General features: G+C 50.0%; 106 protein-coding genes. 30 read left to right on the top strand and 76 right to left on the bottom strand.

Annotated features, from left to right (window positions below; translation table 11 throughout):
• Nucleotides 1–315: 315 nt before the first annotated feature.
• From AK95_RS00525 to AK95_RS00515, 3 genes are all read right to left on the bottom strand, one after another.
• Nucleotides 316–1,497 (bottom strand): multidrug effflux MFS transporter, encoded by a 1,182-nt coding sequence (locus AK95_RS00525; protein WP_071217947.1) that lies wholly within the window; start codon nucleotides 1,495–1,497, stop codon nucleotides 316–318.
• Nucleotides 1,498–1,799: 302 nt separating this feature from the next.
• A complete protein-coding gene (locus AK95_RS00520) occupies nucleotides 1,800–2,804 on the bottom strand; it encodes an ABC transporter substrate-binding protein (protein ID WP_071217946.1) in 1,005 nt (334 codons plus the stop codon).
• 95 nt (nucleotides 2,805–2,899) lie between these two features.
• Entirely contained in the window at nucleotides 2,900–4,516 is a 1,617-nt protein-coding gene (locus AK95_RS00515; RefSeq protein ID WP_235612955.1) for a helix-turn-helix domain-containing protein, read from the bottom strand.
• Nucleotides 4,517–4,779: 263 nt separating this feature from the next.
• Between AK95_RS00515 and AK95_RS00510 the strand changes: the two genes are divergently transcribed.
• Nucleotides 4,780–5,118 carry a VOC family protein gene (locus AK95_RS00510; RefSeq protein ID WP_071217945.1) on the top strand — a complete coding sequence of 113 codons (339 nt, stop codon included), beginning with the start codon at nucleotides 4,780–4,782 and terminating at the stop codon, nucleotides 5,116–5,118.
• A gap of 171 nt (nucleotides 5,119–5,289) precedes the next feature.
• Here the strand turns inward: AK95_RS00510 and AK95_RS00505 are convergent, their stop codons facing one another.
• Nucleotides 5,290–5,826 (bottom strand): SMI1/KNR4 family protein, encoded by a 537-nt coding sequence (locus AK95_RS00505; RefSeq protein WP_071217944.1) that lies wholly within the window; start codon nucleotides 5,824–5,826, stop codon nucleotides 5,290–5,292.
• A gap of 134 nt (nucleotides 5,827–5,960) precedes the next feature.
• Entirely contained in the window at nucleotides 5,961–6,725 is a 765-nt protein-coding gene (locus AK95_RS00500; RefSeq protein ID WP_071217943.1) for an SDR family oxidoreductase, read from the bottom strand.
• 319 nt (nucleotides 6,726–7,044) lie between these two features.
• Here AK95_RS00500 and AK95_RS00495 point away from each other — a divergent pair, with 319 nt between their 5' ends.
• Complete coding sequence (locus tag AK95_RS00495) at nucleotides 7,045–7,881, top strand: YitT family protein (protein ID WP_071217942.1); 837 nt, start codon at nucleotides 7,045–7,047, stop codon at nucleotides 7,879–7,881.
• Between the two features lie 517 nt (nucleotides 7,882–8,398).
• Nucleotides 8,399–9,778, top strand: coding sequence for an NADP-specific glutamate dehydrogenase (gene gdhA / locus AK95_RS00490; protein WP_071217941.1), 1,380 nt, complete (start codon nucleotides 8,399–8,401; stop codon nucleotides 9,776–9,778).
• Nucleotides 9,779–9,827: 49 nt separating this feature from the next.
• On the opposite strand, the gene AK95_RS00485 is transcribed toward gdhA, so the two are convergent.
• The gene (locus AK95_RS00485; RefSeq protein WP_071217940.1) at nucleotides 9,828–10,811 is read right to left on the bottom strand and encodes a diaminopimelate dehydrogenase; all 984 of its coding nucleotides are present in this window, start codon (nucleotides 10,809–10,811) and stop codon (nucleotides 9,828–9,830) included.
• Between the two features lie 150 nt (nucleotides 10,812–10,961).
• Entirely contained in the window at nucleotides 10,962–12,023 is a 1,062-nt protein-coding gene (locus tag AK95_RS00480) for a suppressor of fused domain protein (RefSeq protein WP_071218141.1), read from the bottom strand.
• Nucleotides 12,024–12,196: 173 nt separating this feature from the next.
• On the opposite strand from AK95_RS00480, the gene AK95_RS00475 reads away from it, so the two are divergent.
• Nucleotides 12,197–12,928, top strand: a complete 732-nt coding sequence (locus AK95_RS00475; protein WP_071217939.1) for an MORN repeat-containing protein — start codon at nucleotides 12,197–12,199, stop codon at nucleotides 12,926–12,928.
• Nucleotides 12,929–13,109: 181 nt separating this feature from the next.
• On the opposite strand, the gene AK95_RS00470 is transcribed toward AK95_RS00475, so the two are convergent.
• Both AK95_RS00470 and AK95_RS00465 read right to left on the bottom strand, forming a co-directional pair.
• Nucleotides 13,110–13,559 carry a YdeI/OmpD-associated family protein gene (locus AK95_RS00470; protein WP_071217938.1) on the bottom strand — a complete coding sequence of 150 codons (450 nt, stop codon included), beginning with the start codon at nucleotides 13,557–13,559 and terminating at the stop codon, nucleotides 13,110–13,112.
• Between the two features lie 51 nt (nucleotides 13,560–13,610).
• The gene (locus tag AK95_RS00465) at nucleotides 13,611–14,372 is read right to left on the bottom strand and encodes an SDR family NAD(P)-dependent oxidoreductase (RefSeq protein WP_071217937.1); all 762 of its coding nucleotides are present in this window, start codon (nucleotides 14,370–14,372) and stop codon (nucleotides 13,611–13,613) included.
• 226 nt (nucleotides 14,373–14,598) lie between these two features.
• On the opposite strand from AK95_RS00465, the gene AK95_RS00460 reads away from it, so the two are divergent.
• Both AK95_RS00460 and AK95_RS00455 read left to right on the top strand, forming a co-directional pair.
• Nucleotides 14,599–15,696: a DUF3626 domain-containing protein gene (locus tag AK95_RS00460; protein WP_071217936.1), complete on the top strand. Its 1,098-nt coding sequence runs from the start codon at nucleotides 14,599–14,601 to the stop codon at nucleotides 15,694–15,696.
• A 152-nt stretch (nucleotides 15,697–15,848) separates the two neighbouring features.
• Complete coding sequence (locus tag AK95_RS00455) at nucleotides 15,849–16,703, top strand: AraC family transcriptional regulator (protein ID WP_071217935.1); 855 nt, start codon at nucleotides 15,849–15,851, stop codon at nucleotides 16,701–16,703.
• A gap of 135 nt (nucleotides 16,704–16,838) precedes the next feature.
• Here AK95_RS00455 and AK95_RS00450 read toward each other — a convergent pair whose 3' ends face one another.
• Entirely contained in the window at nucleotides 16,839–17,330 is a 492-nt protein-coding gene (locus AK95_RS00450) for a GyrI-like domain-containing protein (RefSeq protein WP_071217934.1), read from the bottom strand.
• 94 nt (nucleotides 17,331–17,424) lie between these two features.
• Between AK95_RS00450 and AK95_RS00445 the strand changes: the two genes are divergently transcribed.
• Nucleotides 17,425–18,117, top strand: a complete 693-nt coding sequence (locus AK95_RS00445) for a GyrI-like domain-containing protein (protein ID WP_071217933.1) — start codon at nucleotides 17,425–17,427, stop codon at nucleotides 18,115–18,117.
• A 118-nt stretch (nucleotides 18,118–18,235) separates the two neighbouring features.
• On the opposite strand, the gene fabV is transcribed toward AK95_RS00445, so the two are convergent.
• Nucleotides 18,236–19,426: an enoyl-ACP reductase FabV gene (fabV, locus tag AK95_RS00440; RefSeq protein WP_071217932.1), complete on the bottom strand. Its 1,191-nt coding sequence runs from the start codon at nucleotides 19,424–19,426 to the stop codon at nucleotides 18,236–18,238.
• A 225-nt stretch (nucleotides 19,427–19,651) separates the two neighbouring features.
• Entirely contained in the window at nucleotides 19,652–20,401 is a 750-nt protein-coding gene (locus tag AK95_RS00435) for an SDR family NAD(P)-dependent oxidoreductase (RefSeq protein ID WP_071217931.1), read from the bottom strand.
• 144 nt (nucleotides 20,402–20,545) lie between these two features.
• On the opposite strand from AK95_RS00435, the gene AK95_RS00430 reads away from it, so the two are divergent.
• The gene (locus AK95_RS00430) at nucleotides 20,546–21,445 is read left to right on the top strand and encodes a LysR family transcriptional regulator (RefSeq protein WP_071217930.1); all 900 of its coding nucleotides are present in this window, start codon (nucleotides 20,546–20,548) and stop codon (nucleotides 21,443–21,445) included.
• 97 nt (nucleotides 21,446–21,542) lie between these two features.
• Here AK95_RS00430 and AK95_RS00425 read toward each other — a convergent pair whose 3' ends face one another.
• Nucleotides 21,543–22,307, bottom strand: a complete 765-nt coding sequence (locus tag AK95_RS00425; protein ID WP_071217929.1) for an exodeoxyribonuclease III — start codon at nucleotides 22,305–22,307, stop codon at nucleotides 21,543–21,545.
• Between the two features lie 251 nt (nucleotides 22,308–22,558).
• Between AK95_RS00425 and AK95_RS34405 the strand changes: the two genes are divergently transcribed.
• Nucleotides 22,559–22,702: a hypothetical protein gene (locus tag AK95_RS34405; RefSeq protein WP_009595787.1), complete on the top strand. Its 144-nt coding sequence runs from the start codon at nucleotides 22,559–22,561 to the stop codon at nucleotides 22,700–22,702.
• A 150-nt stretch (nucleotides 22,703–22,852) separates the two neighbouring features.
• Here AK95_RS34405 and AK95_RS00420 read toward each other — a convergent pair whose 3' ends face one another.
• From AK95_RS00420 to AK95_RS00410, 3 genes are all read right to left on the bottom strand, one after another.
• Complete coding sequence (locus AK95_RS00420) at nucleotides 22,853–23,227, bottom strand: VOC family protein (RefSeq protein ID WP_071217928.1); 375 nt, start codon at nucleotides 23,225–23,227, stop codon at nucleotides 22,853–22,855.
• 94 nt (nucleotides 23,228–23,321) lie between these two features.
• A complete protein-coding gene (locus AK95_RS00415; RefSeq protein ID WP_235612954.1) occupies nucleotides 23,322–24,029 on the bottom strand; it encodes an RNA polymerase sigma factor in 708 nt (235 codons plus the stop codon).
• A 144-nt stretch (nucleotides 24,030–24,173) separates the two neighbouring features.
• A complete protein-coding gene (locus AK95_RS00410) occupies nucleotides 24,174–25,190 on the bottom strand; it encodes an iron-hydroxamate ABC transporter substrate-binding protein (protein WP_071217926.1) in 1,017 nt (338 codons plus the stop codon).
• Between the two features lie 151 nt (nucleotides 25,191–25,341).
• Between AK95_RS00410 and AK95_RS00405 the strand changes: the two genes are divergently transcribed.
• Both AK95_RS00405 and AK95_RS00400 read left to right on the top strand, forming a co-directional pair.
• On the top strand, nucleotides 25,342–26,382 hold the full coding sequence (locus tag AK95_RS00405; protein ID WP_071217925.1) for a FecCD family ABC transporter permease: 1,041 nt from the start codon (nucleotides 25,342–25,344) through the stop codon (nucleotides 26,380–26,382).
• Between the two features lie 2 nt (nucleotides 26,383–26,384).
• Nucleotides 26,385–27,389: a FecCD family ABC transporter permease gene (locus tag AK95_RS00400; protein WP_071217924.1), complete on the top strand. Its 1,005-nt coding sequence runs from the start codon at nucleotides 26,385–26,387 to the stop codon at nucleotides 27,387–27,389.
• A gap of 219 nt (nucleotides 27,390–27,608) precedes the next feature.
• Here the strand turns inward: AK95_RS00400 and AK95_RS00395 are convergent, their stop codons facing one another.
• A complete protein-coding gene (locus AK95_RS00395; RefSeq protein ID WP_071217923.1) occupies nucleotides 27,609–28,658 on the bottom strand; it encodes a 2,3-butanediol dehydrogenase in 1,050 nt (349 codons plus the stop codon).
• Between the two features lie 326 nt (nucleotides 28,659–28,984).
• Here AK95_RS00395 and AK95_RS00390 point away from each other — a divergent pair, with 326 nt between their 5' ends.
• Entirely contained in the window at nucleotides 28,985–30,013 is a 1,029-nt protein-coding gene (locus AK95_RS00390) for a LacI family DNA-binding transcriptional regulator (protein ID WP_071217922.1), read from the top strand.
• A gap of 77 nt (nucleotides 30,014–30,090) precedes the next feature.
• On the opposite strand, the gene AK95_RS00385 is transcribed toward AK95_RS00390, so the two are convergent.
• From AK95_RS00385 to AK95_RS00285, 21 genes are all read right to left on the bottom strand, one after another.
• Nucleotides 30,091–30,609, bottom strand: a complete 519-nt coding sequence (locus tag AK95_RS00385) for a DinB family protein (RefSeq protein ID WP_071217921.1) — start codon at nucleotides 30,607–30,609, stop codon at nucleotides 30,091–30,093.
• Nucleotides 30,610–30,846: 237 nt separating this feature from the next.
• On the bottom strand, nucleotides 30,847–32,163 hold the full coding sequence (locus tag AK95_RS00380; RefSeq protein ID WP_071217920.1) for a 6-phospho-beta-glucosidase: 1,317 nt from the start codon (nucleotides 32,161–32,163) through the stop codon (nucleotides 30,847–30,849).
• Nucleotides 32,148–33,140 carry an N-acetylglucosamine kinase gene (locus AK95_RS00375; protein WP_071217919.1) on the bottom strand — a complete coding sequence of 331 codons (993 nt, stop codon included), beginning with the start codon at nucleotides 33,138–33,140 and terminating at the stop codon, nucleotides 32,148–32,150. The genes AK95_RS00380 and AK95_RS00375 overlap by 16 nt, the downstream gene beginning before the upstream one ends.
• A gap of 104 nt (nucleotides 33,141–33,244) precedes the next feature.
• Nucleotides 33,245–34,912, bottom strand: a complete 1,668-nt coding sequence (locus tag AK95_RS00370; protein ID WP_071217918.1) for an extracellular solute-binding protein — start codon at nucleotides 34,910–34,912, stop codon at nucleotides 33,245–33,247.
• Nucleotides 34,913–34,985: 73 nt separating this feature from the next.
• Nucleotides 34,986–35,879, bottom strand: a complete 894-nt coding sequence (locus AK95_RS00365; protein ID WP_071217917.1) for a carbohydrate ABC transporter permease — start codon at nucleotides 35,877–35,879, stop codon at nucleotides 34,986–34,988.
• A gap of 22 nt (nucleotides 35,880–35,901) precedes the next feature.
• Nucleotides 35,902–36,861, bottom strand: a complete 960-nt coding sequence (locus AK95_RS00360) for an ABC transporter permease (protein ID WP_071217916.1) — start codon at nucleotides 36,859–36,861, stop codon at nucleotides 35,902–35,904.
• 127 nt (nucleotides 36,862–36,988) lie between these two features.
• The gene (locus AK95_RS00355; RefSeq protein WP_071217915.1) at nucleotides 36,989–37,867 is read right to left on the bottom strand and encodes an AraC family transcriptional regulator; all 879 of its coding nucleotides are present in this window, start codon (nucleotides 37,865–37,867) and stop codon (nucleotides 36,989–36,991) included.
• Nucleotides 37,868–38,090: 223 nt separating this feature from the next.
• On the bottom strand, nucleotides 38,091–38,861 hold the full coding sequence (gene bglS, locus AK95_RS00350; protein ID WP_071217914.1) for a beta-glucanase: 771 nt from the start codon (nucleotides 38,859–38,861) through the stop codon (nucleotides 38,091–38,093).
• A gap of 288 nt (nucleotides 38,862–39,149) precedes the next feature.
• Entirely contained in the window at nucleotides 39,150–39,998 is an 849-nt protein-coding gene (locus AK95_RS00345) for an AraC family transcriptional regulator (RefSeq protein ID WP_235612962.1), read from the bottom strand.
• 201 nt (nucleotides 39,999–40,199) lie between these two features.
• Nucleotides 40,200–41,096, bottom strand: a complete 897-nt coding sequence (locus AK95_RS00340) for a phytanoyl-CoA dioxygenase family protein (protein WP_071217912.1) — start codon at nucleotides 41,094–41,096, stop codon at nucleotides 40,200–40,202.
• A 163-nt stretch (nucleotides 41,097–41,259) separates the two neighbouring features.
• Nucleotides 41,260–42,042: a helix-turn-helix domain-containing protein gene (locus AK95_RS00335; RefSeq protein ID WP_071217911.1), complete on the bottom strand. Its 783-nt coding sequence runs from the start codon at nucleotides 42,040–42,042 to the stop codon at nucleotides 41,260–41,262.
• Nucleotides 42,043–42,173: 131 nt separating this feature from the next.
• Nucleotides 42,174–43,016, bottom strand: a complete 843-nt coding sequence (locus AK95_RS00330; protein ID WP_071217910.1) for a sulfurtransferase — start codon at nucleotides 43,014–43,016, stop codon at nucleotides 42,174–42,176.
• 36 nt (nucleotides 43,017–43,052) lie between these two features.
• On the bottom strand, nucleotides 43,053–43,826 hold the full coding sequence (locus AK95_RS00325; RefSeq protein ID WP_071217909.1) for an ABC transporter ATP-binding protein: 774 nt from the start codon (nucleotides 43,824–43,826) through the stop codon (nucleotides 43,053–43,055).
• A gap of 21 nt (nucleotides 43,827–43,847) precedes the next feature.
• Nucleotides 43,848–44,861, bottom strand: a complete 1,014-nt coding sequence (locus AK95_RS00320) for an ABC transporter substrate-binding protein (protein ID WP_071217908.1) — start codon at nucleotides 44,859–44,861, stop codon at nucleotides 43,848–43,850.
• Between the two features lie 40 nt (nucleotides 44,862–44,901).
• The gene (locus tag AK95_RS00315) at nucleotides 44,902–45,678 is read right to left on the bottom strand and encodes an ABC transporter permease (RefSeq protein ID WP_071217907.1); all 777 of its coding nucleotides are present in this window, start codon (nucleotides 45,676–45,678) and stop codon (nucleotides 44,902–44,904) included.
• 5 nt (nucleotides 45,679–45,683) lie between these two features.
• Nucleotides 45,684–47,024, bottom strand: coding sequence for an LLM class flavin-dependent oxidoreductase (locus AK95_RS00310; RefSeq protein WP_071217906.1), 1,341 nt, complete (start codon nucleotides 47,022–47,024; stop codon nucleotides 45,684–45,686).
• Between the two features lie 77 nt (nucleotides 47,025–47,101).
• A complete protein-coding gene (locus tag AK95_RS00305; RefSeq protein WP_071217905.1) occupies nucleotides 47,102–48,082 on the bottom strand; it encodes an aldo/keto reductase in 981 nt (326 codons plus the stop codon).
• A gap of 166 nt (nucleotides 48,083–48,248) precedes the next feature.
• Complete coding sequence (locus tag AK95_RS00300) at nucleotides 48,249–49,571, bottom strand: LLM class flavin-dependent oxidoreductase (protein WP_071217904.1); 1,323 nt, start codon at nucleotides 49,569–49,571, stop codon at nucleotides 48,249–48,251.
• A gap of 42 nt (nucleotides 49,572–49,613) precedes the next feature.
• Nucleotides 49,614–50,186 (bottom strand): DUF4825 domain-containing protein, encoded by a 573-nt coding sequence (locus AK95_RS00295; protein ID WP_071217903.1) that lies wholly within the window; start codon nucleotides 50,184–50,186, stop codon nucleotides 49,614–49,616.
• Nucleotides 50,183–50,863 (bottom strand): permease prefix domain 1-containing protein, encoded by a 681-nt coding sequence (locus tag AK95_RS00290; RefSeq protein WP_071217902.1) that lies wholly within the window; start codon nucleotides 50,861–50,863, stop codon nucleotides 50,183–50,185. Before AK95_RS00290 ends, AK95_RS00295 begins: the two co-directional genes overlap by 4 nt.
• Complete coding sequence (locus tag AK95_RS00285; RefSeq protein ID WP_071217901.1) at nucleotides 50,847–51,215, bottom strand: PadR family transcriptional regulator; 369 nt, start codon at nucleotides 51,213–51,215, stop codon at nucleotides 50,847–50,849. The genes AK95_RS00290 and AK95_RS00285 overlap by 17 nt, the downstream gene beginning before the upstream one ends.
• Before the next feature lie 231 nt (nucleotides 51,216–51,446).
• Here AK95_RS00285 and AK95_RS00280 point away from each other — a divergent pair, with 231 nt between their 5' ends.
• From AK95_RS00280 to AK95_RS35260, 6 genes are all read left to right on the top strand, one after another.
• Nucleotides 51,447–51,974: a DUF2062 domain-containing protein gene (locus tag AK95_RS00280; RefSeq protein WP_071217900.1), complete on the top strand. Its 528-nt coding sequence runs from the start codon at nucleotides 51,447–51,449 to the stop codon at nucleotides 51,972–51,974.
• A 210-nt stretch (nucleotides 51,975–52,184) separates the two neighbouring features.
• Nucleotides 52,185–53,645 (top strand): spore germination protein, encoded by a 1,461-nt coding sequence (locus AK95_RS00275; RefSeq protein WP_071217899.1) that lies wholly within the window; start codon nucleotides 52,185–52,187, stop codon nucleotides 53,643–53,645.
• Nucleotides 53,645–54,820 (top strand): Ger(x)C family spore germination protein, encoded by a 1,176-nt coding sequence (locus tag AK95_RS00270; protein WP_071217898.1) that lies wholly within the window; start codon nucleotides 53,645–53,647, stop codon nucleotides 54,818–54,820. The genes AK95_RS00275 and AK95_RS00270 overlap by 1 nt, the downstream gene beginning before the upstream one ends.
• A 12-nt stretch (nucleotides 54,821–54,832) precedes the next feature.
• A complete protein-coding gene (locus tag AK95_RS00265) occupies nucleotides 54,833–55,036 on the top strand; it encodes a hypothetical protein (RefSeq protein ID WP_071217897.1) in 204 nt (67 codons plus the stop codon).
• Between the two features lie 69 nt (nucleotides 55,037–55,105).
• Complete coding sequence (locus tag AK95_RS00260; RefSeq protein ID WP_071217896.1) at nucleotides 55,106–56,221, top strand: GerAB/ArcD/ProY family transporter; 1,116 nt, start codon at nucleotides 55,106–55,108, stop codon at nucleotides 56,219–56,221.
• Between the two features lie 228 nt (nucleotides 56,222–56,449).
• Entirely contained in the window at nucleotides 56,450–56,533 is an 84-nt protein-coding gene (locus AK95_RS35260; protein ID WP_223260591.1) for a putative holin-like toxin, read from the top strand.
• 170 nt (nucleotides 56,534–56,703) lie between these two features.
• Here AK95_RS35260 and AK95_RS00255 read toward each other — a convergent pair whose 3' ends face one another.
• The gene (locus AK95_RS00255) at nucleotides 56,704–57,564 is read right to left on the bottom strand and encodes a DUF421 domain-containing protein (protein WP_071217895.1); all 861 of its coding nucleotides are present in this window, start codon (nucleotides 57,562–57,564) and stop codon (nucleotides 56,704–56,706) included.
• 161 nt (nucleotides 57,565–57,725) lie between these two features.
• Between AK95_RS00255 and AK95_RS00250 the strand changes: the two genes are divergently transcribed.
• The 3 genes from AK95_RS00250 to AK95_RS00240 all read left to right on the top strand — a co-directional run bounded on the left by AK95_RS00250 (nucleotide 57,726) and on the right by AK95_RS00240 (nucleotide 59,785).
• A complete protein-coding gene (locus AK95_RS00250) occupies nucleotides 57,726–57,932 on the top strand; it encodes a DUF1657 domain-containing protein (protein ID WP_071217894.1) in 207 nt (68 codons plus the stop codon).
• Between the two features lie 160 nt (nucleotides 57,933–58,092).
• On the top strand, nucleotides 58,093–59,055 hold the full coding sequence (locus tag AK95_RS00245; protein WP_071217893.1) for a sugar kinase: 963 nt from the start codon (nucleotides 58,093–58,095) through the stop codon (nucleotides 59,053–59,055).
• Nucleotides 59,056–59,116: 61 nt separating this feature from the next.
• Nucleotides 59,117–59,785 carry a bifunctional 2-keto-4-hydroxyglutarate aldolase/2-keto-3-deoxy-6-phosphogluconate aldolase gene (locus tag AK95_RS00240; protein ID WP_071217892.1) on the top strand — a complete coding sequence of 223 codons (669 nt, stop codon included), beginning with the start codon at nucleotides 59,117–59,119 and terminating at the stop codon, nucleotides 59,783–59,785.
• A 96-nt stretch (nucleotides 59,786–59,881) separates the two neighbouring features.
• On the opposite strand, the gene AK95_RS00235 is transcribed toward AK95_RS00240, so the two are convergent.
• From AK95_RS00235 to AK95_RS00215, 5 genes are all read right to left on the bottom strand, one after another.
• Complete coding sequence (locus AK95_RS00235) at nucleotides 59,882–60,487, bottom strand: YitT family protein (RefSeq protein ID WP_071217891.1); 606 nt, start codon at nucleotides 60,485–60,487, stop codon at nucleotides 59,882–59,884.
• Between the two features lie 122 nt (nucleotides 60,488–60,609).
• The gene (locus tag AK95_RS00230; protein ID WP_071217890.1) at nucleotides 60,610–61,461 is read right to left on the bottom strand and encodes an MBL fold metallo-hydrolase; all 852 of its coding nucleotides are present in this window, start codon (nucleotides 61,459–61,461) and stop codon (nucleotides 60,610–60,612) included.
• Nucleotides 61,462–61,608: 147 nt separating this feature from the next.
• The gene (locus AK95_RS00225; protein WP_071217889.1) at nucleotides 61,609–63,576 is read right to left on the bottom strand and encodes a PTS fructose transporter subunit IIABC; all 1,968 of its coding nucleotides are present in this window, start codon (nucleotides 63,574–63,576) and stop codon (nucleotides 61,609–61,611) included.
• An 86-nt stretch (nucleotides 63,577–63,662) separates the two neighbouring features.
• Complete coding sequence (gene pfkB / locus AK95_RS00220; RefSeq protein ID WP_071218140.1) at nucleotides 63,663–64,574, bottom strand: 1-phosphofructokinase; 912 nt, start codon at nucleotides 64,572–64,574, stop codon at nucleotides 63,663–63,665.
• Nucleotides 64,574–65,323, bottom strand: coding sequence for a DeoR/GlpR family DNA-binding transcription regulator (locus AK95_RS00215; protein WP_071217888.1), 750 nt, complete (start codon nucleotides 65,321–65,323; stop codon nucleotides 64,574–64,576). Before AK95_RS00215 ends, pfkB begins: the two co-directional genes overlap by 1 nt.
• 270 nt (nucleotides 65,324–65,593) lie before the next feature.
• On the opposite strand from AK95_RS00215, the gene AK95_RS00210 reads away from it, so the two are divergent.
• Nucleotides 65,594–66,511, top strand: a complete 918-nt coding sequence (locus AK95_RS00210; RefSeq protein ID WP_071217887.1) for a molecular chaperone DnaJ — start codon at nucleotides 65,594–65,596, stop codon at nucleotides 66,509–66,511.
• An 81-nt stretch (nucleotides 66,512–66,592) separates the two neighbouring features.
• Here the strand turns inward: AK95_RS00210 and AK95_RS00205 are convergent, their stop codons facing one another.
• Nucleotides 66,593–67,483, bottom strand: a complete 891-nt coding sequence (locus tag AK95_RS00205) for a hypothetical protein (RefSeq protein ID WP_071217886.1) — start codon at nucleotides 67,481–67,483, stop codon at nucleotides 66,593–66,595.
• A 174-nt stretch (nucleotides 67,484–67,657) separates the two neighbouring features.
• Here AK95_RS00205 and AK95_RS00200 point away from each other — a divergent pair, with 174 nt between their 5' ends.
• The gene (locus AK95_RS00200) at nucleotides 67,658–68,515 is read left to right on the top strand and encodes a DegV family protein (protein ID WP_071217885.1); all 858 of its coding nucleotides are present in this window, start codon (nucleotides 67,658–67,660) and stop codon (nucleotides 68,513–68,515) included.
• A 242-nt stretch (nucleotides 68,516–68,757) separates the two neighbouring features.
• On the top strand, nucleotides 68,758–69,261 hold the full coding sequence (locus AK95_RS00195) for a hypothetical protein (RefSeq protein WP_009595848.1): 504 nt from the start codon (nucleotides 68,758–68,760) through the stop codon (nucleotides 69,259–69,261).
• 98 nt (nucleotides 69,262–69,359) lie between these two features.
• Here the strand turns inward: AK95_RS00195 and glpX are convergent, their stop codons facing one another.
• The 4 genes from glpX to AK95_RS33270 all read right to left on the bottom strand — a co-directional run bounded on the left by glpX (nucleotide 69,360) and on the right by AK95_RS33270 (nucleotide 72,231).
• Nucleotides 69,360–70,337: a class II fructose-bisphosphatase gene (gene glpX / locus AK95_RS00190; RefSeq protein ID WP_071217884.1), complete on the bottom strand. Its 978-nt coding sequence runs from the start codon at nucleotides 70,335–70,337 to the stop codon at nucleotides 69,360–69,362.
• A gap of 41 nt (nucleotides 70,338–70,378) precedes the next feature.
• Entirely contained in the window at nucleotides 70,379–71,185 is an 807-nt protein-coding gene (locus tag AK95_RS00185; protein ID WP_071217883.1) for a pyruvate, water dikinase regulatory protein, read from the bottom strand.
• 13 nt (nucleotides 71,186–71,198) lie between these two features.
• Complete coding sequence (locus AK95_RS00180; RefSeq protein ID WP_009595798.1) at nucleotides 71,199–71,861, bottom strand: helix-turn-helix transcriptional regulator; 663 nt, start codon at nucleotides 71,859–71,861, stop codon at nucleotides 71,199–71,201.
• 196 nt (nucleotides 71,862–72,057) lie between these two features.
• Nucleotides 72,058–72,231: a GapA-binding peptide SR1P gene (locus AK95_RS33270; protein ID WP_074961774.1), complete on the bottom strand. Its 174-nt coding sequence runs from the start codon at nucleotides 72,229–72,231 to the stop codon at nucleotides 72,058–72,060.
• A gap of 328 nt (nucleotides 72,232–72,559) precedes the next feature.
• On the opposite strand from AK95_RS33270, the gene AK95_RS00175 reads away from it, so the two are divergent.
• Nucleotides 72,560–73,534, top strand: a complete 975-nt coding sequence (locus AK95_RS00175) for a cation diffusion facilitator family transporter (RefSeq protein ID WP_071217882.1) — start codon at nucleotides 72,560–72,562, stop codon at nucleotides 73,532–73,534.
• A 66-nt stretch (nucleotides 73,535–73,600) separates the two neighbouring features.
• Here the strand turns inward: AK95_RS00175 and AK95_RS00170 are convergent, their stop codons facing one another.
• Nucleotides 73,601–75,397 carry a S9 family peptidase gene (locus AK95_RS00170; protein WP_071217881.1) on the bottom strand — a complete coding sequence of 599 codons (1,797 nt, stop codon included), beginning with the start codon at nucleotides 75,395–75,397 and terminating at the stop codon, nucleotides 73,601–73,603.
• Nucleotides 75,398–75,669: 272 nt separating this feature from the next.
• Between AK95_RS00170 and AK95_RS00165 the strand changes: the two genes are divergently transcribed.
• Nucleotides 75,670–77,061: a SpoVR family protein gene (locus AK95_RS00165; protein ID WP_071217880.1), complete on the top strand. Its 1,392-nt coding sequence runs from the start codon at nucleotides 75,670–75,672 to the stop codon at nucleotides 77,059–77,061.
• A gap of 126 nt (nucleotides 77,062–77,187) precedes the next feature.
• On the opposite strand, the gene AK95_RS00160 is transcribed toward AK95_RS00165, so the two are convergent.
• Nucleotides 77,188–78,249: a globin-coupled sensor protein gene (locus AK95_RS00160; protein WP_071217879.1), complete on the bottom strand. Its 1,062-nt coding sequence runs from the start codon at nucleotides 78,247–78,249 to the stop codon at nucleotides 77,188–77,190.
• A 212-nt stretch (nucleotides 78,250–78,461) separates the two neighbouring features.
• The gene (locus AK95_RS00155) at nucleotides 78,462–80,357 is read right to left on the bottom strand and encodes a PrkA family serine protein kinase (RefSeq protein ID WP_071217878.1); all 1,896 of its coding nucleotides are present in this window, start codon (nucleotides 80,355–80,357) and stop codon (nucleotides 78,462–78,464) included.
• A gap of 265 nt (nucleotides 80,358–80,622) precedes the next feature.
• Here AK95_RS00155 and AK95_RS00150 point away from each other — a divergent pair, with 265 nt between their 5' ends.
• Nucleotides 80,623–81,396, top strand: a complete 774-nt coding sequence (locus tag AK95_RS00150) for a DUF2161 family putative PD-(D/E)XK-type phosphodiesterase (protein ID WP_071217877.1) — start codon at nucleotides 80,623–80,625, stop codon at nucleotides 81,394–81,396.
• A gap of 137 nt (nucleotides 81,397–81,533) precedes the next feature.
• Here the strand turns inward: AK95_RS00150 and AK95_RS00145 are convergent, their stop codons facing one another.
• Nucleotides 81,534–82,748, bottom strand: coding sequence for an aminotransferase-like domain-containing protein (locus AK95_RS00145; RefSeq protein ID WP_071217876.1), 1,215 nt, complete (start codon nucleotides 82,746–82,748; stop codon nucleotides 81,534–81,536).
• A 109-nt stretch (nucleotides 82,749–82,857) separates the two neighbouring features.
• Nucleotides 82,858–83,514 carry a response regulator gene (locus tag AK95_RS00140; RefSeq protein WP_071217875.1) on the bottom strand — a complete coding sequence of 219 codons (657 nt, stop codon included), beginning with the start codon at nucleotides 83,512–83,514 and terminating at the stop codon, nucleotides 82,858–82,860.
• Nucleotides 83,515–83,895: 381 nt separating this feature from the next.
• Between AK95_RS00140 and AK95_RS00135 the strand changes: the two genes are divergently transcribed.
• Nucleotides 83,896–84,303 (top strand): hypothetical protein, encoded by a 408-nt coding sequence (locus tag AK95_RS00135; protein WP_071218139.1) that lies wholly within the window; start codon nucleotides 83,896–83,898, stop codon nucleotides 84,301–84,303.
• Complete coding sequence (locus AK95_RS00130) at nucleotides 84,300–85,385, top strand: phosphodiester glycosidase family protein (RefSeq protein WP_071217874.1); 1,086 nt, start codon at nucleotides 84,300–84,302, stop codon at nucleotides 85,383–85,385. Before AK95_RS00135 ends, AK95_RS00130 begins: the two co-directional genes overlap by 4 nt.
• A 281-nt stretch (nucleotides 85,386–85,666) precedes the next feature.
• Here AK95_RS00130 and AK95_RS00125 read toward each other — a convergent pair whose 3' ends face one another.
• The 8 genes from AK95_RS00125 to AK95_RS00090 all read right to left on the bottom strand — a co-directional run bounded on the left by AK95_RS00125 (nucleotide 85,667) and on the right by AK95_RS00090 (nucleotide 94,795).
• Nucleotides 85,667–85,921, bottom strand: a complete 255-nt coding sequence (locus tag AK95_RS00125; protein WP_009595823.1) for an AbrB/MazE/SpoVT family DNA-binding domain-containing protein — start codon at nucleotides 85,919–85,921, stop codon at nucleotides 85,667–85,669.
• Nucleotides 85,922–86,116: 195 nt separating this feature from the next.
• Nucleotides 86,117–86,581 carry a tRNA (uridine(34)/cytosine(34)/5-carboxymethylaminomethyluridine(34)-2'-O)-methyltransferase TrmL gene (trmL, locus tag AK95_RS00120; protein ID WP_071217873.1) on the bottom strand — a complete coding sequence of 155 codons (465 nt, stop codon included), beginning with the start codon at nucleotides 86,579–86,581 and terminating at the stop codon, nucleotides 86,117–86,119.
• Between the two features lie 130 nt (nucleotides 86,582–86,711).
• On the bottom strand, nucleotides 86,712–87,800 hold the full coding sequence (serC, locus tag AK95_RS00115; RefSeq protein WP_071217872.1) for a 3-phosphoserine/phosphohydroxythreonine transaminase: 1,089 nt from the start codon (nucleotides 87,798–87,800) through the stop codon (nucleotides 86,712–86,714).
• Nucleotides 87,801–87,901: 101 nt separating this feature from the next.
• On the bottom strand, nucleotides 87,902–88,786 hold the full coding sequence (locus AK95_RS00110; RefSeq protein ID WP_071218138.1) for a hypothetical protein: 885 nt from the start codon (nucleotides 88,784–88,786) through the stop codon (nucleotides 87,902–87,904).
• 78 nt (nucleotides 88,787–88,864) lie between these two features.
• Nucleotides 88,865–91,591, bottom strand: coding sequence for a GH36-type glycosyl hydrolase domain-containing protein (locus AK95_RS00105; RefSeq protein ID WP_071217871.1), 2,727 nt, complete (start codon nucleotides 91,589–91,591; stop codon nucleotides 88,865–88,867).
• Between the two features lie 25 nt (nucleotides 91,592–91,616).
• Nucleotides 91,617–92,453 carry a carbohydrate ABC transporter permease gene (locus AK95_RS00100; RefSeq protein ID WP_071217870.1) on the bottom strand — a complete coding sequence of 279 codons (837 nt, stop codon included), beginning with the start codon at nucleotides 92,451–92,453 and terminating at the stop codon, nucleotides 91,617–91,619.
• Entirely contained in the window at nucleotides 92,453–93,346 is an 894-nt protein-coding gene (locus tag AK95_RS00095; protein WP_071217869.1) for a carbohydrate ABC transporter permease, read from the bottom strand. The genes AK95_RS00100 and AK95_RS00095 overlap by 1 nt, the downstream gene beginning before the upstream one ends.
• A gap of 108 nt (nucleotides 93,347–93,454) precedes the next feature.
• A complete protein-coding gene (locus AK95_RS00090) occupies nucleotides 93,455–94,795 on the bottom strand; it encodes an ABC transporter substrate-binding protein (RefSeq protein ID WP_071217868.1) in 1,341 nt (446 codons plus the stop codon).
• A gap of 576 nt (nucleotides 94,796–95,371) precedes the next feature.
• Between AK95_RS00090 and AK95_RS00085 the strand changes: the two genes are divergently transcribed.
• Complete coding sequence (locus AK95_RS00085) at nucleotides 95,372–96,409, top strand: LacI family DNA-binding transcriptional regulator (RefSeq protein WP_071217867.1); 1,038 nt, start codon at nucleotides 95,372–95,374, stop codon at nucleotides 96,407–96,409.
• A gap of 182 nt (nucleotides 96,410–96,591) precedes the next feature.
• Here AK95_RS00085 and glnA read toward each other — a convergent pair whose 3' ends face one another.
• From glnA to liaF, 14 genes are all read right to left on the bottom strand, one after another.
• Nucleotides 96,592–98,016 carry a type I glutamate--ammonia ligase gene (glnA, locus tag AK95_RS00080; protein WP_071217866.1) on the bottom strand — a complete coding sequence of 475 codons (1,425 nt, stop codon included), beginning with the start codon at nucleotides 98,014–98,016 and terminating at the stop codon, nucleotides 96,592–96,594.
• Between the two features lie 294 nt (nucleotides 98,017–98,310).
• A complete protein-coding gene (aroF, locus tag AK95_RS00075) occupies nucleotides 98,311–99,366 on the bottom strand; it encodes a 3-deoxy-7-phosphoheptulonate synthase (RefSeq protein ID WP_071217865.1) in 1,056 nt (351 codons plus the stop codon).
• Between the two features lie 171 nt (nucleotides 99,367–99,537).
• The gene (locus tag AK95_RS00070; RefSeq protein WP_071218137.1) at nucleotides 99,538–101,271 is read right to left on the bottom strand and encodes a sensor histidine kinase; all 1,734 of its coding nucleotides are present in this window, start codon (nucleotides 101,269–101,271) and stop codon (nucleotides 99,538–99,540) included.
• 93 nt (nucleotides 101,272–101,364) lie between these two features.
• Nucleotides 101,365–102,930, bottom strand: coding sequence for a helix-turn-helix domain-containing protein (locus AK95_RS00065; protein WP_311200693.1), 1,566 nt, complete (start codon nucleotides 102,928–102,930; stop codon nucleotides 101,365–101,367).
• Between the two features lie 80 nt (nucleotides 102,931–103,010).
• Complete coding sequence (locus AK95_RS00060; RefSeq protein WP_071217863.1) at nucleotides 103,011–104,678, bottom strand: extracellular solute-binding protein; 1,668 nt, start codon at nucleotides 104,676–104,678, stop codon at nucleotides 103,011–103,013.
• A gap of 85 nt (nucleotides 104,679–104,763) precedes the next feature.
• On the bottom strand, nucleotides 104,764–105,660 hold the full coding sequence (locus tag AK95_RS00055) for a carbohydrate ABC transporter permease (protein ID WP_071217862.1): 897 nt from the start codon (nucleotides 105,658–105,660) through the stop codon (nucleotides 104,764–104,766).
• A 31-nt stretch (nucleotides 105,661–105,691) separates the two neighbouring features.
• Nucleotides 105,692–106,648 (bottom strand): ABC transporter permease, encoded by a 957-nt coding sequence (locus tag AK95_RS00050; protein WP_071217861.1) that lies wholly within the window; start codon nucleotides 106,646–106,648, stop codon nucleotides 105,692–105,694.
• Nucleotides 106,649–107,134: 486 nt separating this feature from the next.
• Entirely contained in the window at nucleotides 107,135–108,085 is a 951-nt protein-coding gene (locus AK95_RS00045) for a 4-hydroxy-3-methylbut-2-enyl diphosphate reductase (RefSeq protein WP_071218136.1), read from the bottom strand.
• A 52-nt stretch (nucleotides 108,086–108,137) separates the two neighbouring features.
• A complete protein-coding gene (locus AK95_RS00040; protein ID WP_071217860.1) occupies nucleotides 108,138–109,595 on the bottom strand; it encodes a sensor histidine kinase in 1,458 nt (485 codons plus the stop codon).
• Between the two features lies 1 nt (nucleotide 109,596).
• Nucleotides 109,597–110,283 (bottom strand): response regulator transcription factor, encoded by a 687-nt coding sequence (locus AK95_RS00035; protein WP_071217859.1) that lies wholly within the window; start codon nucleotides 110,281–110,283, stop codon nucleotides 109,597–109,599.
• A 129-nt stretch (nucleotides 110,284–110,412) separates the two neighbouring features.
• Nucleotides 110,413–112,047 (bottom strand): S1C family serine protease, encoded by a 1,635-nt coding sequence (locus AK95_RS00030; protein WP_071217858.1) that lies wholly within the window; start codon nucleotides 112,045–112,047, stop codon nucleotides 110,413–110,415.
• Nucleotides 112,048–112,206: 159 nt separating this feature from the next.
• Nucleotides 112,207–112,860, bottom strand: a complete 654-nt coding sequence (locus AK95_RS00025; protein ID WP_071217857.1) for a response regulator — start codon at nucleotides 112,858–112,860, stop codon at nucleotides 112,207–112,209.
• Nucleotides 112,861–112,878: 18 nt separating this feature from the next.
• A complete protein-coding gene (locus AK95_RS00020) occupies nucleotides 112,879–113,961 on the bottom strand; it encodes a sensor histidine kinase (RefSeq protein ID WP_071217856.1) in 1,083 nt (360 codons plus the stop codon).
• A gap of 5 nt (nucleotides 113,962–113,966) precedes the next feature.
• Complete coding sequence (gene liaF / locus AK95_RS00015) at nucleotides 113,967–115,082, bottom strand: cell wall-active antibiotics response protein LiaF (protein ID WP_071217855.1); 1,116 nt, start codon at nucleotides 115,080–115,082, stop codon at nucleotides 113,967–113,969.
• Nucleotides 115,083–115,343: the final 261 nt, after the last annotated feature.

Raw genomic sequence — 115,343 nt, 5'->3', positions numbered from 1 at the left:
ATGTATTTGCCTTATAACAACTGGCTGAACCGAGTATGGCAAATGGCTTGTCATATCAACAAGTGTCATTTCGTCACTCACAATGCCAAGACACTTCAAAATGTCATATGACAATTAGGCACCAGGATTTATGCCCATAAAAAATGGCACCAAACCATGGATAAATATTCCACTCCTGCGGGGCATCTTTTATCGGTAGGCGTACCACCGCCGCTCTATTAATCCAGTGGAACAAGAAGAAGCTGCCCCTCCTGCTAGGAAGGGGACAGCTTCTTTTCAATCCTATATGAAACTTGAACAAGATACCGGACTATCTTAGCGTATATCCAGCAACTTCTTGCTCACGCAAACCATGACAACCCCAAGCCCAAGAAAATACAAGGGCATTGTGATTAACGAGCCATTGTGAAGAAGGCTCATGCCGCTGGTAATCAGGCTGACGACAATGTAATAACCCAATCCGAAGATCGCTCCTGCCGTTCCGAGCACATCTCCATATTGGTTCAACGCCAGACTAAGGCAATTCGGAATCGCCATTCCGATACCGAGCAGAAGAATAAAAATGCACGCTACCATCAACACCATATGCATTAGGGTGGCGTTAATTCCGCTAACAGCAAGAACGGTATGGGAAAGGGCCCCCAGCATCGTAATGATCGTGCCAATCACGATAATGCGCTCAGCCTGGAGCCTGGTCAGCAGTTTCTTCGACAGCATCGCACCCAGGATGGATGACATCGCAACAAAGATACCGAAGAAACCGAATCCGCCGGGACTCATCTGAAAAAAATCAATAAAAATAAACGGGGCCTCCGCATAGTAACTGAACAATATGCCGTTGGTGGCTCCAATGAGAAAACCGAACCCCCATATTCTGCGGTCAGTGACCAGACGCTTGGCTACGGAGAGAGTATTAATCTTCAAGGTAGCCTTTACTCTGGTTTCAGGCAGAGAAGCCCAGGTATACGCCAGAATGGCGGCACTCATTAAAACCAGCGTCAAGAACACCGCTCGGAAGCCAAGAGATTGATCCACCCAGCCGCCAATGAGCGGCCCAATAGCAGGCGTAAACGCAAGCGCAGCCGATATCTGGGCAAACACCGCATGACGCTTCGCTCCATCGATGCTCTCACGTAAGATGGTTTGGGTGACAACCGAGCCGGTGCTGGCACCAAAGGCCTGAATGAATCGGCACACCAATAACCATTCGGCCGAACCGGACAGATAGCAGCCCAAGCTGCCTATTCCATAAACCAGGATGCCCCACAGCATAGCAGGGCGACGTCCGATGGAATCCGAAAGCCTTCCCCAGCAAAACACGCCGAAGGCAAAGCCCAGAAAGTAAATGCTGAGCGTCAGTTGGATTGCATTATTGCTTGCTCCCAATTGATGGGCAATATCCGGTAATGATGGTGTATATATCGTTTCACTAATTTGCGGGAAACCCACAAGGACAATCAATAGCCATATGGATGGATTTGAGATTTTTCTTTGCACAGCTAACATCCCCCTTATCATTTCAAAAAATCTCTAGTTGGCTGGCAAAGAAACTACGGGATCGGGGGTTTGCATTTGGTTAGTCTAGTAAATGAAAGCATGAAAATTCACCTTTTTTTCTGAATAAGGGGGTAAGTCTACTGAGTAGTATAGCAGATTATTTAGCAAAATACGTTCTTACTGTCCCCCACAGGGGACTTTTTACTTTGGGCCAGGAGGTTCAAGAAAGGATCACATAAAAAAACAAGGCGCTCTACCATCGTCTTGTATGACAAGACTCTGAAGAGTACCTTTGTTGTGTATCAATTCTTCTTGGAGAGCCATTCCGCCAATTCTTCCGTCTGGGCAAGAACAGCAAGCGGATCGTAATACCAGGAACGCTCCTCGGGCCATACATACATGTTCCCCTGCTTGACCGCAGGGAGACTGCCCCAAATCGGATCCGCTTGGAAATCTTCGATCGTTCGTGTATTGGACGTCATAATAATGTAATCGCCCGCGTATTTCCCTATCATTTCAGCCGTTAACTCAGCCCATTGCTTATCCAGTATTTCCGCAGCTACCCCGCTTGGCGGCTTTCTTCCCAAAGCCTGATAGACAGGTTGCCCGCCACGACCAAAATTATCGCCGTACACCCAGGTTGACTTCTCGCCGTCTTCCATAATACTAAAGGTCGCATCCGCCGGAATCGCTGCATCGACTTTAGCTTTGGCTGCGGCAATACGCCGATCATACTCCTCCAGCCAGGTTTTGGCTTCCTCTTCCTTACCGAATAACTCGCCGAAATAAGTCAGCTCTTCATGGGCATTCTTTAAATCTCCATATGGAATAACGATGGTGGGAGCGATTTTGCTTAGCTGCTCATAGGTTGTTTCCCCATTGCCGGTAATGATAAGATCCGGGTTTACAGCCATGACTTTCTCGATCGACGGTTTTCCGTAATCCCCGATATCCTCAATACCTTCCAAAGATTCTTTAAAATAATAATTTTTAATGGTTAACCCTGGGGCTCCGACCGGAATGACATCGAGCGCAATCAGACTGCCCAAATATTCTTCAGCGACGATGCGCTGCGGACTCACCGGAACTTCGATATCGCCATTGATGGTGGAAACAGTTTTCACTTTGGATTCTCCCACTAAATTCGTTTCCATCGTTTGTGACGAATCCGTTGTTGCTGTCGGTACGGTCTCCGTGTTACTCTTACTTGTCTCTCCCGCCCCACAGGCACTGAGCATAAATGCCAGGAAGAGCACTGCGGTAACAAGAGTTACACGCCTTCTGCTCAAACTACGAAAAGAAAACACTTCATATCCCCCTTATTTATCGACAACGATAATCATTCTCAAATAAACTTTACCGCCTGTCCCTTCATATGACTATGCCTTAAAATGATATCTGTTCATGCATATTTATGATGTTCTGTCAGCGCGTTTATCATTTCGTGCAGCTGTGCTTGTGTAGAGATAGGATCATAACCGAAGAACAATTCGGGTTGATCCAGGACATAGACTCGATTGTGCCGAACCGCATCCAAATGCAGCCACTCCTTGGAACTGAACAATGCATCGACGCGCTTCTGGCCATACGGATGGTTAGGTAGCGACGTAATAAATATATAATCAGCTGCATAAGAGGCGATCTCGCTAATATTCGCTTCCACGAACCCACGACGATGCACGCCTTCATCCACCAGCCGGGCAGGTGGTTGAAATCCGATATCGTGGTACAGAATCTGGCTCCCTCTGCCGAAGCTGCCGCTGAAGCAGTAGGCGGTATCCACGCAAATTTCCCAGACGATGGCGCTTCCCCGCTTCCCAAGCACTCCATTGAGTACCTCATTCGAGTGAGCGACCAGTTCGTCGTAACGCGCCAGCCATTCCTCCGCTGCCGCGTCTTTATCTATTGCGGAGGCGATGAAGCGGAATTGCTCGCGCCAGCTCATCGTCTTGAACGGCAGCTTCAGGACAGGCGCCAAAGCGAGCAGTGCCTTGTTCTCCATTGCCGAATCGTAGCTGATGATCAGATCCGGATTGGATGAAGCTATCGTCTTATAGTAATGATCGAATGCGAGAGCATACGGGTCAAAACGATGCTCTGCACTCAGATGATTGCTGTGTGGGGTCTGCTGAAGCCAAGGGGTATACACACCCAGCTCGGGAGTAACGCCAAGCGCCAACAATGATGCCGTATGGTTAAGGTTTAATGCGGCGATTCGCTTCGGTTTGCGTTTGTAATCCGTGGGAGATACGCCTACGGCCTCCTTGAATTTACGGCTGAGATACAAGCCCTCCTTATACCCTACTTCCTGCGCCAGCGTATTTAAATCTTTCGATCCGGTCAACAGCCGTTCTTGTGTTTTGCGTATTCGAAACAGGGTCAAGTATTCATTAAAGGTAAGACCGGCATGCTTGCGAAACATACGCGAGAAGTGCTCCGGACTGACACCCGCCATAGCGGCCATCTGCTCTCTTGTCAGATCCTTATGGTAATTCTCTTCCATATACTGCTGGGCTTGTTCCACCCAAGGTCGATGCTGTGAAGATGATCGGCATACCGTCTCTGCATGGATCTCTTGCAGCAGTTTAATGAACAGATGCTGCAGCTGAAAAGGTTCCCCTTGATCCGCGCCCCCCCAGATACTCTCAAGTTCTCCGGCCAGCCGTAAAATCTCGGACGGAATGTCATGAATCGGAACGTTACATTCAATTCCGTAAGATGCGCTGTCATCTATACAGAAGCATCGATATTCCATATAAAGCCCCTTCAAAGGCGTTAATCTTATGGATTCGAGCATGAGTTCCGTTAGGCTACGAGAACCAAACACGCTTCCTCTGAAAACCGGATAGGAGCTCTCATCCGCATGCAGTAGGCCCTCTCCCTCCTGGATGATCACGATGCGATAGCACTGCTCTTGATGATTTCCCCTGGCGCTCGGAATCTCTTCATCCAATCCCATCAAACGAGTCGGTATGTGAAAAAAATGAGGGGAAAGTTTAGTCGTTGAAGGTAGTGACACGAAACGCCCTCCTTGATTATGATAATCATTATCAATTAATGTGATGTTATTATACCAGATGCTCCGCTCATCCGCGATGATAATCCGTATTCGGAAGCTTTTTTTCGATCATATAAAAACAAAGCCTTATCTGAAACATTCAACTTATGTGACGGGTTTTGCCACCCGTTCCGGGCCTAAAACTGCGTAAGCCCTCCACTTGCATTCATGTGCTACGCTTGAATCAAGAATCGCTTATTCTCCGGAAAGGAAGTGTGTACGCTATGATACTGAACCATCTTAACCTCACCGTCACCGATGTAACCGCGGCAAAGGAATTTTTGCAAACCTATTTCGGACTCAAAATTGGAGGCGAGCGTGGCCAGTCGTTTGCAGCACTGTTTGACGATCAGGGGATGGTGCTGACCTTAATGCGGGGTACCGAGGTCAACTATCCCAAGACGTTTCATATCGGCTTTATACAGGAAAGCGAAGCAAAGGTAAATGAGATCCATCAGCGTCTAAGCGATGACGGCTTTGATGTCACAGCGCCTCAAAGAGCGCACGGATGGACCTTCTACGTTAAAGCTCCGGGCGGTTTTACTGTCGAAGTACTGGCCTAATGACATAGTTACATGGTACGTGAACGACTGCTGAGCGCAAAATAGAAGAGCCCGCACATTACGCGGGCCCTTCTCCCTGTTTCAGATATGCTAACCCTGCCAATAAGGGTAATCCTTTATCCACATTCCTCAATTGGTTTCTGGATTTCCCTCCTTGCATTCCTAACCTTTTCAATACAGCTCCCACTTCTCCGTGGATAACGCCGGCAAAGAATTCGCAACCCGTTCGCACTCCTCATACCCCAAGCTGCCGGAATGCGCGAACAGAATCGGATATTCACCGTTTATCGAATCTTCCCTCATATCGAACATATAATGATTTCCGCTTCCATCCATGGCAAACGACACCGCGTTCGGCATATACTCCGGCAGCTCGTAAGCCAGGTTCATCTCCCTCAGATCATCCGTGCTAAAGAACTGAAAAAGACGTTTTCCCTGTTGAAACTCTCCACCGTTGGAGTATTTCAACAAGTCCAAATAGCTAGCGGGAAAACTTCGCTGAGGCAGCTTCCAACCTGCAGGATCGAGCGGCGTATATTGATCGTAAAAGGGAGACGTTTTGTGAAAAGGATTCACTTGTCTTCCCTTGATGTCCTCTATTTCTGCCGCAGACAGCTCCGCATTCCACTCCTTAACAAAACGGGCCATTTGTTCTTCGGTAGCACCCACGCGTTTGTCGTACGCCTGCTCAAAATCGATATTCCACATCCTTGGCCTTCCTCCATCCTGGTACTTCCTATCTTCGAACTTCTTCAACATTATAAAGGAAATACTGGAAAAAGGGATCATGCCGCCGGAATGAGGCTCTTTCCATGTTCATTGATTTGCGGCTAAGACCGAGGTCACAGATGGGAACCTCCACTGGCATCGATGCATTGACCGGTGATCCAGCGGCTGTCCGGAGATGCCAGAAACGCAGCTATGTCGGCGATATCCCCAGGCTCACCCCATCTTCCGAAGATCGAATAACCGGCTCCGAATTGGAACGAGGCCGGGTCCTGAAGCATGGCAGCATTCATGTCGGTAGCAACGAATCCGGGCTGTATCGCATTGATCGTAATTCCGCGGGAACCCAGCTGGCTCGACAGAGAGAGGGTCAGCGAATTAATGGCCCCCTTCGTCATCGTATACGCCGGAATATTTGGCAAGGAGATTCGGGTTACTGCAGAAGATAAATTGATAATGCGCCCATCGTCCCGAAGACGTGGCAGAGCCTGCTGAATCATGAAGAATGGCGACTTCACGTTCATTCGCATCACATCATCAAAGCTCTCCTCCGTGGTCTCCTCGATGGTTTCCACTAAGCCGATCCCTGCGTTGTTAACCAGAATATCGAAATACGTATTGCCTGTTCGTGCTTTCAATGTCTCATCCAGCGCCGCGTACAGGGCACTTATTCCATCCGAGGAGGCGAGATCTGCCCCTACCAAGAAAGCTTCTCCGCCAGCCCGTGTTATCTCGCTGACGACCTCTTCCGCCGCCTCATGGTTCCTGCCATAGTGAACGGCTACCAACGCTCCTTCCTTCGCCAATCGTATCGCGATGGCACGTCCGATGCCTCGGCTCGAGCCCGTAACCATAGCAACTTTCCCATTCAATGTATTCATGTTCTCATCATCCCCTCTTCTTCTTTCACTTTTAGTTTTATCACAGACCCCATTTCGAAATGTTGCGCTCCTATTCTCGCCTTCCTCTCGATAAACCCCATAAAAAACACCCCGCCTGCAAGGGGGGGCTACAACGCAGGCATTTCCGTCGTCACCTACGCTCAGTGAATTAAAATCATTTACATTCCATGTAATGATTATTATAATGAGAGTATCAAAAGAGCTGCGCAACCTGTGTTTGCATAAAGCGATTAAAGGATGATTTTTTCCTTTAGTCGCTTTTTTTGTGAGCTTGTTGAAAGTCATGGAGGTATATCGTATGAAAAAAAGAGCGTTTGATATGATCATGCTGCTTATCGGGGCATTTATTTTTGCGCTGGCCGTCAATTTATTCGTCATTCCCAACGATTTTGGCGAAGGCGGCGTTACCGGGATATCGATTATTCTGTTTTATGTGCTGAAATGGTCCCCGGCGCTGGTCGGCATAGTGATTAACGGAATTTTGCTGATTGTCGGCTATAAGCTTCTGGATAAAAAAACGACTGTCTATACCATTATCGTTGTTGCCTTTCACTCGCTGTTCCTGCACTTGACGGAGAACTGGCACATCGCTTCGGATGAGCCGGTGATCAATGCCATCTTCGCCGGGCTGTTTGCCGGCGTCGGAATTGGACTCATCGTCCGGGTGGGCGGCACAACGGCAGGTACGGTGATATTGGCCCGTCTGGCTAATAAATATTGGGATTGGAATATCAGTTATGCCCTGCTGTTCTTTGACCTGATCGTGGCCGGACTGTCCGTCTTTGTAATCGGGATCGAGAAGGTGATGTTCACCGTGGTCATCCTCTATATTGGCACCAAGGCGATGGAGTTCATTATCGAGGGCTTGAATCCCAAAAAGGCCGTTACCATCATCTCGACTCATCATGACCGCATCGCGATTCGGGTTACGGAGATTATGGACCGCGGGGTGACCGTACTTCGGGGTTATGGATATTACACCGGTCAGACCAAAGATGTGCTCTACATCGTTATCAGTAAACAGGAAGTTTCCATGCTCAAAAAAATCGTCCGTGCGGAGGATAAAAATGCCTTTGTCACGATTCACGACGTACGCGACGTGTTTGGCGAAGGATTTATCGATATTTCGAAATAAAGCCGGACTTATCCTTATATGAATAAGAAGAAGATCGAAACAGCCGTTTGGGCATGTTTCGATCTTTTTTTATTATGCCGTCAAGGCACTTATTGCCAAAATAAACATCGCTGCAAAAAGCTTTTTCATGCCTTTAATCGCTGTAATTACATTCCAATTTTTCCATATAGTCAGACGTGAAACATGCCGAAAAAATTGAAGGCAAAGTTCCTTTTATTTGTATTTTTCCATGACAAATTCGGATCATTTTTTGCATTTTCGCTACACGAAACATGGGGTTATGGCTTATTAACTTACACCAAATGACAACTTTATAGAAATATTTAATGAGTTCGCAAAAAACATTTTATTGGTAATACGAGGCAAGATTCTATAAAATTCTTTTTAACTTAAAAATGCTGAGTGCAAACTTTTAATGTTTTAGTACAAATTGTCCGAGACAGGCTTTCTTTTCCAGCAAAACCGACGATTTATCACGCAATTCTACTTTAACGATTTGAAGGAGTGCATCGCAAAAGTGACTACGAATATTTCTGTTTCTTCACCCCTTAATGCCGCGAAAGACTATGTGGAATCCATCTATAACCAAGTGGTGGCCCGGGATCCGCACGAGAAAGAATTTCATCAAGCCGTCCGGGAATTTGTCGATTCCCTCGTCCCTGTTTTAGCCCAGCATCCGAAATATCGGGAACACGGTATTCTGGAACGCCTTGTCGAGCCTGAACGAATGATCACCTTCCGTATACCATGGGTGGATGATCAAGGCAAAACCCAAGTAAACCGCGGGTTCCGCGTCCAGTTTAACAGCGCGCTGGGTCCGTACAAAGGCGGCATCCGGTTCCATCCTTCGGTTTATGCCGGCATCGTCAAATTCCTTGGCTTTGAACAAATCTTCAAAAATGCGCTCACAGGCCAGCCCATCGGCGGCGGCAAGGGCGGTTCGGATTTCGATCCAAAAGGCAAATCCGATCAGGAAGTCATGCGTTTTACCCAGAGCTTCATGACCGAGCTCTACCGCCATATCGGACCTGATTCCGATGTGCCTGCCGGCGATATCGGTGTCGGCGCTCGCGAGATCGGTTATATGTTCGGCCAATACAAGCGTATCCGCGGTGGACATGAGGCCGGCGTGCTGACAGGCAAAGGCGTCATCTATGGCGGAAGCCTGGCACGTACGGAAGCAACCGGTTACGGCTGCGTCTACTTCGTACAGGAGATGCTGGCTTCGCAGGGCCTTAGCTTCAAAGACAGCCGCGTCGTGGTGTCCGGCTCGGGCAACGTCTCCATCTATGCGATTGAAAAAGCACAGCAGCTCGGTGCGCACGTCATCGCCTGCAGTGATTCCAACGGATACCTGTATGATCCGGACGGAATTAACCTCGAGACCGTCAAACTGCTCAAGGAACGGGATCGCCTGCGGATCAGCGAATACGTCAAGATTCACCCGCATGCCGAGTATACCGAAGGCTGCACGGGCATCTGGAACATTCCATGCGACATCGCGCTTCCATGCGCCACGCAGAACGAGCTGGATGAAGAAGCAGCGAAGACACTCATCATGAACGGCGTAAAAGCCATCGGTGAGGGAGCCAATATGCCTTCCACGCTGGAAGCGATTGAGCAGTTCATCAGCAGCGGCGTGCTGTTCGGACCGGCTAAAGCCGCCAATGCAGGCGGGGTTGCCGTATCCGCGCTGGAGATGAGCCAGAACAGCATGAGAATGTCATGGACCTTTGAAGAGGTGGATGCAAAGCTCCATCAGATCATGAAAAACATCTACAGCAGTGCCGTAGATGCTGCAGAAGAATATGGCGTAGCCGGCAATCTTGTGGCTGGTGCCAACATCGCAGGTTTTATTAAAGTAGCTGATGCCATGATCGCACAAGGTATCGTATAAATAAGAACAAAAAAAGCCCTGCCGCATATGCGGCAGGGCTTTTTGCAGCTTATAGAAGCTCGCTGCGGAGCTCTTCAGCCGATTTTGGAGATAAGTATCCCAGCGGGATATCAAACACCGTCTTGGCGCCTTGCTGTCCCTCTCTGCTCAAACGATGGGCAGCTCTTGCATAAGATACCAGCACACTGGCCGTAAATTCCGGATTGCTGTCAAGCTTCAGGCCAAATTCAACAATTTGTTTATTACCGCTTCCGGTTACGCCGCTGCGAATGACAAATCCGCCATGAGGCATGCCTGCATGCTCAGCTTCAAGCTCTTCTTGCGTAATGAAAGTTACGGTTGTATCGTAATCGGAAAAATAGTTAGGCATCGACACAATCGTTTGACGGATTTGCTCTTGGTCCGCGCCTTCTTCCGCTACGACGAAGCAATCTCTCCGGTGCTTCTCGCGTGTGGCAAGCTCCGGTGTTTCACCAGAACGGATTTGGTTGATAACCTCTTCTACTGGAACCGTGTATTGAACGCCCGCCTTTACCCCGGGAACACGACGGATGGCATCCGAGTGGCCCTGGCTCACGCCTTTGCCCCAGAAGGTATAATCCTTACCTTCCGGCAAAATCGCTTCGGCAAGCAGACGATTCATGGAGAACAAGCCCGGATCCCAGCCTGTCGAAATGACGCTGACATGGCCTCCGCCCATCGCCGCTTTGTTGACTTCCTCGAAAAACTCAGGGATTTTCGCGTGTGTGTCAAAGCTGTCTACCGTATTGAACATGCTGGCAAGCTGCGGTGTTTGCTCAGGCAAATCCGTAGCCGAACCGCCGCACAGAATCATAACGTCAATCTTGCCGATATATTGCTCTGCCGCTGATATATGCTCGAAGCGAGCACCGGAATTGGCCGGCATTTGCTGCGGGTCTCTGCGCGTGAAGATGGCTACCAGCTCCAGATCCGGATTTTGCCCGATGGCTTTCTGTACGCCTTTGCCCAAATTTCCATAACCTACGATCCCTACTTTAATAGATGTTTTCAATGTAATCCTCCCTTTGTCAGAACCATTTCCTGTAGCAAGATGTTTATGTACCGCTTTAAAGTATAAGTATATAGACATCACTCAAATTGTAAACTATTTTATATGGACAGGAAATTGTTTCTATCTGTGTTATTCTTATTTTCCACCGTACTATCCGATAACTTGTACAACATTTCCTTCTTGATCCTTGATTTCCGTCTTCAGGACTTCAATCCGAATTCCTTGCAAGCCAGAAAGCTCGAAGGTGCTGACCTGCGGCAGCAATCGGCTTGAAAATTCACCCGCGGTCCGATCGTCCAAAACAAGGGTAACATCTCCATCCTCTGCAGTCCAGCGGCTCTCTTCCCCCGGCTCAAATACGACCCGAACATCCGAGCCTACAAGGCTCAGTTTGTTATCTTTCAGAATTCGGCCCTGCAGCAGCTTCCCGATAATTTCGGCCTGCTTGGCGCCTATTTGTAAGGTAGCCGGGGTTTTACTTAACCAGCCCTTCTTCCCCGGTTCAAAAGCCAGCTGGCTCACGTAGAGAAATCCGGTGTTCGAGCCCTCTTGTTTTCTCCCCCGATCAACGGCTTCCAAAATCGAAGGCACCTTCAGCAGCGAATCCCGATCCAGATCCGTTATGTACTGCGGCATATACTCCGCACAAGCTTGTAATACGCCAAGCGTATTCCATGTCTGCATCGCCTCGAGCTCTTCACGTGTGATGCCAACCATCTGCAGGAATTCTACCCGACCATTCGGCGTATCCATCCCCGGCAGCTCGGGATCCAGGGTGAAGGCGAGTGCGGTCAATTGCGTATCGGCTCCCAGGCAGATCGGCCCATTGGCATCCAAATAATCCCCCGAGCGAAAAACATTCCCGCTGTTAAACACGTATCTCCCCATGTTCTGAAGCAGATTTAGCGCCCACGCCGGCGGCTCTTCCTCGTCCTCCCGCTTAGCCAGCCTGAACGTCAATTCGAATCCGTAACCGCTCTCCTCCGGATTGTCCGACTCCTTGTCATAAAGCTCGCTAAAGCCATAAGTGACCATATGCCAATGGGGAAAAGGGGCATTCGACGTATAAGCGCTGATTCCATTCAGCGGATCGGGTCCTCCAAGAGCATAAGGAATTAGGGCTCCGTAATGTTTCGGCTCCTGCTCCCCGTACAGCTTCAACAGCTGCTCGTCAATTGCGTCCCAGCCTGCGGCGTTTTCTTCATGTGTCATATCCTGTTCCCTCCCGTTATCCTGTGCATCCAAAAATATAACCATATCCGAGTAGGCCCAATCATTCAAGTCACCATCCTCTTCCGCTTCATTATATAGGACGTATAGAGGAATGAAGAAATAACCAGCGAAGTATATAATAGAACCATCTCAACAAAGGAGCCTACATGTTCATGAAAAAAATAACGGCATTATCCGTAACCTTAACACTTTCAGCTTCGCTTATGGCCTCTTCATTAGCCTCGCTGCCGGTTTCCGTCGATGCGGCCTCCGGCAAGGAATGGATACAGATCTCCGAACGGACATCCTATTACGGTGAATCAGCCAACGGCCAGCCCAATGGTCGCGGAACGATCAAGTGGGGAAATGGCAAACAATATTCCGGCGAATTCATTAACGGGAAGCGCACCGGAAACGGTAAGTACATTAACGAATACCAAGAAGACGGTGAATCGCATAAGGTGGTATACACCGGCCGCTGGAACAACGACAAAATGGATGGCGAAGGCATCCTGACGCATAAGGTGACATTGCCTGACGGGTCCGTTCGATGGAATCAGATCCAGAAAGGGACATTCCAGGCAGGCGTCTTCCAAAGCGGATACGATGTCATTCATGCCGTCGCGGATCCCGACTACAGCTTTACCTACAAGAAAGGCAAGGAATCGCTCGAAATCATGGGTTTCAATCAAAACATGAAGCAAGCCTGGGCCGCCGGAAAGATGTTCAGCGTTCATTACAAAAACGGCAACATCAACAAAAAGTCTTCGATCTTCCCTGCCAACTCGGCGGCTGAACAGCGTCAAAATGACGCCGCGATTCGTTATTTCAAGAGCATTCAAAGCAAAGTGAATCCTCACCTGGAACAATTTGAAGCATTGTCCAAGCAGGTTCCGTTAAAATAACCCAGCCCCATACAACCGTCAAAGAACCCGGTAACTTGCCAATAGCAAGACCGGGTTCTTCTATTAACAAAGGATATTAATCATGAATATCTATGACGCAGGACCCTTGAGGGCATACTGCAACGTATAATGATCCGGCTTCTCGACCAGAATGATATCCCCCATTAATTCGGCAATATCTCTACTGTGAGCGTCCCTCGTTCAGCATCGTGATGGTCTTATCGATTCGCCGCTGCCGGGTTTCCATCGTCTTGGCCCCCTCGATCGACAGCACCAAGCGGCGTTTATTACTGTAGGACAAACCATCGAAGTATTGTCGTGCCACCGAGTTTTGATCCAGAGTCGCGGAAAAATCATCGGGTACCGTGATCTCGCGCGGCTCGGTATCAAGCTCAATCTGAACGGTCACTTCGTCACCCGCCGCAACTCCCGCTGCTTGCCGGTTCTCTGCGCTAAGCGGCAGCATGAATACGCCTCCCATAGGGGCGATGGTACTGCGATAGGTATGCTTGCCGATGGTGACCGTAACTTGGGGTTTTTTGCCGGAACCGAGGCCTTCCACCACTTCATCCGGTACCTGAAACCCTGTTGCCGTCTTACTGCCTAGCACTATTTTCGTTCGAAATTCCATTTCTGTATCCTCCAGTTAAAAATCATGGGTTACATCTACACCAACGCAGCTTTATTGTGCCGTCCAGCCGCCATCCACAAGCAGCAGAGTGCCAGTAACGAGATCAGCTGCCGGGGAGGCGAGATAAATAACGGCTCCGGCCACATCGCCTATGGTGCCGATCCGCCCTGCCGGGATCCGTGCCAGGACGCCGTCACGAAAATCAGGGGAGTCCAAACGCTCGGCTGTTCCCGGCGTATGGATGAACGTAGGGCCGACGGCATTAATGTTCACGCCACGGCTGGACCACTCCAGCGCCAGCACCTTCGTCAGCTGATTTACGCCGCCTTTAGAGGCGCAATAGGCTGCCCCTTCCGTAATCCCAACGACACTCACCTGGGAGCTGACGTTAATGATTTTTCCGACCCCCTGCTCAAGCATGATACGGCCAGCGGCCTGACAGCAGAAAAATACGCCCTTCAAATTCACGTCCATCATCTCATCCCAATAATCCTCCGTGATGTCTTCCGCCAGCACCCCCTCTCCCAGACCCGCGTTATTGACCACGATATCGAGCCGGCCGAAATCCTTGGCTACCTGACCAAATACAGATCGGATCTGCTCCACATTCCGGACGTCCAGCTCATAGGCCTTGGCCTGACCTCCTGCCTGAGAGATTTCCTCAACCAATGGATGGAGCAGGTCCGTGCTTCGTGCCATGACGGCAACCTTGGCCCCTGCCGCTGCCAACGCTTGAGCTAGTCCATAACCGATGCCTTTGCTGGCCCCCGTCACAATTGCGATCTTATCCTGTATGCTGAAATTAGGCTGCATATATAATACCTCCATCTCTTATATCCATTCATGTTAGTTTCATTAAAGCATGATGGCTGGTCAGCAGCAATCTTTGCCCGTCCCCCTTCTCTATAAATTCATCCCGTTAAGTACTAAGAATACGTTCATTTGCAGCAGCAATAGAGGAATCACAGCCCGTGGACTAGAAATGATGAGGATCAATGCGATCGTTGTTTAGTATGGAGAGTATGGAGGAAATCCAAGTATGAACGAACAGTTATCTGAAGCGCAGCAACAAGCGATTCTTCATGTCGAATCAACAGCGGCGGGCCAGCGAAGGGCCGCCTTGAAAATGACGGAGCACATCTTGCGGAAGCATGGAAAAGATTCCGTAACGGTCGGCTCACTGTTAACCCATATCGAAAAATCTGCCCGCGTCACGTTGAATTTCCATCCGGATCGGATACTGCCCGCCGGACACGCTGTCATCGAATCCCTCTTGGCAGAAGGCATATATCATAACCAGTTCACCACGAGCGTGACCAATGGAAGCAAGACCGCTTATCCGGGCGGTGACCGCGACCAATGGGAACGGCTCCTGTTTGGCGGAGCCTACCAGCAGCCCGGTGTGCGTAACGACCAGCGGCCGAAATACGGAGGACTTAATCTTATGAATTATGCCGATGGTGCGTCTCCCCGCTTTGGCTCCTGTTTGTTGGTGCTGTCCCCTAACGTATTGAACCGCTGTACCTTCACGTTCGGAGACAGTCATGCAGGTCCCGAGTATGTAGGCACGCTCCGTCGGTGGGATTCCATTCTCGCTGCACTCTTGCATCAAGTTGAGTCCACTGGCTCGGCCCTGGGTTCCCCGAATGTGGACATTCCATCCATGCTGGAACGGCTTCTTCATCTGCCTTCATCGTATATCGGTTCTTCCGTGCCTGTCGGTCGTTCCTTGGATGATTATATTGAAGCGCAGATCCATGGCGTCATCGACTTGTCCAGCGATGTGGAGGCCCTGGTAGCCGATCCTTCCTATAGGAACACCCCAATTGGACATTTGCTTCATGCTTTATGTGAACGGTATAACCTCACCTTGTCCTGGCATCCCGGCTTCTGCCTTGCTGTACGGGATGTTCCGGATGATTTTCGGGGACCCGCCATGCCGCCGCTCGCCAAGCGGATCGATCAACGGTTTGGAGGCTCGCTGGGCATGCTGGATGCAGCCATTATCGGCAAAGCGGCTGCCCAACTGCACCATGATTCAAGCGAATGGAGCGATTGGGGAACATATGATGAAACCTTCCAGCATCTCAAACAGCTGTGGCATGTGCTCGTAAAGTATGGACATTCGCATCCGTAGACGCCAAACCGCTAAGCTGTATTTTTTGCCTAGTAGCTGCATTGGAATGATGGTTTGATTTAGATAACCGGGCTAGCGGAATCCGTTCAGCAACGGCTAGGCCTAACAAACGCAGCTTCTTATATATTGATCTTAGAAAGGATGATGACCGGATGGATTGGGTAAAGCGGATGAATGAGGCCATAGGCTATATAGAGGAGCACATAACCGAGGAGATCGATTACGCTGAAGCTGCTCAGATCGCATGCTGCTCCGTTTATCATTTTCAACGCATGTTTCCGTTCATTACGGATGTGTCGCTGTCCGAATACATACGGAGACGCCGGCTGACACTGGCCGCTTACGAACTTCAAAACAGCGATATCAAAGTAATTGATCTGGCGCTTAAATATGGTTATGATTCCCCGGAGGCGTTCGCGCGTGCGTTCCAGAACATGCATGGCACAACGCCGACGGCTGCACGCCAGACCGGCACCAAACTGAAGGCCTATCCCCGCATCTCCTTTCAATTCTCAATGCGAGGGGCTGCCGAAATGAATTACAGAATCGAAGAAATGAAGGAGTTTTCCGTTGTCGGTTTCAAGGAGAAGGTAAGCACGCAGCGTGCTTATGAAGACGTTCCCCGCCTCTGGATGGAGGCCCAGGAGAAGGGCATTTTCGAGAAACTATGGAACTATCGTGTGCAGGACCATCCGATCCGCGGAATACTGGGTGTTTGTGCAGAAGGTGACTACGGGAAGAATGAGGATTTTGACTACATCATGTCCGTCGTATCCACGGATACGCCTCAGGAACCGATGGTACAGCGACATTTCCCTGCCGCCACTTGGGCCGTATTCGAGCTGGAAGGAGATCCAAGCGGCATTGCAGAGATGTGGAAACGTCTTTATACGGAGTGGATACCATCCCAAACTTATGATCTCGCGCCGCTTCCCGCCATCGAATGCTATCTTCCTCCGGACGAGTATAAGAACGAGTTATGGATTCCCGTGATTAGAAAGGCTTAATACAACTCCGCAGTAACGACGTATTTTTTGCTCACCGCTACGAAGATCTATATCGTGCGGTGAGCACTCCATCATTTTTCCCCGCCTATATGAAACAAGCCCAGCGTCCCCAATCCTTCGAGGACTTTCCTGTTCTCATATTTGAACAGGAATCATGATGATAAATTCGGGGTCATCCGCATAGGGATCCTGGCTCATCGGATATTTTTCGAAATGCGTTAAATGGTCCGGGTTATATTCCGAGTAACCTTGTTCTTTGATCCAGGCATAGATATTGTTATAGGATTGATCGATGCGCTGCTCTTTCCGATGAGTACAAGTGGCATAGGTTAATGCGGGAACGGATATCGTAACCATCCCCTCCGGCACTTCGTCGATCCGTTCCACTTCCACGACCGCGTAGTGAATAAATCCGTCACCACCGGGAAGAGCGTGATAAGATAGCCCCAGCAGCGTGTCGGTATGCAAGGCATGGGGTATCTCCGCGAGCCGTTCTTGCATCAACCGATGCACTGCACGTATCCCGCCTGCACCCGCCTCGGCAAATGTGCCTTCCCACTTCAATCCTATCGCCTGAAAAGCTTCCTTAGTCGTAACCGCTGCTTCGTTTCGTTGATCGATTGTCATCAGTAAATGCTCCTTTATCCTGTATTTGGTTTCATTATATACTTGAACTATGCCAGAAACTGTCACAGTATAAAAAAATCACAGGAGCGAAAACATGCCCAAAACCGAACGCATCCTTAAGGTCATGCAGCGGGTGTATGAACGGCAAAACTTCACTGTTGGCGAATTAGCCGAAGAATTCTCGGTATCGTACCGTACGATGCTCCGCTATCTTCATGAGCTGTCTCGTTTAGGTGTCCCTTTATACGCCAATGAGGGGAAAAACGGCGGCTACTCCATTCTGACATCGCGGCAAAAGCGAGAACGTTCCGCACAGACGAATGAATCTATTCAGCGGATCATCAAACCGCAAACGCTGATCGTCGGCCTGGAGATGAAGCTTCCATTTACGGCCTATTATATGTCCCAAGCCCTCAAGCCAAAGCTCTGGCAGGAACTCCAGGACCGTATGGAGGAAATTCCATATATCCGCAAGAAAACGTCGAAGCCCTTGTATATTGCCGCTGTTTTGAATCGACAGCAGATCTATCACTATGTAGCCGGAATGGAGGTAACGACGATTCGTGATACGCCGGAGCGGATGGTGGGTTTAACCCTGCCGACACAGGAATATGCCATGTACATCCATGAGGGGCATTCCGACCGGGAGGATACCGACCAGTCCTATGCCTATGTTATCCAGCAGTTGAAACAACGTGCCCTTACGCCAAACCCGTCGCTCTACAGCTTGGAGCTGAGAACCTCGGTACATGCCTCTAAGGCCCAAATCTACATACCTATAACCTGAATGAATCAGAGGCTTCCCAAACACATTTGTCACGGAACAATATGAGAATAAAGAATTCGGCCTTGATGATATAAAAAAGAGAGTCCTGGATATGATCCTGGACTCTCGCTTGTACTTATTAAATGGCTTTCGGATTATCGACGACTGGATTAACATCCGCATCGTAATCCACGCCATCGGTTTCAAAGCCGAACAGTTGGAAGAACTCGCGGCGGTAACCGGCAAGGTCAGTCAATTCTTCAATATTTTCGCTTGTTACCTTGCTCCACAATTCGGCTACCTCGGCCTGTACATCCTCGCGAAGCTCCCAATCGTCGATACGGATGCGACCCTTCTCATCCACCGGCGTTTCTTGCCCTTTATAGAGGCGGTCGGAGAATAGACGATAGATCTGCTCGATGCAGCCTTCGTGAAGCCCCTTCTCCTTCATCACTTTGTACAGCGCCGATACGTACAGCGGAACGACGGGGATCGCCGAGCTGGATTGGGTCACTAACGCTTTGCTGACCGTTACATAAGCTCGCCCGCCTCCGGCAGCAAGCTTCTCGTTCAATTTCAGCGCGGTTGCCTCCAGATGATCCTTGGCTTGTCCAATGGATCCATCCCGGTAGATGGCTTTGGTAATCTCGGAGCCGATGTAGGAGAACGCAATCGTGGTCACATCAGGAGCCAACACGCCGCCTTCCGCCAGCTCATTCATCCATAATTCCCAATCGTCGCCGCCCATCACCTCTACGGTGTTCTTCACTTCCTCTTCCGTGGCCGGCTCAATCGTTACCTCCGTCACTTCACCCGTATGGAAGTTTACCGTCTTGTTGGTATAGGCCGGTCCGATCGGCTTCAATACGGAGCTGACCGTCTCACCCGTGTCAGGCAGCGTACGGCGGGCCGAAGCAACACTGTACACCACGAGATCAACCTTTCCGAGCTCCTTGCGGATAAGCTCAACCGTCTTGGCTTTGGTCTCTTGCGTGAAAGCATCTCCTGTCACGCTGAACGATTTTAAGCCTGCAGCCTCCGCTGCCTTCTCGAATGCGACCGAATTATACCAGCCTGCCGAAGCGGTCCGCTTCTCGGTTGCCTGGCTGGGACGATACACGCCTACAGTATTTGCCCGGGAGCCGAATGCGGCAGCAATTCTGGCCGACAAGCCGTACCCGGTGGAAGCGCCGATAACCAGCACATTACGCGGGCCCTCAATGCCAGGCTGTTGTAACACATAATCAATCTGCTCCTGCACCTGGGCTTCGCAGCCTACAGGATGGGATGTTGTGCAAATAAATCCGCGTGTTCTAGGTTTAATGATCATATTTATATACCTCTCTTCTTAGTATTCATCGTCTGACACCATATGTATGGTCTTTTAAATTTCCTTTCTATTTTACCTGTTTTTTGTGGAGAGAGGAAATCTTTTGACAGGAAAACCAAGAAAACCTCTCCTTCGAATCATGCTGGCTGCAGCCAGCATCCATTCAAAAGAGAGGTTTTTATTAGCGTATATTGATAATTAGCAATCCATTATGTGACCGTTACATTATTTAAATGAAGCGTAACCTTGGTCAGCCATGACCACGCTGCCTGTAATCGCAGCGGCTTCATCCAGTGACACGAGATACACGGTATCCGCAACAACCTCAGGCTGTGTTAATTCACCGCCCATGACTTTGGCTCTCATGGAATCCAGCATCCCGGAATCCTTATAACCTTGGATAATCGGTGTATCCACTGCTCCAGGAGCAACGGCAACGACGCGAATGCCATATGGTGCCAGTTCAAGCGCAGCGGATTTGCTCATCATGATGACGGCGCCTTTTGTAGCGTGATAAGCAAACGTTCCCGGTGAAGCCAGGAATCCGAATACGGATGCTGTATTGATGATCACGCCTTTAATGCCAAGCTCTTTCATCTTTCTGCCTGCTGCGATAATACCGTAAGCCACCCCGTGCTGATTCACGTTAATGGTGCGATGATAGAGATCCATATTCTGCTCGAGGACCGGTCCAGCCCCGCCAATACCTGCATTGTTGTGCATGACATCGATGCGGCCGTAAAGCTCAACCGCTCTATCCACAAGCGCCTCGACGCTTTCTTGTTTGGAAACATCGACTTGAACGAAAGTGGCTTCGCCGCCTTCTTTTTTGATCAAATCGACCGTCTCTTGACCAGCTGCCTCATTATAATCGGCAACGACGACACGATCGCCTTTTCTTGCAAATTTAAGGGAGACCTGACGACCGATTCCGCTCGCTCCGCCGGTAATTACCGCTACACGTTGTTCTGACATTATCAATGACCTCCTAGGGTATAATAGCGTTATTGTTTGAACATTGTGTGTCCATGTCCTTGTGTTCATTGTAACGCTGCGTTATATTTAAGTAAATTTAAACCTAATTAATATTACTTAATTACAGATTAAGGATGGGGTCATATGAATCTTGAACAACTGGAATATATCGTGGAGACAGCCAAGACAGGATCGTTAACCAAAGCAGCCCAGAATTGCAACGTTACCCTTTCCGCCGTCAGCCAAGCAGTGTCCAGCCTGGAAGCCGAGTTCGGCTTCTCCTTGTTCACCCGATCGCGGCTTGGTGCCGTACCCACAGCAGAGGGCCAGCGAATCCTCCAGAAAGCCTATGCCATTTTGGAACAATTCCAGGAGCTGAAATCAGAAGCCGAAGGATATTCCAACCTGCTGAGCGGATCTTTGCGGATTGCTACGGTTCCGGTCCCCTTAACGCTGTCCATCGATGCCATTATCCAGTTCAAAAAGGACTTCCCCCAGATCAAACTCGAAATTACGGAAAAAGCGACACTTGATATTATTGAGGATATCAAACAAAATCATGCGGATATCGGTTTGATTTTTGTGGATGATTCCACCATTCATCAACACCGCGGACTTCACTTCGGCAAGCTGCTGGAGAGCAAATTCGTGGTGGGGGTCAGCCGTCAATCTCCACTTGCCATGCGGCAATCGATCACGCCCGAAGAACTGCGTAAATATCCCTTGGTTCTCTACAAGGATGACAGTCTGTTCAAGCTGATGGATGTATTCGAGGAGCAGTACGGGGAAATGGATCTGCTCTTCTCAACCAACCAGACAAGGGTCATACAGAAGGTCGTCGAAGAAAATGTAGCGGTCACGGTGGGGGTCGATTTGTCCTTCTCCAGCTTCACACCCGTACCTTCGGGAAACATCGTAACGCTGGAGCTGGAGATGCCCCCCGGCCACACTGCTTCTTCATTCGGATGGGTACAGCCCGGAACACACCATCTGTCGAAGCCGGCCTCGATCTTTCTGGACAAGCTGAAGCATCAGATTGGGTGAACGGAGCCTTTGCTTTCAATATAAAAGCCAACCGGCGTAGGCAAGGCTGTTATCCAGTCCCCTGCTCTTCGGTTGGCTTTTTTTAAAAATCTGAATTTTAACGCAATGACTCGCTGAGCGTCAAACTCACCGGGCAATGATCGCTTCCCATCACATGGCAGTCGATCTCGGCATCCTTCAGCTTCTCGGTTAAACGGGCAGACGCCAGAAAATAATCGATGCGCCAGCCGATATTCCGCTCCCTTACCTTGGCCATATAAGACCACCAGCTGTATACGTCCGTACGGTCCGGGTAGAAGTGGCGGAAGGAATCGATGAAGCCCGCTGCCAGCAGATCGGTCATTTTGCCGCGCTCCTCCAGGGTGAAGCCGGAATTGCCATGATTAGACTTGGCATTTTTCAAATCGATTTCCTGATGCGCCACATTCAAGTCGCCGCATACGATCACGGGTTTACATTCGTCAAGCTGAAGCAAGTAAGCACGGAACCGCTCCTCCCACTCCAGCCGATAATCCAGTCTGCTCAGGTCGCGCTTCGCATTCGGCGTATACACGTTTACGAGATAGAAGTCCTCAAACTCCAGCGTGATCACTCTGCCCTCGGGCTCGCTGTCTTCCTCCAGACCATAGCGAACGGACAATGGGGCAATTTTCGTAAATACCGCCGTTCCCGAGTACCCCTTCTTCTCCGCATAGTTCCAATATTGTTGATATTCCGGCCCTAAATCGAGCTCGATCTGCCCCGCTTGCAGTTTCGTTTCCTGCACGCAAAATATATCGGCATCCACCTGCTGAAAATAATCCATAAATCCCTTCGTTACGCAGGCCCGCAATCCATTGACGTTCCATGACACTAGCTTCATATCGCAACCTCCGTGGTATCCATATCGTTTAAGCGTGTTGAATCTATGAATCTTCTAAATTCTATTATGGTATCATTCACGGCTGAAACGAACAAGCAGCTACGAGCGCTTTCATCATAACTTCATAAACGGAAGATGAGACCCTGCGTGCATAATCCCGAGCCAAATCAGGAACAACATAAACGTTCGCAAAGTACGATCATTCGTACGTTCGCAATCGATGAGAACCCCACATAAGGAGGGAACACAGCATGACAGGCAGAAACAGCAAACCTAAGAACGACGGTCCTTCCAGCAGCCCTGAACGATTGGACCAATACGGTGATAAACTTGCTTCCGAGAATGAGGAAGAGTTTACTTCGGCGGCCGAGGAGCACTGTCGGGATCAGGAATAACGGATTTGATACGACTGTTGATGTACATTCGATAATCACCGCAGCAAAAACACCCATCCATGCCAAGTCAATGAATGGGTGTTTTTCCTAATCGATCGTCTGGGCAAACACGATGCCCGTCGGTTATAGCCATTCTGCTTCTCGCTGTCGTTACTCCGTCACTCCGCAGCGGTTGCCGTCTGGATCCGTCAGGGAGAAGCCCTTGAACCCGCCAAAATCCTCAATTTCCGTCACGTCGGCTCCCTTGGCAACCAATCGTTGATGAATTTCACTTACATTCGTGGTATGCAGGTTGAAGTATTGCCCCACGCCATAATCATTTCTGGGAAAAACCGGCTGCTTCACTTCATAGGACCGCACGAGGCAGAAGGAAACCTTCTCATCATTCATTCGCATGACCACCGCATTCGGTTCATCCGTATGGATCACTTCAAACCCGAGCATATCCGTATACCAGGCCGTCGAACGCTTCAGATCACTGACCGGTACAAAGATGCCAACGCCGTACAAAAGGGATTTTTTCAAAATACCTTCCTCCTCTTTGATTTGCTTATATAGCTGCTGACACATAAGTAACGAAATTTCGGGCTAAAACCAAACAGCGTCCAAATATAATGTTTTATTCCGTAAGTTTCCATACGTTTCCATCCGGATCTTCCATATAAAATGCAAGGGCTCCGCCAACCCGGCTCAATTTGCTTATTCTTATTCGCAGCTTCGTCAATTGGAGATACGAGGTACAAATGGCTTTGGGATCCCTTTTCCGAAAAGCCTCCACAAGCCCATCCAAATCCAGTCCTGCCGCTGTGCCTGCCCGGGATTTCGCTTGCAGCTTAGGTTCCATGCCTGTTTGCTGCAAGCGATGCAGCTTCTTCAGCCTGGTTCGCGCACGTCCGAGCGACACCTGAACCGTCCCTTCCGACATGAAGAGAAAATCAGCCGTCTCCCTGGCCGTGAAATCAAAAACGTCCATCAGCAGCAAAATAACCATCGCCCGTGGGGACAACCGGTCCGCTAAGGCCTCCAAGAGCTCTCTGGTGGACAAGCCGTCATCCTCGGCCGCCCTATCTCCTAACGCATCCTCGGAAACCCTCATTCCGGGCTTATCCTTCTTCAGTCGGTCCTTCCACGCGTTGCTTGCGATGCGATATAAATAGGCATTGGACAGATGTTTTCCAGGATCGGTTTCAACGGCTCGCATCACCTTTAACATGACATCCTGCAGCAGATCCTCCGCTTCCCATGGATCTCCTGAGATTCGCATACAGTACCGGTGCAGCTTCGCCTGCACATTGGATAAGTCCGGCATATACTTCGGCATCATCATTCCCACCTCGCTAACTAGTTCTGCGAGTGCCTACGTTTTCCTGCTGAATGTTTGCGCCGTCCTTGTTCCATATACGCACCCATACAAAAAAACCGCCTCCCCACTAATGTCGGAAGACGGCTGATTGGCTCGATCTGACAACGTTTATTTCACCAAACTGTCCAGCACGTTATCAATGATCTGGCCGTTGGCAATCGTACCGGTATACAGCCAGCTTGTATCTTTTCCATATTCATAGATGTTGCCGTTCTTAACGGCGGGAATATTCGCCCAGAGCGGATCTTGGAGCACTTCAGCCCCTTCGCCGTCGCTGTTAATAAAGAACAGATGATCCGCGTCGAGCTCGGCCAATTTCTCCAGGGAAATGGAGGACCAGTTGCCTGTAGCCGATGCCGAAATTTCCTTCACCACGTCCGGTACCGTAAGTCCCAAGTCGCCATACATAACGGCTCCACTGGACAATGTCTCGCTAACGACGAACAATTTACCGCCGACAAGCCAAATCGCTGCAGCAGATTCACCGCCGATCGATTGCTGGATTTTCTCCTTGGCCTCCTTTGCCTTCTGCTCGTATTGATCGAGCGCCGCTTGCGCTTCCTCTTCCATGCCAAAGATTTCCCCCACTTTCTTCAGCTCTTCGCGCCAATCATTATTGACCTCATTGCCGATGACGTAGGTTGGAGCAATCTTCTCGTATTGACTGTACTTGTTGCCTTCTACCATGGAAGCCGAGTCCATGATCAATAAATCCGGCTGGAAGCTCGCTACCGCTTCAAAGGGAAGATCATGCTCAATCGTAGGCACATCCTTCAATGAATCCTGCAGATAATCCTGGACGCTTCCGCCTTTGACCGACCACTGCGCGATCGGGGTAATCCCTAGCGCCACCAGGTTATCCTCCAAGTAAGAAGCGATGACCCGTTTCGGCTCGGCTGGAATTTTCACCTCATGGCCCATGGCGTCTTTCAGTGTCCGTTCCGTCTTGGTCTCTGCGCCACCTTCACTTGGCTTGGCTTCGGTGCCGCCGCTCTGCTCGTTTGGCGTTTGCGCCTCCGTTGGCTCGTTCCCGGCTGCGTCCTTGCTATTTCCACAAGCTGCAAGCAGCGTGAAAGCTGCCAAGAGTCCTGCGATTATCCATATTTTTTTCTTGAACCGACTCATTAATCAGGTCCCCTTTATGTATATTTTTTCTGCTTAGATCACTAGCAATCTTGGGATGAAGTGATATAATAATAACCATGATAATGAAATTCATTCTCAATTACAATACTTTCATTTTTATTTTTTTATCAACACGAAGGTTTAGGTGACTATGCAAGCAAATCAGCCCATTAACAAATCAACCGCAAAATCCATCTACCGCCCCAAGACAGCCGCGGCCGTCATTCTGCTGGGGCTTGGTCTGCTGGCTGCCGCGATGGCATCCTCGATTATCTATGGTGCTTCGAACATTAAGTTGTCCACCATATGGGAAGCTTTTGTCCGCTTCGATGCCCATTCCACCTCGCACCAGATTATCCAGAGACTGCGCATGCCGAGGGCCCTGGCAGCTGCATTGATCGGCGGTTCCCTGGCGGTTTCCGGAGCCATCATGCAAGGCATGACAAGAAACGCGCTTGCTTCCCCTTCCATTATGGGAGTCACCGCAGGTGCCACTTTCATGATGTCGATCGGGTTTGCCTTTATGGAGTCGCCATCCAACACCGTGCTCATGCTGCTATCTTTTGCCGGTGCGGGCCTTGGGGCCGGACTCGTGCTTCTCATCGGCTCGTTATCCAAACGGGGCCTGACGCCCGTCAAGCTGGCTCTGGCCGGATCTGCCGTAACCGCGCTCCTGAGCTCGATTTCCTCGGCCACTGCCATCCGCTTTAACGTTGCCAAGGATATCAGCTTCTGGTATGCCGGAGGCGTGTCGGGCGTGCAGTGGGTGAACGTGCAGCTTCTGATCCCTGTCGCCATCATTGGGCTGCTCATTGCACTCGCGCTCAGCAGATCCATTACCGTCATAAGCCTGGGCGAAGAGGTCGCTACCGGGCTTGGCCAAAAAACAGGAACCGTGAAGTTCCTTGGCACGCTCGTTGTGCTGCTCCTCACGGGCGCAGCGGTAGCTGTGGGCGGAACGATCGGATTCGTGGGGCTTGTCATCCCGCATATTGTTCGCTTCATCGTAGGTCCCGACTATCGGCTGATCATCCCTTGCTCCGCTGTCATGGGAGCACTTCTGCTGGTGTTTGCCGATGTGGGGGCGCGGATGATCAACCCTCCGTTCGAGACGCCTGTTGGCGCAATTACGGCCATGATCGGCGTTCCTTTCTTCCTCTATCTTGCACGTCGGGAAGGGAGGGGGCTGTAGCGATGAATACAACGCGAAAAATCATGTCCGTGTCGATGATCCTGCTGCTGGCCATATTAGCCGTGTTTCTGTTCAGCCTGAATATGGGCACGATGAAAATCCCGCTCGCTGAGGTCATCAAAGCATTCAACGGGACGGGATCTGAGCAAAATTATACCGTTCTGATGCACTTTCGTTTACCCCGCATGGTCATTGCCATCCTGATCGGTGCGGGAATCGCCGTCTCCGGTGCTATTCTGCAGAGTGTTTCGCGGAACGCGCTGGCAGACCCGGGCATCCTAGGCATTAATTCCGGAGCAGGACTGGCCGTTGTGCTGTATATCTTTTATTTCCAAGGCAGCTCGTTCAGCTCCGGCATATGGTCTGTCTATATCATGCCTTTTGCCGCCCTATTCGGTGCATTTCTTGCCGCCTTTCTCATCTATTCGCTGGCCTGGAAGCAAGGCGTAACGCCGATCCGGCTGGTGCTTGTGGGGATTGGCATTAACGCGGCTTTCGGCGCGCTTATTATCGTGTTCCAGCTCATGATGGACCCTAACAATTTCATGCAGGCTACCATCTGGCTGTCCGGAAGCATTTGGGGCGTAAGCTGGGAATATGTCGTTGCGATCCTTCCATGGATCCTTCTGCTGATTCCCTGGGCGGTGTATAAATCGCAACATTTGAATGTGCTGAACCTTGGGGACCACACGGCAGCGGGACTTGGGGCCACGGTAGAACGCGAGCGAAGAACGCTGCTGTTCATTTCCGTTGCCCTGGCTGGCGCCTGCGTGGCCGTTGGCGGCGGCATTGCGTTTCTTGGACTGGTTGCTCCGCATCTGGCGCGTAAGCTTGTGGGTCCCCGTCATCAGGGAATGCTGCCGGTCTCCGCGCTGCTCGGCTCGCTGGTGCTGCTTGTGGCCGATATGATAGGCAAGAACTTGATGGCCCCTTCCGAAATTCCGGTTGGATTGGTTGTCTCCTGCCTCGGAGCTCCCTACTTTATTTATTTGCTGATCAAGGATTAATTGAATGAGTTTAAAAAAAGACGGCGATCACCTCCCGAATCCATTCGGAGGTAATCGCCGTTGTTTTGTATCATGTGCTAAAGATTGATTGGCGTACATCAGCGAGTGCTATGCACTGCTCTGACTCAGCTCGGAGGCAACCTTTTTATTCCGCAAACCAAAAAGACCGCATTACGCGGTCTTTCATAAGCCGTGCAACTGCGTCACGCAGCGGCTTTATTAGTGAGCACGCACCAGGATCTTCACCTGATTCTTCTCTTTGAGGAGAGCCTCAAAGCCCCGTTCAATAACCTCATCCAGTTTGATCCGCTGGGTGACCAGCTTATCCGCCGGGAAGAACCCTTTTTCCATCAGGCTAATGACAGCCGGGAATACGTCGCGATAACCGATGATTCCGGTAATATTCCGTTCCTTCATCACAACATCGTTTGGCACGATGGGAGCTGAAGTTTCGAATATGCTGACAATCATAATCTGTCCTCCAATCTTCGTAGAGTTGATCGCTTGATTCAGCACGGGCGGAACACCCGTCACTTCAAATGCAACATCTACCCCGCTGCCGGTACGGCGATGAAGTTCCTTAACCACATCGTAAGCCTTCGGATCAATCACGATGGCACCCAATTCTTCAGCCTTTTGTTTACGCTCAGCCGACAGCTCCACGGCGTAAATCTCGGACGCCCCTGCTGCCTTCAATGCCTCGATAACGAGCAGACCGATCGGCCCCGCACCGAATACAACTGCCCGATCCCCTGCCTTCAGCTGGCTTTGGCGTACGGCATACAAAGCGACTGCCGAAGGCTCTACCAAAGCCCCTTGTTCATAGGAGACGCTATCCGGAATTTTATGAACCATATGCTCATCCGCGGCGACATATTCGGAGAATCCGCCGCCACCGCCGGCAAGGCCAAGAAAACCCATTTCGTCGCACAGATTGTATTTTCCTTGTTTGCATGCTGCGCATTTTCCGCATGCAAATACAGGCTCAACAACCACGCGGTCACCAGCCTTGAATTTCGTAACGCCTTCGCCAACCTCTACCACCTGGCCGGAAAACTCATGGCCCATAACCACCGGAGCCTGTTCTCCAGTAAGGGTGTGAGGCGTATTCTCAGGTATAAATATAGGCCCGGCTACGTATTCGTGGAGATCGCTGCCACAAATCCCGCACCATTCAACCTTGATTTTCACTTTTCCACTCGTAACTTGCGGCTCCGCAATGGTCTCCAAACGCAGATCCTTTACTCCATGCCAGCGCAATGCTTGCATTGTCTTCATCTCCTTATAGGTTCGAAAAAATAAAAACAAAATAGGAAACGTTTCCGAAATCAAATATGTCACAGTTTTGACAATCTGTCAAACACGATGGACCAAAATGTATGAAAAGTCATGGACAACCGGTGATCAGGGTTCATCACTTTTTTAAGGAGTTGCAGCAATTTATGCGTCCTCTTCCGCCGCACCTCTTTTCTTAGCGAGGTGTTCCATGAATTGAAGGTATTCTTAATGTTATAATATAGATATTACTCCATCAGGATTTAGAATCAGATTAATAACAGGAAACGTTTCCGATATAGAGAGAGGACTTTTTGAATATGGTGAATCCCAAAAAATTGACGATTGAAGATGTCGCCAAACAAGCGGGCGTTGGCATTGCCACCGTGTCCCGAGCCATCAACGACAGCAAGGGGATCAGTCCGAAAACGAAAGCACGGATCATGCAGGTGATCGAAGAAATCGGATTTAGTCCGGATACATCGGCTCAAAGCCTGAAGGTTCGGCAGACGAATCAAATCGCCTTGGCCGTGCCTGACATCCGAAATGCAATCATCCCGGAAATCGCCTGGTCGGTGGAACAGACCGCCAAGCAGCACGGATATCGGGTCGTTCAGATCAATACGGCCGGGAACGCCCGTAACGAGCTTGAAATCGTGAGAGATATCAAGAAGCTGCACGTAGACGGCTTGATTATCATGCCGCTGGCTTATCCGAAAACGCTGGGCGACCTGATCAACAAATCCAGCCTCCCCGTCTCGATCATTAATTACGGGAAACAGCTGGGAGATGAGTATAAAGCCGATATCGTCGGCCTGGCACGCCAGGAGGGCAGGCTTGTCATGGAGCATCTGCTGAAAATCGGTCGGACCCGCATTGCCTACGCGGGTGCGCCTAAAGATAAAATCGAAGAGCGGTATTGGGCCTATGAGCAGTCGCTGACGCAAGTCGATCCGTCGCTTGTCTATTTCGGGGAGGATTTCTCGTTTGAAACGGGGGTTCGTGCGGCGGACTATTTCTATGGCCTGAAGCATATGCCGGACGCCATCTATGCGGTAAACGATATGGTTGCGATCGGCATCGTCAACCGTTTTAAAGAGCTGAAGGTCCGGGTACCCGATGATGTGGCCGTCGTCGGCATCGATAACAATGTATGGACCACCGTCACAACGCCTCAGATCAGCTCGGTGTCCATCATGGGCGATGAAGTAGCCCGGCTGGCTACGGAATTGCTACTCAAGCGCCTTCGCGAGCAAAAGTCCGGCCAATACGAACGCGTGCAATTCGAACCGAGGCTCATCGTCAGGGAATCCAGCGTATCCGTTATACGAAACGCAACAACCGACTAGGATGAAGGAACCAAGCCCATAAAGAAGAGCCTGGAACGCGGAGTTCCAGGCTCTTTCCCATTTTTTAAAAATCACGCTTAATGACTTAAGGTATATAAGTAATAGCCGTAGTCGGTGGGCGTTCCCGGATGTCCGATTTGGCGGAGCATGGCGGTTACGTTCCCTCGGTGGTACGTCCCGTGATTGACCAAATGCTGAATATATTCCAGGCAGTTGGCTTTAAAGTCTCCGGAAGGATAGACGGTTTCCAAATCCTCATGCAGCTCAATGAAAAGCCTGAAGCGCACCGCCAGATCGTCCATTAACTGGCCCAATTCTTCGATTCGCTTGCCTTCCGTCTCCGCAACCAACCGAGCAATCGAATCCTTCAGACTCTCCAAGTACGCAGGCGACATCTCCGTGACCCCGCCCTCGTTAAAGAATGCCAGCCAACCGGAATCAATGACATAGATATGCACCATCGTGTCATAAATGGATGGAAAGACGCTGACAATCTCCTTGCGGTATACCTCTTCCGAAAGCCCCTGCAAATATTCGCAAACCTTCCGGTTAGCCCATACGTGATAATCGTACTGCTTCAATATACATGTTTTCAAATCGTTGTTCCCCTTTTCATAGCGGGGAAGTCACGCAGTTTAAGGGCAATTATGCGTTAATCCCCTTATAAGTTTGCCCGTGAACGATTGTTGTTTTCATCTCGAACGCCTCCTGAAAATAATCTGATGCTATTCTAGCATAAAAAACATCTCAAACGCCTCATTTAATCGCACCAGACTCAACGTGTTCGGTTGAAAAAAGGGGATCGCCTTCATGTATTAAACGTCAGTCACCGCTTACCGAACTTCTTGCTCCTGAAAAAATCGCGGCAGATACGAACGGTTCCGCTCCAGCATCTCATCCAGCATCGCTTCCGCGGCACCAACGGAATCGATGAGCGGATGAACGCTAAGTGCGAGCAGCGCTTTCTCTCTACTTCCCGTTACTGCCGCTTCGATAGCCAAACTTTCGTAGGTTTTCACGGCCTGGATCAGGCCCACCGCCGCAGCCGGTACTCGCTCGACCGGCACCGGAAACGCACCGTTCTTCGTCACGACGCAATTCACCTCGATACTGGCATCCACCGGCAGGAAGTCCAGCGTGTCTCCGTTCATGACATTCAGCGTCTGAATCTCACCGCTATCCGTATGAATAGCCTTCATCAGATTGACGGCCGCCTCGGAGTAATAAGCACCGCCGCGCTGCTCAAGCTGCTTCGGCTTTTCCGCGAGCCCCGGCTGCTCGTAAATCTCGAACAGCTCTTCCTCAAGACGTTGGACCGTCTCGGCTCTTGTCTCCCCTCTTACCGCGGCAGCCTGCTGCTCCTCCAGCATCTCGCGATGGAGGTAATAATATTTTAAATAATAGGACGGAATCGCACCCATCGCCCGAATCAGCGTATCATTCCAGGCCAACTGAGGCACGTTGCCGGCTGAATAGCTCCCGCCTGCAGCCAGCAGCTCCTCCAGCTTCGACTCCCCGTCAACCTCAATTCGGCTGATCCAGTGCAGATGATTCAATCCGGCAAACTCGCAGTAGATGCGCTGCGCCGGCACCGCGTAAAGCCCGGACAACCATTTGTAAGCGGCGATGGGGGAGTTGCACAAACCGATGGAGCGGATGCCGGAGTGCTTCATGATGGCTTCCGTTACCATCCCGGCGGGATTGGTAAAATTCAACAGCCAGGCGTCCGGACATAATGCCTCCATGTCCTTGCATATATCCAGAAGCACCGGTATCGTACGCAGAGCCTTCATCATGCCGCCGGCTCCGGTCGTCTCCTGCCCGAGCATTCCGTATTTCAAAGGAATCGTTTCGTCCCAGCCTCTGGCCTCCAGCAGCCCGACTCGCATCTGAGTCGATACATAATGGGCATTCTTCAGACCTTCCTTACGGTCCAAGGTTAGCGTAATCCGAATCGGCAATCCGCTTCGCTCAATCATCCGCTGGGCCAGGCTGCCTACAATTTCGAGCTTACGGCGGCCTTCCGGGATATCCACGAGGACGATATCCGTCACCGGAAACGACGCATAATGGCGGATGAAACCTTCAATCAGCTCTGGGGTATACGAGGATCCACCACCGATAACAGCAACCTTCAATCCAGTGCCCATTCCACATTCCTCTCCTTCACGGCAAGCTCTTGCTGCAATTGTTCATACACGGCAGTGCCCGGAACGACGCCGCTATCATCCATTGCGAGCAGGACGGCACCTGCTGCCGGCTCAAGGGCCAGTATACGCAGCCGGCTATTCGGGGCTGCCGCAAGAACCTGAGACTCGATATACGGAACGACATATTCCCTTTCTCCCCTGGTCAGGACGCTGCCAGCCAGCACGACGTCGAAGGCGTCATTGCCCATGTTAAGCTTATGAATAACCGCGCTGGCGACCTTCCCCAGTTCCATCCCTTGTCTCTCCAATATCTTTCTTGCAGCCTCATCCACGGGTGCAGCTTGAAACAGCAGCTTCGCCAATGTATGCGGCGCCCTTCTGCCCTCGTCCAAAAATCGGTGAAACATCTCCTCTACGCTGCTGAATCTAAGCGCATCCAGCGTGAGCGGCGTCAAAGAAGTCGGCTTCTCGCGGCCTTCCCAGGAACGAACGACCGTCCGAAACACCTCGACGGCAAGGTCAACGCCTCCACCGAAATCGCCGAACGCATAACCGAATCCTCCAATCTGAACCTCCTCGCCTGCCGCGTTGACGCCGTAACCGTTCGTTCCGCTGCCGCATATTAAGACGACGCCGTCCCTCTGTCTTGTACCGGCTCTCATGGCAATGACGGTATCGCATACGATATGGTGTTTCTTGAACCCCATGGCGCCGATCATGGGACGCAAAATGTGGAAATCCGCCTCACGGTCGGCTCCCGCCAGTCCAAACGACGCACAGGCGATATTTTCCCGCTGTAGTCCCGCCTGCCCAAGTGCTTCCTCCACGGCCTGCCTGATGCTTGCTTCCGCAAGCGCTGCCCCAAGCTGATGGTTGCCGCAGCCGCCCATTCCCTTTCCTGCGATTCGTCCCGTCTCGTCCGCCACGACGGCCAGCGTTTTGCTTCCTCCGCCATCGACTCCCAAGTAGTAATTCAAGTATGATCTCTCCTATGATGCCCGGCTCATGAAGCCGTCCTGCCCAAGGAATGCCAGCGGATATTCCGCAAGCCCCTGAAAGAACGACGGCTTCGCCGTGACGTTTATTTCGATGCTTCCAGCTTCTGCTTGTTCTCCTGCCATTTTGCCGTTTTGTACTTCAATAGCTTGTCATAACCCGCTTTTTGCGCATCCGCCTCTGCCTTATCCAGAAGCGAGAGCACTTCCTGATCTGAGGAGGCCGAGCTGATCGCCTTTGCTCTAACCTGCTCATAAATTTCGAACACCCGCTGTGCAATAATGCCTTCCTCCGAATCGCCTGCCGGATCGAGATTAACATACTCCGTCGTGTTCATCTGCGTCTTCCAGGTAATCTCCGATTGCCAATACGTTTCGAAGTTCCGCTTCTCCGGCGGAAGCGTGGATTCGAATTTCATCTTGGAATTGTCGACATACACCGTGTTGCCGTTCCACTGGAAGTTGACCGTGGCGTTCATCAGCTCATCGCGTCCCTTCGCATCGCTGGTGAATTTATCGGTGAACAGCGGCATGTCCTCTTCGTCCGTCCCGTCCCAGTACAAACCTTCAGGTCCCCACATGATCGTCCGCTGGCCCTCGGGACCGGTAAACCAATCCAGGAACGCGAAAATAGCTTCCGGATCTTTTGCCGCTTGCGTAATGACGCTGACGTTCCAGCCAAGCTGTTTGTAGTCGCCCGGGAAAATTTTGTTGCGATCCAATCCTTCCTTGTGGACCGGCCATATCATGATGTAACCAGCATCGGGGTCTTGTGCCTTCAGTAGATTGTTGCCCTTGGAACCGAACTCGGTAGGGCTGGATGCCACATATACTGCCACATTGCCGCTCAGAATCTTCTGTTCAACTTGCTCCAGCTTCTGTGTGAAGGCATCCTGCGTAATGAGTTTCTCGCGGTACAATCGGCTCATATATTGAAGCAGCTCGCGATAAACGCGATCCGTGAACAGCGATACGAGTTGATCCCCTTGGGGTACGGCAATCATACTGTTGAACGTATACGGGCGATTCTCGGCAAAAGCCGACACCATGATGTCCACGCCCGCTGCCGATTGGCCTACCTCCAGCGGAACGACATTCGGATACTTCGCCTTCACTTGCTTCAGATAGGCGTACAGATCATCCGGCGTTTCCAGTTTTGGCGATCCGAGCTCCTCGTAAATCTTTTTATTGACGAGATAGCCGGCATTGCCGTTCGGCTGCGTTGTATACCAGTTCGGGAATTGATACAGCTTGCCGTCCGGCGAGCGAAGCAAATCGAGCGTGGACTCCCCGGCCCATTTTTTCAAATTCGGGTATTTATCCAAATAATCGTCGAACGGCACCAACATGCCCTCGGCACGAAGCCTCTCAACCTCCGCCCCCCGATCCATCCATATGACATCCGGCAGCTCCCCGGACACAATCATCGTACTAAGCTTGTTCTTGGCAACGCCGCCGGAGCTGACCGGGACCACGTTGACCTTCTTGTTCTCCAGGATCCACTTGGTTGCCGGATCCGCACCCCAATCCGGCATGGTATACCAGTCATAGTGGCCGTAGAACGAAAATTCCAGCGGGTTCTCTCCCAGCACAAAGGTATCCTCTCCGGCTGGCTTCTCCTTGTTTTGCGAGCCTGGGCTCTCATTCTCCGGGCTTGCTGAGTTACCTCCTGAGCCCGAACATCCCGTTAAAGCCATAACGATGACAAGCGTGACTGACCATGCAGATAGAAGCCTTTTTCCCCTTTTTTTCATTCCAAGTGCTCCCTTCATGATTCATCTATGGTCAAAGCTGCCGCTTCAAACCCTTGGCAAGGTTGCTGGTGAATTACTCCTTCAAAGAACCGATTAACACACCCTTCACAAAATACTTCTGAACGAATGGATATACGCACAGGATCGGGACGGTTGCCACCATCATGGTCGCCATGGACAAGGACTTGGTCGTTACGGCCTTCATCGCGCTCATCCGGCCCTGCGCCGCCGCATCCATGTTCTGCATTTGTTCCATCATGATATTGGCATTGAGGATCTGCTGAAGCTTCGTCTGTATCGGCAGCAGATCCGCGTTAGATATGTAAATGCTTGGCGCAAACCAATCATTCCAATGATATACGGCCGTGAACAACGACAGGGTCGCAATGACCGGTCCCGATAGCGGAAGCACGATTCGGAAGAATACGCCCCAGTTCGAGGAACCGTCGATATGGGCCGACTCCTCAAGACCGGGCGGGATGCCCTTAAAGAACGTGTGGAATATGATCATATTCCACACGCTGATGATACCTGGAATGACCATCACCCAGAACGTGTTCATCAGGCCCAGCTCCCGAATAAGCAAATAATTCGGAATGAGTCCGCCGCTGAAGTACATCGTTACGATGCAAGTAACCATATAAAAATTTCGGCCCATCAACTCGCGCTTGGATATGCCATAAGCGAATATGGCGGTTGCTACAATGGATAGAAGAGTACCGATGACCGTGCGTAGCACCGAGATGACGAACCCGTCAATGAGGCGCTCGTCCTTGAACACGACGCGGTAATTCTCCAGCGTAAATTCGCGCGGCCAGAACGTAATGCCGCCCATCATCGTGTCAGTCCCCGAGTTAAACGAGATGATGGCCGCGTTCCAGAATGGGTACAACGCGATAAATGCCAGCAATGCCAAAGAGCCGTAGATGAACCCAACGAATACCCGGTCTCCGTTTGACAGCCTCATATGCATCTCTCCCCTTTCTTCCCTACCATAGGCTGTTCCCCGATCGTCGGGCCCAGTAGTTGGCTCCGGCCAATAACAATACGCTGATGATTGCCTTAAATAGACCTGCCGCCGTAGCATAGGAGAATCGGCTGTTCTGAATGCCAATCCGGTAGACGTACGTGTCCAGCACGTCGCTGACATCCCGCAATACCGGATTGCCGGCCAGCAGCAAAATGTCCTCAAAACCGGCATTCAGGAAATTGCCGATCGCCAAAATCGAGAACACGACGATAATCGGCATGATGGACGGAATCGTGATGGAGATGATCTGCTTCAGACGGCTTGCACCGTCAATTGATGCCGCTTCATACAGCTGGGGATTGATGCCCGCAATCGCCGCCAAATACACAATGGAGGAAAAACCGATCTCCTTCCACACATTCGTTACCGTCAGGATGCTCCAGAAGTACTTCGGCTCCGATAGAAAATTGATCGGTTCATCGATCAGGCTCAGCTTCTGCAGCAGAATGTTCAGACTGCCGTTGTCCGTGGACAGAATAGAAATCGCGAAGCCCGAGACGATAACCCACGACAAGAAGTGAGGCAGATAGCTGATGGTCTGGACGATTCTTTTGAAGGAATGCCTCCCTACTTCATTCAGCATTAACGCAAGCAAGATCGGTGCAGGAAACCCGATGCACAGCTTCAGCAAGCTGATGACCAGAGTGTTCCGTATAATGGTCCAGAACTCCGGAGCCCCAAAGAACATCTCAAAATGCTTGAAGCCGACCCACGGGCTGTTCAGAAACCCCTTGAACAAACTGTAGTCCTGGAACGCCATGAGCACCCCGTACATGGGAATGTAGCTGAAAACCAGAATGAACATCATGGCCGGAAGCACCATCAGCTGTATATCCCATTGCTTCAGAAAGCGGCGCAAGCGCCCTTTCTTCACATGCGTCTCCGCCCTGCTGTCGATCCCGGTTTGCGGCACTGGCATCTCCCCCTTTTTATTTTGTGTTAGGTTTATTGACATATTCTTGAGATGCTTGCCACTTTATTGTATCGCCTGACCAGGCACATTTCTCTGCTAAAACAAGCAAAAACCAGCACTATTTCACTGGTTTTTAGGAATGTTGCTTTTGTGAAGCCTTCGGCGTCATGCCGATGTGCTTTTTGAACAGCCGATTAAAGTTGGTCAGCGTACGGAATCCGCATTCCAGGGCGACGTCCATCACTTTCATATGGCCTCCTTCCAGCATCGTGACCGCCTGCTCCAGCCGAATGTGGATCAGGTACAAGAGCGGCGGCATTCCGACCGCACGCTTGAATATTTCGCTGAACCTGGAAGGACTGAGATAGACCAAAGAAGCCAATTCCTCCAGCGTCCAGGGGTGGGCAAAATTTTGCTCCATCACCATGATGACTTGACGCATTTTCTCCAGCTGCCGTTCGCTGATGCTGGGTTCGCTCCCGCCCTCCCCTTCGATCCGGCACTCCCGGTTTACAGTGGCCAAAAATTGAAGCAGAAGGGAGTAAACTACCGTAGCGTAAGACCGCTGTTCCCCCACATGCTCCTTCTGCAGCTCAAACAGCAGCGAACGCAGCTTATCCATCGCCGGGTGGTCGCGGGGGATCAGGTTCATGTAATGCTTGCCCATCTCGCGGAACGGGCTGAACAGCTCCGGATCGAACCGGAGGTTATGGATAAACCAAGTCGAATCGAATGAAATGACGGTCATGACAAGATCCTTCGTTTCGTAAGCGCAATGAAGATCATTCGAGTTGATGAGCAGTACATCCCCTTGCTGGAATTCATATTTTTGCCCATTGATGATGTAGTAACCCGTACCGGATTTAATGTAATTTATCTCCAGCACGTTGTGCCAATGAAGCTTTTGATAGGGGCTGGTCACGCCAATCGTATCGGCGACAAAAACCGGATAATTCTTGGCTAATATTACTTTTTCCTTCGGTATCGCTTCTTCCCGCATGATCGATGGCATGATAAATCCCTCCATAACCGATATTTTTTTGTAAGCGTTGCATCCATACATTTCTTGTGAAAAACTCTATCATCTATGTTCCATAGTTGTAAATAAAAAGCTGCCCCAAATGTCATTTCTGACCTGGGGCAGCTTGTTGGTGCGATGATTCCAGAACAATAAGTGGATGCTGATCAAGGAAACTTCAACATACCTGATCAAATCCTGCTGAATACCTGATAAACTAGTTGGCCGGCGTGAATTTGATCCAGTCATAGTACGCACGGACCGGCGAACCCGGGTAATTGAACTTCCCGGTCCATATCTCGGCCGGTCCCGATCCCGACCATAGGTTAACCATGATATGGCCCGGACTAGTCGGTAGCGCCCCGCGTGAGCCATTCTCCGTGTGGACCAGTTGGCCGTCTACATACCACTTGATGGATGATGGCGACCATTCGAACGCATAGTTATGGAAATCGAGCGACGCATCAAACCCTAAATTGATGATGGTGCTGTGCTGACCTACGCCATTGGTAAAATAATTTGTTTCCATCTTCGTGGTGTCTTTCCCCAGGATTTCAATATCAATTTCGTCATTGGACGTGCCTGTGGCTTGACCGGAATACGTAAAAAGGCTCGTAACCAAGCCCGTTCCCTTGGCCGCTTTAATCCGCGCTTCAACACGGCCGTAGCCGTACTTTAGATGTGTCGCATATTCACCGGAAGCATAGGATTTGCCCGAGCAGCTCGCAGGACATCCCGCATTGTCCAGTCGTAAAGCCATAATTCCGTTTGAGAACTCCTGGTTTGCCGCCCTCCAGCCCACCCCGAAATCCGGACCATTCGCCCATCCATCGGAAGTGTAGAACAGATTAGGGTTTGTGCCATTCAGCGGCTCATTAAATGCAACGTCGGCAGCCGACGCTTGAATCGGTACCAACAATCCGCACAACAAGCTGCCAGCCATAAGTACAGTCGTCATTTTCTTTCTGAACACACTTAGCTTTTTCATGAACAACACCTCTTTCTTGAAATGTAGTGAGTGAATGCAAGCAAGAAAATTCGTGCCTCCGTAATCTCTGATCTCTTTAAGACCTCCCTCCATCAAATGGATGTAATAACCACCGGGAATGGTGGATCAATTCTATCGTACACACAAATATTTTGGAAATCTCAGCCATTTTAAGGATAAAACGACACTATTTAACGGCACTTGCTGCCTTTCCAAGCGAAAAGACTGCAGCAGGGTTTTGCTTCTCCCTGTTACAGTCTTGTTATGCATATCCTCTCCTATGTACTACTAAATCGGAACCGGCACATGCTGCTGCCGATACGAGGTAGGCGACACGTGGTGATATTTAGCAAATGCTCTCGAGAACGTGTGGAGGTTGGAGTATCCCAGCGAAAAAGCCGCCTCCGTGACGGATACATCGGTTTCAGTCAGCAGCACCGCTGCCCGCTCCATCCGCAGCTTCATGAGATAATGGCTTGGACTGATGCCGTACATTCGAATGAATTCACAGTACAGATGCGTCCGGTGTACGCCGGCATGCTCGACCACATCCGTAACAGTGATCCCCTCCATGTAATGGGAATCCATATAATGGACGCTTTGCTCAAGCCAGTTCGATTTACTCCCTTTTTGGACCGCGGCACCCGCCAGCAGCTCAAACAGACGGTATAACCATTTCTGTCGTGCAAACTCGTTTCCGACGGTTTCGTTGTCAACGCACCTGTTCATTTGATCCAGCACCGCCTGCAGCTCACCCTTCATCGCGTTACGCACATATGGCTTGCACGCATGCAGCCCGATCCGGCTCAAAGCCATGTCGGTCAATCCTCCATCCAAAACGACCCACTGCATGCGCAGCGCCGGTTCGAGATGGCCGTTCGGCTCCCAGTAGCTGTACCTCGTATGAGGAAACAGGCAAAAGACATCCCCTGCCGACAGCGTAACCTCCTCGTCCCCGTAAGCCAGTGAAACCATTCCGTTCAGAACAAAATGCAGCGCATAATTTTCGGATACTTTAGGGCCTACGAAATAGTGGGGTTTGACCCGGTTCCGGCCTGTACGCAGAATCCAGATTCCACCCCCTTTTTCCATATCCGAAGGTATGGAGTACTTCATATCGGCATATTCGAAGACCATTTCCTTCACACGATATCCCTCCCTCACAAAAAATGTTTCCTGCTACCTTGGAACCCTGGCATGATACGCCTGCCTTCACCGCATAAAAACAACAAAGAGGCACGGCTTCATGGCCATGCCTCCAGTGATCTGGTCGACGAGCTTTGCGTTCTTTTTTGCGTTGTACTCCACTCGCAATCCGAGTTTAAGCCATTCGATCGCTTATACTCCCCATTCCTTGCGCGCTTCAGCAACTGACTTCTGGGGTGTGCGTCCCCAAGCATAATGCCCTTTGGGTTTGCGGCCGATCCATCGCTCATCCACCGGTTCGGATGCAAGCTGATAGCGGGTATCCGCGCTGATACGGTAACGGTTGGTGCTGTTATTCAGCGAAGTGTGCATCATATACATTCCGAATATAATGGCGTCGCCGGCTTCAAAAGCGGTCGTCGCCCATTGCCCGCCGTAACGTTCCACAATCTCGACGGGATCCTCGGAGAACCAGCCCGTAGCGATATTGTCACGATCAACGTCCATTTCCCCGTAGGTCTGCTTGATTTTCGTAAAATGCTGGGAGCCTAGGCACATCGCCAACGTTCCCATTTCAAGAGGGATGTCCCCAAACGGCGTCCACATGGTGTACAGATTCTTCGTGCCTCTGCCCATATACACAACATCGTAATGAGCGCCGGTATTGCCTCCGTGGGCGACAGCGCGCGGCCACTTATAGTCGTATGTCATCGCGGGTCCGCCCAGCAATCGTCCAAAAAAGTCCAGCACCGCCGGCGAATTGACAACGTCCAAAAACTGAGGGAAGTCGGGCTGCGACTGCTCGGTACCGCCGCCCCACATTCCGCTCTTATTCTCCGCTCCGATGACGCCGTCTTCGACAAGGGCATGGGGATCCAGCCTGCCCATGGCCTCCAGCTTACGCAAAAACTCCATTCTTGCGTTCAAGACCTGATCCCGCTTATGGAATCCGCGAATCAGGAGATATCCATCCTCCTGCAGCCGATTTCGCAGCGCTCCCGGTTCCTCCAGAATGTCATTGCAGTCTCTTAATTCCGTGAGATATTTGCCACCCCACTCCAATTCCCGTTGTCCGATGGTCACCTTCATAGCGAACCTCCCCTTCTTGTCCGTCAGGATCAACCTGAAGCGAAAACATTCACGCTTCAAGTATCCTTATCCTAGAGGATCCGGAAGAGGAAGTCGTTACTGAAAACCGAACCAAATTTACGCATAACCCGTCTGCCTTTGCGGTAGGTGTATCGTTAGCGAATCAGTGATGATATAAGCGCTGCCGGTTTCTCCACTCCGATGGGGGGCAGCCCTCCATTTTTTTGAACCAGAGCGAGAACGAGTGAAGCTGGGAGAAGCCGACCGATTCAGCAAGCGTCTGGAGGTCTTTATCGGAGGAGCTTAGGAGCCATTTCGCTTCCGCAAGCCGGCATTGCTGCTGGTACTGCTTCGGAGTCATGCCGTATATTTTGGCAAACTGCTTGCGAAACCCGTCCTCGGACAGTCCCGCCATCTCCGCCAGGGTAGAGACATGCATTGGATCCCGGATATGCTGACGAATGAAGTCGCCGATAAACGAGATGGACAACGCTTGATGATCGGAATGGGAGTGTTCGCTCAGAAATAATAGCAACAGTTCCACCCAAACCAGATAATTCCGAAGCGGGTCTTTCAACGGGGACGAATGGATTCTCAGCCATTCGCGAAACAACCGTTCATAACGGTCCCGATCCAGATGGGATAAGGCAATAATACGAGTGCGGTCATCCTGAATGAGCCTGTCGAACAGCTCTCTCACCTCGGGCGGAATGCCGTCGACCAAGAGCACGCCGAATCGTATGGGAGACAAAGCGTGGAACGAATGGGGCACTTCAGACGGTATGAGAACCACGTTTCCGGGCTCCACTCTCGCTTCCCTGCCGTGCGCGCAAAAGCGGCCGCTTCCTTCCATGATCAGCGTGATCTCCAGTTCCTGATGGCTCCTCAAGCCGTCGTCTTCCCAATGTTCATCATGCGCGCCAATAAAACTTTTACATTCCATCATCAAGGTCGGTGTTCCCCCTTGCCGCATGTGATTTTCGAACGATTATGATTTCAACTATACCGTCGATAAACCTTACGTCAAGTCGGGGGAAATCTGCGAGATGTACCTTGACTCAGGTAAACTCAGCATGATCAAGCTTCACCTGCTGCAATCTCATTCTCCTTATAGCTGATCCAGTCGCTCCAGCTGCCTGCATACAGCTTCACATTGCGGTATCCCGCTTCTCGCAAAGCCAGCACGTTCGGGCACGCGGACAGCCCGGAGCCGCAGTACACAATCACTTCATGATCTGGATCTATTCCCGCAAAACGCTCCCGCTGCCGCTCAGCTCCCTTCAGCGTCCCGTCTTCATCAACCCCATCCTTCCAATAGGCGTGCACCGCCCCCGGAATATGTCCTGCTACCGGATCCAGCGGCGCCGTTTCTCCCGTGAACTGCTTCCAGTCCCTTGAATCGAGCAGGGTCACGCCAATTGCGCCAAGCTTCACCCTTACCTCGTTCACATCAGCCAGCCAATCCTCCTGCACGCTTGCCTGGAAAGAGCGCGGCGTCACCTCGATTTTCCCCGAGATAAGCGGATATCCGGCTGACTTCCAGCCTGCGAAACCTCCATCCAATATAAAGGCCGAACCGTGGCCCAGGTATTTCAAAATCCACCATAACCGCGCTCCTTCCGGGCGGAGGTCATCGTCATAGACAACGACAGGCGTATTTGTATCGATTCCGAGATTGCCGAGTCGCCTGGCCAGCTCATCCGGTTGCGGCAGCGGACTCCGGCCGCCATGCTCACCTGGCGGATCCATCAGATCCTTTTTCAAATCAATGAATACAGCCCCGGGCACATGTTCACGCTGATAAGCCTCGAGGCCGTATCCCTCATTGCCCGGGCTGAATCGGACATCCGCGATAACCAGCTGATCCGGGTTCGACTCCAGCTGCTTCAGCACCCATTCCTTGCTTACGAGATTTGACAATAGCTCCACATCCCTTCTGATTTCCAGCGGCTGTTTTTAAATCGTAAACTCCAAATCCTCTTCTGTCTTTACGTCATAGATCGCAGAGTAGATGTCGTTCTGAATCTTCAGGAGACCGACATCCTCCCGCTTGCGCGGACGCTCATGGGGAATGTCGAAAATGTGGTGAATGCGCCCGGGACGCGGGGATAGCAGGACGACCCGGTCTGCAAGAAAAACGGCTTCGGATACGTCGTGGGTCACAAACACCACCGTCTTCTTCTCCTCCTGCCATATGCGGAGCAGATCCTGCTGGAGCTGAAGCCGGGTCAAATGGTCCACCGAGCCGAAAGGCTCGTCCATCAGGAGGATGTTGGGGCTGCTTACAAGCGCCCTAGCGATCCCTGCCCGCTGCCGCATGCCTCCCGACAGATGATGGGGATACTTGGAACCGAATCCCTGCAGACCGACCATGTTCAAATATTTGTCTACGAGCGTTTGCCGCTCCGCTTTTTTCATGCCGGCGAGCTCCAGCCCAAGGCCGACATTCTGCGAGATGGTACGCCACGGATACAGGGATGCATCCTGGAATACGACACCTGAGCTCCGCGTGGGTCCTTGAACCTTCGCGCCATCCAGCAAAATTTCTCCCTCCGTCGGAAGCTGCAACCCCGCCAGCAGCTCGAGCAGCGTGCTTTTCCCGCAGCCGCTCGGCCCGAGGATGCACAGGAATTCGCCATCACGGACCTGCAAGTTAATATGTTGAAGCGAGATCGTAGGAAGATCACCGTCATAGACCTTTGAGACATTTTCCACCGTAAATCCGGACATATGAACGCCTCCTGCCACACTTTATTTTTTCGGAATAAACCTCAGGTCCAGAATGTCCTCCACCTTGTAAATCTCATCCTGGAAGCCTAACTCCTTCTGAATCTGCTGAGTATCGTTCAGCGCGCTGATGTCCACGTCCGGGTTGTTCTCCCACAGCACCTCTTCACGTTCCAGCGCCAGATCCAGCACCTCGGGATCAATCTCGATATGGTTCAGATAGTACGCCTTATACTCGTCAGGATGGCTCTTCGCATATTCCTGCGATTTAAAATAGGCCCGCAGCAGCTTCTCGACCAATTCCGGTTTCTCGTTCAATATGCCGTCACGCGCCGCCAGTACTCCGGTGTGGAAGGTCGGCAGATAATCCCAACCTGTAGCGATGATATGGCCTTTTCCCTGCTTCTCCGCGAGAGAAGCGAACGGCTCATGGATGATGGTGGCGTCAACCTGTCCGGTTTCCAAACTCGCATAAGCCGCCTGATGCGTGCTGTTAGCAATGAAGGTTACATCCTCCGGCTTCAAGCCATGCTCCTTCAGAATGACTCGTGCATACACCTCCAGCCCGCTGCCAAACACGGCGATGCCCACCTTCTTGCCCTTCAGGCCTTCCACCGTCTTGATCTCCGGCGAGGCAATCAGGTAGAACGGTCCTTTGGTCCGGAACATGGAGGAGACGATTTTGACGGGAGCACCCTTGCCCGCTGCCACAATCGCTGTCGTCGTGGCTACGTCAACCACGTCAATGTCCTTGCTGGTCAGACCGGCTATCGGGTCCTTGGTGGTAATGAACTCGACGTCGAGTCCTTCCTCCTCAAAGAATCCCTTCTCCGCCCCGAAGGACACCGCCAATCCGCTAACGCCGCTAAGCGGCGCGTAACGGATCTTCTCCAGCTTGGTTCCCGCAGCGCTTTCTCCGGCCTCTGTGGGGGTTGCTCCCTTGCCGCTATCCGTGCCGCTTGCGCAGCCGGCCGTTATGGCGATTAACCATAACGCCGCAAGCGCTATGATGTATGGACGTATTTTTCTTCTGTACATATGAATCTCTCCCCTTGTATGTGACGCTCTTTCTGATGGATTATGATGATTTCCATTTCAAAAACACATTGCGTTCCAACAAATCGATCAATGAAATAATAAGTACGGATACGACGGTAACCAGCGCTACAATGGCAAAGGCCTGCGCGGTATTATACAGCGATGTCGCCTTCACGAGTATATTGCCAAGGCCATCCTTCGACGCCAGCATCTCCCCGAACAGAGCCCCAACCAGTCCGGTTGCAGCCGATAAACGAAGACCCGCAAAAATGGTCGGCGCAGCCGATGGCAAAATCACCTTCATGATGGTCTGATACCGCGTGGCTTCGAACACTTGGGCGACCTTCAGGTGATTATCCGCCGTCTGTTTGATCCCAGTCATCGTATTGACCGTGATCGTAAAGAAACAGAACAGGAATACAATCGATATTTTATGCGTAACTCCGATCCCGAGCCAGAGCGCAAGCAGCGGCACGATCGTAACCTTCGGAATCGCCATCAGCGCCGAAAGATACGGCCGGAAGAACTGCTCCGCCCAAGGGATCAGCACCAGAGCCATGCCGACGGCCAAACCGCCAATGGCGGCAATGCCGTAGCCCGCAACGAATTCGGCCAGCGTCACGTACAGGTGCTTCCAAATCTCCCCGTCACCGAACAGTTTGAACAGCTCACGGAATACCTGGGAAGGCGCAGGCAGATACAGGCTGCTGACGATCTCCGTGCGAACCAGAAGCTCGCAAATCCCCAATATGATCAGCAGCAAAGCCGCCTGCCCCGCCCAGATACCGCGGTATTTCCTGGCATGCCTCGTTCCCATCAGGCTCACCCCTTCGCAATCAGATCATATCGGTTCCCCGGGCGGCTTAGTCCCAAGTGCTCCCGGAAGGTGCTGCCTTCATATTCGATGCGGAATAAGCCACGACGCTGAAGCTCGGGTACCACCAGCTCCAGGAACAGATCCAGTCCACCCGGCATATAAGGCGGGCACACATTGAATCCATCGGCCGCTTCATCCCGGAACCATTCCTCGATGATATCCGCCACCTGCTGCGCACTGCCGACAACAAGCAGATGCCCGCGGACCGTGACGGTAAAGAAATAAAACAGATCCCTGATCGTAATATCCTCGCGCCCGTTGGCCGCTCTGGCCAAGTCGGCCCAGTGTAAGGCCGTTTCCGAAGCCGATACATCCGGCAGAGGATCCTCCAGTGAGAATCCTCTTAGATCGATCCCGATCTTATCCGAAAGCGGACCCAGATCGTAATCGGTCACAACCAGTTCATTCAGCTCCGTATATTTGGCCCGTGCTTCTTCCTCCGTCCGGCCCACGATCGGAACCAGCCCCGGCAGAACTTTCAAATCCGAAACTGCCCTTCCATACTCCGGCAGTCGGCCTTTCACACCCTTGTAAAATTTGACGGCAACTTCCTTCACATTCATTCCGGTGAAGACCATGTCGGAATATTTGGCCGCCAGCATTTGGCTGCGCAGGGAGGTTCCAGCCGTGATCAACGGAAGCTGCCCCTGTATCGGGCGCAGAATGTTCAGCGGACCCGCAACGGAGAAGTGCTCGCCGACATGATCCAGAGCGTGCACCTTGCTTCCGTCGGCGAATACGCCGCTTGCTTTATCCCGCGGTAGGGAGTCGTCCTCCCAGGTGTCCCACAGCCCGCTGACAATTTCGATGAATTCCTCGGCGTAGTCGTACCGCTTGGCGTTATCCCAATGCTTCTCCCGGCTGAAATTCAGCGCTGCCCGCGGATCGGAGCCCGTCACAACATTCCATGAGGCACGGCCCTGGCTAAGATGATCCAGTGATGCCGTGAAGCGTGCGATGTTGTAAGGCTCGGCATAGGTGGTGTTCACCGTGCCGATCAAACCGATTTTTTCCGTTGCCGCCGCCAGATAGGACAGCATCGTAAACGGCTCCAGCCGCGTCATTTGGGAGGGGAATAAATACTGCATGTCCGCGCTCGTGGCCAATCGGTCCCCCAGGAAGAAGAAATCGAACTTGGCCTTTTCAAGCTTCCGGGCGACTTCCTTCAGGAACTGGGGATCGTAAGCCCCGTCCGTTTTGCCTTCGGGCAGTCTCCAGCCCGCGGGATGATAGCCTGTCCCGAATAAAAACAATCCAAGATGCAATTGACGACGTTTTGAACTCATAGTTGTGTCACCTTCCTGATCCATATTGGTTACGATTGATCATTATCGTGCCGTATAGGTATCTCGCTATATCTGCTTTATCCACGGATTTCCTCCGATAAACGATCAATTTCCTTCAGTTCTTCTTCTGTCAGCCGCTCATCCGAGTATTCCAAGGTATCTGCAATGTGCTCCGGCCTGGATGCTCCGACAATGGCTGACGTGATGCCCGGGCGGCTAAGCACCCAGTTCAGGGCGAACTGCGGAAGCGTCCATTCCCGCTGCTCGGCCAGCGGCCGGATCGCTTCTACAATGGAAAGCGCATGCCGCTGGTTCAGCAGCAATTGCAGTCTCTGTTCGCCTGCAGCAAGGCGCGAGTCCGATGGGGGAGCTTCCCCCGCCCGGTACTTCCCTGACAATATGCCCCGACCCAGAGGGCTGTACACGATAACCCCAACGTGCTCGGACTGGGCAAAGGGAATTAATTCACGTTCAATATCTCTTGTAATGAGACTGTATTCCGGCTGTACGCTTTCGAACCTGCGAAGACCATGGAGCGCACTAATGCCATGAGCTTTGGCCAGCTGCCAGGCAGCGTAGTTCGAGCAGCCGATATAGCGGACCTTGCCTTGTCGCACAAGATCCGTGAGCGCCTCCAGCGTCTCTTCCAGCGGGGTAAGCTCATCAAACCGGTGCACTTGATAAAGATCGATATACTCCGTTTGGAGCCGGACAAGGCTGTTCTCCAGCGCGCGATAAATATGATAACGGCTTTGGCCTTGGTCATTGATGCCGGGCCCGGTCCGGTTATGCAGCTTCGTAGCCAGGAGAATGCCCTGTCTTCGCTCCTTCAGCAGCCTTCCCAGAATTTCTTCCGACTCCCCAAGCTGATTTACGTTCCCGTTATCCATACCCGTGCCGTATACGTCAGCCGTGTCGATCAGATTGATTCCAGAAGCAAGCGCCACATCCAATACAGCGGCCGAAGCCCTCTCATCGATCCAACGCCCGAAAGCCATGGTCCCGAGACTCACCTCCGACACTTGAACTCCCGCTCTGCCCAGTGGTCTATACTTCATACATTGCAGCCTCCTCATAAGATTCATAAAAAAGACAGCCGAAGACACACCTCGGATCACTAGTTGATCCAAGGATGCATCTCCGGCTGTCCGGTAGAATATGCATAAATCCTATTTTTTCCAATATGTTAAGTAGGATTATAGCACCGTCTAATTTTGTCGTCAATTATTTTTCATGTTGGGTTTCCGGCCGGTTGAGACCAAGGTGGTCCCGTAACGTTCTGCCTGTATAGTCCTCGCGAAACAGTCCGCGCTGCTGGAGCAGCGGCACTACGCTATCCACAAACTGTTCGAGACCACTCGGAAGCAAAGGGGCCATAATGTTGAATCCGTCGCAAGCCCCGCTTCGAAACCAATCCTCGATCCGATCGGCAATCTGCTGCGGGGTTCCGATCATCGTCATATGACCTCTGGCGACCGCGTAATGCCTGCCAAGCTCCAGAATGCTCATGCCTGATTTCGCGGCCATATCCATAATCATAATCGCCCGGCTGCTGTTCCCTTCCCTCGGCAGATCAGGTAGCGGACCGTCTACCGGATATTCAGTCAAATCCGCATTCAGCAATTGAGATAGATATTTTACCCCTGCTTCTGGCAAGATCAGCTCGCTGAATGCCCGGTGATACGCCAAAGCCTCGGCTTCGCTCTCTCCGAGGAAGATCAGCAATCCCGGGAGAACCTTCACCTCTCCCCCTTCCCGTCCATACTCCTTAAGCAACTCCTTAAACTCGCGGTAATACCTTATCGCATCTTCTTTACTCTCACAGGCCGTGAACACAACATCGGCTGTTTGGGCGGCCAGCCTCCTTCCCGCTGCCGAGGTTCCAGCTTCAATGATAACGGGCCTGCCTTGCGGAGATCTGGGCATGTTCAATGGGCCTTCCACCCTGAAAAATGCTCCTTCATGATGAACCCGATGAATCCGGGTGGTATCCGCAAAAACAGCTCTCTGCCGATCCAACACAAGGGCATCGTCCTCCCAGCTGTCCCAACATGCCATCACAGCCCGCAGAAACTCCTCCGCCCGTTCATATCGCTTTCCATGCTCCATTAATTCCACCGAGCCGAAATTGCGCGCCTCGGCATCCTTCGTGGAGGTCACCACATTCCACGCGGCTCTGCCGCCACTGATATGATCCAGCGTGGACAGGCGCCTTGCCAATGCGTAGGGCTCGTTGAATGTGGTAGATGCCGTGCCGGCTAATCCAACATACTCCGTGACGCCGGCCAGACTGCTGAGCATGGTCAGCGCTTCAGGCTGAAGAAAGCTGACATTCGTCCGCAAATCCTCGATCAACGGAATCGAGTTGTTGTCCGCAAGGAATACCATATCGAATTTCCCGCGTTCGGCTGCTTGAGCGCAGCGCCTATAGAAATCGTAATCCACGGCTCCGACCCCCGCCGAACCAGGATGCCGCCAAGCGGCAATATGATGGCCATAATTCATTAGAAAAGCACCCAGACTTAATTGGCGTCGCTCCGCACCCATCTCTATACTCCCCTTCGCTTTATCTCTTCTAAAGCTTCACCTCTACAGAAACTTACGCTCAACCAGGTTCTCTACGTAATCACCGACAAACTTCATATCATCAAGACGGGATTGAACCTCCTTCTCCCATGTCCCGGCATCCCGTAGTGAAGCAAGTGTGACCTGATTGCCAAACCACGACTCCACCTCATCCCGCCTAATGGTGAAGGTTTGGTCATCAAAGGCGAATATCAGTTTCTCCAAATTATCAATCATGGCAAAATTAGCAGTGGAATTATAGACCAGCAGCTGCTTCAGCTTTTCCTCTTGCAGATCGCCGGCCCTGGCCTGGAATCGGATCTCGGCCGTCAATTCCTCCGGGTACAGCTGAAATGTACGTTCGATGTCACGCATGGGAAGCGATGCATTCAAATTGATCAGGTTCCCGGCATTCCCCATATACGGGCTCGCAAAGCTTAACGAATTCCGGATATCATGCGTCAACGGATCATTCTGCTCCGCTTCATATTGAACGGCCTGTTCGTCTGCCTTGGGCTTGATGAAACCCTCCAGTGCAGCCATACCCACTACGCCGATAAGCAGCAGTATAACGATCAACCCATTTTTTTTGCTCATGGTTCATTCACCTCAAGTTGAAGAGTTAATTTACAAGCTTTTTGGACAAGCAGCGGAATGATGACCGACGTCATCGGGATGGCATATCGCATGACGGTCACGTAGAACGAATAGGGCCCATCGATCCGCAATTCTCGCCCAAACCATAGATCGCTGCCATATTGAATCAGGAAGGAGTACATCGATACAACTACGATAAATATCGACCACAGCCACCATGCCCCTTTGCTCCATTTGGCCAATTTGCCTGCGTTGATCACAGCTGTCTGCTTCTCATACCGTTTCAGATGCCGTGACATGGAAAGATACACCGCACCGGATAAGACAACGAGACATAGCAGAAGGGTGTTCACCCCTATACCGCTTGGCAAAAATCGGGCCGGGATCGTGACGATCCACGCCAGCAAGGAATAAATAAGCGCGCTCTGAACCAGTTCATAGCGGAAACGGTAGCTGTAAACTTTTTGATTATCGTCAATGAGGGCTTCAATATCTTCGATGTTATCGATGGCCAGACTGATGGCCGATTGATATTCCATCCCATTCTCCATATAATCCGTAACCCGAGCCTCCAAATTACTGAGAACCTCATTCTTCAGCTCTACCACTTCCTTGGTTTTGCGTTGATTCGCAAATAGGCGGTCCACAAAGATCTCTAAGTCATGCCTGTTGGTCATTGTCTGTCAGCTCCTTTCCGTTTCCGATCAGAACATCAATAATCTCGCGCGCAGCCTTCCACTCCTCCTGATTGTGCCGCAAGCGCCCCTGTCCCTCCTGGCTGAGGGTGTAATATTTGCGCCTTCCGCCCTGGGTTTCTTCGCCCCAATAGGATAGGATCAGTCCCTGTTTCTCTAACCTTCTCAGACTGGAATACAATGTAGGCTCCTTCAGCTCAAATCGATTCCCGCTTCGCAGCGAGATTTCTTTAATGATCTGATAACCGTAATTATCTCCGTCCGATAACACACGCAAAATAAAGGTATCAATATTTCCACGTATCAAATCGCTGTTATGTAAGGATTCAATCAAATCCCCGGACCTCCTTAACAGAATAGGAATGGGAATAATATAACGCATATTACTATGCATGTCAAAGTAATACTTCACGCACATCATTTTCTTCTTTCATCGATTGACGCTTTACAAGCACTGCTATATAATTCTTGAAAGTTCTTACTACTATAAATAGAATCCCTACGATTCGATATGGGGTTCCAATCGCTTCATTATTGTTTTTAGTACTTGCAGGAGGAGACGGTTTTGCTTCATAAATACATTCGACGACTGAAATACTATATTCTCCGGACTCTCCGCATGCAAAATAGCGATCATCGAATTGCGCTCGGTTTTGCCGTTGGCTTCTTCCCTTGCTGGTATCCAACCTTCGGCATTGATCTGCTACTGGCTCCGCTGCTCGCTCGCATGGTTCGGGCTAACATCCCTTCCGCCTTCCTTGCAGCTTCGGCAGGCTCCGTCTTGTGGCCGATCCTGTTCTATTTAAACTATAGAATCGGAGTATTTGTGCATCTGTTCACCACATTTCCCAAAACCTTTGAAATCGAAGATGCTCTCTCGGTACCTGTCCCTGAGACGGATTATAGGATTGAGACGAACCATTTTGGCAGATTAGGCGATATGGGCGTCAACTTTCTTGTCGGTGCCCTCATCAATAGCATCCTCTCTACATTGATCCTCTATATTTTACTGCGCATCTTGCTCTCCTTTTACCGCAGACCCTTGCTTCACAAAATCAAAAAATCCGTTCGAAGAGGTAAATCGAAGTCTTAATTAAAAAACTCACATTGAAAAGCGCCTGGAACCCTCATCCCAGGCGCTTTTTTATTTTTCAGAATTAAGTTGTTCTGTCCCTGCCGGATCTCAACTCTTCTTCAGTCCCTGACCGGTTTCTCTGGAAAATCCGGTATAAGTTGCTAATATTACGGCATTCTAAAAAGGATGAGCCTTTACTACGTACCGGCAAAGGAGGGGAGAACGAAAATGAAACCGAAGGCGCAGCACATACTGCTTGACCCTGTTAAAGAACGGCTTACGAATTGCGAGGACGTCATCTATCAATCCTTACGTGTCCATGGATCGACTTGCTCCGTCATCTACATTGAATCCATCGTAGATATCAGCACTTTGCACGAACATATCGTTAAACCGCTGATTAAGGAAGCCTCGTTGATTCAGCATAATTTTAACGACTTCATTGACCGTATGGATCGTGGGGATATACTGTCGGTTCCATTTCAGCGCTCTTCCTCGGCGGAGTATATTGCTAATATGATTGTCGAAGGCACAGCCGTAGTGGTTGTGGAGCAGTTGGCAGAAGCTTATCTATTCGACATCGCATTGTATCAGAAACGGGCGGTATCGGAATCCCAGAACGAGCTGGTGGTGAACGGGCCGCAGGAAGCCTTTATCGAAGACATTGGCACGAATTTATCCCTGCTCCGGCATAAAATCAAGCATACGGATCTCAAAACTGTGCGTTATCAGATTGGTGACTATTCCAAGACCGCCGTATATATGGTGTATATCGACGGCTTATGCAAACCCGAAGTTGTCGCTCAAGTGGACAGTCGGCTGAATAGCATATCCATCGATGGCACCTTCGGGATCAGCACCTTGTCCGAACAAATGAAGGAGGGCGTGAAATCCCCGTTTCCACAGTTCCAATACACGGAGCGACCGGATTCCGTAGCCGCTTCTTTGCTTGAAGGCAGGGTCGGCATCATGCAGGATGGAACGCCGTCGGCACTTATCGTGCCCGTCACTTTATTTTCCCTGCTGCAATCCTCCGAGGATTATTATCACAGCTTCTTCTCCTCCAGTTGGATTCGGATCGTCCGGTTCGTGTTCGCGGTTATTTCATTACTAATGCCTTCGTTATATGTGGCGATCACCACGTTTCAACCATCTATTATACCAACCGATCTGCTGATCACCCTTGCGGCATCGCGAGAAAATATTCCGTTCTCCGCTTTAATGGAGGCGCTGATCATGGAGCTGACCTTCGAAGCGTTGCGGGAAGCCGGCACCCGGATCCCGAAGCCCGTCGGGCAGACCATATCTATTATCGGCGCCATCGTCATTGGACAGGCAGCAGTAGAAGCAGGTGTGGTATCCAACCCGATGGTCATCGTGGTGTCCATAACCGGTATTGCTTCTTACATCATTCCGCACTTCGAGCTCGGGCTTGCGTTCCGCCTCCTGCGGTTCCCCATTCTCATTCTCGGGGGGACACTCGGCCTCATTGGCGTATTTGCGGCTGCCTTCCTTGTGTATGGGCATTTGGCTTCCCTAAAGTCGTTTAATACGCCATATTTACAGCCCATTGCACCGCTTGTGTTATCGGAATGGAAGGATACCTTCTTGCGGGCGCCATCCATGCTGATGAAGAAACGGCCTAAGACCTATGCGTCATCCAACAATTTAAGGAGAAGAAAGCCATAATGCCTCTACTCAAATTGTTTAACATATTCAAATTAGTGCTTCCCCTGACTCTGTTGACAGGTTGCGGTTTCACGATGACCAAGGTTGAAATCAATGAACAAACCTTTGTATTCGCCATGTATGTGAATAAAGGTCAGCAAGAAGACACCGTAGAAGTTACGATTAGTGCCCCCCTGCCAAATCGGCTCACGTCTGGGAGCCAAGCAGGCGGCAAAGGCGGTGGCGACCCTTATGCGATGGTAACCAAGACATCCGGTACCGTGCAGGATGCCCTGCACCTGATTCAACGGGATCTTTCCAGACGTTTTGACTTCAGTCACACCAAGGTCGTTGTTGTCGGTAAAAGCTACGCCGAGGCGGGATTAGAGGAGCTTACGGACTGGCTGCAGCGAGAACCGACAACCAACCTGAGCACTTATTTAATGGTCGCGCCAGGAGACGCCAAAAAAGTGGCGGAGCTGACGCCAATCTTTGAGCAGATGCCCTCGGAGGTGCTCATCCGTTTTGCGGACCAACACAACATGATCACAACAAACTTAAAGGACTGCCTCTATGCCGAATCAGCCAATCAGGGTTATGCCTTGAACTATTTGTCAGCAGGCTTGAAGCCTATGGTGGCTGAGCAAGAGAAACTGAAACCCTGGGCAGGCATTCAGGGCACGGCGCTTTTCCGTCATCATAAACTCGTGGCCACACTCCCGATGAAGGAGTCGCTTGCTGTCAGTTGGGCAGTAAACGAAGTAAAAGGTCCTCTGTATACTGTTCAATGGAGTGATAGCGAGAAAGCAAGCGTGTTTATCATCACATCAAGCTCCAAGAAGTCCGTTCGCATGGATTCGGGTCATCCGGTATTTACGGTAGAACTATACGGAACGGGTGATGTCATATACAAACAAAAGCAGAAGCAGCTTGATACCCCTCAGGTGAAAGAGCTCATCGAGCGTGAGCTCAATGATCAAATCGCCGGACATTTAAGGAAGGCTCTTCGTACATCGCAACAAACGGGAGCAGACATCCTGCAGCTTGGCATGCTGGTCGATTGGAACTATCCGGATCATTGGCACGAGGTTAGTGCCAACTGGCCCGATTATTACAAAAATGAAGTTGAGATTCAGGTGGTTACCGACATCAAAGTTCGAAACTTCGGGTCAGTGCTTAAAATGAATCCCAAGTAAGGAGGCATGCCCATGCTCGCTCTTCTGTTCCTCGTATACTCCTTGGTGGAATGGTATTTCGCGAAGAAAAAGGCAAAAGCACCTCGTGAAAAATGGACGGTTCTCCTTCTAATTCTTGCGTTTACCGTCTGGAATTTATTCGCCTTGTATTCTTACGAGCGGCTGACCCCCAACCATCTGATTATGCTGCTGTTCGGTTGGCTTGAAAACATATAATGTAAACACCTATCGGCGTACTTTTACAGAGGGCTATAATCAATAACGGAAAGGATGTACGAACCCAACATGCGCAATACTCCCTGGCAGCTGTTCCGTTTCGGATTTGTCTACCTTAACGCCATACCTACCGGATTTCTGATCAGTCCCTTATTATGGAACTCTGCTTATTTAGGATGGGCTGCGATTCTCGGAGGCTATGCCATGAGTTTAATCTTCCTGTGGTTTACGGTAAAACTCGCGCTGTGGGATACTCGGAAACCCTGGATCGACTTCGGCAGTAAACTTGTCAGCAAATGGATTCATATCCCGGTCGTCGCTTTGGTTTTCTTCTGGTCGATCAATTACATAGGAATGGATATCGAAAGCTTCACCTTATTCTTCGACACCAATTACATGCGGGAGTCTCCTCAATGGTTCGTGCTCCTGATCGTGGGTCTGGTTGTTATGATCACCGCCAGATGGGGCATGGAGACGATGATTTATATTTCGGACGGGCTGTTTCTCGTCATTGTCCTTGCGATCGTGTCCATGAACATGTTTTTCTTCAAGGAAGCCCATTTTGATATGATGATTGCGATGGTCAGGCATCACAATTATGAGTCGGCAGTTAAGGATGCCTTGTTCTGTTTATCATTCTTTGCGGAATGGATCGTCTTCCTCTTTCTCGCTCCCTATATCCAATTTAATCGGAAATCGTTTCGAAACCTCGCCGCATCAGGGATATTGGTAACTATAGGCATATTGCTCCAATGGGCCTCGGCTTTACTGAATTTCGGCCCTTATTTAGGGCGGGAGATGCAATATCCACTTGTTGAATTAATGCGTGCAGCCAGTGGGTTTCTTGGCAATTCTGATCCGCTTATCATCGGATTATGGAGCAGTTCGATGATTTTCCATAGCGCCTTTCTCATCCATGTAAGTGTAAGATGTCTTGCCAAACTGCTTCATCTGAAGCAAATGGATGGGCCGCTGATTGCCATCATTGGGGGAACGGCTATCGTGATTGCATTTCAATATTCCCAAAATCCGATCCTCTTTCTCCAGGACTTCAATTCTTTCGGGATGGCGATGTTCTTTATTCTTATGGAGTTTATCCCTATTTTCTACTGGATTGTCTCCCTGTTCCGCAAACGCAAACCCAAGCGTAAACAAAAACCTAAAGCCAATCATAAACCCGCTTGAATCTTGAAACTGTATCGATATCCTAATGAAAACGAAATAAGAGAGCTGCATTTGCCGCTCTCTTAGCCTCTCGATCAAACCTACTTGAAGTATATACATATTTATCTCGTCAAAAAATCAACATTTTATGAAAGCGCTTCCTACAAAAAGGTTCTTTTATTGTAAGCAATTGGCATATTATATAGTACAGTAGACCAGCTGGCAGGGTGGCAGCAGGAGGTGATAGGCATGGGCGTGAATGAAGCTTTGGCTTTAATGATATCGTTCGCCACTCTGGTCGTCTCGATCCTTGCCTTCCATAATAAGAAATAGACCCGTCCCTTGTACAGATGAATCTATTTCTTACGTCTGGTTGCAAGCAAATATCCACCTTGCAGGTGATGATCTGCTGTGCGGGGAGTCGGCGGCAACCGGCTCCTTTTGTAATACACAAAAATATCCTATTCCGATTTTTACGGAATTATGACTCGGTGGCTCCCAAATTAAGTATTTAGGATTGGCTTTACCTCGGCTATAATTTTCTCGATCTGTTTGGAGCTTTCCTCATACATTTTCTTTGCCTTCTTACTCTTCGTACTGAGACTGAACAACTCCAAATCCGCCTGACATTTTTTCAAATTCGCATAAAGCAGTTTCCGCTCCTCATTTTGGGGAACCTGAATCTGATCATCATACAAATCGATGGTTAATTGTCCATAAGTGTCTACCTGGGCGAGAAATACATCCTTGATCTTAGCGCCCTGCTTGTCCAGTTCTTCCACCAGCCATCCCTGATTGAAGCCTGCGACGCGCAGCGGTTCATCCATGACTTCACCATCCATGACGACAACCTGTCCGGGCTTTTCCGGCGCTACCTGGATACCAAGATCTTTAGGAGTTAAAGGCAGATTCTCACGCGTCTGCAGAACATTAATCTCTCCGCTTGACTCCATGATGGCAAATTCCACGTCAGCGACCTGAAATACGTTCTTTTGCCGCAACTGCTGCATTAACTCATCGGCAGACAGCTTTTCTTTCTTTAAATTATCTTCTAATATCTTGCCATCTTTGATGAGCACGGTCGACTTAAAATCGATAAAGTCCCTGGCCTTTTTGCTCTTGATTGACAGGACTTCAATAAGTAATGAACAGGCTACCCATACGCCCAGCGCTACTAATCCTAAATACCAGTTCGCATCAAGATCCAAGGAGATATAAGCCGCCAAGCTGCCGATCGTAATCCCCGTTAAATATTCAAAAAAAGAAAGCTGCGTAACCTGCCGTTTGCCCAGCAGTTTTGTCATCAGAAACAACACAACCACAGCACATAAGGTTCTAAGTACAATTTCCAACCATTGGGCCACAATAAAGCCTCCTTATTTGATGTCTTGACTTGATGATCACTCTATAGATTATTGTCAAATATCCCTTTAGAAATCACACCATTATTTCCCAGCCCATGCTCCATGCATGTTCTTCTGCAAAATGCGTACATTATTACGCATGAAAGGAGTGATAAAAACCAATGACCGTAGCATCAGACGTCAAAACATGTCTCTCATCCTTAAAAAGCGCCCAGGCCAGCCTTGAGCAATTTGCACTGTCCACGCAAGATCAAAATGCCAAAGATTTGTTTACGGCGGCAGCACAACAAACACAACAAGTCGTGGACCAAGTGACCCAGCGGGTTCAGCAGCTTGAACAGGAAGAGCCTCAGTATAAAGGTTTCTAACCATTAGTTTTTTGTTTGCTCCATAACATGTAAACCCATGCATACCTCCTATCCTACCCTGATAGGAGTTTGTTTATATTGTGTTATTTATTATTGAGTTATCCTCCCCATCAGGGTAAAGTGATAATAACGGAGAACTGAATATAAGGGGGTAGATTCTATGAAGAATGCTACGCGTCCTATCGATGTCATCACGTTCGGTGAATCGATGGGATTACTATATCCGGAAGGCACACGGGGCATAGGACAAGGAGGAAGCATGGCACAATCCTTCGGCGGTGCCGAAAGCAATCTCGCCATCGGACTTTCCAGGCTTGGCTGCAGCAGCGGATGGTTCGGTCAACTCGGTAACGATCCGATCGGAACCGGTATTTTGAAAACGCTTCGAGGAGAAGGTGTCGACATTTCCGCCGCCAGACAAACGGATGTTGCACCGACCGGACTTATGCTGCGCCAGAACGTTCGCGGTCAATCCTCCGTCTATTACTACCGTAAAGGCTCCGCGGCCAGTCACATGACGCCGGACCATGTAGACTCCGAATACATAGCCAATGCCCGCATCCTTCATTTTACAGGCATCACCGCAGCTCTAAGCAGCAGCTGCCTGGAGACGATACGGCATGTCATTTCCGTATGCAAAGCGCATGGCGTCCTGATCAGCTTTGACCCTAACCTCAGGCTCAAGCTATGGAATATTGAGGAAGCTCGCCCTGTATTGCTGGAGCTTGCGGAAGCCTGTGATTATTTTCTTCCGGGCTATGATGAATGCAAGCTGCTGTTCGAAACAGAGGACGAGCAGGCGATCCTGGATCGTCTGCGACAGCTTCCCGCAATGTCCGTTATCAAAAGTTTCAATGGGAGCAATGTCATTGTCCACAAGAGCCACACCTACTCCCTTCCCTTTGAACAGGTGGATCAAGTGGTGGACACCGTGGGGGCAGGCGACGGCTTCTGTGCTGGTTTCCTTGCCGGTATCGCCAAGGGCTGGACACCCGAAGAGGCTCTCTCGCTGGGCGGCTTAACCGGTTCGCTGGTGATCCAAGCGCCGGGTGATTGGGAAGCACTTCCGACCTGGGAAGAGGTACAACAGCGGCGCGGAAATGCTGCTCATATCGAGCGTTAACTCCTGTTCTTTAAACGAGCCATCTTTCTAATCCATTCATAGACGAGAAGGAGTGTGTAACATGAAAAAGCTAAGACTGATCGAACAAATTCATCATGCGGGTGTCGTCGCTGTCCTTCGCGGAGATTCCCCCGAAGAGGTTGTCGAGATTGCCAAACGTGCGATTGAAGGCGGTATCAAGATTATCGAAGTAACCATGACCGTACCGTTCGCTACCGAAGCCATTACGACGCTGGCCAGAATGTACTCCTCTAAAGATCCGCAAGCGGATAACTATGCCATCATTGGCGCAGGCACGGTTCTCGATGCTGAAACAGCTCGAATCACCATTCTTGCCGGTGCTGAGTTTGTAGTCTCGCCGGGCTTCGACCGCGATACGATTATGCTCAGCAATCGTTACCGCATCCCGGTTATGCCGGGCGCCGTAACCGTTCATGATATCGTTGCCGCTCTTGAGCTTGGCGTCGATGTCATCAAGCTCTTCCCGGGCAATCTGTACTCTCCATCCGTCATTCCATCTCTGAAGGGTCCGCTCCCGCAGGCCAACATCATGCCAACCGGAGGCGTAAATCTGGACAATCTGCATGAATGGATCAAGGCCGGCGCGTTTGCGGTCGGGATCGGATCGGATCTGACCAAGGACGCACTGAAGAGCGGTGACTTCAATCTGATAACAGAAAAGGCACGCGCATATATCAACGCCTTTAAGGAAGCTCAATCGCAAAGATAAAAAATGCTGTACGGTTTTCGTATAGGATTTCTCCGAATATCGCTATTTTCATAAACAGACAAGCCTATCAAGAGTCGACTTGATAGGCTTGTCTGTTTATTTAATCCGTCTCTTTTTGAACCAACGCTTCTGAGTGAACATTCCTGTCGTAAAGCCGCCCGCTACGATCGTCAGAACAGAATACATGAAGGTGCTTCCAGACAGCAGGAAACCTCCGAAACCAATGATCACGGCATCCATCAGCAAAATAATGACGCCTACATTTAACGGCAAATATTTAGCCAGGAAATGCGCCAGCAGATCCGTTCCGCCCGTGCTTGCATTGTGTCTTAGCATAAATCCAAGTCCGGCTCCGATCAAAGCCCCGCCCAGGAGCGCGCTCAGGATGACATTCGGGGCAAAAAATCGCAAAAAATCCGATTGCAGCGGTGAAAGCAGATCGATGATAAATGAAGATATCAGCATGCCTGACAGACTATTGTAAAAAATTTCGCGATTTAATATCCAGGCTGCGATAAACATGGGAATGCTGCACAAAATGATGACGAATCCGATATGTAGATCAAACACATAGTTAGCTATCAGAGCGATGCCGATAACTCCACCATCCAAAACTTTATGCGGGACAAGAAAAAAATTGGTCCCCATCGCGATCAGAAAACTACCGATCACGATAATGACATGTTTTCGAAATGACACCATTTCCCCATCTCCATTTATAAGGGCATGTCTCATTTATATGCTTGCCATTTCGAAAAATTGCGGACTTGCTGTCCTGCATTTGAAAAAAATTCCACCGAGCTCGATTCGGATACCTTTCGCTATTAATCTTTTACATAAATCAAACGCTCGGTCCGTGCCATCACCTTGGTCTTCATATAGGGATAGTTCTCATAACAATAATCCACAAAATACCCCGGCTTCTCTCCATTCCAAGGGAAAATATCGTAGTGCATCGGAATGGTCAGATCGAATCCCGATGACGCGGCAAGCTCCGCTGCCTCCCGAAAACCCATATTCCCAACGATCCCGTCGTTTCGGCGGAAGGCATCTCCCCCGTTGATCGGCACCATCCCGATATCTATCGAATGTGCCTGTAACCTTTCAACCAAACCAGGATAAACGACGGTATCTCCTGCATGATAAATCAACACACCCTGGATATCCACTAGATATCCGACATATCGGTGCCCAAACTGTTCATGCTCATCCAAGGTTTCATGGGCAGCCGGAATTGCCATGAGACGGAAGCCCTCAAACTGCTGCCATTCATCGCACACCGCCGCGTACAAACGCTCCGGCTCGACGCCAGCCTCTCTCATCGCTTCATGGCAGCAAGCCGGTGCGACAAAAACTGTCTCCGGATTCTGTTTGGCTATGACCGCAATCGTACCCAGATCCATATGATCGTCATGCTCATGGGTGATCAGTATCACGTTTGCATTCGTGATGTGCTCCGGGGTCAACGGTGCAGGAAATGCGCGCTTGAATCCCGCTTTGCGTTCCAGATCATCGGACATATATGGGTCGATATAGATGACAACCTCCCCGCCTTTAAGGACAACGCTCTCCTGCCCCAGAAACCATACCGCCGCCATCCCTTCGGCTGTAGATGTCCGGTTGATTTCTTCGATAAGCCGCTCGGGACCTCGACCCTTGCTGTTCTGTTCCATCATCTCTATTCTCTCTCCTTCCATTTTCGATCATGACTAGATTATAACATGCAGTCATCTGCAGAAATGATCCAACCGACTATGAAAAAAACGAGTCCGAAGTAAGCAGAAATGCCCACTCCAAACTCGTATTGTCTCATCTGTATGAATCTATTTACGCTCAAGCGGCTTCTTCCACAGACCAAGCAGCAGGCCTGATATCACCGCGCCAATCAGGACGGCCAGCAAGAACAGAAGCGCATGGTTGGCCAGAGCGGCAACAAAAATCCCCCCGTGAGGAGCGGGGACGTTGATGCTCCACAGCTGCGTCAACCCGCCGGCAACCGCCGAGCCGAGGATACAAGATGTCAGCACCCGCAGCGGATCGGCAGCGGCGAACGGGATCGCGCCCTCCGTTATGAAGGAAAGGCCCATCACGTAGTTGGTCACGCCGGACTTTCGTTCCTGCTCCGTAAACTTATGCTTGAAAAACGTCGTGGCCAGCGCAATGGCAAGCGGAGGAACCATACCGCCGGCCATAACCGCAGCCATCATGGCTCCGTTCGTATTGCCGCTGGATGTAAAGACGCCGATCGCAAATGCATATGCCGCTTTATTGAAGGGTCCACCCATGTCAATCGACATCATTCCACCCAGAATAAGACCGAGAATCACCGCGTTTCCAGTACCCAGATTGTTCAGAATATCAATCAGGCCGAGATTGATCCAGCTGAAGAACGGATCAAACAGGTAAAACATGATCGTTCCGGTGACAAGGAGGCCGACAACCGGATATAACAGAATCGGCTTTAAGCCGTCAAGCGCTTTGGGCAGACCGGCAAAGACTTTGCGCAGCAGGATCACCACATAACCCGCCAAGAAACCTGCCGCTAGCCCACCAAGAAATCCCGAATTAGAATTCAGGGCCATTAGCCCCCCGACCATACCGGGCATCAATGCCGGACGATCACCTATGCTAAGCGCAATGAATCCCGCCAGAACCGGAATGAGGAAGTGGAAGGCGCCGTCTCCCCCGCCAATCGTCTGCAGCAGCTGGAAGAGGGGATGATTGTCGCCTGCAAGCTGCTCGATCAGGAAGGAGATAGCCAGAAGAATACCGCCTCCCACGACGAATGGCAACATATGCGAAATACCATTCATCAGGTCCTTATACACTTTCGTACCTATGCTGCCCTTCTCCGAGTCCTTCGCCTGCGACTCACTGCCGCCTTCGCTCCGGTAGATGGGGGCATCACCGCTCATCGCTTTGCGAATCAGCTCTTCCGATTTGCGGATACCGTCGCTGACCGGCCGCTGGAGCACGGGCTTTCCGTTAAAGCGGGCCATTTCCACGTTTTTGTCGGCGGCAATGATGACGCCTGCCGCCCTGCGGATTTCCTCTTCCGTCAACACGTTCTGCGCACCCTCCGAGCCATTGGTCTCCACCCGGATCTCGACGCCCATTTCCTGAGCTTTCTTCTTCAGGGCATCTTCAGCCATAAACGTATGGGCAATACCGGTCGGACACGCCGTTACGGCAACAACAAAAGCATCCGAGGTTCCGTCAGGAACCTTCATGGGGTCAGATTCGGAAATGACATTGGATTCCGGAGCCTTCTCCGATTCCTTTTTTGCCGCTTCCCTTCTCTTGGCCGCTTCCTTCTCCGCCTTGGCAGCTTCTTCTACTGCCTGTTTCGAATCAAATAACGCCGTTACTTCCCCGGGCGTCTTCGTATTCATCAATTGGGCGATAAATTCGGTATCGATCAACAGCCGCGATAGTGCGGCAAGCGTGCGGAGATGGGTATTTCCGGCTCCTTCCGGAGCTGCGATCATAAAAAACACATACGCCGCCTCTCCGTCCAGCGCTTCGAAATCCACGCCCTGACTGCTCTTGGCAAACACGACGGTCGGTTCATTAACCGCTTTCGTCTTCGCGTGCGGCATCGCGATGCCGCCTCCGATCCCCGTACTGGATTCGGCTTCACGCTTCAGAATCATCTCTTTGAACAAGACCGGATCGTTGATCCGCCCGCTTGCAGCCAGGCTTGCGATCAGTTCATCAATGGCTGCCTCCTTCGTGACCGCCTTCAGGTCCATGATCATCGTTTCTTGTATCATTAAATCCGTAATTTTCATGCTGGTTCACACTCCCTTGATATCCTCGTGATGACTGCCACGCCATAGCCGGCCGCATCATAACCGCGTAATCGATGTAAAGCGGCTTACCACTCCGTGATCCTAACCTGCGGAAGAAGTCGATCAATCGTTTCCCGCACAGCCAAATCGTCCGAGAACGCCGTCGCGCTACCCGAGGCGACCCCTGTCCGGAATGCCTCGATCGGATCCTTGCCCATCGCAAGCGTACCGACGAATCCGGCAATCATCGAATCACCGGCCCCGACGGAATTACGGACTGTACCTGACGGTACGCTCGCATGATATACCCGATCTGCCGTGATGAACAGCGCCCCTTCGCCGGCCATGGAGATAAGAACATGCTGCGCTCCTTCCTCGAGCAGCTTTCGGCCGTACTCCACAAGCTTCTCGCTTGAATCGATAACAACGCCGAATAATTCGGCCAGTTCGTGATGGTTCGGCTTTACGAGGAGCGGCTTCCAGGCCAAAGCCTTCATCAGCGCCTCTCCAGTGGTGTCCATCACGAATTCGGCGCCGCACTTCCGGCACGTTTCGATAAGAAGGCCATAAAAGTCAGGTCCCAGCGAAGGCGGAACGCTGCCGGACAGCACCACGATGTCCCCTGCTTGAAGCTGTGACAACTTATGAAGCAGTTCTTTCGTTTCTTCCTCGCGGATGACAGGACCCAGGCCGTTAATCTCGGTCTCGTCGCCATGCTTAAGTTTGACGTTGATGCGGGTATCATCCGCGATATTCACGAAATCGGTGCGGATTCCTTCCTTGCCCAGCATCTCGTCTATATAACGACCGGTGAATCCGCCCAGGAAACCGATGGCCGTATTATCAGCTCCAAGCTGGTTCAACACCCGCGATACATTAATTCCTTTACCGCCCGGAAACTTCATGTCCCGGGTCATTCTGTTCAAACCGCCGAGCTCGATATGCTCAACTTCCACGATGAAATCGATGGAAGGATTCAGTGTTACCGTATATATCATCATGATCCCTCAATTATTTTGGTTTTCTGTGAAATAGCCTTCTTCCAGGATTCCGATAAGGACTCCGTAATCAGCGTCGCTTCGTTCAAATCCAGTAATTTGGCGAAGGAAACCTCTCCTATTTTGCTTGAATCCGCAAGGACATAACTGGAGGCGGACAGCTGGTGGGCTCGCCGCTTAATCAAGGCTTCTTCCGGATCGGGCGTGGTATAGCCCATCTCTACATCCACACCGTTCGTGCCGAGAAAGCAGCGGTCAAAGCGGAAGTTGTCCATATTTTGAAGCGCTATGCTTCCGATGACGGCTTTGGTATGAATTTTCATCATGCCGCCCAGTAGATAACTTTTGATTCGTTTGCTTACCAGCGCTTCGATATGGGATAAACCGTTCGTTACCACCGTAACGTCCTTCGCGTCGATGAACGGTATCATCGCCAGCGTGGTCGTTCCCGCATCGAGGTAGATGCTTTCTCCATCCTCCACCTGTGCTGCCGCTAACCGGGCAACGGTATTTTTCTGTTGAATGTTTTTGAACGTTTTTTCCTCAATTCCAGGTTCCTGTATCTTTGGGCTCGGCAACGCAGCTCCGCCATGAATGCGCTTTAATAATTGACGTTCTTCAAGGTCGATCAAATCACGCCGTACCGTTGATTCCGAAGCTTCAAGGAGTTCAACCAATTCCTGCAGCTTCACGACGCCACGTTCTTGCAAGCGCTCTAATATGATTCGGTATCTTTCTTCCGTCAGCATAATGTGAATTCCCCCTCAAAGCATATAGTAACATAAACACATCAAAAAACAATCTAAAACTTTCAAAAACATTCACAATCATTCAGGAAGACAATGAATCATTTACCATACGCCATGATATCCATTTTCGCGTTTCTTCCTTATTCCTGACAGTTTACCCATTATCAAGACAACTCGTGTCGAAACATCACATAAACGTTTGTAACCTGCCGCCTCTACACTATATACTGGTAAATAGGAAACTCTCACAGTATAGAAGAGGTGACATGAATGGACCAATTGAAAGAAGCCTATGAGCGAATGGGTCTACCGGAGGATGCAACCAAGGAACAGCTCGACGACCGGTACACGCTGCTCATGCGCCAAACCCGCTCACATCAAAGGCGGGAGCCGGACCGGGCGGAGGAGATCGAAGCCGAGTTTGCCGACATCACCAAAGCCTATAAATTCATCCTGGAAGAAGAGAACCGTAAAGCTTTGGAAGAGATGAATCAGAAACGGTACGGCAAATATAAAAGGTTTGCCGGGACAGCGGAGAAAACCGATCATTTCTTCCGTTATTATAAATTCCATGTGCTCGGCGGTATTGCTCTAGTCGGCGTCCTCATTTATATCGTGATCAGTATTTTCAACCATCAGGCCGAGAAAGAACGGTTGGCCAATCTGCCCCCGGTTGATCTGGAAGTCATGTTCCTCGGATCTTATATGAACCAGGATGGTGGACAGGATCTCAAACCAATCGAGGATGCGATTCTGGCGCAATTCCCCGATTGGAAACGCGTAACCGTTAACATTAACTATGTACCGCCTCTGGATTCCAACAATCCGCAGGACGCAGCCATGCTGCAAAAGGCACTGCTTGTACTGTCCACAGAGCGCCCGGACCTGTACATTATGGATCAGACCGCCTTTGATTGGGTTGGCAATCAAGGGATGGTGCGCCCCCTCGAAGCCGAGGTTGAAGGCGAGCTGAAGGAACTGCTCACGCCGGAGATGCTGGTGAAGGGGAAAAATGAGGAAGACGGTTCGGAGCATGTGTATGCCGTGGATATTATGGGCAGCCCGCTTGGCGAACAACTGCCTATCCTTAAGAAAGAAATGTTTGCGGGCATTCGTGAAGGCACGGAACGTGACGCAAATGCACTGCGCTTTATTAAGCAATATTTGGAGACGTCCAAGCAACAATGAATGCATCCATCCGATATGAATAACAAAACAGCCTCGCTGCTTAGCCTTATGGCCAAACAGCAGAGGCTGTTTTTGCGAGCATTATTGATTAACGATCGAGTTCAAGGATGTAAAAGCATGCGTAGCAAATCCTTCGGAAGGTTCGCGGTGAGGGTTATTAACGCGAAAGATATAACCCTGTCCGTCAATCTCATCCACAATGTACATCTTGGTCAGGCTCTCACCTTCGCTTATCATATACACAGATGCATCCTCCATGACCTTATGCTTCTCATTGTCGCCAGCTTCACGAACCTTACCGGCCTCGGCAAGCTCCTTCTTCGCTTCCAGCTTGAGTTCATCCTCGTTATAATCCGAAGGCAGCTTCGTAATCTCAACATAATAATCTTGATCCACATTCATGGTCAGCTTGTTGGTCTTTGCATCAAAGGAAAAGATATCAAAAATATACAGCGCGTAGCCGTCGCCCTCTGCAAGTTTAGCTGTTTTGGTCTCTTTCATGCCCTCCAGCTCAAGCTCAAACTCTTTGGTTGCAGGCAGCTGCGCGGTCTCTGAACCCTTGCCCCCGCCTTCCTCTTCCACCGTCAGCTTGGTGAGGATCAGCTGTTTCAATTCTTCTTCACCCTCAATGGGCTGCTCCCAATACTCATACGAGACGGACTCATCTCCCTGCAGTTTGGATATGACTTGGTCCATACCTTCGTCCAACCGGAACGCGGTAGGACCGTCTGCTGTTTCAATTTCAATGGAATTGCTATCGATTTGACCTACATAGGTACCGGTTCCCTGCTTGATCTCGATCTTCGGTTCTTCGACGGGTTCAGCCGGTTCCTTGACATCATCCACTATGGGGTTCGGATTAGCTGGCGGCTGAGAAGTTGGGTTTTCACCTCCACATGCCGTTATTGCCATCAGCAGCATTGCAGCGGTCGTTAATGCGATCATTTTGCCCAAATGCTTACGCTTAGCCATAAAACCACCTCCATTAGAATTAACGGGAAACTTATGGAATATGTTGCACAATCACCGCCTTTTTTGGAGTATGCTCGCAGCTCTCGACCCAAAACGACAAGAGCATTCCCTTTTCTCATCAAACAAGGTATTCTAGTAGTACAAGATTCAATTAGTTGATAAAGGGAGATGTTCATGTCTGGTAAAATTAGAATTTTTGCTGACAGTACTTGCGACTTACCACCTTCATGGATAGAAGAATATAATATCGGCATCGTTCCGCTCTACGTCGTATTCGGAGAACAATCCTTGCGCGACGGAGTCGACATCACGCCGGAACAGCTATACGCCAAAGTTGATCAGATCGGCAGCCTGCCCAAAACAGCGGCACCTTCTCCGTCCGACTTTATTGCGGCCTTCACGCCATCCATTGAGCAAGGCGAGGATATCCTGTTCCTTAGCATTTCATCAGAGCTTTCTTCTACCTATCAAAATGCGTTGATAGCCGCAGGTGAGCTGCCCGAGGGCCGGGTTACCGTGTTCGATTCACGCAATCTTTCCTCCGGTATCGGCCTGCTTGTCATGAAGGCTGTTCACGCAGCCAATGAAGGTTCATCCATACAACAAATTGTGGAGCTATTAAGCCGCACCGTAAATGAAGTGGAGTGCGAATTCGTTGTCGATACGCTGGATTACTTGTATAAAGGCGGACGCTGTTCGGGCATGCAAAACATCATTGGCAGCCTGCTGAAAATCCGTCCGGTTATCAAAGTCGTGGACGGCGGCATGATCCCCGCTTACAAGGTACGCGGCAAAAAAGAGAAGGCACTGGATCAGATGATCCAGAATGCGCTGGCTCAAGTGGATAAAATGGACAATGATCTGATCGTTGTTGTGCATACCATGGCCGAGGAGGAAGCCCGCTTCCTGCAAAAGCAACTGCAGGAGAAAACAGGCGCACGGCAGGTTAGCATTTCTACCGCGGGCTGCGTCATATGCAGCCACTGCGGTCCTCAAACCGTTGGACTCATGTATACCAAGAAGCCTACTTAATATCCTTCATTCGGAAAAGACAGTCCTGCTATGAAACCCTCTTGCTGCAGGACTGTTTTTTCTTTATTCAGGCTCGCCTACCGGGCGCTTGTGACCTTATTAAACGGGCTGCCTATTGGCTAAACTTGCCATCCTAGACTAAAGTCTAGGTGAAACATTCCCCGCAGGACCGAGGACATCCCCATCCATTGCATGGTATTCTTGGATTAATCAATCTACAAAAGGAAAGGAACGAAGTTTGTATGACGAAACGTACAATCTTGGCACCGCTGCTCATCCTGCTCGGCGCATACTTGCTCTTAAACCAAGGCGGAACAGTTGGCGCCGGTTCCATCTTCGCCACATTCTGGCCTACCCTGTTCGTGATCCCGTTAGGCCTGTTTTTTCACTGGATGTACTTCTCGCTGGTTGGACGACAGGGTATCGGACTGTTGATACCGGGCGGCATTCTGCTCACAGCCGGTATTGTCAGCCAAATCGCTTCCTTGTTTGACTCGTGGGGCTCCATGTGGCCCGGCTTTATCCTGGCCGTTGCGGCAGGACTGTTCGAGTTCTACTGGTTCGGATCGCGTAACAAGTGGCTGCTCATCCCGATTAACATTCTGACCGTATTGTCGCTGCTGTTCTTCGTGGTATTCTCAATCGGACCCGTACTGAATTACCTGTCCGTCGTGCAGCCTGTCATCGCCGTACTGCTTGTGCTTGGCGGAGCTTGGCTGATGCTCGGACGGAAGAGACACGGTTAAGCATCCGGCAGCACCAATCCGTTAACAACGCATAAAGGCACTCCGAAGGTTAGCTAACCTTCGGAGTGCCTTTATATTATGGATACCCTGCTTATGCATTAAGAGGATGCAGCGGCAGCTAAAGTCTCACTGCTTTGAAACAGATGATGAACGCTCCGGATATACCGGACGGTTCTAGTGCCGGAGTACATCATGACGGAATGCGTTTCGGCCCGCTGACCCGGCATAAACTTCACGCCGCGCAGGAAATCGCCAGCCGTCACGCCCGTAGCCACGAATAATACGCCTTCGCCGCCTACCATATCCTCCATCGTCAGCAGCTGCTCGGGATGCTTCAACCCCATGTCCTGGCATCTGATGAAATCCTCCGGTGTCTCCGGTATGAGCCGTCCCTGGATTTCTCCGCCCAGGCATTTCAAAGCAGCGGCAGCGAGAACGCCTTCCGGAGCTCCGCCTGAGCCCACATAGAGATCGACCTCGCTGTCCGTGCAGGTCTCGATCGCTCCCATGACATCCCCGTGGCTCAGCAGCTTGATTCTTACCCCGGACTCTCGCAAAGCCTTGATCATCGCGCTGTGTCGGTCGCGATCGAGAATGGATACCGTCATCTCCGACAGCGGCTTGGATAAGATCTCCGATGCTTTTCGAAGGGTGACCTCAATCGGATCATTCAAACTCAGCTTGCCCGCAAGCTCGGGTCCAACCGCGAGCTTATGCATATAGATATCGGGCGCATGCAGAAGGGTGCCTCGGGGAGCTGCGGCGATTACGGATAACGCGTTGTTCAGCCCGCTGGCCACCGTTTCCGTTCCTTCGAGCGGATCCACCGCCACGTCCATCTTCGGACCTTTGCGGTTCCCTACGCGCTCTCCAATATACAGCATGGGCGCTTCATCCATCTCGCCTTCCCCTATGACAACGACACCATCCATCGCTGCGGAATCAAAATGCTTGCGCATGGCAACCGTCGCGGCTTCATCAGCACTGTTCTTGTCCCCTCTTCCTGTCCACCGGGCGGATTGCAGCGCCGCTTCCTCCGTCACTCTTACAAGCTCCAATGCTAATGAACTCTCCATGAATGAATCCCTCCTTCAGCTTTTTTCCTTACCGATGCACCTTATTTCAGATAATTCATAATCAGTCCTGCGGATTCCTCAATCGCCTTATCGGTAACATCAATGACGGGGCATCCAAGCTCCGCATACAGCGACAGGGCATAATCCAGTTCCTCTTGTATCCGCTCAAGGGCTGCATACTGCACCTGATGCGGCAGTCCCATGACCTTTAAGCGCTCGCTGCGGATTTTGAGAAGATGCTCCGGCTCGATCGTAAGCCCGATGATCGTCCCGTTCGTGACTTCTCTGAGCTGCGACGGCGGCGACATCTCCGGCACGATCGGGAAATTGACCGTTTTGTAGCCTTTATGCGCGAGAAACATCGATAGCGGCGTCTTGGAGATTCGAGATACGCCCAGCAATATGATGTCTGCCTTCAAAATAGCGCTAACGTCCTTGCCATCGTCATATTGGACAGCGAATTCCATAGCGTCGACCCTCCGGAAATAGCTGTCATCAAGGCGATGCAGCAGCCCCGGCAGCCGTTTGGGATAGTCGTTGAACGTATCGGCAAAGGCCTGCATCATCGGCCCCATAATATCCACTGTACGAATGTTGAGCCGTACGGCTTCCTCCCGTATGACCTCGCGAAGCTCCGGCTGCACAAGCGTGTAGGCTACAAAGCCTCCGCGCCGCGCCACCTCTTCCATCAATTCGGTCAATTCATCCTCGTCGCGAACGTTCATATAACGTTTAATCTCTGTATTCGGAAGCTCGAATTGGCGCAGGGTAGCTTGCACAACTGCTTCAGCCGTCTCCCCGATGGAGTCCGAACAGATTGCTATGAAATGAGTTAATGCCTGATTCATCCGATTCCTCCCATTATTCCTCGGCTACCATGTCGAGCAGCATTTTGATAATATTCGTTTTTGTGATCCGACCGACAACCTTCCAGTGTTCCCCCGGATTCCCCGTAGTGGACGGAACGACAACCGGCAGGCTATCGATTTGATGATTGATGATTTTCCGGGCGGCATCCAGCACCGTATCTTCCGGCTGCACGGTTGTCACGTTAGCCCGTCGGGTCATGATCAGGCTTACCGGCATGGAGGATGCCGTCGGGTTGCCAAGCGTTACCTTAAGCAGATCCTTGCGGGACACAATCCCGGCCAGATGACCATCGGCATCGGTAACGATCAGATTCCCCACGTTCTCCAGAAACAAGGATACAACGGCTTCATGAATCGTCGTGGTCTCACGCACAATAACCGGAACACCGTGAAGATCGCCAACCTTCATTTTGAGAAGGCGGAACTTCTCCTCCCGGTCGCGCGTTCCCCGCTTTCCCAGAAAGTACCCCACCTTTGGCTTGGCATCAATATAATCCAGAACCACCAGTTTGGATAAATCGGTACGAAGGGTGGCTCGGCTGACATTCAGCATCTCCGCAATCTGATCTCCTGTAATGGGTGCATGTTTTTTTACGATATCGACGATATCCTGCTGCCTTGTCGTCAGTTCGATAGTGATCCCTCCTGCGTGCATTTCCTCTACTTGTCGATATAATACGTCATATATAATATATATGCAACATATTTTCGTCTAAAAAATGCATAATTAGGTATCAATCATTTTTTTAATACCCATCAAAAAAGGTTATAAATCCATAAAAAAAGCACGCTTTCTGGAAGATTCCTCCCAAAAAAGCATGCTTTGTTTACATTCCGCTCCCGATCATCCATTAATTTTGAGGGTCTGTGCCTTTGCATTCCCCTTTTCCGCAATATCCATAAATGATCTTCACTCCGTCGGTTGGAATCGTGTCCACCATTTCATCACATCTGGAGCATATAATCAGGCCCCATTCCTCATTCGCCTTGCCTTTCGCTGCCTCTGGACTTGTTAACGCTTTCATAACATTTCCTCCTTATGTTTTTTCACTTTGCTGCAAGGCAGTTTACGCTTTGTCATCCAGCGGTAACTCGATTCGCCACATCCTCCTAAAGACCACTTACCAACCGTGTTCACTACATACATCCCTTTATTTTCCACTATATTCTTAATGTATTGGGTAAGAAATGAAGATATGAGTAAATAATGATTAATGTAACAAAAAACATGTTAAGTAATATGTATGACATCATGTTTCACGTGAGGATATGGAGATACCCTTAATTTGGCATGATATGATAATATATACTTCGGATTGAATCGAAATCGACAAAATAGACGGAGGGTTCGGATTGAAGAACACATGGCAGCTTATTAAGAAAGGAAACACCTCATCCGCCATTGCAGCACTGGGCAACACGGGATTGGCCATAATCAAAGGGATAGCGGCGTCCGTTAGCGGTAGCGGTACGATGTTTGCATCCGCCATGCACTCGGTGGCCGATGCCGTAAACCAGGGGTTTGTATTCGTAGGCAGCGTGCTGGCCGAGCGAAAGCCGACCAAGAAGTTCCCCACCGGATTCGGCAGGGTCATTAATCTGGTCTGCATGGTTGCGGTAATCGTGGTTACCATCATGGCCTACGAAACGATACTGAAAGGCTTCAAGCTGTTAAAGCATCCGGAAGAAGCCACCAATTTCTGGCTTAATTTCATTGTGCTGGTTATTGCCGTTATCATTGATGGCGCCATTCTGATGAAAGCCATGAAAGAGATTATGAAGGAAACCCGTGTTCAAGCATCCGGATTTGCCCTGCTGCCCGCCGCTTTCAAAAATGCCGGCCGTGCTGCCCCGCCTACACGGCTTGTGTTCTATGAAGACATCGTGGCTACACTAGGTGCCCTCTTCGCGCTGATCGCCATTGTGTTCGCGCATTTCTTCAATTTCCTCATCCTGGACGGAATCGCCACGATCCTGATCGGCTGTCTGATGGTGGGCGTCTCCTTTAAGGTCGGATATGACAATATGGTCGGCTTAATCGGCGTCGCCGCTCCGAATGAAGTGGAAGAGAAGATCTCCCAGATCATACTCGGCGATCCGGATGTCCGCGACATCAATCGTCTTCGCATCCTGCAGGAAGGCCGCAACTATCATATGGAGGCCTACATTGAACTGAAGAAAGGGATGACCCTGGCCGAGGCCGGCCATTCCAAAATGAGAATCAACGCCCTGCTGACCCAGGATCCGAACATTTCGGATGTGACCTTAGGCATCCTGGAGGACGATGGAATCAAGCTCTGGAATCCGAGCGAGACTATAGATAACTAAAAGGGAAAGAGGCGTACCTCAGAGTCCGAATGGACCTTGGGTACGCCTCTTTTTTCATACGGCCTCTTACTGATTGCGCTGCAGGAATTCGACCATCCGCGCATAAGCGATTTTTTCGTTGGCCTTTTTCGTAATGCCATGCCCCTCGTCTTCGAACACGAGATACTCCACGTCGCGACCCTTCGCCCTCAAAGCTTCGACGATTTGGTCAGATTCCTCTTTGACGACACGCGGATCGTTAGCCCCTTGGATGATCAGCATCGGGTTCACCATATCATCCAGGTACGTAATCGGCGAATCCTTGATAAAGCGTTCTTTATCCCGTTCCGGATCGCCTATCCAGCGCTCCATAATCGGCTTCCAGTGCTCGGGTACCGAGTTGTAGAAGGTAAACAGGTTGCTGACCCCGACGATATCAATGGCCGCTTTGAAATACTCCGGATTACGTCCTGCCAGCAGCAGAGTCATATAACCGCCGTAGCTTCCGCCCATCACGAAGAGCTTCTCACGGCTCGAAATGCCTTGCTCAAACAGCCAATCCATGCCTGCCAAACAGTCCTTGCGCGGTCCCTCGCCCCAATCCTGCTCCACCAATTTCACGAAGGAGCTGCCGTAACCCGTACTTCCCCGGAAGTTCGGACAGAAGATGTGATACCCTTTGGCCAGAATATACTGGAACATGGAACGGAACTGCTTGCGTTCCGAGGCTTGCGGGCCGCCATGCGGCCAAAAAACCGTATAACCGTTCGCCACATGGTCTTTGGCTCGGAACAGGAGCGCTTCGATCTCCATGCCGTCAAAAGAAGGATACGTCACAACCTCCGGCGTCACCATGTCCTCGTCGGTTAATCCTGTCAGAACGTTCTTCGTGATCAAACTCCATGCGCCGCCGGCGTAGCGGTAAATGTTAAGCGGCTTCACTGCGCCGCGGGCAAGCAGGTACAGATTGCCGGACTTTGTCACGTTCAACTGCTCCACGATATCCGATGGAAGGGGAATGGCGGTTAACTCACTGGTGTCGAGCGAATAGGCATACAGTCGATCCTCCACCCCTTTTTCCGTGACGATATAGAGGGTCCGTGAATCCTTATGGTAGCGCAAGAGCTGGATGCTCTCCCGGTCGAAACGGCACAGCGGTTCAAACTTCTGTTGAGGAATGTCGTAAGTGGCTACATATGAAAATTCCGATTCGTAATCCGTTGCGAAAATGACCTGGTCATTGCTGGCGAACAGCACATCACCCGAGATGTGAACCTGATCAGGGGAAGGTGTCAAGCAGAGCGGCTCGCCGCCTTCACGCTTCACGTAACTGACATAGTAGGTGTTGGCATACATTTTCGTATATGCGATAGTTTTCTCGTCGGGGCTCACGGCACACATTTCGGTCGACGTCACCTCGCCTTCATGCAGCAAATGATCCTCCTTGGTGTCCAGATGATATACGCGCGAATTGAGGAAGGACGGATTCCCCTTCGATGTGACGTAATACAATCGCTTGCCATCCTCCGACAGATGCACGAAATAATGTTTGTCATCCGCATCGGCCCCTTCGAACAAAGGCATCGGCTCGCCGCCGTTCCAGCGAAGCGCATGAAACTGATAGTTCTCATTCCCGTCACGGTCAAACGCCGTTAAGATATGTCGCCCTTCCGGGTCCAGCTTGATAAAGCTTGCGATCTGGTCATTGTATGTAAGCGGATAAGGGTAGGACGTCTCCCCTTCTAACTCCATGGCCCATAAATTGAACTTTCCGTTCAGGCTGCTGCTGAACACGAGCCGTGACTCGTCTGCGCTAATTCCAAAGGTACGAATGCCATAAGTTTGAAAAAATTGCTCCACATCGGGTTTAGGAAATTCGATCATTCATTTGCCTCCCTGACCTCATCTTATTATCCAGCGGTTAATAAATGGAGAAGTCTGCCAAACCGCTGGATTAATCCCATTATAACGCAAAGTTTTCCGAGGAGCATCGTTACGTGGTCTGGCAGCTCGCTACGTCTGAGGAACGAGACGGGACTCTTTTTTCGCAGAAGCCCGTACATATTCCCGGCATCCCCTCGTCAGCCCGCATATCTGCAGCAAGATTCCATATAAATGATAAGAACCATGTTTTTAATAACGAAGGGGGGATTCTCGTGCACCAAGACGAGATCGCGGAACTGGAACGTTCCATTGCAGAGATTACCGAGATCGCTACAGGCTTTGGCCTTGATTTTTACCCTATGCGATATGAGATCTGCCCGGCAGACATCATATATACTTTCGGCGCATACGGCATGCCTACCCGGTTCAGCCACTGGAGCTTCGGAAAAACCTTCAATAAAATGAAGATGCAGTACGACTTCGGCCTTAGCAAAATCTACGAGCTCGTGATCAACTCCAATCCATGTTATGCGTTTCTTCTGGACGGCAACTCCCTGATTCAAAATAAACTCATTGTGGCCCATGTCCTTGCACACTGCGATTTCTTTAAAAACAACGCCCGTTTCTCCGTCTCCAATCGTAATATGGTTGAAAGCATGTCGGCTACTGCCGAACGCATCTCCCGTTACGAGATTGAGCACGGCACGGAGGCGGTGGAGCAGTTTATCGACGCTGTACTGGCGATTCAAGAGCATGTGGATCCGCATATCATAAGACCGGATAAACTCGATAAGCAGCGGTACAATGCACGGCGGGTGCTGGAGCGTAAGGAGGAAGCCAAACGGCAAAAGCCTCCTGGCCGGTACGATGATTTGTGGGATATGGATGATGACGGCGAAGACAAAGCCGATAAATCACCGGCAGCACTCAAACGCTTCCCGCCCGAGCCGGAGAAAGACATCATGTGGTTCATTCAGGAGCACTCCGATATTCTGGAGGATTGGCAGCGGGACATTATGAGTATGCTGCGCGAGGAGATGCTGTACTTCTGGCCGCAGATGGAAACCAAAATCATGAACGAGGGCTGGGCTTCTTACTGGCATCAGCGCATTCTGCGGGAGATGGACCTGACTAGCGAGGAAACGGTGGAATTCGCCAAGCTCAATGCCTCGGTCGTGCAGCCGTCGCGCCACAGCCTGAATCCCTACTACCTGGGTCTGAAAATCTTCGAGGATATCGAACGCCGCTGGGATCGGGAGAAGATGTTTGATGTGCGCGAATACGACTCCGATATTTCCTTCCTGCGCAATTATTTAACGAAGGAACTCGTGGAGGACCTGGACCTCTATGTCTTCGAGAAAAAAGGGCCGGAGTGGAAAATCACCGACAAGGCGTGGGAAAATATCCGCGACCAGCTGGTCGTCTCCCGCGTAAACGGCGGCTCGCCGTTTCTCGTGGTAACCGATGGCGATCATCTTCGCTCCGGTGAGCTGATGATCAAGCATCTGTACGAGGGCGTTGAGCTTGACCTGAAATATATGGAGCGCACCATCCCCTATGTTTACCGGCTCTGGGGCAAACCCGTGCATCTGCACAGCATGATCGAGGGCAAACCGATCCTGTTCTCCTACGACGGCAAGAAGCTCCATCGGCGATTTATTTAGCAACGCAGCGCTTGAAGGCCAATATGGCGCCATAGAGCAGCAGCACCCGCGCTGGGGGATTCCTCCATGCGCGGGTGCTGCTGTTGTTTAGGGATATCCTTAATCTGTTTCCTTCTTGGATCCCTGTTATACACTTACCTTCTGGGATATGGCTCCCTCTTGGACATCGTGCTTCTGAACATCATATTCATGCTGAAGTGATTCCAAATCATCGGCCAGCTTTTCCATCATTTTCACAAAAGCAGCCAATTCCTGCGAGCTTGCCGCCTGATTTCGTGCGTTCAAGGATGTTTTCTCTGATTCCTGCTCTACAAGACCCAGCTTGCGAATAATGCCGCTGACCTTGTCCTGAATCTCGTCCATCGCCTTCTTGGAATGGGTGGCCAGCTTTCGAACTTCCCCGGCAACCACCTCGAAGCCTCTGCCTAATTCCCCGGCATGAGCTGCCTCAATCGCCGCATTCAGACCGAGCAAGTGGCTCTGATCCGAGATTTCCCTGATCAAACTTCCCATCTGCTCAATATGCAGAATTTCTTCACCCAGCTCGGAAGTCAGCATATGCGCTTTATCCTGTGCTTCCGCTGTTTTGATCGCATTGTCTGCCATTAACGCCGCGCTTTGATCCAGCTCCACGATCATGGCCGTCAATTCTTGAACCGCATTTGTAATCGCTTCCAACATTCTTTGTTGATCCGATACCAAATTGTTGATCTTCTCTTTCTCTTTCATTTCGTAAGCTTCCAGAACGAGCTGGGAATCCAAATTAAACATCTTGCTCAGCGCGTGCACCACTTGGATCCACTGATCCGGTACGATTTGCTTCAGTAAGTCGGTAGCGATATCCAGATAAACCATGTAGCTTCCAAGGTAATAATCCGTTTTCAGGCCGATTCTGGAGTGAACTTGTCCGATCTTAATCCGTTCGGCAATATAAGTTTCATCCACTCTTCCTGCCGCAAGGGACATCCAGTATACCCGCTGGGTCTCCTTAAGCCGTTCCACGGTCGAGGTGCGCTCGATAATCTGCATCAAGTGCGGCTGCGTCCCGATCTGCGCGTAAAACCGGTTAACGACCTCTTCAACCACCTTCGCAAACACGTCGCGATGATTGGCCAGCAGCTCCAGCCCTTGTTCATCCAATCCGATATACTCCAACTGTTGGCGTCTTTTCGGGGAAACATCAATCATTTCGATAACTCCACTCCTAAATAGCGTGATCCATATCACAGGTTCAAGTACTTAGGGTCCATTATAGACTATATTTACCATACAGACATAATGCTAAAGTCCTAATTGTGTGTATATTTGCACTGATCAACAGGCCATTTCATCCCAAAGCATGAGAAACCACCCTAACTTTACAGGTGGTTTCTCATGGCATTCCGTTATTCTATCCGATATTATCGATTCAACAGACTGCCCACATAACGCAGCAGCTCGTTCGCGCATACCGGGCAGTACCCATGCTCCTCGATCAGTCTGGAGCTAACCTCGTTGATCCGTTTTAACTGCACGGCATCCGGCGTTTTCGTCGAGGTTGTAATCTTGACGATATCCTTCAGGTCGGTGAACAGCTTCTTCTCAATCGCCTCGCGCAGGCGCTCATGATTGTGATATTCGAACTTTTTGCCCTTTCGGGAATAAGCCGAGATGCGAATCATGATCTCCTCCCGGAAAGCCTTCTTTGCGTTTTCCGAGACGCCGATCTGCTCCTCGATCGAACGCATCAGTCTTTCGTCCGGATCCATCTCCTCATCGGTTAACGGATCGCGGATTTTCGTCCAGTTGCAGAATGCTTCGATGTTATCCAAATAATTCTCGAACAGCGTCTTGGCAGACTCCTCGAAGGAATACACAAAGGCCTTCTGGACTTCCTTCTTGGCCAGATCGTCATACTCCTTGCGAGCGGCGGCAATGAAATTCAGATAACGTTCCCGCTCCTCCTTGGCAATGGACGCATGCTGATCCAGCCCATCCTTGATCGCCCGCAGCATATCCAGCGCGTTAATGCACTGAAGATCCTGCTTAATCAAAGCACTGGATATCCGGTTGATGACATAACGCGGATCGATGCCGGACATGCCTTCCTCCAGATATTCGTTCTGCATTTCTTTCAGGTCCGCTTCTTTATACCCTTCGACTTCTACCCCGTCGTACATGCGCATCTTCTTGATCAGATCCATGCCCTGCTTCTTCGTTTCCTTCAGACGCGTCAAGACGGAGAATATCGCGGCAGAACGAAGTGCGTGCGGCGCGATATGGATATGCTTCATATCGCTTTGGCCGATCAGCTTCGAGTAGATTTTCTCCTCGTCGCTGACTCGCAGGTTATACGGAATCGGCATAACAATCATCCGGGATTGCAGCGCCTCGTTTTTCTTATTGGCGATAAATGCTTTATACTCGGATTCGTTGGTGTGAGCCACGATCAGCTCATCCGCGCTAATCAGCGCAAACCGGCCGGCTTTAAAGTTCCCCTCCTGGGTCAAGGAGAGCAAATTCCACAGAAACTTTTCATCGCATTTCAGCATCTCCTGGAATTCCATCAAACCGCGGTTCGCCTTGTTTAACTCACCGTCAAAGCGATAGGCCCGCGGATCCGATTCCGAACCGTATTCCGTAATGGTGGAGAAATCGATGCTGCCGGTTAAATCGGCAATGTCCTGCGACTTGGGATCGGACGGACTGAATGTACCGATGCCGACGCGGTTCTCCTCGGAGATTAATACCCGCTCGACTTCGACTTGTTCGATATCTCCGCCGTATTCGGTCTTAAGGCGAAGCTGGCAAGCCGGGCACAAATTGCCCTCGATTCGGACGCCAAGCTCCTTCTCGATTTCCGGTCTGAGCTCCAGCGGAATCAGATGCAGCGGCTCTTCCTGCATTGGGCAGCCGGAGATCGCGTATACAGCTCCCCGATCGGTACGGGAATGCTTCTCCAGGCCACGCTTCAGCAGCGTGACCAGCGTGGATTTCCCGCCGCTGACAGGCCCCATAAGCAGCAGTATGCGTTTGCGCACATCCAGCCTGCGGGCCGCGGAATGGAAATATTCTTCAACGAGTTTCTCGACAGCTCGGTCGAGACCGAAGATTTCCTGTTCAAAAAACTTATATTTTTTCTGGCCCCCGCTCTCTTCGAAACCGTAGGATTCGATCATGTCATATACACGGGCATGTGCCGTCATGGCTGGAGAGGGATCCTTCTTAAGTATTTCAATGTATTCCCTGAATGTGCCGCTCCACGCCAAACGGTCGCCTTCTGCCCGATACGATGCTATGCGTTCGAAAATATCCATTTCGCTACCTCCTATGAGTCTGTTTATGGGGATTGGCTTCCATTCCACAGCGTCATTAGAAAACATTCCATTTTCGAAAAAGTGTATTACATACCTATGCGACTTGCTTGGAATAGTTGACCTTATTTTCGAAGTCATGCGCATGCAATTTTATCTAACCACCGGTCCATTCTACACTCGGGTACGCCATGCGAGCCGTCCCCATGCTATACTGAAATTACATTAACTTGACATTAAAGCATCTTTCGAATAAAGGAGAGTCATCATGGCGATAAAGCATGAAGCCGAGCTGTACGCTCCCCTGAAGGCCTTTTTTGAACTAAACGGTTATGAAGTGAAGGGTGAAGTACGCAATTGTGATCTTGTCGGCATGAAAGAGGGCGCCGATGAGCCGCTGATCGTGGAGCTGAAAAAAACATTCAATCTGGCGCTTCTGCTCCAGGGCATCGAGCGGTTAAAGCTGACCCCCTACGTTTACCTTGCCGTCGAGAAGAGCCGGGCGAAGAAAGGAGCCGTCAATCAGCGCTGGGCGGAGCTGACGGGGCTCTGCGGACGTTTGGGACTAGGACTCATTACGGTCACCTTCTACAAAACCAAAGCGCCCTTCGTCGAGGTGCTCTGTGAGCCGGAGATAGCTGTACAGAAGGGACGGACCGCCATCAGGCGCAAGGAGCGCCTGTTATATGAATTTCGGGAGCGCAGCGGTGATTACAACACGGGCGGGGTGACGAGAGCCAAGCTGGTTACCGCTTATCGCGAGAAGACGCTGCGCGTTGCTGCTGCCATGAATGCGGCGGAAGTGGAGCAGCGAAGCTCGCGCGAACTGCAGGAGGGGCATGAGCTTCAAGAAGTCACACCAGCGGCGCTGCCCGGTATTTCACCCGCGGCTGTGCGGGATCGAAGCGGCGTGGGATCGGCGGCTGATATTCTGCAGCGCAATTACTACGGCTGGTTCCGTCGGGTAAGCCGCGGTCGCTACGTGTTGACACCGGCTGGCGTACAGGCTCTGGCAGACTATGCTTCCGTATTGAAATCATAGATTCCGCATGTAGAACTCCGAACAAGTACATATTCGCCCATGAAAAAAAGCTGCTGATTCTATTCCGAACCTGAAATCAGGCTCAATCAGCAGCTTTGCTATGTTATACACGATTTGCATAAAGAAACCTTCCATGTCTAATTCCGGGCTGTAAATTCCATCACGGCTTCGCTGATGAGATTCATGCCGAGCAGCAGCTCATCCCGCCCTGGATGCGTAAAATTCAGCCGGATACACTCACGGGTACGATCGGCCGCCGAGCACATCGAGCCTGGCAGGAAAGCGGCTCCTTTTAATAGAGCGGCTCTTAGGAGCGCATCCCCATTCAAGCCCGGAGGCAGCTGTACCCAGAGAAACATTCCCCCGGGAGGCACCGCATACTTCGAATCCTTCCACGCGCTGCGTTTCAGCAGCTCCACCATCAGCTTGAGCCTCGTTGCGTATTCCCGATTGAGCATGCCGATATGGTCCTCCAGCTTGAAATGCTTCGATTCCAGCAGATGGTGCAGCATCCGCTGGTTCAGCATGCTGGATTGCCAGTCGGCCATCTGCTTCACGGCCGTCATCATCTCAATCAAGCGCCGGTTCCCGGCAGCCCATCCCGTACGCAGCGCCGGTGCTACCGTCTTACTGAACGAGCCCACATACAGAACATGTCCTCCCTGCGGCTCCTCTAGTGAGAAGATGGAAGGAATTCGGGGCTTCGGATTCTTGGCGTCCGCAAAATAAAGATCGCCGTAAGAATCGTCCTCCACGATAAGAAGTCCATGCGAGATACACAGCTCCAGCACCTGCTGACGCCGCTCCAAGCTCCACATCACGCCTGTCGGATTGGTAAAGTTGGGCGCAGCCATAAGCAGCTTCGGCTTGTGCTGCCGGATCATGGCCTCCAGGTGCTCTGGCAGCATCCCGTCTTGATCTCCCTCCACTGGCACGATGACGGCACCTTGGAGACGCAGCACCTGGAGCAGTCCCGGTGAGGTGGGGTTCTCCACCAGCACCGGATCGCCCGGGTCCACATACACCCTGACCAGCAAATCGATGGCCTGCTGCGTGCCCGTGGTCAGCAGAATATGCTGCGGCTGGACGCTCAGGCCTTTACGGCGGGAAAAGTCCTCGCTCAGCCACTCGCGCAGCGGTCCATAACCTTCGGCCTCACCGTACTGCAAGGCGAGCGGGTCCTCGGAGAGCACCGAGGTCGCCGCTTCTGCCAGTGAATGCAAAGGAAATAATTCTTCGGCCGGCAGCTCTTCCGCCAAGGAAATAAAAGAATCCCGCTTCGCAAGTTCCCTGATATCGCGCAGCGGGGATGACAAAAGGGTCTGTGCACGGGAAGCAAAGGAATACTGCATGGAAGTCCCTCCTCTAACCGTTATCAAAACCTCGGTTTTGTATTCAGGAGCCTCTTAACAACCTCTAAAAGGTATTCCTGATATGTATATATTATACCTTAATCCTGCATTAGGCATATATTTGCCTGCCTTGACGGGTATACAGCGCATACTTCTCGATCGCCTGTGCACGGGTGGATACCCCGAGCTTCACGTAGATTTTACGAAGGTAATTGTCAATCGAGCGGCGGCTCACCTGAATTTCCATGGCGATTTTGTCGTATGTAATGCCCTGGACAATCCGTTCCATTATAAAAGCCTCCGTCTCGGAGAGCTGGAGTCCGCCTTCGTTCATTGCAGAGGCCGTTAATGGCCAGATGCCTTGCCTTACCCAGTCGAGCGGCAGCGAAGCAACGCCAACCCGGAGTCCGGTAATCATATGTATGAGCTGAAATGTGGATGCCTGCTTGGACAACAGGCCGCTTGCGCCGCGGCTGATCAAGGATTGCAGTAAAGGAAGGCCATCATTGTCAGTCATAATGACGACATGGGTCTTCGGGGACAGCTGCTTCATCTGCTCCAATACGGCTTCCGAGGTATGTTCCGACAAATGATAATCCAATAGTACCAAGTCAGGAAGCAAATCCCCGACCATGCGAAGCCCTTCTGAATCCGAGGATGTCATTCCCTCAACGAGCAGATCCTGCTGCTCTTCCAAAATCAATTTTGTTCCCAGCATGCTTGTAGGTTGACTGCCGACGATAACTACCCGCCAAACCTGATTCATTTTCTAATAGACCTCCTGTATCAACAAACTTGAATCTCTAGTATCTCTATTAAGTAAGCGCCGTCAATTTCTTACATAACCGGTATTGCGAATCTTCGTTGTTTGCAGATATGGATAGGCGCAATTTAGAGCCGTTATACGTATAGAAATTAGGTTAATTAATCCTATAGGCGCAGGGCCTTTGACGGTATGCATGGCGAATGTCTTATATGTATCCTATTTGATAATCAAATCTATACAGATTGTATCCCACTCTATCTTTCTAGGCAATCTATTTTTCATAAAAACAAGTGCTATTGGTTCGTCTTTGCGAAAGTAATTCTGACATGTTAGAATGAAATTTGGAAAAAATGATAGTTTTTGAGGGGTGATGAAATGCCAATGTTGGAGCAGGAACACAATACCCCCTATAAATCCCGTGAGGAAGTGCAGCAAAAGGGGCCATCCACCAAATGGTTCTGGGTATTTTGGATTGTTCTCATCGGGCTGGGTACCACCGCAGCCTACCTATATAGCAATCACTTGAAGGAGCAAGTTGTGGTGCAGCTGCAGCAGGATACGCGCCAGGAAATGGCGTCATTCAAAGCAGAGTACGACCAAAGGTTTAACGAGCTGGTTCAGGAAATGGACGAAATGCAGAGCAAGGTTCAGTCGTTTAATGAGCTGCTGACCTTTACCAAGGATCAGGCTAGCGGCAAAACGGACAACAGCAACAAGCTGTACAGTCAACTAAGCCAAGTTGAGAAACAGCTGAAAGAGCTGGAACGCAAGATGGAGCTGCTGAAGTGAGAAAACTGAAGTATATCCGTCCCAAGCAGTTAAACCGTACGTTTATGCTGGCCATTGCGCCTTTTATCGGAATGCTGCTGTGTATGTGGTTAATCACGGAACCGCCGCGTCTGTCGCACGACACCGCCGAGTACATACCATCCGGCAGCATATCGGAACAATCAGCCGTGATCAAACAGGATTTGGATCAAGCCGCCGTCTCTGCGGAACAGACGATATCCTCCATTGAAAAAACGGCCAAGCTCTATCGGCAGACGACGGCCACAGTAGGAACCATTCTGCAAACAGCGGAATCGCAAGCCGCGCGCCCGGAGCAAATCTATAATCGACGGATCACAACCAAATTGGGTGTCCCTATTGAAACGGTCAACAGTGACCGGATTCGAATCGAATTGTACAAGATCAATCCGGGCACCTATCACGGCTATGCGATGAAGGTCAAACTGAAGGATCCTTCCGCGATGAAGATGTCGCTTGGCAGCGAAAGCGGCAGACCCGGGTCCGTCGAAACCACCATGCGTGCCGTAAGCCGGCATGGTGCGGTCGCGGGGATTAATGCCGGTGGATACGCTGACGGGAACGGGGGCAGACATCCACTGAGCACGACCTATTATGATGGCAAATACGTCTCGGGGTTTCAACCGAGCTTTAAGGATCTTGCCTTTGTCGGCATGAGCAAATCCGGCAAGCTGATCGGTGGCAAGTTCTACAGCCAGAGCGAGCTTGACCGGCTCGATCCCATGTTCGGTGCTACCTTTGTCCCCGTGCTGCTCCAAAATGGCAGCAAAACGACAATTCCCGAGAAATGGAGAACGACCCCCGGCCGGGCACCGCGTACCGTCATCGGCAACTACAAGGACGATCAGCTGCTCATCCTGGTTACCGAAGGATATGATGAGAAGGGCAAATCGGGAGCCACGCTGCAAGAGCTGCAAAACAAGCTTAAAAAGCTGGGCGTGATCGATGCTTATAATCTGGATGGCGGCGGGTCCGCATCCCTAATCCTAAACGGCCGCGTCGTGAACAAACCGTCGGACGGAAGTCTGCGCCCGGTACCTACCCACTTCTTATTTTTCAAATAATGGAACCGGCTTGATATTCTCATTTATTTTTTTGCCCAAGGTGGTTATAATAAAGAGTAGCTTAGCAGGAGGTGGCAAGGATGTCTTTCTCATTAACATTTTGGATCGTCATGCTCGTATTCGCCCTTTATATGGTTGGCATTTGGACCGCGTCATACAATGATGATAAAACCAAAGGCCTGTAAGGCGTCTCCCTCGTATATCGGGGGAGTTTTATTTTTTTGAGGGACAAAAAAGGCACCGCTCATTAGCGATGCGCAGAAGGTAATTCATTTGAGGTACTAGGCATGTTTCGGAAGCTGCTGCATTTCGGACATGCATTGTGAACAGATATAGCGCTCTTTAAACTCGCTTACTCCGTCCATAGAACCACAGAAGACGCATTTCGGACGATAGCGTTCCAATATAATATGGTCCCCCTGTACAAGAATTTCTACGGGATCCCCCTCGTTCATTTGATATCTCTTGCGTAGAGACTTAGGCAGAACGATTCTCCCCAGCTGATCCACTTTACGAACAACACCAGCAGGTTTCATAACGATTGTACACCTCTTTCATTTTCAACAAGTGATTTCTGACACCACAGTTCAGAACTGATAACAAGGGCCTAGTATAATAGTTCGATAAAAAGTTGTCGAATCCTGCTGGAAATTAAGAATTTCTTAGTTTTTTTCAATATCAACTAGGTATACTGGATGATATTCCCCAAAAAACTCAAAGTTTTGCAGAACTTATTCCATGCCCGGGAAATCCAATTGACGCAGTGCTTCATATACCATAATCGCTGCAGAGTTGGATAAATTCAAAGAACGCACCTTATCCGTCATCGGCATGCGAATACAATGGTCGCTATTCGCGGCCAATAGCTCCGGGGGCAATCCCTTGGTTTCTTTGCCAAACACCAGAAAATCCCCGTCTTGATAATCAATGTCCATATAACGCTTGGTTGCCTTCGTCGTGGCGTAGAAATAGCGTCCTTCCGGATAAAGTGCCTGCAGCTCCTCAAAGGAATCATGATATTCAATATGTACGGCATACCAGTAATCCAGCCCGGCCCGTTTCAAGGTTTTGTCATCTGTATTAAAGCCGAGCGGACGGACCAGGTGCAGATGTGTGCCGGTTGCGGCGCAAGTTCTGGCGATATTGCCCGTATTGGCTGGAATTTCCGGTTCGACTAGTACGATGTGTAATGCCATGTTGATAAGTCCACCTTTTCTTCTGTTTTATTTTTATTATAACCGATTCCTTCCCGATTTCCCGGGATATCCAGAAATAACCTTCCGCGTAAATCGGCGGAAGGTTATCATGGTGTAATCTTGTATGATATTAGCTGTGACTGTTCTTAAACTGCTGCATGAATTCTACGAGCGCCTGAGCGCTCTCGTACGGAACGGCGTTATAGACCGAAGCCCGCAAACCCCCGACGCTGCGATGACCCTTCAGGCCGACAAAGCCTGCTTGCTCCGAAGCCTTCACGAATTCCTTCTCCAGCTCTTCGGAGGCAAGACGGAAGGTAATGTTCATATCGGAACGCACCTCTGCATTCACGCAGCCGCGGTAGAAGCCTTCGCTGTGATCGATGGCATCATAGATGAGTGCGGCTTTCTGGCGGTTCATCTCTTGAACGCCTTGCAGGCCGCCCTTCTCCTCAATCCACTTCAGCACTTCGTTGATCATATAGATGCCGAATGACGGCGGCGTATTGTACAGCGAGTTATTTTTCAAATACGTATTGTATCGGAGCATAGTTGGCAGATGTTTAGGAGAATCTGTAATCATATCCTCTCTAACGATCACAACCGCAACGCCGGACGGCCCCAGGTTCTTCTGGGCACCCGCATAAACCATGGCGAATTGGTTCAAATCGAACGGACGGCTGAGGATATCACTCGACATATCACAGATAAGCGGCACCGAGTCGGTATCAGGGAATTCCTTAAACTGCGTGCCTTCAATCGTTTCATTGGACGTAAGATGGAGATAAGCTGCACGATCCGACAGCTGGATGTCCTTAAGGCTAGGCAGAGCCATGTACTTGCTCTCCTCGGAAGAGGCCGCCACATGAGTTTCGCCAATCAGCTTGGCTTCTTTAATTGCCTTGTCAGACCAGCTTCCCGTCATTACATAGTTCGCAACCTGGCCTTGTCCCAGGAAGTTCATCGGAATCATCGCAAATTGTGTGCTTGCACCGCCCTGGATGAACAACACCTTGTAGCCGGATGGATTCCCCAGCAGGGACAGCAAGCGCTCCTGCGCTTCGTTATGAACGGCTTCATACACAGCACCGCGATGCGACATTTCCATGATCGACATGCCGGTATCCCCGTAATTGACGAATTCGGCCTGGGCGCGCTCCAACACTTCAAGCGGCAATGCAGCAGGTCCTGCGTTAAAATTGTATGCTCTCTTGCTCAAAAGACTCTCCACCCTTTCTCTACTATGAATGCTAATTAACGCTAATCATAGCAACAATCCCATAGACCTTCAAGTGTAATTATTCACATCAAATTGTCCGGCTACCAACAGAAGAATTGATACTTTCTGCTCCAGATTCTCTTTTCTCCGGGAGCCAGGCTCAGTTGAATAAACACTTCCGGCGAGATGACATGGCCCATCCCCCACAGAGCCATATACGCGACCGGAAAATCACTGATCTCCCTTACTCCCGCCCTGCTGGCAGTGTGCGTTAGCTCCCATGAATAGGAATAATCGCTGCCGTTGAAGCCTTGTATTTTTCCGTAAAAAGGCTTGTTCGGTCTAACGTTCCAGCCTATCTCGCAATCCTGAACGGACAGCAGACCCGAAGTATAGTCCGATTCGACCTCCGTAAAACGGACAGGGACCGGTAACTTCAGCTTATACTCGGGTCCTACCGGCTCCTCATTAATCCCTATGAAATTATGAATGTACTCCTCTGTATCTATCCTTTGGCTTCCTTCATTGGAAAGCTCATAATCTATCGATAAGGCTGCGTTCTGAATCGAGATTTTCTTAACGAGCTTTGCCGCATACCCCTTGACGGTCCTAGGATGAATCGTATAGGTGAGACTCACGTCATCCGAAGTCATATCGACATCGAACGGTTCTACCGGATACGTATACTGAAAGTGATACGGGTCCTCGCTGACCCGCTTGAGAAGACCTACTCCTAATTTAGGGAACCCTTCTCCTATTTCGGCCTCTGCATACCCCATCCCCTCATGCAGTCCAAACTCGTTGCACATTCCAGACCCGCCCCGAGGGGTAAACCCCTCCGCAAACTCATGAACACAGAATGTGTGACCGCTCTCTGTCAATTTGACCTGGGTTATAAAGCCGGTCCGGTCAAAACGCGTGCCTTGATAACGGCCGATTTCCGCAATATCAACTTCCAATTGTCCGTTTGCTAATTGATGTCCCAAAACAATCGCTCCATTCATGATGAAGAAGCCCCGGCCGAATTGCCTGCCAGGGCTTCCGAAATATTGTATGCTCGTGTGTCAGGCAAGCTCGACAAGAATCCGTTGACACTCGTCATCGGATAACGCGGACAGCAAGCTGCGATCCAGTTCGGCAGACTCCTGCTTCTGACTGCGCAGCTGAATCTTCTCGCCGTTCAGCGTAACCGATTGGATCGTATAGCTTCCGTAATCCAGCCGCTTCGGATTGCTGTATACAATCTGAAGCTCTTTACCCGCAAACCGCGTATGCACAACGGCAGTACCGTCGGCTCCGAACTGCGAAGGCCTGAGCTTCGGCTCCAGGAGCAGATGTCCCCAATTTCCTTTTACTCCAAAAACCTCGGTCAGCATAGTGAGCAAAAGCCAGCTTGCCGACCCGGTAAGATAGGGATACATCCCTCTCCCCTTCTCGTTGATGTACTCGGGAATACCCGGATACATGCGGCTGCGTTCAAAGTCATTGCTTAAATCGTAAATCGATTGTAATACCTCGTATCCCTCTCGAACAAAACCTCTCTTATAGAGAGCGTTAGCGTACATGACGCTCATATGGCTGAACATGGCTCCATTCTCTTTATGGCCGAATGCGAACCCGAATGCCCTCCCGAGGTTTTGCTGAATCTCGCCAAAGTTCGAATTCAGACGATAGCCAATGCTCGGATCTTTTAAATACCGATCAACCGCCTTCGTTATTTGCCCTACCTGTTCATTGTCCGCTATTCCGCCCATAATAGCAAAGACCTGGCCAGTGAGCGTCATCCGGACGCCAAGGCGATGATCACCTTCCACGCGCTCTCCATCGTTATTGTAGTAACCGTTAAACCACGAATATCCTTCTTGGCTCGTCATCCATTCTTTGTCGCGCAAATGCCGGATGATCCAGTCGGCTTTCCGTTTCAAGTCCTGCACAACATCCGCCACGCTAAACTTTCGTTTGTTTCCGGTCACGGAGACTTTAACAGACTCATAATACTGATGAAGCAGCCCCAGTTTCTCCTGCACATCGTCGTATGAGACGGGAGCCGTTAGCGAATCGAGCAGCACGGTCATTTCCTCTGCTATTTCAATTAACTCCACGCCTTCGCTGTCCCGCCATGCCAGCAGCAGATCGCCAAGCTGCATCAAATTGCTTGCATAGAACGCAGTAAAGGCTACGCTCTCGCCTCGATCCGGGGCAAGATCAAGACCATCATTCCAATCTGCCCCCTCAAGCTTGATGTTATTGTGTTCCCCTACATTAAAGAACGGAACCAGATTCTGCAGCAGCATATGCTCCAGTATCGTACCTTCATATACCTTACCGTCCACGGTTAAGAGTTGATTCCCGTGCTCAGGCAGCCATCCGATGTCCTTCTCCTGGCAGCGTTTCACGAATACATCGCGGAAATAGGTCTGCGGCTGCTTCAGGAAATCCAAATCCCCGCTCTGATCCATATAAAGCAGCGTGGTCATGAATGGCCAAGCACCATGATCCATCCATACGCGCGGTATGTTGTTCCGGTCAGCGATGAACTCACCGGGCTTCGTCCCGATAATCGTTGCATTGCTTCCGTCAATCCGTACACCCGCGTAATTATTAAGCAGCAGATACCGTACCTCGGACGGTTCCATGATCATTAATGCCAGGCAGTCCTGCCACAGATCGCGCCATCCTCGACCTCCGCGCCCGTAGTCATGATAAGGTAGGAACGAGTTGCCGTATAAGCGGCGCAATATCGGCTGCAGGGTCACCCATTTCATCCACAGGTCCTGCTGCTGATCACCGGTCTGGAAGGATACGGTATTCAGTTTATCATTCCAATAGGCTTCATTCTGCGCAAGCAGCTCATCAAAGCGTCTCTCCGATAAATACGTTTCGGTAAGTCTTCCAATCTCTGCGCGACCTTCCGAAATGACCATCGCCATAACATAAGCCTTCGATTCACCAGGCTGCAGCTGCACCCCCGCAAACCGCAGGCCTCCAATGGCCTCGTAACCCTCCAAAGAGTCTCCTGCTTGCGCGACCGCTTGCTTATTGGCAATGACCACCTCAGGCCAATCGAGCGCGCCGCCTTCCCCAATAAATTCTTCAAGCACCGGAAAATAACCGATCGGCTCCGCACCGTCCGCTTCCGCACCCAGCACACTGTAGGATACGTGATTGATGCGGTGACCCCGCTCGTCAAACGAGAGAGCAGGCTGTACTTCAATCCCTTTACGATGGACAAAGATCCGGTGAAGAAGGGATGTCACATGGCGATGGTCCCGCAGGTCGTCTGCCGAACGGCCATACAGCGGGATCGCCGCGGTAGGGGTCAGTTTTAGCGTCTGCTCACCTACGTTGATCAGCTTCACTTTCATTAATTCGACCTGGTCATCCGTTACCGGAACGAAACTCGTTACTTCCGCTTGCAGTCCGGCCTCCCCATTAATCCTCGTCAGCTTATGCCATAAAAACCCGGCTTCCAACTGGCTTTCTTCTTCCTCGTTCATAAACCGGCTTGCATTCTGCTTGGCTGAATTGCCGGTTACGGACCATGCACCATGCCCGTCAACATGCACCCAAAAGTTACGCGCGGACTTGGAATTGTGAAGATCCTCCACCGAAACAGGCGGCATGAAAAACGTATTATGACTGCTGGTCATTTCACCGTGAAGATTCGGCGTGACGGCCGACATCATGCCGGCCTCATTCACTAAAGGAAAATATAAATAATTATGATGTTCGGGATGACTTATCTTAAAGACACCCCGGTTCCCCTCAAACTTCCATCCTGTTGATTTCATATCGCGATTTCTTCCCCTCTATGCCTTAGGATTTGACGGCTCCCGCCAGCGCCCCGTCCACCAGATATTTCTGTATGAACGTGTACAGAATGATCAACGGTGCGGCTACGATCGTAATTCCGCATGCAAGCAGCGGCCAGTTATTCCCGTATTGCCCCCTGAATTCCTTCAGGCCGAACGTAATGGGATAATTGGACGGACTCGGGAGATACATGATCGGGCCGACAAAATCATTCCAGATTCCGATCGCGGTCAGAATGACGCCCGTTGCGATAACCGGCTTCATCAGCGGCAGGATGATCTGGAACAGGTAACGGATATAACCGGAACCATCCATCCCTGCGGCCTCATCCAAATCGCGGCTAATCGACTTGATGTAGCCGACAAACATCATGAACACAACGCCCGTTCCCGTCGTTTTCAGCAAGATATAACCGAGCTTGGTATCATACCCGAAGAACGATACGCTCTCCTTGAAAGACAGCATGAGTTTATACTGGGCCACCATCGGATTCGGAAGAAACTGGGACAGCAAAAAGAACATATAAATAAAGCCGCTCCACATCACATATCCGCGCGCTACCGGAAACGCCGCAAACAACGACACGATGATGGTCAGCAGCGTCGCCGCTACCGTATATATCAAGCTGTTCGCAAAATAACCGGCGAAATTGCCTTCAGACCATGCTTGCGTGTAATTGCCCCATTCCATGTTCTGAACGATTCCGATCGGGTTGAGCAGATACTCGTTGAAGGATTTGAGCGATACATTGAATACAAGCAGCAGCGGAACGACATACAGAATCAGCAGCAAACCTACGACGGCGTAAGAAAGAATTTGCGTGGTTTTGGAATTTCGCATCAATACTCCACCTCTCTCTTACGCGTCTGTCTGACCGCCACCACAACAAAGAGGAGAATAATCAGGAACTGAACAACGGATAACGCTGAAGGAAGGCCCATTTCCAAACTTCCCCGGAATGTCTCTTTGTACACGTCATACGCCATCGTCCTTGTATTGAAGCGACCGTCCGTTGTCGCCAAAATGATATCAAAGGTCGACATGGCGCCAATGATGGATAACAGCATATTCACGGTGAAGGACGGTGCGATCAGGGGGAAGGTAATATGACGGAAGGACTGCCACTTGTTGGTGCCGTCAATATGCCCCGCCTCGTATAAATCTTTAGGGACCGATTGGAGCCCGGCCAGAAAGATCAGCATGGAATAGCCCATGTACATCCAAATCTGGACGAAGATAATATAGCCGAACGCATGAGTGAAGCTCCCGAAGAACATGTCCTGATAGCCGAAGAGCGCGTCGTAGAGGCGATTAACCGGTCCGTTTAACGGATCGAACATCATCCCCCAGATCAGAGCGACGACGGCTACGCCCAGAACCACCGGCAGGAAGAATACGGCACGATAGAAGTAATCGCCTTTCAGGCGCTGGTTAATGATGACGGCGATAAACAGAGCGACCCCGTTCTGCACGATCGTAACAACGAACATAAAGATCAGGGTGTTTACGATGGAACGCCACCGTTCTCCTGAGTTCCCCGAGAAAAATAATTCCTTATAATTATCCAGCCCGACAAATTGGTACGTGCTGCCCGGGAGGTTCTTGACATCGGTAAAGGAATAAATGACCGTCAGGATCGATGGTCCAAAATAAAAGACGATGTAAAGCGCCATCGGTATCAGCAGCAGCAATAAGGGGATGAATCGGTTAAATCCTTTTCCAAATGGATACATCTCTCTCACCTCGCAAATCCCATTTCAATAAATGTCGGGGCCTGCTGCACAGACCCCGACTACAGTATGGTTCATTCTATATAGGTCTCTTTTATAATAGAAGAAGCTTTATTTTGGAGCGGCAGCTTCCCATTCTTTTTGTTGAATGTCAGCCAGCTCTTTTGCTGTTTTGTATGGGCCGCCCGGTGCCAGGAATTCCGTATGAACGCCTTCTGCAGCCAGATGCTCGCCAATATTTTGACGGTTAATCATCATGATTTCGTACGCCAATTCGAACTCTCCGAGATATGGAGTCAATTCATTGTCAATAAAGTCGCTCTCCGTCTGAATGTTATCCTGTGTCGGGATGAAGCCGGCAGCTTTCACGAAAGTTGTGTAATTTTCCGGCTCGGAGAAGAACTCAAGCCATTTTAGAGCCCCTTCTTTGTTCGGTCCCTTCTCGGCAGCATACCAGGTTACGTCATACTTGCCGACAAAGGAGGAATTCTTGGCTGCATCTTCCGTAGCCGGAAGCGGGAAGTAACCGAATTTCAGCTCCGGATTCGCTGCTGCGACGGTTGGAGCATCCCAAGAGCCATCAGCCAGCATCGCTGCTTTTCCTGTGGCAAAATAGGAAGGCGCCGTTGCGTAATCAATCCCCATGAATCCGTCAATCATGTAATTGTCTTGAAGCGTCTTCATTTTTTCCAATACTTCGATTGCCTCTTCATCGTTGTAAGCCGTCTCGCCTTTCCAAACGCCTTCAATCCATTTCTGCTGATCTCCGCCGCCCAGAATTTTAGCTTGCAGGGCGAAAACAGGAAGTTTCAATGGCCATACGTCTTTACCAGCAACAACAATCGGGGTAATGCCTTTGGCTTTCAGGTCATCGTTCAGCTTGATGAACTCCGACCATGTTTTCGGTACGCTCAATCCATTCTGTTCGAAGATTTCCTTATTGTAGAACAGGCCGGACATCGCAACCTTGCCCGTTGGGATAGCATACACTTTATCGTTATAAGTTCCGGCTTTTTCGATATCGTTAGCATTATAATTCTTAATGAAGGCTTGGTCGGACAAATCAGCGATCAATCCTGTATCGATCCACTGCTGCCAATCAGGCACTTTCGCACCCGGTGTCCATTCCTGCGGGGAGAGTCTCATACCCGATAAATCAGCCAAAACGTCGACGTCATTAGCGGTAATTCTCGCTCTCTGCGCCTGTTTGTATTCGTCATCAGGACCCGTAGTGGTATACTCGATCTTATACTCGGGATATTTCTCTTCAAATTTCTTGTTGATCTCTTCAACCGCTTTATTGATGTTATCTTGTTTCCAGTGTAAAATTTTGATGACCTTTTTATCACCTTTCGCAGGTGTACCTTTATCGGCCGAATCGCTGCTTCCGCAAGCCGCTAGCGAGAAAGTCAGAGCACCCGCCAAAAGTATTGCTGATAATTTCTTAATCATTTCTTTACCCCCTGAAATTAAAGTGCAATTCATTATGAAACCGGATTCATCATTTTCGCCTTTTCTCGCCCAGTACAATCTTGATGTTACGAAACATCCATTATAAATTTTCGTAATTTAGCGAAATATACCGAAAGCGGTTTCGCAAGGCCTATTATTACTCATAATTTTTTGTTTGTCAAAGCTTTTTTTCTCTTTGTCGCAATATTTCATTATTGAACATATTTCAGTATAATTCCTTTCTATCACTAGCATTGCGGCTATTCTCTTCATTGACTTACCTAGGTAAAGCAGATACACTAATTTACGAAACAGTTTCGGATATGTGCTGTATACGTTGCAACCGGATTGGTTAATACTGATCACAATGGTAGGATCGATCGACATATTTTCCGCTATCACTCTATCGGATCGTATAAAATCGTGTTCTTAAACAACATATTTCGAGCAGAAAACATGTATAGAACGGCTCTTTCTCTCCTCTACCTTACACATACAGAATATTGGCAATCATGATCAACGAAAACTTACGAAAATTATGAAGTGACATCATAAACAGAATAAGGGGCGTTTCGCATGGCGTTAAACATTAAAACAATCGCTAAAATGGCCGGGGTATCCGTATCCACCGTCTCCAAGATTATCAACAACTACAGTGATGTGTCCGAGGAAACCAAAGCACGGGTGTTGGAAATTATGAAAGAGACGGGATACACCCCTTCGAACTCCGCGAAAACATTAGCAACCAAAAAATCCAATTTAATCGGCATCATATTTGCGGGAAAGCTGAATGTCGATTTTACCCATCCTTTTTTTGTTGAAGTTCTCAATTCCTTTAAGAAGCAAATGGGGGTGCTCGGTTACGATCTGCTGTTTTTTTCGAATGAGAAATTCCAAGGGGATGACGCCGACTACCTCGGCCGATGCCGTCATTATCAGGTGGATGGCTGTGTCATTATATCCGGCGAGGAAATCGAGCCCTCCATTAAGGAGCTTGATGAGAGCGACATTCCGTGTATCGGGGTCGATATAGAACTGTTCGGCGAAATGTCGGGGCATATCATGTCCGATAATTACAAAATGTCCTCGAAGGTCGTGGAGCATTTCTATCTTCAAGGCCTTAGAGACTTGGGGTTCATCGGAGGCAGCAAGGAGTCTGAAATCTCCAACATGCGTGAGGCAGGTTATCGTAACGCCATGGAAAGCTTCGGGCTTCCGGCCCGTGCGGAATGGTTCCTGAACGGTGAAGATTTTCATGAGGCAAGTGGATATAAAGCCGTGACACGGCTGATTCAAGCGGGTTCTCTCCCCCGCGCGATCTTTGCAGCCTCCGACCAGATTGCGATTGGAGCCATCCAAGCGCTTCAGGAACACGGCCTGAATGTCCCTGACGATGTATCGATCATCGGTTGCGACGACATTGAAGCGTGCAAATATACAACTCCCAAATTAACGACGATTCGGCAAAATAAAGAGAAAATCGGCCGCCTGGCAGCGCTCATGCTCTACGACCTTATCCATAAGCAATCACCGGTGAGCTCCTTCGTCGTCGAGCCTGAGCTCATCGTCCGTGAATCTTGCGGAAGCAATACGCATAACTATGGTTACTTTTGAGAGTAAAGCTTTAGTGACGGGTATGTTTTAGCTAAGAGCAGCGCTAGTAATGCATGCCTTTGAAAATAGCCCTTGATCTCATTTGGCATGGTAATCGGCACCTAAAACCTAAACCTAGCGAGACTTATATGTGTACAAAAAAAGCCCAGGGCATCATGCCCGGGGCTTTTTAACGTTGTTTATTACAGATCGTAGTACAAGGAGTACTCGTGCGGATGAACGCGGATATTAACCGCTTTGGCTTCGGCACGCTTGAACTCGATGAAGTTCTCGAGGAATTCTTGCGTAAATACGCCGCCTTCTGTCAAGAATTCATAGTCTGCTTGAAGTGCATCCAAAGCTTCATCCAGGGAACCCGGTACGCTGCGGATTTCTTTCTTCTCGGCGTCAGACAATTCATAGATGTTTTTATCGAATGGTCCATATCCGAGTGCGGTTGGATCGATTTTGCGCTTGATACCGTCCAAGCCAGCCATCAGCATAGCGGAGAATGCAAGGTAAGGGTTCGCCGTGGAATCCGGTGTACGGAACTCGATGCGGCAGCCTTTAGGTGTTACCGCTGCAACCGGAATCCGCACTGCGGCAGAACGGTTGCCCTTCGAGAATACGAGGTTAACCGGCGCTTCATAGCCTGGTACCAGACGTTTGAAGGAGTTGGTGCTCGGATTCGTCAAAGCGATCAATGCAGGCGCATGGTACAGAATACCGCCGATATAGTGGATCGCTGTTTCGCTCAGGTTCGCATAAGCGCCTTTCTCGTAGAACAATGGGGTGTCGCCATCGAAAATGGATTGGTGAACGTGCATGCCGCTTCCGTTATCCCCAAACAATGGCTTCGGCATGAACGTAGCGGTTTTGCCATATTGGCGCGCTGTGTTATGCACGATATATTTATAGATCAACAAATTGTCAGCTGTTTTTTTCAATGTATCGAAACGGAAGTTGATTTCCGCTTGGCCGGCAGTTGCTACTTCATGGTGGTGACGCTCAACGCGAAGTCCTGCTTCATCAAGCAAACGACACATTTCGCTGCGGATGTCTTGCTGCGTATCCACAGGCGCTACTGGAACATATCCGCCCTTAACGCCAACTTTGAAGCCAAGGTTGCCGCCTTCTTCCTTACGGTTCGTATTCCAATGCGCTTCCTCGGAGTCTACGAAATAGCTGGAGCTGTTCATGGAGCTTTCATAGCGAACTTCATCAAACAGGAAGAACTCGGATTCCGGTGCAAAGAATGCCGCTGTTCCGATACCTGCCTCCTGAAGGTATTGCTCGGCACGAGTTGCGATCCCGCGCGGGTCACGCTCGTAAGCATCCCCTTCCGGAGTATAGATGTTGCTCATAATGTTAAGCGTAGGATGTGCTGTAAACGGATCGATATAGCAAGACTCCGGATCAGGCATCATAACCATATCCGATTCTTCAATGCCGCGGAATCCTGGAATAGAAGATCCATCAAATGCTACCCCGTTCACGAATGTTTCTTCGTCTACTTCTGAAGCCGGCAAGCTAATATGATGAACCCGTCCCGACAAGTCTACAAAACGAAAATCGACCCACTCAATATTGTTCTCTTTAATGGTTTGCAATACTTTCTCTACCGACATGTCTCTTCCTCCCAATTTCCGAACATTAAGACTTAAACAGCTTAACAATGTTCATAATCTTTCGATTTCTTTTCGTCATTATATGCCGGGAGATAACCTGACGTCAATACCTATGTAAGGTATTTTTGAAAACAATGTTAACTTATATGACATAGAAAACCAGTTAATGTAAACTCAGAAAAAAGACACCTGCAAGCTCTTTGCAGGTGTCTTCTCAATTAGATTTAAGGAAATGGTGAACCTTGACCAGGTTCTTAACGCACCCCCGTGGTTGCAAGTGTTACTAATCAAATGCTATACGCGCGCAAATTCAGAAGCAGGCGCTTTGGCAGTCGCAAAGCTTTTGCCTACCAGTGGGGCCAGCTGCTCCAAGTCTTTAAGCAGTGCGGCGAATTGATCCGGGAACAGGGATTGAACCCCGTCACCTGTCATGGAATTATCCGGATCTGTATGCATCTCAATAATAAGGCCGTCTGCCCCCGCCGCCACGGATGCCTTGGACATCGGTTCCACTAGCTCGCGTCTTCCCGTTCCATGACTCGGATCAGAGATGACCGGAAGATGACTCAACCCTTGTAAAACAGGGATGGCAGATAAATCCAGCGTATTGCGGGTGTAAGTTTCGAATGTTCGGATTCCGCGTTCACAGAGCATGACATTCGGATTGCCGCCGGCAAGAATGTACTCCGCTGCATTCAGGAATTCATCATAGGTTGCACTGAAACCTCTTTTCAGCAGAACCGGCTTGCCGCAGGTGCCCAATTTCCGAAGCAGATCGAAATTTTGCATATTGCGGGTACCCACCTGCAGGATATCGGCGTACTCCGCACATATATCCACGTATTCGGGCGTCATAACCTCCGTAATCGTCAACAGGCCGTGTTTTTGCCCGGCTTCCGCCATCATGATCAAACCTTCGACGCCAACGCCCTGGAAGCTGTATGGACCCGTGCGAGGCTTAAACGCGCCACCTCTAAGCACTTGTCCGCCTGCTGCCTTAACCAGCTGTGCAATCTCGTCAATCTGCTGCGGCGATTCCACGGCGCATGGACCACCCATAACGACCAGATTGCCGCCGCCAATCTTGGTGCCTTTAATATCAATGACGGTATCATCCGGATGGAAATCACGACTCGCAAGCTTGTAGGACTTGGAGATTTTAACTACATTCTCTACGCCCTTCATTTGGCGAAGATGCTCCGCAAGCTTCGGGTTTACGCTGCCGATCAGCCCGATCACGGTACGATCCGCCCCCTTGGATACATGAGCCTGGAGTCCTTCCTTCTCAATCTCGCTTACAATATGCTGAACTTGTTCCTCTGATATTTGATTGGATGTAATAACGATCATAATAAAACCTTCTTTCTGAATATATTCCAATTCGATTGTTTAATAATCACTTTCGCGCTTGTTCGCTTTTAAGCTTTTATGCTTTTAACCGATAAAGTAAATATACAGAAAATATCTCCCCTCGTCAAGCCCATTCTTCAAGCCTGCACGCCGGGAGATATAGATCACCTGTTACATCAATTTTTTGCTGCGTCCTTCTGCTACGGTTCGCTTCACGAGCGGTATCACAATTCTTACCGTTGTTCCAATACCGGCTCGGCTGAATAACGTAACCCCGTATTCGCTGCCATAGTGAAGTTTGATTCGTTGATCCACATTCCGAATGCCGTATCCCGCATTCGTTAGATCCTGTCCACCCGTATTATCCAGAACTCTGCCGGGCGGGAACCCGACTCCATTATCGATAATTTTAAATTCAAGCACTTCTTCCAGCACTCTGGCGGTAATTCGAACATGTATATAATCCCCGGTCCAGGCATGCTCCAGCACATTCTCGATAAACGGCTGCAAAATCAATTTTACGGTTTCATACCGGACCACTTCCGGCTCAAAATCATAAGTAACCTGCATGCGTTCGTCGTATTTAATCTTTTGAATATCCACATATGCCTGAGCCTGTTCCAACTCATTCTTCACAGAGATGATATTCCGGCCGTCATTAAGAGACAGGCGATAAAACTTCGCTAAGTCCATCACCATGCGCTGCAGCTTATCCAGCATCCCAAACCGCGCCAGACGGCTGATGGAGGATAGGGTGTTGTATAGGAAATGCGGATTAATCTGTGCATGCAGCGACTCCAGTTCCGCTTGTTTTTTCTGAAGGTCGGCCAGATACACCTCATTAATTAGCTTGCCGATATTGCTGCCCATATCATTCAGGGCCGAAGCGATATGTGTAAACTCATCATTTCCCTTGAACTGAGCCCGTTTATGAAATGCACCTTCCTGAAAAGAATCCAGAACAGAGACGATCTTGGATACGCGTAAGCTGAAGTACTTGGATATTACGATGCTGACTATAAAAAATATAGCAATGCAAATGAGGCAAATAAGCAGGGTGAGGTTCCGGATTTTCACCGTATCTTTTTCCACGATTTCTGCAGGAACGACAGCGATAAGATTCCAGCCGAGCACGGGAATCGGCTTACGAATAAGCAAGTCTCCATTATTGCGCAGCTCGTTCTCCTTAAACACGGTTGTCTGTACCCCGCCTGAAGAAAGAATGACTCTGCCTTGCGAATCCGACAAATATAACGCTGTCCCATCACCAATTTTGTTATAATCCATGCTTTCGAACATATCTTCTAGACTGACATTGATTCGCACGAATCCAATCTCTTGCAGCTGTATAGAACTGATGTCGATCAGCCTGCGCAAAAGTGAAATGCGACCGTTGCCCGCATCATTTTCAACCTGCTTCCATTCCAGCGTCGATCCATAGTTTTCCTCTTGAGGGTAGAGCTTGTACCAGGTCTTATCCACCAGACGCTCATACTGATATATATCAAATAAACGCGTGTTGGATTCAAGCGGATCAGAGTAACTATAATTATTATAAATTTCCCTTAACTCTTCATTCCGTAAATAAATAGACAGCCAAATCTTGGAGTTCGCTGTGTTAATCGCCGTTTCCAACTTCGGAATCAGGACATTGACCATCGTATCGTAACTTACCCATGTACTTTCTGAATAACGCAGTCGGTTATTAAAGGACGAATCAAAGTAGAGCATGTCGGAAACGCGGACGATGTCTTCCATTTTATACGAAATATTATCACTCATTTGGTGCAGGGTACCCTGAATGTTATTATACGTTTGTTCTCTAATCGATTTGATAAATACCTGGTTCGCGATATTTCCTACAAGCAATACCGGTATTATGATGAATACACAGTAAGAAATCATTAATTTGAAGCCAAATGGTATCTTGACCCGGATACGCTCGAATTTCCCCGCCAAACCTAATCACAACCTCATTACAAGCGGTATAGTAGTATGTTAAGAGTGTTTACGCCTATACTCCAATGGTGTCATTCCATACATCTCTTTGAATTGACGACTAAAATAGGGCAAATACTGGTAACCTGTTTGAGAAGCCACTTCATATATTTTAAGTTTCGTGCTGACTAATAGATCTCTGGCTCGCTCCATACGAATCTTGATGACATAATCACTAAAATTATAACCGGTTTCTTCCTTAAACAGAACACCTAGATAGTTTGGAGAAAAGGAAAAACGGTTCGCCATATCCCGGAGCGTAATATTCTCGTGAACCCGCTCTCGTATATTATCAATAATCTCCTCAACAAGGCGTCCATTCTTGGACGATTTGCGAAATTTCAATTGCTCCGATATCTCAAAGACTTTCATTCTTAACCACGAGAAAATATCGTCCATCGTTTCAAATTGCAAGAGTACATCGAGGTTTTTCAGTTCGATTCCCAGCATCCGAAACAGGTCTTCATGCATCGTATGCAAATGCGCGTCCAACTTCAATATAATGTATACTCCAAGATTTCGAACCGTAAATTTGGAGCGGATATTGGATGCTAGCAGTTGTATGGCTTCGATCTCATCGTGGATCTTGACGATCTCATAATTCGTCATAGCGGTAAATAAAGAGTCCAGCCTGATATCGAGGCTTTTGGCGTCCTCCCGGTCCTCTGTCGGCACTTCGTTATAAAGTATCCATTTCCCTTTTCCACGAAACATTTTATAGTCAAGGGCACCCTCTGCCATAACGTAGGACGGATGAAGTTCTTCAAGCCGATTCGCAGTCCCTCCCTCACCTACGGTCACGGTAAGGGGATACTCTTGGCCTAGCGCCGTCAGTAATGACTGAACCTCTTCCTTGTCTTTTGTCGTATCCATGAGTACTGCCATCCGCTGATCTGTCACCTTGCATATATGCCTGAATCCGCAACTCTCCAGCTGCTTATGCAAACTCGTGAAGTACTGCTCATTTAATCCACTCGGATTCTCGACCTCGTAATGATTGCTCCGCCAGGAGCTGACATCATCCACTTCAAGCAATATTACTCGCACGGGCCAGTTCATCTCATGAAGTTGGTATTCCCGCTTAATAATACCCAGCATGGCACCGTCATAAGGCTTCTGGAGAATTTGCAGCAGATACTGATTTTTGAGAATCGGTACCATCAGTTGATAAGCCCGTTCTGTTTCCTTGCGGTCATGGAGCCTGTCCAGCTCAATCCGAACTTTGGTCAACTCTTCAATCAGCTCTTGGTCCTCCATGGGCTTCAGCACGTAATTACAAGCGTTTAATGCGATTGCCTGTTTAACATAACTGAAATCCTGGTAACCACTCACGAAAATAACCTGTAATTCATCATGTATCTTCAGCGCTTTTTGCGCTAATTCAATACCAGTCATATTGGGCATGCGTACATCCGTCACTAGAATGTCGATATCCTCTCGTTGCAGGACTTCCCATGCTGCAAATCCGTTATTGACCGAATCAACCACGGTCATTCCAAGACTCTCCCATGGAATAAAGCTCCTCATGCCCTCTAGGTCCAATATTTCATCGTCAGCCAGCAGCACTTTATAGATGGGTATCCTCTCCCCTAAATTTCGATAAGGGTATGCTGCAGATGCAGCATACCCTTTTGGTTTACGTTATTCTACTTTTGACCCTTCATTTGAGCCAAGTTTTCTTGCCATTTCGTTGTTTTGAATGCAAGAAGTTTATCATATCCAGCTGCTTGAGCATCCGCTTCTGCTTTGTCCAAGACTGCCAGTACTTCTGCATCGTCCTTCGCAAACAGCGCCTTTGCTCTAGCTTCTGTGTAGATATCTTCTACACGCTGGCGGATAATACCTTCTTCGCTTTCTGGGGCCGGATCAAGATTGATGAATTCCGTTGCATTTGCTTGAGTTTTCCAAGTTATTTCATACTGCCAACGAGTTGACCAGTTACGCTCTTCTTCTGGCAATGTGCTTTCGTATTTCGCTTTTGCTGTATCAATAAATACCGTGTTTCCGTTCCACTGGAGGTTTGTTGTTTCCGCTTGCAACTTGCCAAGACCCGCAGCATCCGTAACATATTTCTCAGTAAACTTAGGCGTTATACCATCTTCTTCATATCCATCCCAATATCCGCCTTCCGGTCCCCACATTAACAGTGTTTGACCTTCAGGACCTGTATACCAGTCCAGGAAAGCAAAGATCGCTTCAGGATTTTTTGCAGCTTTCGTAATAACGCTTACGTTCCAACCCAGTTGAGTATAGGTTCCCGGGAAGATTTTATTCTTGTCCAGACCTTCCTTATGAATCGGCCAGATCATGAAATAACCGGCTTCCGGATCTTTGGCAACGAGTTCCGCATGCGCGTTCATTGCATTTTCAGTCGGGCTGGAAGCTGCATATACAGCAACGCGGCCTGTCATTACTTTTTCCTTGATTTGGTCAGCGGTTTGAGTCAATGCATCTTGAGAAATCAGTTTATCCCGGAACAGCTTCGCTGCATATTGCATCGATTCGCGATATGTTGGATCCGTAAAGATCGAAGTCAATTTATCCCCGTTAGGCACACCACGAATGGTAATCCAACGTGTCATTGCATTCTCTTTGAAAGCAGAGTACAACACATCAATTCCTTGTCCTTCAATACCTGGTTCATAAGGAACTACAGAGTTTCCGTATTTCGCCTTGACAGCTTCCAGGTATTTAGTCAAATCGTCCGTTGTTTCCAGCTTAGGCTCGCCAAGCTCTTTATAAATTTTACTGTTGACTACATAACCAGCATTACCGTTCGGTTGACTGGTGTACCAGTTAGGGAATTGATACAGCTTGCCGTCAGGGGAACGAAGCATGTTGATTCCCGCCTCACCCAACCATTCCTTCAAGTTCGGATATTTATCCAAGTAGTCATCGTAAGGAACGAGCATGCCGTTTTCTCTCAATTTTTCAACATCCGATCCCCGCTCCAGCCAAATCACATCAGGAAGCTCGTCGGAAGCAATCATCGTGTTGAATTTTTGTTGAGCATTACCTTGGGAGTTAACCGCTTTTACATCGACTTTTTTATTCTCTTTAATCCATTTCGTTGCGGCATCTTCTCCCCATGTTGGCATGGTGTACCAGTCATAGTGACCATAAAAGCTAAAATCAAGCGGTTGCTCACCCAGTACAAACTTGTCTGATGCTGCTTCTGTTGGCGGTGTGGTGGTTCCACTGTCGCTAGGAGTCGGGTTAGCTGTCTTAGTGCCACCGCTGCATGCTGACAGCATTAAAGCCGCTGCTAACAACGCAGTAACCGATGTGGCCAAAGATTTTTTTCTGAGCCTCATTCTCTAATTTCCCCTTTCATAATTCCCCTTGATATTTATGTCTAAAGCTAAGCTTCAAACAACAGGATTGCTTGCCATACATGTGCTACTCTTTCAACGATCCCACCAGTACTCCCTTAACAAAATGCTTCTGTACAAAAGGGTATACCATGATGATCGGAACCGTAGCAACAATCATTGTTGCCATGGACAAAGATTTCGTGGTCACACTCTGCATTCGGGATAATGCGGCCTGAGAGGCTGAGTCCAAATTACTCATCTGTTCAGACATAATGTTGGAATTCAATATTTGACGCAGTATCGTTTGTATCGGCAGTAATTCTTCTTTATTGATATAAATACTAGGCAAGAACCACTCATTCCAGTGATATACCGCCGTGAATAATGACAAAGTGGCAATAACCGGTCCCGATAATGGCAGGATAATCTTAAAGAAGATTCCCCAGTTACCCGCACCATCAATTTTTGCCGATTCTTCCAAGCCATTAGGCAAGCCAGCAAAGAAGGTTCGGAATATGATCATATTCCATACACTTACCAAACCGGGAATAATGAACACCCAGAAAGAATCCATCAAGCCCAAACTGCGAGTTAGCATGAAGCTTGGGATTAATCCGCCAGTGAAATACATGGTCACGATACACATAATCATGTAATATTTGCGGCCCATCAGTTCGCGCTTGGTCATGCCGTATGCGAAGATGGAAGTTACGAGAATCGAAGTAATCGTTCCAATGATCGTACGTGCTACGGATATGCCGAAGCCGTTCAACAAGCGTTTATCCTGAAACACGATTTCGTAGTTCTCCAATGTAAAATCTCTCGGCCAGAATGTAACCCCTCCAAGCGATGTGTCCGCTCCGGAGTTAAATGAAATTACAAGTGCATTCCAGAAAGGATAAAAGGTCACAAAGGCCAAAAATGCTAAACAGACATAGATCATAATCACCATGAGGCGATCACCGAATCCTAAACGTACCAATCTAATCGCTCCCCTCTATACGATGTTCGTTTTACCATAGACTGTTACCTGATCTGCGTGCTACCACGTTGGCAATGGTCAGAAGCATCACGCTGATTACCGCTTTGAACAAGCCTACAGCCGTTGCATAAGAGAACCGGGAGTTTTCAATACCAATTCGGTAAACATACGTATCAATTACATCTGATACCTCTCTTAAAACAGGGTTCTTAGCCAAGAGCAAAATATCCTCAAATCCTGCATTGAGCAGGCTACCTATTGCCAGAATCATAAAGATGATAACGACAGGCATGATGGACGGTAATGTAATCGTAAAGATCTGTCTGAATTTGCTCGCTCCATCCATATCCGCAGCCTCGTACATATGGGGATCTACACCCGCTACAGCCGCCAAGTAAACGATGGAGGAAAACCCAATTTCCTTCCAGAGCCCTGTGGTCACCAATATCCCCCAGAAGTATTCAGGAATGGATAGAAAGTTAATAGGCTCTTTAATCAAGTTCATTTTTTCTAATAGAATGTTTACACTTCCATTATCGGTAGACAGCATGGAAACCACAAACCCCGATACGATAACCCAGGATAAGAAATGGGGCAGATAACTGACGGTCTGCACCAATCGTTTGAAGAACATATGGCGAACTTCATTAAGCATCAGCGCAAGCAGGATCGGAGCTGGAAAGCCGATCAAAAACTTGAGTAAGCTGATTACGATAGTGTTTCGCATCACGTTCATAAACTCCGGAGACTCAAAGAACATCCGGAAATGCTTCATCCCTACCCAGGGGCTGTCTCCCATGCCTTTGAAGATATTAAAATCCTGAAACGACATCAGAATACCGTACATCGGTATATAACTGAAAACAAAAATTAATGCGAGCGCAGGAAGTACCATTAATTGAATATCCCACTGTTTAAAGAAGCGAATAAATCCATTGTCTTTCTTCCGTTTAGGAACAGTCTTCTGTTCTACGGATATCTGTGCCATGTCCAACCCCCCGTGTGTTCTATGCCATGAAGTTTACCTGATGTCTAACATTGTAGAATAAATGATCCCATATAAACATTTGCCTATTCAACGAAAAATGATATTATTCAATCGAAAATTAAAACGCTTACAGCTTACGGGAGGGATAGAAACCCCAAAAAAGTTCCTTTAACGGGGCAGGTAGTTCTAATTCACCCTGGCATCTTAATCCCGGACATATAGAAAATCCCCTTGCGTCAATAGTGTCAAGTTCAATTCACATGAACAGTTGTTCCACCATTCACTACAAGGGGAAGTATCCATAAGCTCTATCAACATTTAGCCGAGTGATCATGAAAAATGATACTAATCAATTAATAACGGAAGAATACACACTTCCAAGCATATGGCCGTCAACTATGACGATGACGGGATCATATTAAGGACACACCGATATCAACAAAAATACAACGGTTGCGATTGATCGCAACCGTTGTATTAAAATTCTTATGACTTGCTCTTCACCCGTACAGGCGGAAGCAGTTTATTCATATTCACCGTGCGCTTGATCTCCCAGGTTTCCGGCTGATCATGTTCATACTGTTCCAAATAGGCGATGACTTCCTTGGTAATCGGAGTCGGTGTTGATGCCCCTGATGTCACAGCCACTTTGCCTACGCCTTCAAGCCATTCGCGTTTAAGCTCCGTCACATCGCCAATGCGGTGAGCCGGTACGCCGGCTATCTCTTCGGATACCTGTGCAAGACGGTTTGAGTTATTGCTGCGCGGATCCCCGACCACGATAACCAAATCCGCCTGGCCCGCTTGCTCGGCTACCGCCTCCTGCCGAACTTGTGTTGCAAGGCAGATTTCATTATGAATCTCCGCTCCCGGGAATTTATCGAGCAGACTCTTCATGATATGCTTGATGTCCCATTGACTCATCGTCGTCTGGTTCGTAATGATGATTCGGGACGATTTTACCTGAAGCTGTTCGATCTCTTCTTCCTTCTCGATCAGATGTACGTGATCCGGTGCAATCCCGATCGCGCCTTCCGGTTCGGGATGTCCCTTCTTCCCGATATAAATGATCTCATACCCGTCCGCTGCCTTCTCCCGGATCAAATCATGGGTTTTCGTAACATCCGGACATGTTGCGTCGAGCGTGGTTAACCCTTTATCTCGCGCAAGCTTGCGTACTTCGGGAGAGACCCCGTGTGCGGTAAATATGACGGTCCCGCTCTCCACCTGGCTCAGGATTTCCATCCGGTTCGGACCGTCCAGGGTAATGATGCCTTCATCCTCAAAGGATTGCGTAACATGACTGTTATGCACAATCATGCCCAATATATAAATAGGCCGAGGAAGATCCAGATTCTGGGCCGCCTGACGTGCCAAGACCATAGCGTCAACGACACCGTAACAGTAACCTCTCGGTGATATTTTCAAGACTTCGATGATCCTCACCTGCTTTCCGTTGTCATACGTAAAGTATCCAGTCTATTATAACCTATTCCAGCGGAGGAGCAAAGACGACGGGCAGCCAGACGATAAAGGTGCTGCCTTCTCCTCTTCGGGTAACAACCTCGACAGAGCCCTTGTGCTCATCAATAATCCATTTGGCGATGGATAAGCCAAGACCGGTCCCGCTCGTGATGCCTCTGGACTGATCCGCGCGATAGAAACGCTCGAATATAAACGGAACCTCATCCTTATCCATGCCGATCCCCGTATCCGAAATTCGCAGCCCGACCTGACCCTTGTACAGGACGACATCCAGGCTGACTTCACCCTCCGGCGTATACTTGAATGCATTCTCGATAAAGATGAACAGCATCTGCTGCAAGTAGTCCTTATTACCTTCTACATAAACACCGTTTAGGACAGACAGCTCTCCGACATGCCACTCAGCGGTTTTCTCGAGGAAATGAGCGCGCCGGGCGACCTCCTCTACCAAAGGCTGGAGCGGCACCGGATCCAGCTCAAAGGTCTGGCCGGTATCAGCCCGTGCCAGAGATAACATATCGTTCACCAGCCGACTCATCCGCTTCGCTTCATCGGATATATCTCCCACAGCTTCGAACGAGATTTGCTTGATCGTTTCTTCGTCCATATTCGCTCTCTCGCCGGGGGCTTCCGTCCACATCTTCTGGAGGAGATCCACATTCCCCCGGATGGTGGTCAGCGGCGTTCGTAGTTCATGGGAAGCATCCGATACAAACCGGCGCTGGGCAGCATAGGCATCTTCAAGCTCTTTGTAAAAGCCCTCCGTCCTCTCAAGCATCCCGTTAAACGTGCCGATCAATTGCCCGATCTCGTCCTCTGGCCCATCGTATTCAATTCGTACGCTGAGGTCGGTTCCCTTCTGGATCTGCTCCGCCGCCTCCGTGACCTTGCCGATCGGTTTCATGGATTTCCGGGCGAGGAACAAGCCAAGCGTTGAAGCAATGACTAGTGTCGCTGCGGATCCCATGATGAGGATGGATTGAAGTCGGTCAAGTGTCTCATCGATTAACCTTGTGTTGGAACCAATTTGAAGCCATCCGAATAATTTCCTTGAGTTCGTTTCAACAACTGGGGATTCGTATACAAGGAAGGATACCCCATTAAAGGAAAACCGTTTAAACTCTCCGGGTTTAGTCATACTTAACGCTCTTTCTACAGTTGGATTCTCAAATTGCAAACCACTGAACTCCATATTGCCAGATCTCCAGATGGATCCATTATAGAAAGTATAAAGCTGAACGTATAGATCAGCTGCCTCCATATTAAGCGCGGAGGAACGATCCGGTAGAAGCGCAACAGACGAAGACGTGTAACCGATTTTATTCGCTTCCTGTACTAATCGCTGTTTTAACTCCTCATACGTATACAAATGGACAAAGCCATACACCGCCGAGCTGAAAATCAGCAGTGTCACAAATAAAATGCCGGTATACCATGCTGTCAGTCTTAACCGAATGGACATGCTAGTTATCTCCTCTTAAAATATAGCCGGCTCCGCGGATCGTCTGGATCAGCCGTTTACCTCCATGTTCCTCGGTCTTTTGCCGGAGCATGGCGATGTAAACCTCCAGCACGTTGGACTCCCCGCTGTAGTCATAGCCCCATATTTTATCCATGATCAAATCGCGGGACAGCACCCGCTTCGGATTTTGCATAAACAGATGCAGCAGCTCAAATTCCTTGGCGGTAAGCTCCAGTCTTTGCCCGCTGCGAATGACTTCCCTTGCATCGGTATCCATCACGAGATCCTCGAAGGTCAATCGGTGGTTAGAGCTATCGTCCCCGGTTCTACGTCGCAGCAAGGCCCGTACGCGGGCAAGCAGCTCCTCCAGCGCGAAGGGTTTGACTAAGTAATCATCCGCTCCGGTATCGAGTCCCTTGACCCGATTCTCCACCTCATCCTTCGCCGTCAGCATCAGCACCGGTGTCGTGCTTCCACCTTCCCGGAGCCTGCGCAGCGCTTCAAATCCATCGACCTGAGGCATCATGACATCCAGAACGACAACATCCGGGTCCTCACTCAAAATTACTTTCAAACCTTCCGCTCCGTTGGACGCGGTCAGGACGTCATAGCCCTCGAACGCAAGTCCCCTGCGCAGCATCGAAATAATCTTCTCATCATCATCTACAATTAATATCCGGGATCGCATAGCGGCATCTCCTCTATCTTCTAGCGTTAAATTTAGTACGACGTTACAATCCCATTATATCGGTCGTCTCAAGGACAAGACAAGCGGAAGGGAACGGTCCCTTCCGCTTGTTGTCACGCCTATCCAGGGTTACGGTTGTTGCTGTTGTTGCTGCTGTTGGGTTAAATCGAATTGGTTCTTATCGCCGATCGTCAGCGGCAGATCAATTTTCTTGCCGTTACGAACCACATTCAGCGTAATTTTGTCTCCAACCTTCTTCGATTGTATGAATTCACTCAGATCCTTCGAGGTCGGATATTTCGTTCCATCCACGCCTACAATGATGTCATATTGACGCAGGTCTGCTTCATAAGCCGGCGAACGGAATACGACACCGTCAACATAAGAGCCTTCCGTTACGTCGGTGCCCAGGGATTGAGCAATTTGCGGAGTGACCGTTCCCAGATTCGCCCCGATAAACGGAACCGGCTCTTTCGGAACTTCCTCGTTGTTTTTCAGGTATTCCACAACTTCCTTGATCGTGCTGGACGGAATCGCAAATCCGATCCCTTGCGCTTCCGCGCTGACGGCAACGTTCATCCCGATAACCTCGCCCTTCAGATTGAGAAGCGGTCCACCGGAGTTACCCGGATTAATCGAAGCATCGGTTTGCAGAAGATGCTCATAATTACGATCATCCTCGCCATTCGTTCCTTGAATATCGATCTCGCGTTCCTTCGAGCTAAGTACACCTGCGGTTACCGTATGCTCAAAACCGTGCGGGTTACCGATGGCAACAAGCCATTCACCAACCTTCAGCGAGTTGGAGTCGCCTAGCTGCACCGATGGAAAATCGGCTCCTTCGATTTTTAGTACAGCCAAATCGAGCTCATAGCTGGAACCGAGCAGCTTCGCTTCATAAGGCTTTTTGGTACCCTGAACCGTCACTTGGATCACATCTGCGCCATGGATCACATGCTCATTCGTCAAAATGTATCCCGACTTCTCAAAGATAAAGCCCGAGCCGATGCCTGAAGGCTGAAGCTGGGATTCCTGACCTCCGTTATTGCTGCTTCCACCGTTTCCGCCATTTCCTCCCTGGCTCGATTGTCCGCCGCCAAAGAAGTACCAGAACGGATCATTCATGTTCGGATTCGTGTTTTGACGATTGCTGCTGTTTACAAGCGTCTCGATCAGCACGACGGCTGGACTTGCTTGGTCAACAACCGCCGATACATCGCCCGGATTAGAAGGAATCATGGCCGATGCCGTAGTAGCTCCGCCGTTATCATCAACGCTAGCTGAAGTTTCTTGGGCTGGCTCCGATGAATACGCCGCATCCGGCGTAAACAGATTCGTGCGGTCCGCGGCAAACATCAGGCTTGAAATAACAAGGACTCCAGCCAAGAAGGACAACAGCACCGTCTTCACGGAATTTTTAGGCTTCTGGCTGTAATTCCATTCTTTGTTTCTTTTCATCGAATCCATAGATCCGCCGCCCCCTTGGCTTCCGGAGGAATGTGACTGCGAGAAACCGGAGGATGGAACCGGTTTAACCGGCTGCGGAGCGGTAACCTCCACTTCCTGCGATTCCCGGCTGTGATATGGTCGCTCCGTCTGCTGATCATCGCGTTCATTGGGTATGGACTGAAACGGTCCGTAAGAATAGTAATAAGACGAATTCTTCGTGGATGCTTCCTCACGTCTCGGTGCTTCATTGTTATTCGACTCATTGTTCATTCCCTCATCATCCGGATACCCGTAGCGCTTTCTTTGGTCGTCCATAGGTCTACCTCCTATTTAAAATCACTTGCTTCCAAGTGGTTTAATTGATTAACTGTTCTTATTGTGTACTATAAACCTTAATAGTACCTTAAAAACAATTAAAAGGCAGATAAAAAGAAAGCCGAGCGGCGTCAAGGGAATCTGATCCGAATGATGGCGCTATATTTTGACCCATCCCTTACGGTGAGCATAAATCGCCAATTGCGTGCGGTCTTCCAGCTCACACTTCATCAGCAGATTGCTGACATGGGTTTTAACCGTTTTAATGCTGATATGCAGCTCTTCGCCGATCTCTTTGTTGCTCTTGCCCTCGGCAATGAGCAGCAGCACTTCTTTCTCGCGCTCGGTAAGCCCCGAATCATCGCCGTTCACCATATGTCGGCGGATCCCGCGGGTAAGTGCTTCCGACACGTCTTTGGTCATGACCGGCATGCCCCTGAACGCTCCTTGAAGAGCATAGATGAGTTCGTCAGCCGAAACGGTTTTCAGTACATAACTGACAGCCCCCGCCTCAATGCACTCAACCACAAGCTCATCTTCAAGAAAGCTGGTCAGAATCACAATCTTCTGATCCGGGAACTCGGACATGACCGCACGCGTGGTCTCTGCCCCGTTCATCACCGGCATCATCAGATCCATAAGAATGAGATCAGGCCGGTCTGCCTCATCTCCATTTCTTAACATATCAACAACCTCTTGGCCGTTAGCTGCCTCTCCGATCACTTCAAATCCCGGATCCAGCGACAAATACGTTTTTAATCCCATACGAACCATATCATGATCATCCGCCAGCAATATCCGAATCGTACCCATAATGATGTTGTCCCCTCTCTACTCCACTGGCTCAGCCAGCTCTTCCTGTTCCTTGCTCTCTTCCGCAGCCGGTCCCTGATTGCCCTCGGCCTCAAATAGCGGAATGTTTACGCGAACTGTCGTTCCTGCACCCTTTTTGCTTATGATATCGACCTGGCCACCAAGCTTTTCGGCCCGTTCACGCATCGTGGACAACCCGTATGAGCCCTGCTTGCCTGCCACCTCGTCAAATCCAATACCGTCGTCGCTGATGCTTAAAATAACGCGTTTCTGATCCTCACGAAGCGACATGCTGACAAGGCTTGCACCGGCATGTTTCACAATGTTGGCTACGGCTTCCTGGATAATCAGGAACAGCTGATGCTCAATTGCATCGGATACCCCGCCGTAGAGCTCCACATCCTTCATGCCCTTCAGGCCATTTTGGCGGCAGTAATCCGGAAACCACCTTTCGAGTGCCTCCTCCAGGGTTCTTCCTTCCAGTTCAACAGGCCGAAGCTGTGCAATCAGCGCCCGCATCTGCTTCTGTGCCACGTGAGACATCTCAATCAACTGACCGAGCACTTTATCGCCGTGCTCCGGGTTTCTCTTCAGAACCGCCGGAAGCGATGAAGCCGACATATGAATCGCGAACAACTGCTGACTGACCGTATCATGCAAATCCCTTGCCATCCGCCGTCGTTCCTCAAGCACCGCGGCTTCCGCGGCGATCTCTTTCTCAATGACATCCTGCTCGCCCAGGCGCTGCAGCAGCTTCATCTTCTTCTCCAGCGCTTCCGTCATTCCGTTAAACTCATCATATACTCTGGCAAAAGAACCGTCTTCCATAGCCGGCAGCCGCACGTTCAGATTTCCTTTGGCAACCTGCAGCATGTTCAGATGGAGCAGGTCCAGCGGCCGCTGAATGCGCTGCCCCGCGATGTATCCCGCAATCCCCGTAAACAGAAGTACACCGACCGTGTAATACACCCACAGCCGGTTATCTTCAATATGTATGTAGCCGGATTGGTTTGCTGTATACAGGAAAACAGCAACTCCGGCTCCAATCAACAGAAAGTAAAACAGTATCACCCATTTGGTATTTTTCAATATTCCCATCATAACGGTTATCCTACCCTATTCACTTTGACATCACCGATAAATACGCTGACGGTGATTCGTATTTTCTTACCGGCTTCCCTGTAATGCGGGCTTTCCAGTCCGGCATTGCTCATAAAGCCGCTGCGGCTTTCCTCCAGCACCTTCATATCGCCAATGAAGGAGTTGGTCGTGACATGAATGCCGACATCCGAATCATTCGGAACGAATACTTTGACATCCCCGATAAACGCCGAGATGTTGATTTTCGTTTCTCCGTAAGGGATTTGAGCTTTGGTCAGATCGAGCACTGTATCACCGATGAACTGGGAGATATTTGTCGGCTTCAGCTGAAAATAATCTTTTCCCATATGCACGTCCCCGATAAAAGAGGACTTGTTCACCGCATCATGGCTGTGCCAAGATTGATGATGATGGTGGTGATGTTGGTGCTGTTCATCCTTATAATCCGATCCGTTGCCGTAGCTTTTGCCGTTATCGTCAAAATCCACATGAACTCTGAACTTGCTGCGATCCTGATGCTCCTGGCGCGGGCGCTCCTGCTGCTGTCCCTGCCAGCGGTAACCCTTGCCTTGCTCATGAAAATCCGGTGATCCTGGTTCGCGCTCGGGCAGGATATTCTCAGACTTGTCAGCCTTGTCTGGCTTGCCAAATCTCCGTTCGAATTCTTCATCCAGGGAAGAATCCAGCGGACGCGCTTCAGGCGGATCGGGAATGTCGTAATGGTCGCTACGATGCGAGCTGAAGTCATCCGGACTTGGCGGTGATGGCGGCGGCGTATGAGGTTTCGGTTTGAAAATGACCTGCAGTCCAAACCCAATCAAGATAATAGGAATCGCATATTTGATCAGATCGCCAAACGAGAAGTCAATCAAATACAGGTTTTTCCCAAGAAAGTAAGATCCGATAATGATCGGCACAACGGAGCCCCATAGTGCTCCTCCACGGGCATAAATTAAGCTTTGCAGCCCGAACCAGATGATGAACACCGGCCAAAAAGTCGAGAATATATAACCAAGGTCCACATGTATCATATCAAGCTGATTTAGAAGAAACACCACACCAATACCGATGAGCAGCAATCCGTTGCTAAGCTGGCTCCATCCTTTTCTACTCATGGTCATCCCCTTGCCTTCCAGTTCTATTTTTTCTTAACTACAGTGTACAACATATTGCGATGAACAGGTTAGCGGCGGTGGAATGAAGTTGATCTCGGTCTAGAGACTGAGTCCATGGATAAAAATGGGAGGAGAGCCATAATCAAAACCACCCGTGTGAACGGGTGGTTTGCTCTGCGGCTGAAAGCCTTTGTTACTGGCCAGCCCTAAAGGGCATTGAATCGTTCGCCAACCGCACTACTTTTTCGGCTACCCCTTAAGGGGCCT

It is taken from the genome of Paenibacillus sp. LC231, from assembly GCF_001860525.1.
Classification (GTDB): Bacteria; Bacillota; Bacilli; order Paenibacillales; family Paenibacillaceae; genus Paenibacillus_AQ.
Note: the sequence above shows the minus strand (reverse complement) of the source record. Positions and strands in the feature narration are given on the sequence as shown.

Bases quoted from the DNA above. Each gene is read 5' to 3' on its own strand.
- AK95_RS00380 (WP_071217920.1), bottom strand. From the start codon at position 32,163: ATGGGCACTGGATTGAAGGTTGCTGTTATCGGTGGTGGATCCTCGTAT.
- AK95_RS00230 (WP_071217890.1), bottom strand. From the start codon at position 61,461: ATGATGGAACAGAACAGCAAGGGTCGAGGTCCCGAGCGGCTTATCGAA.
- AK95_RS00505 (WP_071217944.1), bottom strand. From the start codon at position 5,826: ATGTGGAATATCGATTTTGAGCAGGCGTACGACAAACGCGTGGGTGCT.
- AK95_RS00415 (WP_235612954.1), bottom strand. From the start codon at position 24,029: ATGATGATGCCGAAGTATATGCCGGACTTATCCAATGTGCAGGCGAAG.
- AK95_RS00510 (WP_071217945.1), top strand. From the start codon at position 4,780: ATGATACTGAACCATCTTAACCTCACCGTCACCGATGTAACCGCGGCA.
- AK95_RS00395 (WP_071217923.1), bottom strand. From the start codon at position 28,658: ATGCAAGCATTGCGCTGGCATGGAGTAAAGGATCTGCGTTTGGAGACC.
- AK95_RS00150 (WP_071217877.1), top strand. From the start codon at position 80,623: ATGGCGATAAAGCATGAAGCCGAGCTGTACGCTCCCCTGAAGGCCTTT.
- AK95_RS00135 (WP_071218139.1), top strand. From the start codon at position 83,896: ATGTTGGAGCAGGAACACAATACCCCCTATAAATCCCGTGAGGAAGTG.
- glpX (WP_071217884.1), bottom strand. From the start codon at position 70,337: ATGGAGAGTTCATTAGCATTGGAGCTTGTAAGAGTGACGGAGGAAGCG.
- AK95_RS00145 (WP_071217876.1), bottom strand. From the start codon at position 82,748: ATGCAGTATTCCTTTGCTTCCCGTGCACAGACCCTTTTGTCATCCCCG.
- AK95_RS00430 (WP_071217930.1), top strand. From the start codon at position 20,546: ATGAATCTTGAACAACTGGAATATATCGTGGAGACAGCCAAGACAGGA.
- AK95_RS00195 (WP_009595848.1), top strand. From the start codon at position 68,758: ATGACGAAACGTACAATCTTGGCACCGCTGCTCATCCTGCTCGGCGCA.
- AK95_RS00185 (WP_071217883.1), bottom strand. From the start codon at position 71,185: ATGAATCAGGCATTAACTCATTTCATAGCAATCTGTTCGGACTCCATC.
- pfkB (WP_071218140.1), bottom strand. From the start codon at position 64,574: ATGATATATACGGTAACACTGAATCCTTCCATCGATTTCATCGTGGAA.
- AK95_RS00200 (WP_071217885.1), top strand. From the start codon at position 67,658: ATGTCTGGTAAAATTAGAATTTTTGCTGACAGTACTTGCGACTTACCA.
- AK95_RS00250 (WP_071217894.1), top strand. From the start codon at position 57,726: ATGACCGTAGCATCAGACGTCAAAACATGTCTCTCATCCTTAAAAAGC.
- AK95_RS00160 (WP_071217879.1), bottom strand. From the start codon at position 78,249: ATGATTGATGTTTCCCCGAAAAGACGCCAACAGTTGGAGTATATCGGA.
- AK95_RS00315 (WP_071217907.1), bottom strand. From the start codon at position 45,678: ATGGGAACGAGGCATGCCAGGAAATACCGCGGTATCTGGGCGGGGCAG.
- AK95_RS00500 (WP_071217943.1), bottom strand. From the start codon at position 6,725: ATGAATACATTGAATGGGAAAGTTGCTATGGTTACGGGCTCGAGCCGA.
- AK95_RS00355 (WP_071217915.1), bottom strand. From the start codon at position 37,867: ATGCCATCGATCATGCGGGAAGAAGCGATACCGAAGGAAAAAGTAATA.
- AK95_RS00210 (WP_071217887.1), top strand. From the start codon at position 65,594: ATGGACCAATTGAAAGAAGCCTATGAGCGAATGGGTCTACCGGAGGAT.
- AK95_RS00325 (WP_071217909.1), bottom strand. From the start codon at position 43,826: ATGTCCGGATTTACGGTGGAAAATGTCTCAAAGGTCTATGACGGTGAT.
- AK95_RS00345 (WP_235612962.1), bottom strand. From the start codon at position 39,998: ATGGTCTTCGAATATGCCGATATGAAGTACTCCATACCTTCGGATATG.
- AK95_RS00470 (WP_071217938.1), bottom strand. From the start codon at position 13,559: ATGGAATTTCGAACGAAAATAGTGCTAGGCAGTAAGACGGCAACAGGG.
- AK95_RS00035 (WP_071217859.1), bottom strand. From the start codon at position 110,283: ATGCGATCCCGGATATTAATTGTAGATGATGATGAGAAGATTATTTCG.
- AK95_RS00410 (WP_071217926.1), bottom strand. From the start codon at position 25,190: ATGAGTCGGTTCAAGAAAAAAATATGGATAATCGCAGGACTCTTGGCA.
- AK95_RS00070 (WP_071218137.1), bottom strand. From the start codon at position 101,271: ATGATTTCTTACTGTGTATTCATCATAATACCGGTATTGCTTGTAGGA.
- AK95_RS00155 (WP_071217878.1), bottom strand. From the start codon at position 80,357: ATGGATATTTTCGAACGCATAGCATCGTATCGGGCAGAAGGCGACCGT.
- AK95_RS00125 (WP_009595823.1), bottom strand. From the start codon at position 85,921: ATGAAACCTGCTGGTGTTGTTCGTAAAGTGGATCAGCTGGGGAGAATC.
- AK95_RS00090 (WP_071217868.1), bottom strand. From the start codon at position 94,795: ATGATTAAGAAATTATCAGCAATACTTTTGGCGGGTGCTCTGACTTTC.
- AK95_RS00225 (WP_071217889.1), bottom strand. From the start codon at position 63,576: ATGAAAATTACGGATTTAATGATACAAGAAACGATGATCATGGACCTG.
- bglS (WP_071217914.1), bottom strand. From the start codon at position 38,861: ATGAAAAAGCTAAGTGTGTTCAGAAAGAAAATGACGACTGTACTTATG.
- AK95_RS00060 (WP_071217863.1), bottom strand. From the start codon at position 104,678: ATGAGGCTCAGAAAAAAATCTTTGGCCACATCGGTTACTGCGTTGTTA.
- AK95_RS00320 (WP_071217908.1), bottom strand. From the start codon at position 44,861: ATGTACAGAAGAAAAATACGTCCATACATCATAGCGCTTGCGGCGTTA.
- AK95_RS00340 (WP_071217912.1), bottom strand. From the start codon at position 41,096: ATGAAGGTGACCATCGGACAACGGGAATTGGAGTGGGGTGGCAAATAT.
- AK95_RS00365 (WP_071217917.1), bottom strand. From the start codon at position 35,879: ATGAGGCTGTCAAACGGAGACCGGGTATTCGTTGGGTTCATCTACGGC.
- AK95_RS00100 (WP_071217870.1), bottom strand. From the start codon at position 92,453: ATGCGAAATTCCAAAACCACGCAAATTCTTTCTTACGCCGTCGTAGGT.
- AK95_RS00025 (WP_071217857.1), bottom strand. From the start codon at position 112,860: ATGGGTACGATTCGGATATTGCTGGCGGATGATCATGATATGGTTCGT.
- AK95_RS00295 (WP_071217903.1), bottom strand. From the start codon at position 50,186: ATGAGCAAAAAAAATGGGTTGATCGTTATACTGCTGCTTATCGGCGTA.
- AK95_RS00305 (WP_071217905.1), bottom strand. From the start codon at position 48,082: ATGAAGTATAGACCACTGGGCAGAGCGGGAGTTCAAGTGTCGGAGGTG.
- AK95_RS00040 (WP_071217860.1), bottom strand. From the start codon at position 109,595: ATGTCCATTCGGTTAAGACTGACAGCATGGTATACCGGCATTTTATTT.
- AK95_RS00260 (WP_071217896.1), top strand. From the start codon at position 55,106: ATGCGCAATACTCCCTGGCAGCTGTTCCGTTTCGGATTTGTCTACCTT.
- AK95_RS00335 (WP_071217911.1), bottom strand. From the start codon at position 42,042: ATGATGGAATGTAAAAGTTTTATTGGCGCGCATGATGAACATTGGGAA.
- AK95_RS00095 (WP_071217869.1), bottom strand. From the start codon at position 93,346: ATGTATCCATTTGGAAAAGGATTTAACCGATTCATCCCCTTATTGCTG.
- AK95_RS00445 (WP_071217933.1), top strand. From the start codon at position 17,425: ATGCCCAAAACCGAACGCATCCTTAAGGTCATGCAGCGGGTGTATGAA.
- AK95_RS00290 (WP_071217902.1), bottom strand. From the start codon at position 50,863: ATGACCAACAGGCATGACTTAGAGATCTTTGTGGACCGCCTATTTGCG.
- AK95_RS00270 (WP_071217898.1), top strand. From the start codon at position 53,645: ATGCCTCTACTCAAATTGTTTAACATATTCAAATTAGTGCTTCCCCTG.
- AK95_RS00495 (WP_071217942.1), top strand. From the start codon at position 7,045: ATGAAAAAAAGAGCGTTTGATATGATCATGCTGCTTATCGGGGCATTT.
- AK95_RS34405 (WP_009595787.1), top strand. From the start codon at position 22,559: ATGACAGGCAGAAACAGCAAACCTAAGAACGACGGTCCTTCCAGCAGC.
- AK95_RS00140 (WP_071217875.1), bottom strand. From the start codon at position 83,514: ATGAATCAGGTTTGGCGGGTAGTTATCGTCGGCAGTCAACCTACAAGC.
- AK95_RS00050 (WP_071217861.1), bottom strand. From the start codon at position 106,648: ATGGCACAGATATCCGTAGAACAGAAGACTGTTCCTAAACGGAAGAAA.
- AK95_RS00435 (WP_071217931.1), bottom strand. From the start codon at position 20,401: ATGTCAGAACAACGTGTAGCGGTAATTACCGGCGGAGCGAGCGGAATC.
- aroF (WP_071217865.1), bottom strand. From the start codon at position 99,366: ATGATCGTTATTACATCCAATCAAATATCAGAGGAACAAGTTCAGCAT.
- AK95_RS00425 (WP_071217929.1), bottom strand. From the start codon at position 22,307: ATGAAGCTAGTGTCATGGAACGTCAATGGATTGCGGGCCTGCGTAACG.
- AK95_RS00400 (WP_071217924.1), top strand. From the start codon at position 26,385: ATGAATACAACGCGAAAAATCATGTCCGTGTCGATGATCCTGCTGCTG.
- AK95_RS00240 (WP_071217892.1), top strand. From the start codon at position 59,117: ATGAAAAAGCTAAGACTGATCGAACAAATTCATCATGCGGGTGTCGTC.
- AK95_RS00215 (WP_071217888.1), bottom strand. From the start codon at position 65,323: ATGCTGACGGAAGAAAGATACCGAATCATATTAGAGCGCTTGCAAGAA.
- liaF (WP_071217855.1), bottom strand. From the start codon at position 115,082: ATGACCATGAGTAGAAAAGGATGGAGCCAGCTTAGCAACGGATTGCTG.
- AK95_RS00390 (WP_071217922.1), top strand. From the start codon at position 28,985: ATGGTGAATCCCAAAAAATTGACGATTGAAGATGTCGCCAAACAAGCG.
- AK95_RS00450 (WP_071217934.1), bottom strand. From the start codon at position 17,330: ATGACAATCGATCAACGAAACGAAGCAGCGGTTACGACTAAGGAAGCT.
- AK95_RS00170 (WP_071217881.1), bottom strand. From the start codon at position 75,397: ATGATCGAATTTCCTAAACCCGATGTGGAGCAATTTTTTCAAACTTAT.
- AK95_RS00105 (WP_071217871.1), bottom strand. From the start codon at position 91,591: ATGAAATCAACAGGATGGAAGTTTGAGGGGAACCGGGGTGTCTTTAAG.
- fabV (WP_071217932.1), bottom strand. From the start codon at position 19,426: ATGATCATTAAACCTAGAACACGCGGATTTATTTGCACAACATCCCAT.
- AK95_RS00480 (WP_071218141.1), bottom strand. From the start codon at position 12,023: ATGACACATGAAGAAAACGCCGCAGGCTGGGACGCAATTGACGAGCAG.
- AK95_RS00245 (WP_071217893.1), top strand. From the start codon at position 58,093: ATGAAGAATGCTACGCGTCCTATCGATGTCATCACGTTCGGTGAATCG.
- AK95_RS00180 (WP_009595798.1), bottom strand. From the start codon at position 71,861: ATGCACGCAGGAGGGATCACTATCGAACTGACGACAAGGCAGCAGGAT.
- AK95_RS00465 (WP_071217937.1), bottom strand. From the start codon at position 14,372: ATGCAGCCTAATTTCAGCATACAGGATAAGATCGCAATTGTGACGGGG.
- AK95_RS00030 (WP_071217858.1), bottom strand. From the start codon at position 112,047: ATGGACGACCAAAGAAAGCGCTACGGGTATCCGGATGATGAGGGAATG.
- AK95_RS00405 (WP_071217925.1), top strand. From the start codon at position 25,342: ATGCAAGCAAATCAGCCCATTAACAAATCAACCGCAAAATCCATCTAC.
- AK95_RS00310 (WP_071217906.1), bottom strand. From the start codon at position 47,024: ATGAGTTCAAAACGTCGTCAATTGCATCTTGGATTGTTTTTATTCGGG.
- AK95_RS00370 (WP_071217918.1), bottom strand. From the start codon at position 34,912: ATGAAAAAAAGGGGAAAAAGGCTTCTATCTGCATGGTCAGTCACGCTT.
- AK95_RS00455 (WP_071217935.1), top strand. From the start codon at position 15,849: ATGGATTGGGTAAAGCGGATGAATGAGGCCATAGGCTATATAGAGGAG.
- AK95_RS00275 (WP_071217899.1), top strand. From the start codon at position 52,185: ATGAAACCGAAGGCGCAGCACATACTGCTTGACCCTGTTAAAGAACGG.
- AK95_RS00085 (WP_071217867.1), top strand. From the start codon at position 95,372: ATGGCGTTAAACATTAAAACAATCGCTAAAATGGCCGGGGTATCCGTA.
- AK95_RS00300 (WP_071217904.1), bottom strand. From the start codon at position 49,571: ATGGGTGCGGAGCGACGCCAATTAAGTCTGGGTGCTTTTCTAATGAAT.
- AK95_RS00460 (WP_071217936.1), top strand. From the start codon at position 14,599: ATGAACGAACAGTTATCTGAAGCGCAGCAACAAGCGATTCTTCATGTC.
- trmL (WP_071217873.1), bottom strand. From the start codon at position 86,581: ATGGCATTACACATCGTACTAGTCGAACCGGAAATTCCAGCCAATACG.
- AK95_RS00020 (WP_071217856.1), bottom strand. From the start codon at position 113,961: ATGATGGGAATATTGAAAAATACCAAATGGGTGATACTGTTTTACTTT.
- AK95_RS35260 (WP_223260591.1), top strand. From the start codon at position 56,450: ATGGGCGTGAATGAAGCTTTGGCTTTAATGATATCGTTCGCCACTCTG.
- AK95_RS00265 (WP_071217897.1), top strand. From the start codon at position 54,833: ATGCTCGCTCTTCTGTTCCTCGTATACTCCTTGGTGGAATGGTATTTC.
- glnA (WP_071217866.1), bottom strand. From the start codon at position 98,016: ATGTCGGTAGAGAAAGTATTGCAAACCATTAAAGAGAACAATATTGAG.
- AK95_RS00475 (WP_071217939.1), top strand. From the start codon at position 12,197: ATGAAAAAAATAACGGCATTATCCGTAACCTTAACACTTTCAGCTTCG.
- AK95_RS00235 (WP_071217891.1), bottom strand. From the start codon at position 60,487: ATGGTGTCATTTCGAAAACATGTCATTATCGTGATCGGTAGTTTTCTG.
- AK95_RS00360 (WP_071217916.1), bottom strand. From the start codon at position 36,861: ATGCCAGTGCCGCAAACCGGGATCGACAGCAGGGCGGAGACGCATGTG.
- AK95_RS33270 (WP_074961774.1), bottom strand. From the start codon at position 72,231: ATGAAAGCGTTAACAAGTCCAGAGGCAGCGAAAGGCAAGGCGAATGAG.
- AK95_RS00205 (WP_071217886.1), bottom strand. From the start codon at position 67,483: ATGGCTAAGCGTAAGCATTTGGGCAAAATGATCGCATTAACGACCGCT.